This is a genomic window from Microbacterium hominis, assembly GCF_013282805.1.
Classification (GTDB): Bacteria; Actinomycetota; Actinomycetes; order Actinomycetales; family Microbacteriaceae; genus Microbacterium; species Microbacterium hominis_B.
Map to the genome: position 1 here is coordinate 2,864,146 of NZ_CP054038.1, position 115,343 is coordinate 2,979,488.

Genomic DNA, 115,343 nt, shown 5'->3' on the forward strand with positions numbered 1-115,343 from the left:
GAGTGGATGCCGCGCGTCAGCTGCTGCGGCGCATCGCGCGCACACCCACCGCGAGGCCGACGGCCGCCAGCACGAGCGCGGCGATCCAGCCCCAGAGCACCTCGACGTCGCCGTAGGCGCCGCCGAACAGCGCGCGCTCGGCCTGCACGACCCAGTTCACGGGGTTGACGACCGCGACCGCGCGCATCCACGCGGGGCCGTCGTCGAGGGGCAGGAGCATGCCCGACAGGATCAGCAGCGGAAAGATCAGCGTCTGCTGCACGCCCCAGAAGAGCCACTCGCGGTCCTTGGTCTTCAGCGCCAGGGTGTACGACAACGACCCGAGGCCCACGCCGAACACCGCCAGCAGAGCGAGGCCGAGGATCATGCCGGGCACGTCGATGCGGAATCCGAACGGCCACGCGATCAACACGATGATGATCGCCTGCACCACGATCGGCGCGATCTCCTTGAGCGCGCGGCCGACCAGCAGCGACGAGCGCGACAACGGCGCCACGAGAGTGCGCTCGTGCGAGCCGGTCATCATCTCGTACTGCAGGTTCGATCCGGTGGCGCCGGTTCCGAACAGCACGATCATCACGAGCACGCCCGGCACGAACCACTGCAGGGTCTCCCCCACCGGCAGGCCCGACGTGCCGACCAGCAGAGGTGCGAACAGCCCGAGGAACACCAGCGGCTGCACGAGCGAGAAGATGAGCGTGAACGGATCGCGAACGACGGGTTTGAGCTCGCGGGTCAGCACGTTCCAGGTGTCGCGGGCGGGGTTGGCACGCACGGCCGTGTCGGCGCGCCCCGGCGCAGGGGTCTGAGAAACAGTCATCGGTTCGCTCCGGTCTTCTCGGCCGACGTGTCGTCGGCTCGGGATGCCGCACCCGCGGCATCCACCTCGGTCTCGGTCTCTTCGTCAGGCGCCTCGCCCTCGCCCGCCTCGCGCAGGGTGCGGCCGGTCAGCGCCAGGAACACGTCGTCGAGGGTGGGCGGGATGCCGGTGGCGGTCGCCACCTGCAGGCCGGCGGCGTCGAGCGCCCGAACGGCGCGCGGCAGCAGGGCGTCGCCGTCGGGGGCCGTCACGGTCACCGCCGCGCCGGCTGCGGTGACCGGCCGGTCGGTGAGGCCCTGCACGACGGTGACGGCGCGCGCGGCATCCACCTCGGTCTCGAAGCCGAGCGTGAGCAGGTCGCCGGCGAGATCGGCCTTGAGTCGCGCGGCGGTGTCGTCGGCGATGACGCGGCCCTTGTCCATCACCATGACGCGCTCGGCGTAGCGGTCGGCCTCCTCGAGGTAGTGCGTGGTGAGGAAGACGGTGGTGCCGTGCTGGGCGCGCAGGTCGAGGATGTGCTGCCACAGGTTCGCGCGGCTCTGCGGGTCGAGGCCGGTCGAGGGCTCGTCGAGGAAGAGGAGCGGCGGGGCGTGCATAAGTCCGAGGGCGATGTCGAGGCGGCGCTTCTGCCCGCCCGAGAGCTGCTGCACCGAGCGCGTCGCGAACGGCGCGAGATCGAGGGACTCGATGAGCGCCTCGGCGCGGGTCTTCGATGCGGCCTTGGACATGCCGTAGAACGCGCCCTGGCTGAGCAGCTCGTCGCGCACGCGCTGGGAGAAGCTGCCGCTGGTGAGCTGTCCGACGTAGCCGATGCGTGCCCGAACGTCGGCGGGAGCGCGCAGGATGTCGTGCCCGACCACGCGCGCGGTGCCCGAGGTGGGCGGGATGAGGGTGGTGAGCATGCGCAGGCTCGTGGACTTGCCCGCGCCATTGGGTCCGAGGAAGGCCACGAGCTCGCCGCGCGCCACCTCGAAGGTGAGGTCGGTGACCGCCTCGACCGTCTTCTTCTTGACGGTGAATCTCTTGGTCAGCCCCTCGGACTGGATGATCGGTTCGTTCGCCATGCCGGCAGGGTACGCGCGCTTGAGGACAGATCCTGTCCTCAAGCGCGGGCAAGATGGCAGACATGTCCGACACGACCACCCGCGCCCTCGCCCTGCTGAACCTGCTGCAGACGCACCGGCACTGGCAGGGCGCCGAGCTGGCCGGAAGGCTCGGGGTCACCGAGCGCACCGTGCGGCGCGACGTCGAGCGGTTGCGCGAACTCGGCTATCGGATCGAGTCGACGCCGGGTGTCGCCGGCGGCTACCGATTGGAGGCGGGAAGCGCGGTGCCGCCGCTGCTGCTCACCGACGAGGAGGCCGTGGCCATGGCGATCGGGCTGCGGGTAGCGGCATCCCAGCGGCTCATCGCCGGCGCGGAGACCGCGGTCACCGCGCTCGCGAAGCTCGAGCAGGTGCTGCCCGCTCCCCTGCGCCGGCGGGTGACGGCGCTGGCCGATGCGGTGCAGCCCGCCGGCATCCGCGCGGGGGCGCCCGTGTCGACGGAGGTGCTCGGCGAACTGGCCCTCGCGTGCCGCGATCACGAACGCGTGCGCTTCTCTTATACGGCGGCCACGGGCGAAGTGTCGCGACGTCGCGTGGAGCCGCACGCCCTCGCGCCCGCCGACCGGCACTGGTACCTGCTGTGCTGGGACCTCGAGCGCGGCGACTGGCGCACGTTCCGCGTGGATCGCCTGAGCGCCGTCGAGCACACCCGCGTGCTGTTCGAGCCCCACGCGCTCACCGCCGAGGAGATCGAGGAGTTCATCCTCGTCGCCCGCTCGTGGGCGCGCCAGCCCGTCGAGGCCGACGCGGTGATGGCGATGCCGCTCGAGAGCATGCGCGCGCACTTCGGCCAGTGGGGCCAGGGCGCGACGGCCGAGGATGCCGGGCACACGCGATGGCCGGTCGGGGGCGGCGACTGGCGCGAGACGATGTACGGCCTCACCTACATCCCCGCCGGCGTCGAGTACACCACCGACCTGTCCGAGCCGGCGCGCTCGGAACTGCGCGAGATGCTCGAGCGGATGCTGCGCGCGATCGCCGCGGATCCGCCGCCGTCTCGCGGGGCGGCGGGCGGAGCATCCACCTCTCTGACGCGGTGATGAATGGTCAGGCCCCTCGCAGACAGCGGGCCTAGGGTGGCGGCAGACCGAGGAGGATGGCATGCACCGGCGATCCGCGTCCGTCGCTGCGACGACGCTCACGCTGCTGCTGCTCACCGGGTGCACCCAGGGAGGTTCCGTGTCCGATCCGAGCTCCACCGACCCGAAGCCGGTGCCCACGAGCCCCGCCTCGCGATTCGCGACCACGACGCCCGGCCCGCTCCAGCCGAACGGCAACCCCTCCGACGTGCCCCCCGCGAAGTGGGACGCTCTCGTGGCCGATCTGGAAGGGCGCGGTGTGACCGGGGAGCCGGTGCTCGTGTCGGCCGAGACCGTCACGTGGCCGAACGGCGCACTGGGCTGCGCGAAGCCCGGCCACTTCTACACGCAGGCGCTGATCGACGGCATGCGGGTCGTCGTCGAGGTCGCCGGGGCGACATACGACTACCGGTTCGGCCAGAACGACGCACCGGTGCTCTGCGAGCGCTGAAACGACAGGGGCGGCACCCACGAGATGTGGATGCCGCCCCGGTGTCGTGAGACGTTACTTCGTCATCTTGACGAGCACCGCCTCGCTCGTGCCCGACTGGTTGTCGACCACGGCGGCCATGACGCCCAGCGGCTTCTGCGCGGCGACGGCGTCACCGTCGACGGCGACCGGAACCGTGAGGGTGCCGTTCTTCGCGACCTCGACGAACTGGCCGTTCTCGATCGCCGGAGCGAACGGGTTGTAGGTGGCCATGCCGTCGAACTCGTCGAAGCCCGCCGAGTCGGTGAGCGAGAAGCTCGCCACCGTGTAGTCGAACGTGCCGTTCGCCGCGGTGAGGCCCAGCGCCGACGTCGTCACCGGCAGCAGGATGGTGCTGCTGTCGGTCGGAGCCTGGGCGAGGAAGCCCTGCGCCGACAGACCGCCGGTGTTGAGGTTGGCGATGAAGACCTCGCTGCGACCATCGACGCTGCCCGCGCGGACCAGACCCGAGTCGACCGCGAAGACCGCGAAGTCGGGCTTGCCGTCACGGTTCGTGTCGATGAGCACATCGAACTCGACCGCTGCCGCGTTCGACCAGCGCTGGTGCGTGTTCACTGCGAACACGAGCAGCTGCGTGCCGCTGAAGGGGAACGACTGCACACCGGCGTTGGCCAGGTCGAAGCCGGTGTCCGTGATCTGCTTCGCCACGTCCTTCTTGTCGGTCAGACCCCACTGGTAGAAGTCCGCGATCGCAGCCGACGCGCCCTTCTTGTTGGTCAGCGTGACCGACTTGGCGGCATCCACCACCTTCTCCTTCTTGCCGAACAGCTCACCGGTCTTGGCTTCGACGTTGGTGTCGGCGCGGGGGACCATGAGGTACGGAACGCGCAGCGACGAGGTCTCCGACGAGAAGACGACGTTGCCCGAGAACTCGTACAGCGCGAATTGGCTGGCCAGCGACGAGCCGACGGACGCGGAAGAGGCGGTGAGGGTCGCCTTCACGGTGGCCTTGCCACCGGCGGGAACCGTGACGCTCGAGCGGTCGAACGAGACCGTGGCCTGCTCCGACTGCGGCGAGGGGGCCGCGCTCACCTGGTACGTCACCGGGGAGGTGCCGTGGTTGGTGAGGGTGATCTCCTTCTCGCCGCTGAAGCCGCTCGTCGACTCCTGGAAGCCGAAGCTCAGGTTCGCCTCGCGGAAGGTGCCCATCTCGGTGCGCACCTTGTCGCCCGAGGCGATGACCTGCGTCGCCACAGCCTGCGCGGTGTCGACGAGACCGGCGCCCGCGCGGGTCAGCTGGTAGCCGGCGACGCCGTCAGGGTCGGCCGACGAGACGATGGCGGCGGAGACGTCAGCGGCGCTCCAGCCCTCGTGGGCCTGCACGGCGAGTGCTGCGACACCCGCGACGTGCGGAGCGGCCATCGAGGTGCCCGAGTTGGTCGACGGACCGTTGCCGGTGCCGACGCCCGTCGAGACGATCGAGACACCCGGTGCCGCTATGTCGACGCCGATGCCCGAGTCACCGCTGCGCGGGCCGTTCGATGAGAACGACGCGAAACCGCGGAAGTTCGGGTTCTCGAGGTCGGCCGGGGCGATGGTCGCCGCCGTGCCGTCCACACCGGTGAACGCCGCGCCGTCAGTCGAGCGCACACCCAGGAACGGGATCGTGACCGTGTACGGGTCGCCGTTGTCGGGGTTCTCGGTGATCGCGCCCTCGAACGGCGGGTAGTCCGGCGAGGAGTTGACCATGAGGGATGCCGCGGCACCGGCCTGCTGGGCGAAGATCGCCTTCGCGACGCGGGCGCAGGTGCCACGGGTCGAGACGGCGAGCTGGTTCGCGCCGGCGGTGACGCCGTTGGCGGTGTACGCGGCGACAGAGCAGCCGAGCGCCTCGTTCTCGGGGGTGCCGTCGATGTCGACCAGGCGCTTCACGGTGAACTCGCCCAGGCCCTCGAGGTCGGCGCCGTTGGCGTTGATCGCCGGGACGGTGACACCGTTCAGGGTGACCTCGGCGCCCGGGAACGACGCGGTGCTGTCGGTCGCGGCGACCGAGATGACACCCTCACCCGTGCCGGGCGAGCCGTTGATGTAGGGGCTCGGGCCGGAGTTGCCGGCCGAGGCGACGACGACGACGCCCGCGGCGACCGCGTTCGACGCAGCCACGGCCTCGGGGTCCTCAGCGGTGCCGTAGCTGGAGCCGAGCGACATGTTGATGACATCCATGTCGTTCTCGACGGCCCAGTCGATGGCGGCGACGGTGATGTTGGTCGAGCCGTCGCAGCCGAACACGCGCAGGGCGTACAGGTCGACCTCGGGGGCGACACCCGGGCCGATGAGCCAGTCCTGCGACGCCGTCGACTCGTCGTACGCGCCCGTGTAGGTCGCGCCCTCGGCGGTCACACCGGTGCCGCCGGTGGTGCCGGCGACGTGGCTGCCGTGGCCCTGGCAGTCAAGCGGGTTCGAGTCGGGCATGGGAACCGCGTTGTCGTCGTTCGCGTCGTACGCGTCGCCGACGAAGTCCCAGCCGCCCTTGACGCGGGGCGCGTTCGGGCCGAACAGCGCCGGGTCGGCCGCCTCGGTCTCCGCCGCGTGGGCCGCGTCGTAGGCCTCGACCGTGCCCGGACCGCCGAAGTTGGCGTGGGTGTAGTCGATGCCGGTGTCGATGATGGCGACCTTGATGTTCTCGCCGGTGTAGCCGGTGTTCTGCCACACCTGCGGAACGCCGAGGAACGGCACCGAGACGGCGTTGTCGATCGTCGAGGTGCGCGCCTCGCGCACGGCGACGACACCGGGCAGAGCGGTCAGATCGGCGACGGTGGATGCCTGCACCGTGGCCTGCACACCGTTGTACGCCGACTGCATCTCGGCCTGCACCGAGCCGCCCGCGGCCTTCACCGCGTCGACGACGGGCTTCTGCGCAGCCTTGAGGCTGTCGCGGATCGCCTTCTTCTCGGTCTTCGACAGGTCGCGGCCCTTCTGGGCCTCGACCACGGCGACGGGGTCGCCCGAGAGCTGAACGACGACCGACAGCTTCGCCGCGGCGTCAGCCGAGCGAGGCAGGAAGGTCGAGCTGATCTGACCGGAGGACTCCGCTGCGGTGAACCGCGACGACGGATCGTCGTCTGGGGCGGCGGCTGCGGCTGCAGCCGTGGTGGGAATCGACAGCGCCAGAACTCCGGCGACCGCCAACGCGCGTAGCGACAAGGGGAACCTTCTTTCTCTGCCCGGGGGATCGGGCAGACACGTACGGGAACGTAAGCGCGGATCCTCAGATAGTCAACAGGAAACTCTCAGCTTGACCAGATCGCTCAGAATGCGTCGTCTTCGCGTGCCGAATCGCGCAGAGTGGCGATTTTCCGAAACGAGCATGTAACAGTCGGCAACGTCTCGACACGCCCCGTCACGACAGTGCGGATGTCGGGGGCCGCAGCTAGCGTGGGGACATCGCGGCGAGCCGGGCGGTCCCGGGCTCCGGTTCATACCCAGGAGCGCATGCGGGTTCGACTCCCGCCGTCGCGTCTACGGCGTAGCCTCCTCCGCACCGGGACTCTGACTCCTTCGACGAGCGGCGCGATCCACCAAGCCCGGCGCCTCTCGCCACGCGCTGACCGTCAAGCGTCCGAGGCGTCGGCAGCCGCCCGGCCTACTTCGTCGCTCATGGCAGGGCTCGGCGGGTCGTCCTGCTCCGTATCTCCAGAGTCATCGCCGCTGGCGTCCCCCGCGGCTGCACCGCTCGAATCCGCCGGGTCGCCGCTCGGGATGACGCCGATCCCGACGGCCTGGTGGCTGTGCTCGGGTTCAGAGTCGGTGTCGCCCTTCGGTTCGTCGCCGGGCTCCTTCTCGATGCTCGGCTCCTCCAGTTCGTCTGTGGTCGGCTGGTCAGCCTCCCGACCTTCGTTCTGCGTGTTATCGGTCATCGCACTGCTCCTCACTCAACGGCGGGTGGATCCTCAGACTCCGTCGATCCGTGAGGCGCGGCAACGGCCTTGACGCCGCGCCAGACGACGGTAAGGTGCGCGTCAGATTGATCGGAAGGCGAAGACAAGCCCCCTCAGTCCCCCGGCGGCCTACGCAGCCGCTTCACGTCCGTGCGCTGGTTCTTCGCCTGCAGGCGCCGCTCCTGCGACCCGCGCGTCGGCTTCGTCGCGCGCCGCGGGGGTGCCGGTGGCCGCAGCGCCTCAACGACGAGTGCCGCGAGGCGGGCGCGGGCGGCGTCCCGATTGCGCAGCTGAGCGCGATGCTCCGACGCGACGACGGTCAGCACCCCGCCGACGAGCCGGCCGCTCAGACGCGCGAGCAGCCGCTCCCGCTGGTGCGGCGAGAGCGCAGCCGAGCCAGCGATGTCCCACATCAGCTCCACGCGCGAATCCGCCGTGTTGACCCCCTGCCCGCCGGGTCCCGACGACCGCGAGAACCGCCACGACAGCTCGGCCTCCGGAATCGTGAGCCGTGCGTCGATACGCAGCCCAGAGCGGTGCGCGGCGGTCATGCATCCATCATCCCTTCCCTCGCCGGCGGCTCGGCTGCCGACCCGACCATCGGGCGGCGGCCCGCCGCAACGGCGTTCGCGATCTCCCGCACACCGTGCTTCGGCAACTCGCACAGACTGCGCTTCAACACGCCCCGCGCGAGAACGTCTTCGCGCGGGCGTCCTCGAGGTTATGAGGCGAGGCGTTCTTCGCCACGGGAGAGCGAAGGAGTTTCGAACAAATGTCCGAGGGTGGTGACATGATGAACCCATGAGCGAAACAGCCACCACACCCGCCGAGGTCGCCGCCGCGCGCCTGGCTCCCGTGGTGGCCGAGGTCGTCGATATCCGTCGCCAGATCGCGTCGTTGCAGGCCCGTGAAGCCCGCGCCCTCGCCCGAGCAGGCGAGATCGCGGAGGAATGGGCGGATGCCGAACCCGCGCGTTCCGACGCCGAGGTAGCCCGACGCTCGGTCGCCGCGGAGATCGCGGCAGCGCTGCGGGTCTCCGACCGCACCGTGCAGCGGCAGGTCGACGAAGCGGAGCGGATGGTCGGGCGGTTCCCCGAGACCGTCGCGTCGCTCGAGGCCGGGCGCATCTCGCTCGTGCACGCACGCATCATCGTGGAGGCCGGCGACCGAATCGAACGCCCCGAGCTGGTCGCCGAGTATGAGTACAGCGTGCTCCCGTACGCCGAAGCCGAGTCCGCATCGCGGCTGCGCCCGGTCGCCCAGCGGCGAGCGCAGTGGTTCCTCGACGAGACGATCCGCGAACGCCACGCGGCTGCGTCGCGCACCAGCTGTGTGCAGGTGCACGACCTCGACGACGGCATGGCCGACCTCCACGTCACCGGACCGGCGGTGATCATCCACGGCATCCACGACCGGCTCACCCGCATGGCGCGCGACGTGGCCGATGCCGACGCCCAGGCGATCCGCGATGCGCGCGCCGCGCTGGCGGCGGCGGAGCGGGACGAGTGTGCGGACGGCGCGGCAGCGAGCGCTACGGGCGCGGCCACGAACAGGGCGGGCGACTTTCTGAGCGCTGCAGGCGACCCGGCGAGCGCCCCGAACGACTCCGCGAGCGCCGCAAGCGACCCGGCGAGCGCCCCGGGCGACTCCGCGACCTCAGCAGACCAGGCCCGCGCCCACCTCCACAACCTTGTCACGGCCCGGCGGTCGCTCGATGCGATCCGCACTGACCTCGTCGCCGACCTCCTGCTCGCGTCCGACCCAGTCGCGCACATCGGCACCGCGGAGACGGGGCTCGGCGCCATCCGGGCGACGGTGCAGGTGACGGTTCCCGTGCTGACGCTCATCGACTCCCCGGTCGATGACCCGTTCGACGCGGTGACGCTCGCCGGCCACGGCCCCATTGACCCCGATACGGCGCGCGAGCTCGCCCGCACTGCTCCGGGGTGGGATCGCATCCTCACGCACCCGATCTCCGGCGCCGTGCTCGCCGTCGATCGGTATCAGCCCAGCAGCGAGATGCGACGCGCACTCGCGGTGCGCGATCAGCACTGCCGCTTTCCGGGGTGTCGACAGTCGACCGCGCGCAGTGACCTCGACCATACGATCGACTGGCAGAACGGCGGCAAGACGGCGGTGTCGAATCTCGGTCACCTCTGTCGACGGCATCACACGCTCAAGCACCACACACCATGGACTGTCACGCAGAAGACAGCCGGCGTGCTCGAGTGGACGAGTCCGGGCGGCCGCCTTTACCCCGACCATCCCGCCTCGGGAGTCCACTTCGCCACCGACGCCGAGTTCGACCCCGCGCCGTTCTGACACCCGGCTCCGTTCATAGGTCGTGCCGACTTGAGAGGGTGCCGCGAGCACTCCCTCTCTGCCAGACTCCACCCCATGTGGATCGCCTGGATCGAGTTCGACCTGCTCCTGGGCGACGTGCACTCGCTCAAGGAGAAGCGCGGCATCCTTCGCCCGATCCTCGCCGACCTGAGCAAGCGCACCGAGGCCGCCGCGGCCGAAGTCGGCGCGCACGATCTGCACCGTCGGGCGCAGGTCGGCCTCTCCGTCGTCGGATCCGAAACCGCCCACGTGCGCGACGTGCTCGACCGCGCCGAGCGCCTGCTCGCCGAGGAGCACCCCGAGGTCACGCTCCTGTCCGCACGCCGCGGCCTGCACTCCAGCGAAGACTGACGGGGAAGGACTGGCGAAGAGGACTCAGCGCACGCGCAGCGCCCCGGCGTCCACTCGCACGGTGAAGGTCTGCACGTCGCCGACTTCCTCGCCGTCGATCTCGAACGGCACCGGCTCGGGGAGCTCCACCCGCATTCGCTCGCCGACCAGGTGGCGTGCGGTGTCGGCATCCAATGTCGCGCTCTCTTTCGCGAAGAACCGGCGGATGCCGTTGTCCCACACGAACGAGCGCACGGTGTCCAGCCACCCGGCCACCGAGTCTGCGCTGACGACGAGCACGTCGAGCTGCCCGTCGTCGACCGCGGCGTCGGGCAGAATCGCGACCCCGCCCTGAATGGTGCCGCAGTTGCCGACGATCAGCGTGTGTCCGCTCACGGTCTCGGGCGCGCCGTCGTCGACCTGCAGGGTGAACTCCACCACCTCGGACTTCTCGACCGCCCGGCCAAGCGCCTCGACGTAGGCGAGCCAGCCGGCCTTGTCCTTGAGGTCGTCGTCGGTCTCCACGAGCATCTGCGCGTCGAGCCCGAAGCCGACCATCACGGCGAAGCCCTTCTCCTGACCGTCGCCGGTGTCGATCCAGCCGATGTCGACGCGCCGCTCGTCAGTCTCCAGCGCGCGCTCGATCGCCGCCTCCACGTCGCCGATCGGCACGTCGAGGTTGCGCGCGAGGAGGTTGCCCGTCCCCTGCGGCACGATCGCCAGTGCCGCATCCGCCCCGGCGAGCACCTCGGCGACCGCACGCACGGTGCCATCGCCGCCGGCCACGATCACCAGCTCCGCCCCGGCGGCGAGTGCATCCCGGGCCGGGCCGTGACCGGGATCGTCCTCCGTGGTCTCGAACCATTCCGCGGCGGCGCAGGCATCCGGGTCGACCTTGTCGAAGGCGTCGCAGAGGTCGTCGCGCGCGATCTTGCTCGGGTTGAAGACGACGGCGAGGCGAGGAGTTGTCATGCCGCCACTCTGGGCGAGCGGGCGCAACGCGTGCAACCTCTTGCCATCGGGAGCCCCGGGCGGTAGCGCGGCGCGGTGAGGCCGCGGTGCGCCGATACCATCCCGCTCGCGGTCAGGCAAGGCCCCGGCATCCATGGCACCGCGGCCGTAGCGTCGTTCTCGACGTCCCGAAAGGATCACGACCATGGCGAGCCAGACGAAGACGAAGACCTCGACCTCCTCGCGGAGCACCGCGCCGCGCAACGCCCGCCGCCCCGCCAAGGGCGGCTCGGGCGCGAAGCTCACCGGGGAGCAGAACGCCGAGAGCGGCTTCCAGGCCTCGAAGGCGCTGAGCGAGAGCCTGCAGCGGGTGCTCGCCGACCTCATCGAACTGTCGCTGCAGGGCAAGCAGGCGCACTGGAACGTCGTCGGGCGCAATTTCCGCGACACGCACCTTCAGCTCGACGAGATCATCGACGCCTCCCGCAGCCTCTCCGACGTCGTCGCCGAGCGCATGCGCGCGCTGCACGCCCTGCCCGACGGCCGCAGCGACACGGTGGCCGAGACCACATCGCTGCCGGAGTTCCCGCACGGCGAGATCGACACCGACGAGGTCGTCGACCTCGTCACCGAACGCCTCGAGGCCGTGATCGCCACCTGCCGCGCCGTGCACGACGACGTCGACGAGGAGGATCCGACCAGCGCCGACATCCTGCACGAGGTGCTGGCGCAGCTCGAGCAGTTCGCCTGGATGGTCAGTGCCGAGAAGCGCTCGCCGACGGTGCGGTGACCGCTGTGATTTCCACTGCGCGAATCCGCCCTGTCCGGGTTATTGTTACGGCAAGTGCAACAACGCGCTTCGTACCCGATCGAGGATCAGTGCCTTACCGCGACCACGCCACCGTTCAGTCCTGGGTGACGGATTTCATCGAGCTGCACGGCAGCGTCGCCCCCGACGTGTCGGTGCTCGAGCAGTACTACACCGAGGGGCCCGACACCGGGCTCGTGGTCATCGGCCTGCGCACCGCGTCGACGGGCACCTTCGTGCAGCCGCTGGAGCGCGACGGCAAGCCGGTGTGGACTGTGCACTTCGAACCGCGCGAAGAGGGCCTCGACCTGGGTGCGGGCGCTGTCGCCCAGCTCGCCGCCGACCTCCAACTGCTCAGCGAGCTCTGCTCCTACCTGCAGGAGCGCACCGACGCGGCCGTCGCCGTCGCCTGAGCTGAGCCGGGCGACGGAAGTCGGGCAGCGGCGACCAGCCGGCGCCGGTCAGTCGCAGTCGGCAGGAGATCCCTGCAGGAACCATGTCATCTGAGTGGATGCCGGCCGCAGCGCCTCCGTCACCCCGAGCGCGCTCACGACGGCGGTGGGAAGAACCGTCCCCATGGCCGCGCACTCGTCCATCAGCGCATCGCCGCCGTTCGTGAAGCCCACCACATAGGTGGTGGTCGTGCCGGGCCCGATGACCTCGTCGCTCAGGGTCGCGACCGCGTCGACGTCTGAGGCGTCGAACTCGATGCCCGTCGGCTGAAGCACCCCCACGGACATGTCGAGCGCACTCAGCTCGCCGAACGCGGCGATGGTCATCGACTCGAGGTCCACGGACATCGCGCTCTCGTTGACGACCTGCACGCGCAGGCGGCACTCGAGCCCCGCCTGGAGCGGCACGACCGGAACGAGGAAGGTCTCTCCGTCATCGGCCGGCCGCAGCCCCACGTCGGCGCCGTCGCACTCCACCGGCTGGGCGTCATAGGTCACCGAAACCGCGCCGAGGGCGCTGCGCGCCGTCGCCTGCCAGCCGATCACACCCGCGACGATCGCGGCGACCGCGAGGACGGCCAGGACATCGGCGAGGCGGCTCCGCCAGCGCCGCGGCGACCGCGGCTCGTCTGTCGCGGGGCCCGGGGCGGGCGCGGACGGGGCGGCAGTCACGGTCACGCGCTCATCCTGTCGATCGGCGACACCCCGCGTCAACGCCGGATCTCCGCGCGCGACGGGCGCGGCATCCACGTGCCGGCGACGGTGGGGTCAGCGCTTCTGGCTCCGGCTGCGCGCGACGCCGAACCAGATCAGCGCGACGCCGGCGATCAGCACGAACGGGCCGATCGTGGCCCACATCGACGAGCCGCTCATCACCGAGCCCTGCAGCACGTTCAGACCCTGCAGGGTCCAGATCGCCCCGACCAGTGCCAGCAGCACGCCGGGAACGATGAAGGGCCATCCTCGTCTCACGCCGCTCACCCTAGTCCCGCCCCCGGAAGAACTCGACCCCCAGGTCGGGGTGGTCGACGAACACGCCGTCGACCCCGGCATCCCGCAGCACGGCCCACTCCGCGGTGAAGTCGCCGAACACGGCCGGTCCGCCCGGCGCCCGCAGCGAGCGCACGAGGAACCGGTTCTCGGGTCGGGCCGTCCAGGTGAACACGCGCAGGCCCCGCTCGTGCGCGTCGGCGACGACCGCCGACGGACCGCTCACGCGCCCGAGCGAGTCGGGCGCGAGGATCATGCGCTTGTCCACGCTGATCCCGTCGACCACCCCGACCAGGGCGTCGAGCCCCGCGGGCGAGGCGGTCGCCCGATAGGTGGGCGCCGCCTTGCCGTGCACGGCGAACAGGTCGAAAGGGCGTCCCTTCGCCTCCAGCAGATAGACGAACGAGCATCGGATGCCGCGCCCGCGCAGCCGCGTGAGCACGGTCGACTCGAAGGACTCGATCACCAGCGGCAGCGCACCGTCGGCCCAGCCGGCATCCCGCAGCTCCCGCTCGACGAGGTCGGCCAGATCCCACCCGAGGCCCTCGAAGTAGGTGGCGTGCTTGATCTCGAGCACCACGCCGATCTCCCGGCCGTGCGCGAGCGAGCCGGCGCGCACGAGGTCGAGCACGTCGCGCAGCCGCAGCACGGGCTGCTGCCCGTCGAACGACGCGCTCGCGGGGCGCACCTCCGGCAGTCGCTCGCGGCAGCGGAGCGTGGCCAGCTCGTCCCACGTGAAGTCCTCGGTGAACCAGCCCGGGAGCTCGGCGCCGTCGATGGACTTCGTCGTGCGGCGATCGGCGAACTCCGGCCGGTCGGCGACATCGGTGGTGCCCGAGATCTCGTTCTCGTGCCGCACGACCAGCACGCCGTCGCGTGAGACGACCACGTCGGGCTCGACCGCGTCCACTCCCTGCGCGAGGGCGAGCGCGTACGACGAGCGCGAATGCTCGGGTCGGTACCCGGGCGCTCCCCGGTGTCCGATGACGAGTGGATGCCGGCGAGCCACCCGCCCAGGCTAGCGGCGGGAGTGCGCGGACCGTCTCTGCGGGCCCGCTTCAAAGCCCACTCTCAGCAGTGGAGGGGCGGATCGGATCTGTGTTCGGATACTGTTGATCAACAGCACAGAGCTGTGACCGACCCGACTTTGGAGTGTGAGAGCAGTGGCCCTCAACAACCCCGCGTTCAACAACCCGGCGTTCCAGGACCCTCGTGCAGTTCAGACCTACCCCGGCGGCTCGCAGGCGGCGAACCTCGGCGGCCAGACCCAGTTCTCCACCGCGCAGCGCGCGGGCACGGATGCCGCGGCGCAGGCTCACCTCGAGGGCGCGTACGCCGCTCCCTCGGCCGGCGCCGTCGACACCGGCCGCATGACCGTCGAAGACACGGTCTGGAAGACGGTCGGCCTGTTCGCGATCCTCGTCGTCGGCGCCGTCGTCGGCTGGATCTGGACGATGGCCCCCGTGGCCACCACCGGCCAGCCCTCGATCCTGCCGTGGATCGTCGGCGGTCTCGCCGGCTTCGTGCTCTCGCTCGTGGTGATCTTCACCTCGCGCAAGAAGGTGCGCCCGGCCCTGATCTTCGCCTACGCCGCCGCGGAGGGCCTCTTCGTCGGTGGCATCTCGGCGTTCTTCGAGATGCTCTACGAGGGCATCGTGCTGCAGGCGACCCTCGCGACCCTCGCGGTCGTCGGCGTGACCCTCGCCCTGTTCGCCAGCGGCAAGGTGCGTGCCTCGGCCCGCGCGACGAAGATCTTCCTCATCGCGATGCTCGGCTACCTCGTCTTCTCGCTGATCAACCTCGGCCTGATGATCTTCACGCCCGTCGGCGACAGCGCGTTCGGCCTCCGCAGCGAGCCGAGCTTCCTGTTCGGCATCCCGTGGGGTGTGCTCATCGGCGTGTTCGTGGTGATCATGGCTGCCTACTCGCTGGTGCTCGACTTCGACAGCATCCAGCGCGGTGTGCGCAACGGCGCTCCGCGTCAGTACGGCTGGCTCGGCGGCTTCGGCATCATGGTCACCGTCGTGTGGCTGTACGTCGAGATCCTCCGCATCCTGGCGATCCTCCGCGGCAACAACTGACCAGACCCGGCGGTCGGGGAGCGAGCGAAGCCCGCGTATCGAGATCCGATCCACGAAGGGGCCGTCCGCAAGGGCGGCCCCTTCGCCGTTTCCGGGCGGTTCCGTTCCGCCTGCGTCACCGCCTCCCCTTATGCTGAGCGACATGTCTCGGCACCGCTCGCTCCCCGCTGCGGCACGAGTGGTGATGGTGGCGGTGCTGGCCGTGGCCGGCATCCTCCCCGCCTCGGCCGCTTCCGCCGACACGGCTGACACCCCCGAACCGGTGGTGCGGGCCGAGTGCCCCGTCGAGATCCCCGCCCGTCACATCGACCGCGTCGAGTGCGGCGTGCTCACCGTGCCCGAGCGGCGCTCCGACGGCGCCGACCCCGCGCGCACGATCGCGCTGCCCTACGCGGTGATCTCGAGCACGTCGGGCACCCCGCAGCCCGACCCCGTGTTCATCGTCTCCGCGCCGATCGACGGCGTCAGCACGTTCGACCTCCTCCCGCACGTGCTCGACGATGCGCAGTGGGCCACCGACACTCGCCCCGTGGTGCTGCTGGAGCGCCGGGGCGCGGGCCTGTCCGACCCGGCGCTGTCCTGCCCCGAGCTCGACGTCGACGCGATGATCAGCGACGGGGTGCTGCTCACCGGGGCGGCCGCTGCGGCGCGCCGCGTCGACGGCGCCGCCGAGTGCTACGACCGCCTCGTCGCCGACGGCATCGACCCCGCGGCCTACACGAGCACCGCAGCCGCCGCCGACGTGGGCGAGCTGCGCACGGCGCTCGGCTACGAGCAGTGGAACCTCTACAGCGTGGGAGACGGCACGCGCGTCGCCCAGGCGGTGATGCGCGACCGGTCCGGGGGCCTTCGCTCGGTGATCCTCGACGCCACCTCCCCCTTGGCCGTGAACGTGCCGGAGGAGAGCCCCGCCGCTTTCGCCGGCGCCGTCGACCACCTGCTCCTCACGTGTCAGAACGAGCCGGGATGCGCCGAAGAATACCCCGACCTCGACGAGAGCCTCACCACCGCACTCGCCGACGCCGCCGCCGAACCGCTCCTGCTGACGGTCGACGGACCCGGCGGCATCCCGGTGCAGGTCGAGCTCGACGATCGCACCCTCGCCGAGGGGCTGCGCACCGCGCTCGCCGACGCGGCCACCGTGCGCACGCTGCCGTTCGTGATCGATCAGCTCGCCGACGGCAACGGCTCGGCGGCGCTCCCCCTGGCCCAGCAGCTGGTAGATGCCGCGGGAGAGCGCGCGCACGGACTCGCACTGTCGGTCGCCTGCGCCGAGGAAGTGCCGTTCAGCGACCCGGCGGTGGCCGCCGAGAACGCCGCCGCCCTGCCCAGGGCGGCCGCCCTCGGCGACGGATCGGACGTGTTCGCGGAGTGCGCCGCCTGGCCGGTGCCGGCGTCCGGCGCGGGGGCGAGCACGGCGGTCGAGTCCGACATCTACGCTCTGGTGACCACCGGCGCCTTCGATCCGCTCAGCCCGGCCTCGTGGGGCCAGGCGGCCGCGGCATCCCTCTCCGAAGGCGATGCCGCCCTGTTCTCCCGCCTCTCGCACGGTGCCGTCTGGCAGAGCGACGTCGACGACTGCGCGGCGGCGTTCGCCCGGCAGTTCCTGCAGGATCCGACCACCGCTCCCGAGGCGTCGTGCCTGCAAACCGCTCCCCCGGTCGAGTTCCTCACGACGGCGCAGATCGATCCCACCCCCAGCGTGTACCTCCTCACGCGCGATCTGGGCACGAACGCGAACCCGATCCAGCTGGGCATCGCGGCCGTCACGCTGCTGATCCTCCTCGGCACACTCGTCTACGGCCTCGTGGTCGCCGTGCAGCCGTCGCTGCGGCGATCGGGCGACATCCCCGGCGGCACCGCCCTGTCGGCCACCGCCGCCGCCGTCTTCAACCTGCTCTTCGCCGCCGCGCTGGTATACCTCGTGACGCGGATCGATCCGATCGTGCTCAGCTTCGGCATCCCTGCCGGGCTCTGGCCGATGCTGCTCCTGCCGTTCGCCGGACTCGCCGCCACGATCCTGCTGGTGGTGCTCCTCGTGCGGGCTTGGATCACCGACGACGGCGCCGTCGTCCACCGCGTGCTCCTGTCGGTCTCGGCGGCGGGGTCGCTCGGCTTCGCGCTGTGGCTGCTGGCGCGCGGGCTGCTCGCGCTCTGACTCACGCCGCGTTGACGCGGCTCAGCCGCGCTGACGCGGCTCAGCCGCGCCGACCACCTGCGCCGCACGCGTCGGCGCACTAGGTTGGCGGCATGAGCCCCTCGCGATCCGAGGCCGTGATGCTCGACGTCGACGGCACCGAGGTGCGCGTGTCGAGCCCCGACAAGGTCGTCTTCCCCGACGTGGGACTCACCAAGCTCGACGTGGTGCGGTACTACGTGGCCGTCGCCGACGGAGCGCTGCGCGGAGCCGGCGGACGCCCGATGGTGCTCAAGCGCTTCCCGAAGGGCATCGACCAGGAGCCGTTCTTCCAGAAGCGCGTTCCCGAGAACCATCCCGACTTCATCGACACCGCCACCCTCCACTACGCCCGGGGCACGTCCGCCGAAGAGGCGGTGGTGCGGGATGCCGCGGGCCTGGCCTGGGTCGCCAACCTGGGCTGCCTCGACCTGAACCCCCACCCCGTGCGCGCCGAGGACCTCGACCACCCCGACGAGCTGCGCATCGACCTCGACCCCATGCCGGGCGTGGCCTGGGAGCAGATCGTCGACGCCGCCTTCGTCGCCCGGGAGGTGCTCGACGACGTCGCGCTGGTCGGCTGGCCCAAGACGAGCGGCTCGCGCGGCATCCACATCCTGGTGCGCGTCGCACCGCACGGGGACTACCGGCAGGTGCGGCTCGCCGCCGAGACGCTCGCCCGCGAGGTCGAGAACCGCGCGCCGGGGCTCGCCACGGCCCGGTGGTGGAAGGAGGAGCGCGGCGAGAGCGTGTTCGTCGACTTCAACCAGAACGCCAAAGACCGCACGGTCGCGTCGGCCTACTCGATCCGCCCGCTGCCGGATGCCCGCGTCTCGACGCCCCTCACGTGGGACGAGCTGCGCTCCCGCCGCCCCGAGGAGTTCACCGTGCCGAGCGTGCTCGAGCGGTTCGCGGCCATCGGCGACCCGCACCAGGGCATCGACGACGCGATCGGCACCCTCGACGGGCTGCTGCGCCTGGCCGATGAACTCGGCCCGGCCGAGAAGCCGCCGCGCGGGTCGTCGGCCGACGGCCGCCGCGCCTCCACGATGCCGCTCATCGAGGTCGCGCGCACCAAGACCAAGCCCGAGGCCGAGGCCGCGCTCGAGCAGTGGCGCGCGCAGCATGCCGACGCGGCGGCGCTGCTGCATCCGGCCGACGTGCTGATCGACGGCATGCGCGGCTCGAGCTCGCTCTGGTACCGCGTGCGCATCAACCTGCAGCACGTTCCCGAGCCCGAGCGCCCGGCGCAGGAGGCCCTGCTGGCCGATTACGACCCGTGGGCGGGCAAGACCTGGCCGGGTGACGGGCCGGCGACGGCCCGGTGACGGCGTGCCGTCTGCAGAACTCCGGAAGGAATAGTGCGTCGCGGCGTCTGCGGGCGGGAATCCCGAGGTTTCCGCGAGCGGTTCCGGAGTTCTGCAGGCGCGCCCCGCCGACCCGGCAGTCGGCGGGCCGGTTCAGGCCCGGCGCGACGGCCGGGCCAGCACATCCCGCGACGCGGCGGCGAGGGCGGCCATCGCGTGGGCGGGATCGACCGCGCGAGCGGCCTCGACGGCCTCGCGCGCGAGCCGGGCGTGCAGCTCCGGCTCGGTGAGCACGCGCACGAGCGCGTCCGCGAGCGCCTCGACGTCTCCGTCGGGCACCAGCAGCCCGCCCCCGTGCGCCAGCAGTTCGCGAGGTCCGTACGGGGCGGCGTAGGCGACCACGGGGCACGCGTCCGCGAGGGCCTCGACGATCGCGAGGCCCTGGCCCTCGTACGCCGACGTCGACAGATACGCGGATGCCTCGCGCAGCGCGCGACCCGGGGCATCGGTCGATCCTCGCAGCGCGACGTGCGCGCACAGCCCGAGCTCCTGGATGAGCGCCTGCAGCCGCTCCCGCTCGGCGCCCTCGCCGTACACGTCGAGCGCGGCATCCGGAACCCGCGCGACGACCGCCGCGAACGCGCGGATCGCGTGGTCCACCCGTTTGCCGGGCGCGAGCCGGTTGAGCATCACGACCCGACCCGCGACCCGCTCGGCTCCGCCGGGCACCGCCGCGGCCGCCTCGACGCCGTGCGGCACGACGACGTGCACGTCCGAGTCGCCGAACCGCGCGGCCACGTCGGCGCGCTGCGCGCTTGTCGGCCACAGCACGGCGTCGAACCGCTCGGCGAGGGTGAACCAGCGCGCCCACAGCGTGTTGAGGTCGGCGTCGGGGGTGTAGGGCGGCTCGAGGTGGATCGTGTGGATGGCGTGCAGCAGCCGCAGGTTCGGGTCGTCCCACCCGGCGAGCAGCTCGCCCAGCTGCCGCGACTCGCACACCACCACGACCGCGCGCGCGGGATCGCCCGCGCGCAGCCCCTCGACCACGTGCGACAGCCACGCCCGGTACAGCGCGCCGAACCCGTCGATGACGCCGGCCACCCCACCGCCCGCATCGTGCACGACCACGGGCGCATCGCTGATGTGCCAGTCGGGGTCGCCGGCGATGACCGGCAGCGATACGGTCGGCCGGCCCGCGGCATCCACGATCTGCCGGTATTCGAGGGCCGGGTCGGGTTCCCCGGGATGGGATGCCGCGCGCAGCCACTCTGCCGCACCGCCGGCGGCTCCCCCGGCCTCATCGAACAGGTTGCGCATCATGGCCGGCGCGGTGATGAGGGCGCGCCCGTCGAACGCAGCGCGATGGCGTGCGTGGTCGTGCGGGGTCCCCGGGTCGACGGTCAGCAGCAGCGGGCCGCGCCCGCCGCCGACGCCCGCCGCGGCCATCTGGCGTGCGCGGGCGAGGGTCGCCAGGGTGTAGCCGCCATCGAGATCGGGGATGAGGCGACTGGAGAGGATCACGTACTCGGCGTCGGGGAAGCTCGCCATCGGGACCTGCGTCATCGGGTGCTTTCGATACGGAAGACGGGGAAGCCCGGCGCGATCTCGCGCAGGCGCTCGTCGGAGGAGTCCTTGTCGACGCCCTCGAAGAAGCGGCCGACCTCCCACGCCCACGCGCGCAGGTACTCGCGCAGGATCGGGGGCTTCTCGGCGTCGGCGATCTCCACGGCGGTGAACGGCTCGCTCGTGCGGCCCTTGCGCAGCTCGCCGCCGCCGGCCACTCGCATGTTCCGCACCCACTGCGTGTGGCCGCGCGGCGCGACGAGGTACCGCGACCCGGCGACCCGCAGAGGGTTCACGGGGGTGGTCCGCCATTCGCCGCTCGACCGCCCGCGCACCGCGAGCACGCGGCTGCCCGCGAGCGGGAGTCCGACCCGGGTGAGGAAGCCGACGACGGCGTTGAACACGGAGTCTGCGCCGGTGGGGGCGAGGTAGCGGTCGCTCACCCGTCCATGATCCCGCAGTGACGCGGGCCCCGCGTGCAGAACTCCGGAAAACCTGCCCCGCGGCCGCCGATGGCGCCGGATTCACCCCGTTCCCGCGAGAAGTTCCGGAGTTCTGCACGCGGCAGGCATCCCCTCAGCTCACTCCCACTCGATGGTCCCCGGGGGCTTCGACGTCACGTCGAGCACGACCCGGTTGACCTCGCGCACCTCGTTGGTGATGCGGTTGGAGATCTTCGAGAGCACGTCGTAGGGAAGGCGCGTCCAGTCGGCGGTCATGGCGTCTTCGCTGGAGACCGGGCGCAGCACGATCGGGTGGCCGTAGGTGCGGCCGTCACCCTGCACGCCCACGCTGCGCACATCGGCCAGGAGCACGACCGGGCACTGCCAGATCTCTCCGTCGAGGCCCGCCTTCGTCAGCTCCTCGCGCGCGATGGCGTCGGCATCACGCAGAATCTCGAGGCGGTCAGCGGTGATCTCACCGACGATCCGGATGCCGAGGCCGGGGCCCGGAAACGGCTGGCGACCGACGATGACCTCCGGCAGGCCCAGCTCGCGGCCGATCGCGCGCACCTCGTCCTTGAAGAGGGTGCGCAGCGGCTCGACCAGCTCGAACTGCAGGTCTTCGGGAAGACCCCCCACGTTGTGGTGCGACTTGATGTTCGCCGTGCCGGTGCCCCCGCCCGACTCGACGACGTCGGGGTAGAGCGTGCCCTGTACGAGGAAGCGGATCGGCTCGCCGTCGGCCTCGGCCTCGGCGACGAGCCGGGCCTCGGCCTGCTCGAACGTGCGGATGAACTCCCGCCCGATGATCTTGCGCTTCTCCTCGGGGTCGCTCACCCCGGCGAGGGCCGCGAGGAACTGCTCGCGCGCGTCGACGGTCACCAGGCGCACACCGGTCGACGCGACGTAGTCCTGCTCGACCTGCTCCCGCTCGTTCTTGCGCAGCAGTCCGTGGTCGACGAAGATGCAGACGAGCTGGTCGCCGACGGCCTCGTGCACGAGCGCCGCCGCGACCGCCGAGTCGACGCCGCCCGACAGCCCGCAGATCACGCGGCCGGAGCCGATCTGCGCGCGGATCTTCTCGACCTGCTCGGCGATGACGTTGCCGCTGTTCCAGTCGGCGGGAAGCCCCGCCGCCTTGTGCAGGAAGTTCTCGATGACCTGCTGACCGTGGTCGGAGTGCTTGACCTCGGGATGCCACTGCACGCCGTAGAAGCACTTCTCGTCGTTTCCGAACGCGGCCACGGGGGTCGCGGCGGTCGAGGCGAGCACGTCGAAGCCCTCGGGCGCGCGGGAGACCTGATCGCCGTGGCTCATCCACACGTTCTGCGCGGCCGGCTGGCCGCCCAGCAGCACGCCGCCCTCGTTCGCGATCGCCGCGTCGGTGGCGCCGTACTCCCGCAGCCCCGTGTTGGCGACCTCGCCGCCGAGGGTCTGGGCCATCACCTGGAAGCCGTAGCAGATGCCGAGCGTCGGCACGCCGAGATCGAACACGCCCGGGTCGAGCCCCGGCGCACCCTCTTCGTACACCGACGACGGTCCGCCCGACAGGATGATGCCCACCGGGTTCTTGGCCGCGATGTCGGCGGCGGATGCCGTGTGGGGCACGATCTCGCTGTAGACGCCGGCCTCGCGCACCCGGCGCGCGATCAGCTGCGCGTACTGGGCGCCGAAGTCGACCACCAGCACCGGGCGCTGGGAGGTCTCGGTCTGTTCTGTCACCGCTTGTTCTCCGTCGGGATCGCGTGGGTCAGGGAAGAGTGCTCGGCACGGGTGTGCAGCTCCGCGTCTTCGCGGCGCTGCAGGTAGGCGCGCACCTCACGGGCGACGCGCGACTCCATGAAGAAGGACAGGAGCGGGATCACGCCGCCGAGCGCGAGCATGATGAAGCGGCCGAACGGCCAGCGCATGAGGCTCCAGATGCGGAAGCACGCGAACAGGTACACGACGTAGAACCAGCCGTGGGCGACGAGGATCGCCAGCGAGATGTTCACTCCGTCGCCGACGGAGGTCATCTCGCACGCGTTCGTCATCGGCGCGAACAGCGACCACCACTGGCAGTCCGGCCCCGCGATCACCGGCGCCAACCACAGGAAGCCCCCCGAGCCGCCGAGGAAGAGCTCCAGGTGCAGCGGGGTGTACTTCAGGATCATCTCGGCGACCAGCAGGAGCAGGCCGACACCGGTGATGATCGAGCAGACGACGTAGAACTTCAGGGCTCCGCGGATCGCAGGGAACGAGGCGAGCTTGGGTTCGCGGGGCATGGCTTCCAGTCTAGCCGCGGGCGGGCTCGGGTCCGTCCGGGGCGGTGACCGGCTCGGGGTCGGCTGCCGACATGGATGCCGCGGCCGCGGCATCCTCCAGTTCTTCGACTTCCTTCTCCCACTGGTCCTTCGCCAGCCGGTACCAGATGTAGAAGGCGAAGCCGGCGAACACGGCCCACTCGGCGGCGTAGAAGATGTTCAGCCAGTTGACGCTCGAACCCTGGCTGGGGGCCGGCGAGTGGATGGCGACGAGAGCGTTGTCGCCCATGCCGCCGGTCGGGTCGTCGGAGACGAGGTAGGGGCGGTACACCGAGAGCCCCTCGACGTCGGTCCACTGGCCGAGGAGGGCGGCGGGCGACATGCGGGTCATCGTCTGGGGATCCTCGCCGCGCGGGGGCATCGCCGGTCCCTCGTCGGAGACCAGGCGCCCCCTCAGCACGGCGGGCTCTCCGATGTCGACGGTGTCGACCACGCCCTCCATCCCGATCGCGGCGGCTTCGGCATCCTCCCGCGTGGGAGCCCACGCGAGGGCCACCGCGATCGAGGTCTGCGGGCCCTGGCCGAGGCCGAGCTCGCCGTCCCACAAGCGGAACTGCCCGGTCACCCAGTACCCCTCGACGCCGTCGTTGAAGCGCGACTCGACGATGAGGAAGTCGGGGCCGATCCACCAGCCCGACACCTCCACCTTCTGGCCGACGAACGGCTCCGGGAGGTAGGCGCCCGGCTCGACGACCTCGGCGATCGGCCGCACCACCTCGGTCGCTCCCTCGGGCACCGGGTCGGTGTCGATCGCGCGACCCAGCTGCCACTGGCCCAGCCACGCGAACACGCCCGCCACGACGAGGCAGAAGATCAGCATCCCGATCCAGCGGGGTCGGAGCAGCACCTCCCGCAGCGTCGGCGGGAAGACCTCGGGTACCGCGTCGCTCATCTGGCGCCGTAGGGCGCGACGACGACCTCGACGCGCTGGAACTCCTTGAGGTCGGAGTAGCCGGTCGTGGCCATCGACTTGCGCAGCGCCCCGATGAGGTTCGCGGTGCCGTCGGCGACCGGAGCGGGGCCGTACAGCACCGACTCGAGGGTCGAGACCTGGTCGACCCTCACGCGGTGGCCGCGCGGCAGCTTCGGGTGGTGGGCCTCCGGGCCCCAGTGGTAGCCCTGGCCGGGCGCGTCGGTCGCCCGCGCGAGCGCGACGCCGAGCATGACGGCGTCCGCCCCCATCGCGAGCGCCTTGACGATGTCGCCCGAGGTGCCCACTCCGCCGTCGGCGATGACGTGCACGTAGCGTCCGCCCGACTCGTCGAGGTAGTCGCGGCGGGCGCCGGCGACGTCGGCGACCGCGGTGGCCATGGGCGCGTGGATGCCGAGCGTGGCACGCGTGGTGGATGCCGCGCCCCCGCCGAACCCGACGAGAACGCCGGCCGCGCCCGTGCGCATGAGGTGCAGGGCCGCGGTGTAGGTGGCGGCGCCGCCCACGATGACGGGCACGTCGAGGTCGTAGATGAACTTCTTGAGGTTCAGCGGCTGGTCCACGCTCGAGACGTGCTCGGCCGAGACGGTCGTGCCGCGGATCACGAACAGGTCGACGCCGGCGGCGACGACGGTCTCGTAGAGGTCCTGCGTGCGCTGCGGCGTGAGGGCGCCGGCGACGGTGACGCCGGCCGCGCGGATCTCGGCCAGCCGGTCGCGCACGAGCTCGGGCTTGATCGGCTCGGAGTACAGCTCCTGCATGCGCCGAGTCGCGTCGGCGTCGCCGAGTGAGGCGATCTCGGCGAAGAGGGGCTCGGGGTCGTCGTAGCGCGTCCACAGGCCCTCGAGGTCGAGCACACCGAGGCCGCCGAGCTTTCCGAGCATGATCGCCGTCTGGGGGCTGACGACGGAGTCCATGGGGGCGCCGAGCACCGGGATGTCGAACTGGAAGGCGTCGATGGTCCACGCCGTCGAGACGTCCTCCGGGTTGCGGGTGCGCCGCGAGGGCACGACCGTGATGTCGTCGAACGTGTACGCGCGGCGAGCGCGCTTGGCGCGGCCGAGCTCGATCTCCATGGTCACCCGCCCAGCCTACCCGCCGGGGTCGCGCACACCCCAGTCCGGGGCGGGTCAGCGCTCGCGGGCGACACGGGCCTCGTCCCACACCGGCGCGTCGGCTTCGACCACCCGGCCGTCGGCGCCGAACACGACGAACCGGTCGAACGACTTCGCGAGCCACCGGTCGTGCGTGACCGCCAGCACCGTCCCTTCGAAGCGGGCGAGCGCGTCCTGCAGGGCCTCCGCCGAGACGAGGTCGAGGTTGTCGGTCGGCTCGTCGAGCAGCAGCAGGGTGGCCCCCGACAGCTCGAGCAACAGGATCTGGAACCGCGCCTGCTGCCCGCCCGACAGGTCGTCGAAGCGCTGCTCGGCCTGGGCGACCAGGCCGTACCGGTCCAGGGCCGAGCTCGCGGCATCCCGCGGCATTCCCGGCCGCGCATCCTCGCCGCGATGCAGGATGTCGAGCAGGGTGCGTCCGTCGAACTCGGGATGCCGGTGGGTCTGGGCGAACCACCCGGGAACCACCCGCGCCCCCAGCACCGCGCGCCCCGTGTGGGCGACCGGGTCGAGCGCCGCACCGGCGGTGGTGAGGTGGCCGAGGCGCCCGTCGGGATCGGTGCCCCCGCGGGCGAGCAGGCGCAGGAAGTGCGACTTGCCCGACCCGTTCGATCCGAGCACCGCGACTCGGTCGCCGAACCACACCTCCAGGTCGAAGGGCTGCATCAGGCCCGTGAGCTCGAGTCGCTCGGCGACGACCGCCCGGCGGCCGGTGCGGGCGCCGCGCAGACGCAGGTCGAGGTCCTGCTCGCGCGGGCGCTCCTGCGGCGGCCCCGCCTCCTCGAACTTGCGCAGCCGCGTCTGGGCGGCGCGGTATCGGCTCGTGAACGTGTCGTTCGCGGTGGCCTTCACCTTGAGCGTCGCCACGAGGGTCTTGAGCTTGGCGTGCTGCTCGTCCCACCGGCGGCGCAGCTCGTCGAGGCGCGCCATCCGCTCGTCCCGGGCGCGGTGGTACGTGCCGAAGCCGCCGCCGTGCACCCACGCGGTGCTGCCGGCGCCGCCGACCTCCAGGGTCACGATGCGATCGGCAGCCCGCGCGAGGAGCTCGCGGTCGTGGGAGATGAGCAGCACGGTCTTCGGCGTCTCGCGCAGCCGCGCCTCGAGCCAGCGCTTGCCGGGCACGTCGAGGTAGTTGTCGGGCTCGTCCAGCAGCAGCACCTGATCGGGGCCGCGCAGGAGCGCCTCCAGCGCGAGGCGCTTCTGCTCGCCGCCCGACAGGGTCGTCAGCTCGCGGAACCTCCCCCGCGCGAAGGGCACGCCCAGCGCCGCCACCGTGCACGTGTCCCACACCGTCTCGTATTCGTAGCCGCCCGCCTCGGCGTAGTCGGCGAGCGCGGCGGCATACCGCATCTGCGTGTCGAGGTCGTCGGCCTCGATGATGGCCGCCTCGGCGTCTTCGAGCTCGCGGGCGGTGCGCCGCACCCGGTCGGGAGCCACCGCGATAAGCAGGTCGTGCACCGTCTGGCCGGGCCCGCCGTGGCCGACGAACTGGTCCATGACGCCGAGCCCGCCGTCGATCGAGACCACCCCCGCGTGCGGCGCGAGGTCGCCGCGCACGATGCGCATGAGCGTCGTCTTGCCGGCGCCGTTCTGGCCGATGAGCGCCGTCGTCGTGCCCTCCCCCACGCGGAAGCTCACCTCGTCGAGAAGCGGACGCCCGTCGGGGAGCGCGTACGAGACGGCGGAGATGTCGATGTAGCCCATGGCGAACCTGTCTGCCCCGCGGCATCCATTCGTATCGTCGTCCGGGGAGCCGACCAGCCTACCTGGTTCCCGGCCGCTGCCTGGTTCGTGGTCGTTGCCTGGTTCCCGGCCGCTGCCTGGTTCCCGGCCGTTGCCTGGTTCCGGGCCGTTGCCTGGTTCGTGGTCGCCCGGCGCGGCCGGGTCGCCCCGCCACCCGCGGCGGATCCGGAAACCGGACCACCCGACGCTTTCCGGACCAGATCGCCCCGTCGCTCCGGGAACGGGCCCGGCCTCCGGTTTCCGGAGGTGCGTCGCGGACGCTCACGCGGCCGCGTACCGCCCGGACTTGATCGCGCGGGCGCGGGCCTTGGCCGCCTCCTCCTCGCGGTTCTTCGGCGGCGTGGTGGCGACGAGGTCGTCGAGCAGGTGCTGGGTGAGGTGCGCGATCTCGTGCACGGCATGGTCGAAGGCCTCCTGATTGGCCTTCGACGGCTTGGTGGTGCCCGCGATCTTGCGCACGTACTGCAGCGCCGCGGCGTGCACCTCGTCGGAGGTGGCCGCCGGCTCGAAGTTGTGGAGGGTGTGGATGTTCCGGCACATGCGAGCGACGATACGCCGCCGGCCCGGCATCCTGAACCCTCTTACCAGCCTTCGTCCACGCGCGGCGCGTAGCGCAGCACCGTCGCCTTCTCGGTCGGGAAGCAGGCGGTGAACATGTCCGCCACCCGCGGGTCGGTGTCGTAGTCGTCGGCCAGTCGCAGGCCGATGATCGTGTTCAGCAGCATCCCGCGGGCGAGGAACTCCTCGGCGCGATCGGAATCGAACCCCAGGTCGCGCAGGAACTGCCATACCCGCGCGTAGCAGTCGCGTGCCCGGGGGCCGATCACGGGATGGGCGCCGAGCAGGAACGCGTGCGAGAGCGTCTGGTGCAGTCCCCGCACCTGCAGGAGATCGATGTAGCCGCGACCGACGCAGCGCTCCAGTTCGCCGTCCTCGCGCTCGGCCTCTGCCGCGGATGCCGTGAAGGCGGCGAGCAGACGGCTGACCGCCTCGTCGAGCACCTCGAGGAAGAGCGTCTCCTTCGAGCCGAACAGCCGCACGACGTAGGGCTGGGAGACGGATGCCGCCCGCGCGACGTCGTCGGTCGTGGCGCCGTAGTAGCCCTTGGCGCCGAAGACGGCCAGGGCCGCGAGGAGGATCTGCGCGCGTCGCTCGTCGGAGCTCAGCCGCTGCTTCGGTGCATCGGCGATCGAGGTCATGGTTGACATGTTATCAGTCGATTACTACAGTGCTCTCAGATTGGTAATCATCCGATTACAACCAGGAACGGACACTCCCATGACCACAGAGCTCGCCGCCCCGCCGGCGGCATCCGACAGCTCCCCCGCCGCATCCCGGCGCCCGCTCGGTCTCGTCATCGCCGCGGCCTCCCTGCCGATGTTCATGGCCACGCTCGACAACCTCGTGATGACCAACGCCCTGCCGGTGCTGCACCGCGAGATGGGGGCGAGCGTCGAGGAGCTGCAGTGGTTCGTGAACGCCTACACGCTCGCGTTCGCCGGCGCGATCCTCATCGCCTCGGCGCTGGGCGACCGCTTCGGCCGCCGCACCGTGTTCGCCATCGGGATCGCGGTGTTCGGCGCCGGGTCGGTGCTCGCCGCGCTCAGCACCGACCCCGGGCAGCTCGTCGCCGCCCGCGCACTGCAGGGCCTCGGCGGCGCCGGGGTGCTCCCCCTCTCGCTCGCGCTGCTCGCGGGGGCCGTGCCCCCGGAGCGGAGACCGCTCGCGATCGGCATCTGGGGCGGGATCTCGGGCCTCGGCGTCGCCGTCGGCCCCCTCGTGGGAGGAGCCGTGATCGAGGGGTGGAACTGGCAGGGGATCTTCTGGATCAACGTGCCCGTCGCCCTGATCGCCATCCCGCTCGCGTGGGTGGTGCTCCCCAACCACTTCGGGGTGCGGGCGCGCATCGACGTGCCGGGGGCCCTGCTCGCGGCATCCGGCGTGCTGGCGCTCGTGCACGCGATCGTGCGCGGCAACGACGACGGCTGGGACTCGTTCGGCGTGATCGCCGAGATCGCCGCGGGGGCCGCGCTGCTGGCCGCGTTCCTCGTATGGCAGATGCGCACGAACGCGCCCCTCATGCCCCTCCGCCTCTTCCGCGATCGCTCGTTCTCGGTGACGAACATCGTCGGGTTCGCGTTCAGCTTCGGCACCTTCGGGGCGGTGTTCATCCTGATCCAGTACCTGCAGGTCGTGCAGGGCTCGTCGCCGCTCGAGGCCGCCTGGCAGACCACCCCGTGGACCCTCGCCCCCATGTTCGTCGCGCCGATCGCCGGCCTGATCGCGCCGCGCGTCGGCACCCGCGTGCTCATGGTGACCGGGCTCGCGCTGCAGGCGGTCGCCCTCACCTGGATCGCCGCGGTGATGTCGACCGACCTCGACTACCCCGTGCTCATCGCCCCGTTCGTGATGGCGGGGGTGGGCATGGCCCTGGTGTTCGCCCCGTCGGCCACTGCCCTGCTCGCGACCCTGGGGGTCGTCGACCACGCCAAGGCGTCGGGGGTGAACTCCACCGTGCGCGAGCTGGGCCTCGCGCTCGGCACGGCGGTGATGACCGCGGTGTTCGTCGGAGCCGGTGGCGAACTGATGCCCGACCTGTACGTCGACGCCGCGCGTCCGGCGGTGCTCGTGGGGGCGGCGGTGCTCGCCGCCGCGACGGTCGCCGCCCTGTGGCTGCCCGCGGGCCGATCGGCGAGGACGCGGGACGCCGCGGACCGCGCCCCCGGCACCACGGCCCACAGGGCCTGACCCGCGTCGGCACTGCGCGCGGTGCGCAGACGACGGAGGGTGGATGCCGCGGGCTGCGGCATCCACCCTCCTGGCGTCAGCGGGTCAGCGCTTGTAGTTGGGGGCCTCGACGACGATCTGCACGTCGTGCGGGTGGGACTCCTTCAGGCCCGCCGCGGTGATGCGGACGAACTTGCCCTTGGCCTTGAGCTCCTCGATCGTGTGCGCGCCGACGTAGAACATCGACTGACGGAGGCCGCCGATGAGCTGGTACGCGACCGCAGCCACCGAGCCGCGGTACGCGACCTGGCCCTCGATGCCCTCCGGGATCAGCTTGTCGTCGCTGGGAACGTCGGCCTGGAAGTAGCGGTCCTTCGAGTAGGACGTGTTCTTGCCGCGGGTCTGCATCGCGCCGAGCGATCCCATGCCGCGGTACAGCTTGAACTGCTTGCCGCCCTGGAAGACGACGTCGCCGGGCGACTCGTCGGTGCCCGCCAGCAGCGACCCGATCATCACGGTGTCGGCGCCGGCGACGAGGGCCTTGGCGATGTCGCCCGAGTACTGGAGACCGCCGTCGGCGATGATGGGGATCCCCGCCTCACGCGCAGCCTGGAACGACTCCCAGATCGCGGTGACCTGCGGGACTCCCACCCCGGCGACGATGCGCGTGGTGCAGATCGACCCCGGACCGACACCGACCTTGACCGCGTCGACACCGGCGTCGATGAGCGCCTGCGCACCCTCGCGGGTCGCCGCCTGGCCCCCGATGACGTCGATGTGATCGAACGTCGGGTCGGCCTTGATACGGCGCACCATGTCGAGCACGCCCGCGGAGTGGCCGTTGGCGGTGTCGACGACGATGATGTCGACACCGGCGTCGCGCAGTGCCTCGGCGCGCTCCCACGCGTCGCCGAAGAAGCCGATCGCGGCGCCCACCCGCAGGCGCCCCTGGTCGTCCTTGGTGGCGAGGGGGTACTTCTCGCTCTTGTCGAAGTCCTTGATGGTGATGAGGCCCTTGAGGATGCCCTCGTCGTCGATGAGCGGCAGCTTCTCGACGCGGTGCTGCGCGAACAGCGCGATGACCTCGTTGGCCCCGATGCCGACCGTGCCGGTGACGAGGTTCTCGCTGGTCATGACGTCCTTGACCAGGGTCGTCTGGCGCTCGAAGCCCGAGACGAACCGCATGTCGCGGTTGGTGACGATGCCCACCAGGCGCCCCGCCTCGTCAATGACCGGCAGACCCGAGATGCGGTAGGTCGCGCAGAGGTTGTCGACTTCCTCGATGGTCGCCTCGGGTGTGGTGGTGATCGGGTCGGTGATCATGCCCGACTCACTGCGCTTGACGCGGTCGACCATCGCGGCCTGCTCCTGGATGGAGAGGTTGCGGTGGATGATGCCGAGGCCCCCCTCGCGGGCGATCGCGATCGCCAGGCGCGCCTCGGTCACGGTGTCCATCGCGGCCGACAGCAGGGGCGTGGCGACCGTGATGCGGCGGGTCACGCGGCTGGAGGTGTCGGCCTCGCTCGGGATGACGTCGGTGTGACCGGGCAGCAGCAGCACGTCGTCATAGGTCAGTCCGACGATGCCGAAGGGGTCGTTGTGCTCCATATGGGGTTCTCCTGCGCGAGCGATGCGGGTCTGGTGGACGAAGTCGACGACGGCCGCCTCGCGGGACGCGCCGACAACGATTCTAAGCGGCCAGCCTGGGCGTTTCATTCCCGCCTACGCGCGCGCGGGGAATCGCGCGCGACCGCGGCGGACGGGGGTGGATGCCGCACCCGACGGGTCGCGATTGCATCACGTATCCACAGGGTGCTCCCCGGAAACACCGGCGACACATTACAGTCGTACCGTCGTTCATCACGGCCGATGCGACCCGGGCTTCGGTGCGCGTTGGTGGACTGGAGGTTTCGTGATTCCCCCGACAGGAACAGCGGTGCACAGGCACCGCTCTCGGACGCTCATCGCGCTCGGTGCGCTGATGCTGATCGTCTTCGGAATGTTCTTCTCTTCGGCGCCCGCTCTCGCCGATGCCGACAACCCCTACCGCATCAGCGGAAACGTGCAGCTCGATGGCGAGCCGCTCGAAGGGGTTCGACTGACGGTCGACGGCCCCGGCGGCGAGCAGGAGGTCGAGACCGACGAGAACGGTCAATGGCGCGTCGGCGTGCCCGAGCGGGGTGAGGAGTACAGCGTCACCCTCGACGAGACCACCCTCCCCGAGGGCATCGCCGTGGTCGACCCCGAAGACGACACGCCCAACGTCAAGGAAGTCACGATGGGCCAGGGCGGCCGCGTCACGGTGAACTTCTTCATCGGCGAAGGCGAACGCAACGTGACGAGCTTCTTCGACCAGTTCGTCCAGCGCATCGTGCAGGGCGTGAGCTTCGGCCTGATGCTCGCCCTCGCCGCCGTCGGCCTCACGCTGGTGTACGGCACGACGGGCATATCGAACTTCGCCCACGGTGAGATGGTCACCTTCGGGGCGATCGCGGGGCTGTTCTTCGTCGGACCGGCGAGCCTGGCGCTCCCCTGGTGGCTCGGCTTCCCGCTGGCGGTGGTCGCCAGCGCGGGGCTGGGCCTCGTGCTCGACATGGCGCTGTGGCGACCGCTGCGCCGCCGACGCGTCGGCGTGGTTCAGCTCATGATCGTGAGCATCGGCCTCTCGCTCGCCCTGCGCTACATCTTCCAGTTCTTCATCGGCGGCGGCACGCTGCAGCTGCCGAACTCGACGGCACCGAAGATCCCGCTGTTCGGCGCCGTGCAGATGAGCGTGATCGACCTGGCGTCGCTGCTGATCTCGATCTCGGTGATCATCGCGTTCGCCCTGTGGCTGACCCGCTCGCGCCTGGGCAAGGCGACCCGCGCGATCAGCGACAACCCGTCGCTGGCGGCCGCGTCGGGCATCGACGTCGACTTCGTCGTCCGCGTCGTCTGGACGATCGCGGGCGGACTCGCGGGCCTCGCCGGCATCCTGTACGCCTACTACCGTCCCGGCATCAAGTGGGACATGGGCGCGCAGCTGCTGCTGCTCATGTTCGCCGCGGTGATCCTGGGTGGCCTCGGAACCGCGATGGGAGCCCTCGTGGGCGCGCTCATCGTCGGCATCCTGGTCGAGGTCTCGAGCCTGTGGATCCCCGCCGACCTCAAGTTCGCGAGCGCGCTCGTCATCCTCATCGTCATCCTGCTGTTCCGGCCACAGGGAATCCTGGGCCGACGAGAGAGAATCGGATAGGGCACGACCATGGATTGGCTTCAGATCCTCTCGAACACCGCCTCGTCGATCATCAGCCCGGCGACCCTCGGGTACGCCCTCGCTGCGCTCGGCCTGGCCGTGCACTTCGGCTACGCGGGCCTCATCAACATGGGCATCGCCGGCTTCATGGCCATCGGCGCCTACGGCTACGCGATCTCCATCCTCACCTTCGGCCTGGAATGGTGGCTCGCGGCGATCCTCGGGCTCGCGGCATCCGCGATCTTCGCCCTCATCCTCGGCATCCCGACCCTGCGACTGCGCGGCGACTACCTCGCCATCGTCACGATCGCGGCCGCCGAGGTGGTGCGACTGCTGTTCCTCACGACCGCGTTCGACGACGTGACCGGCTCGGCCGACGGCCTGAGCGGGTATCACACGAGCTTCCGCGCGGCCAACCCGATCCCGGACGGCACGTACGGGTTCGGCCCCTGGGTCTACAACGAGAACCAGTGGTGGGTGCGCATCATGGGACTCATCACGCTGGCGATCGCGGTGCTCGTGGTGTGGATGCTCACGCGCAGCCCCTGGGGTCGCACGCTCAAGGGCATCCGTGAAGACGAAGACGCCGTGCGCTCGCTCGGCAAGAACGTCTACGCCTACAAGATGCAGTCGCTGGTCCTCGGCGGCGTGCTCGCTGCGGCGGGCGGAATCATCTACGCCCTTCCCTCGGCGGTCAGCCCCGGCGTGTATGTCACATCGCTGACGTTCTTCGTGTGGACGGCGCTCCTGCTCGGCGGCGCGGCGACGGTGTTCGGACCGCTGCTGGGCTCGCTGATCTTCTGGGCACTGCAGACGTTCCTGAGCAACGTGCTGCCGGCGCTCGCGTCGGCGGGCGTCCTTCCCTTCATGTCACAGATCCAGGCCGGCATCCTGCGCTTCATCCTCGTGGGTTTCGCGCTGATGCTCCTGGTGATCTTCATGCCGCAGGGCATCCTCGGCAACAAGAAGGAGCTGACCTTTGTCAAGTAACAGCACCGCCGATAACGGCACTCCGATCCCCGACGCCGCACCGCCCACGGGTCCCGTGGCGCGGCCCAAGACCACGGGCCTCCACGTCGGCGACGCCGGCCCCGGCTGCAAGAAGGTCGACCCGATCATCGTCGCCGACAACGTGCGCCGCTCGTTCGGCGGCGTGCACGCCGTCGACGTCGATCACCTCGAGGTTCCGCGGGGCGCCATCACGGCGCTCATCGGGCCGAACGGCGCCGGCAAGACGACGCTGTTCAACCTGCTGACCGGCTTCGACCGGCCCAACGAGGGCACGTGGAGCTTCGACGGCAAGGACCTCTCGGGCGTCGCGGCCTACAAGGTCGCGCGCATGGGCCTCGTGCGCACGTTCCAGCTCACCAAGGCACTGGGGCTTCTCACCGTCATGGAGAACATGAAGCTCGGTGCGAAGAACCAGCGCGGCGAGAAGTTCTTCGCGAGCCTGATCCCCGCGATCTGGCGCAAGCAGGATGAGGACATCGAAGACCGCGCGATCGAGATCCTGAAGAAGTTCAAGCTCGATGCCAAGGCCGACGACTTCGCCGCCTCGCTGTCGGGCGGTCAGCGCAAGCTGCTCGAGATGGCGCGCTCGCTCATGACCGAGCCGACGCTCGTCATGCTCGACGAGCCGATGGCCGGTGTGAACCCCGCCCTGACGCAGTCGCTGCTCGATCACATCCTCGACCTCAAGGAACTGGGGATGACGGTGCTGTTCGTCGAGCACGACATGCACATGGTGCGCCACATCGCCGACTGGGTCGTCGTGATGGCGGAGGGCCGCATCGTGGCCGAGGGCGACCCCGCCACGGTCATGCGCGACCCCGCGGTGATCGACGCCTACCTCGGCGCGCACCAGGACCTCGACCTCGGCGTCGTGACCGGGCGCATCGAGGTGATCGACGCCGACGCGGCGACGGCCCCCTCCATCACCGCGCAGCAGCTCGTCGAAGACGGTCTTGCCGAAGAAGAATCGAAGGACGGCCACAAGTGAGCACTCCCACTGCCACCGAAACCCCCGTGGTCCTGATCGAGGACGTGCACGCCGGCTACCTGCCGGGAGTGAACATCCTCAACGGCTGCAACATGATCGTCAACCAGGGCGAGCTCATCGGCATCATCGGCCCGAACGGGGCCGGCAAGTCGACGCTGCTGAAGGCGATCTTCGGCCAGGTGAACATCCGCAGCGGCTCGATCACGCTCGAGGGCGATGACATCACGGGTCTCAAGGCGAACAAGCTCGTCGCCCGCGGGGTGGGGTTCATCCCGCAGACGAACAACGTGTTCCCGAGCCTCACCATCGAGGAGAACCTGCAGATGGGGCTGTACCAGCGGCCCGGCGTCTACAAGGAGCGCCTCGAGTTCGTCACCGGCATCTTCTCGGAGCTCGGCAAGCGACTCAAGCAGCGCGCGGGCTCGCTCTCCGGCGGTGAGCGCCAGATGGTGGCGATGAGCCGCGCGCTCATGATGGATCCGAAGGTGCTCCTGCTCGACGAGCCCTCGGCCGGCCTGTCGCCGGTGCGCCAGGACGAGGCGTTCATCCGCGTCTCCGAGATCAACAAGGCCGGCGTGACCTGCATCATGGTGGAGCAGAATGCGCGCCGCTGCCTGCAGATCTGCGACCGCGGCTACGTGCTCGACCAGGGCCGCGACGCCTACACGGGCACCGGCCGCGACCTGCTGAACGACCCGAAGGTGACCGAGCTGTACCTCGGCACGCTCGGCACCTGACACGCGCTGTACGAAAGAGGGGGTGGATGCCGCGGCATCCACCCCCTCTTTCGTTGTGCGCGCCCGGCTCGGGTTGGGGCGTTCTCCCCCCGTCGTACCCGTGCGGCCCGGCGCGCACCCGCCGCCGCTCGTGGGGCACCTCGCGCGGCATCCACACGCCCCAACCCGCACCAAGAGCCCCACCAACACCGGCCACGCACCCGCCGCCGCTCGTGGGGCACCTCGCGGCATCCACACCCCCACAGCCCGCACCAAGCGCCCCACCAACACCGGCCACGTACACCGCCGCCGCTCGTGGGGCGCCTCGCGCGGCATCCACACCCCCCAGCCCGCACGAAGCGTCCCACCAACACCGGCCACGCACACCCCCGCACGCGCCCACACAGCGGAGCGGCCCCGCATCCGAAGATGCGGGGCCGCTCTGTTCAGCGAGTCGGGCTGGCTCAGCCCTCGAAGGCGACGTAGTTGTTGTCGTCACCGAACTCGTAGATGCCGATCGACGCCTCGGTCGGGTCGCCGACCTCGTCGAACGTGATCGGGCCCGAGATGCCGTCGTAGTCGGCCGTGCCGCCACCGACGATGATGTCGGCGCACTCGGCGTACGAGGTGCACTTGTCACCCTCGCCGGAGCCGCCCGAGACCTCGATGAGCTTCTCGGCGATGTCGGCCGGGTCGGTCGAACCGGCGGCCAGCGCCGCGAGCGCGAGCAGCACGGTGGCGTCGTACGACTCCGCCGCGTAGCTGTACTCGGTGAGCGGCTCGGTGCCCTCCGACTCGAGGAAGGCGTCGAGGTCGCCGGTGAAGGCCGAGATCGAGTCGATCGACAGGCCGGGGAGCGTGCCCTTCGAGCCGGTCAGCGAGCCGGCCGGGAAGTCCTCACCGAAGTTCTTCAGGTTGCCGTCGACGAAGTACATCTTGTCGGCGGGGAACTGTCCGAACAGCGACGGGAGGATCGTGTTGACCTCGTCGAACGTGATCAGCGCGATCGCGTCGGGGTCCGCCGCGAGGACCTCCGAGATCTGCGCGTCGAACGTGGTGTCACCGGTGTTGTAGGTCGGCTGTGCGACGACCTCGCCGCCGGCGGCCTCGAAGGCCTCCTGCACGTACTTGGCGAGGCCCGTGCCGTACGAGTCGTTCAGCACGATCATGCCGAGCGTCTGGTTGCCGTCCTCGGCGATCAGGTTGCCCAGCACCTCACCCTGCAGCACGTCCGAAGGCGCGGTGCGGAAGTAGAGGCCGTTGTCGTCGTAGGTGCTGAACGCGTCGGACGTGTTGGCCGGCGAGAACTGGATGACACCGGCACCGACGAGCTGGTCGATGAACTGCAGCGAGGTGCCCGACGACGCGGCGCCGATGACGGCCGAGACGTCCTCACCCAGGAGGCGGGGGATCTCGGTCTCGTACGCCTTGTTGTCGGTGTCGCCCGAGTCGCCGTAGACGACCTCGAGGGTCAGACCGGTCTCCTCGGAGACCTCGTTGATCTGGGCGGTCGCGAATGCCACACCGGCTTCCTCGGGCGGGCCGAGGAAGGCGAGGTTGCCCGTCTGGGGCAGTGCCGTGCCGATGGTGAGGGCCAGTTCCTCGGTCGGCTCCGACGGTGCATCGGTCTCGTCAGCGGTTCCGCCACCGGCGGAACATCCGGCGAGGACCAGCGCGCTGGCGCCGGCGAGCGCGAGGCCACCGAGGAAGGTGGTCTTGCGCGAGCGAGTGAAGACGCTCATGTTGCTCCTTGCTGTGTATGGTCGCGGGCGCGGCTCGGGCGCCGTCCCAGTGGGTCAAACCTAAGGGAGAGTCGGCGTCGCGAATGTTGCCGTTCGTTAACGATGTGTAACGCGACCCAATCGTTACCAAAGTGCTCGGCCCGCCGTGAGGGATGCCGCATTCCTGACCAATCGGCCCCGCATACCCCCGATGGGTATACACTGGTTCCCGGCTTACCCCCCTGGGGTATAGATGACCCTCACGAAGGAGACCCATTCCCATGACCCTCAAGACCGAGTACCGCGTGACCGGAATGACCTGCGGACACTGCGAGAAGTCCGTGCACGGCGAAGTGTCGAAGATCGCGGGCGTCGAGTCCGTCGAGGTCAGCGCCGCCTCCGGCGTGCTCGTCGTCGAGTCCTCCGCCGCCGTCGCCGACGCCGACGTGTTCGCCGCGGTCGACGAGGCCGGCTACGAGGCGGCGCGCGCCTGATGACCCACGCCGCTCCCCCGTCAGCCAGTGGCGCAGCATCCACGCGCATCGAGCTCGAGATCGGCGGGATGACCTGCGCCTCGTGCGCGGCGCGCATCGAGAAGCGCCTCAACCGGCTCGACGGGGTGGCGGCCTCGGTCAACTACGCGACCGAGAAGGCGGTCGCGCTGGTGCCCGCGGGCGTCGACGCGACCGCCCTCATCGACGAGGTCGAGAAGACGGGGTACACCGCGGCGCTGCCCGCTCCCCCACCCGGCCAGAGCGATGATCGGGATGCCGCGCCCGCAGCCCCGCACGACGCCGAACTCACCTCGCTGCGCCAGCGGGTCATCGGCTCGATCGTGCTGTCGGTGCCGGTGATCCTCCTCGCGATGATCCCGGCGCTCCAGTTCGAGTACTGGCAGTGGGCCTCGCTCGCCCTGGCCGCCCCGGTGGTCGTGTGGGGCGCGTGGCCGTTCCACCGCGCCGCCTGGACCAACCTGCGCCACGGCGCCGCCACGATGGACACGCTCGTGTCGATCGGCGTCTCGGCGGCGTTCCTGTGGTCGCTGTACGCCCTCTTCCTCGGTCACGCCGGCATGCCCGGCATGACCCACGAGTTCACGCTCACCATCCAGCCCACCGACGGCGCGAGCAGCATCTACCTCGAGGTCGCCGCGGGCGTGACGACGTTCGTGCTCGCCGGGCGCTACTTCGAGGTGCGCGCCAAGCGTCGCGCGGGGTCGGCCCTGCGCGCCCTGCTCGAACTCGGCGCGAAGGATGCCTCGGTGCTGCGCGGCGACGCCGAGGTGCGCGTGCCGATCGCCCAGCTGAAGGTCGGCGACGAGTTCGTCGTGCGCCCCGGCGAGAAGATCGCGACCGACGGCGTCGTCACCTCCGGAACCTCCGCGGTCGACGCGTCGATGGTCACCGGCGAGTCGGTCCCCGTCGAGGTCGCCCCCGGCGATGCCGTCGTCGGCGCCACCGTCAACGCCGGCGGGCGCCTGCTCGTGCGCGCCACGCGCGTGGGCGACGACACGCAGCTGGCGCAGATGGCGCGGCTGGTCGAGGAGGCGCAGTCGGGCAAGGCCCCCGTGCAGCGGCTGGCCGACCGCATCTCGGGCGTGTTCGTGCCGATCGTGATCGGCATCGCCATCATGACCTTCGCGGTGTGGATGCTGCTGGGCCAGCCGGTCGCGTCGGCCATCACCGCCGCGGTCGCCGTGCTCATCATCGCCTGCCCGTGTGCGCTGGGCCTGGCGACCCCCACCGCACTGCTGGTCGGCACCGGCCGGGGCGCGCAGCTCGGCATCCTCATCAAGGGTCCTGAGATCCTCGAATCCACCCGTCGCGTCGACACGATCGTGCTCGACAAGACCGGCACCGTCACCACGGGACGCATGACCCTCGACCGGGTGGTCGCCGTGACCGGAGGCGACACCGCCGAGGTGCTGCGCCTGGCCGGCGCGCTCGAGCACGCCTCGGAGCACCCGGTCGCCCGCGCGATCGCCTCGGCCGCCGCCGAGGCCGCCGCCGAGGCCGGAGACCTCGCCGCGGTCGAGTCGTTCGCCTCGGTGGCGGGCCTGGGCGTGACCGGCGTCGTCGACGGCCACGCGGTGATCGTCGGGCGCCGCGCGCTGCTGGCGCAGTGGGCGGTCTCCGTGACCGCGGAGCTGGAGCGCGCGATGGCCGACGCCGAGGCGCAGGGCCGCACCCCGGTGCTCGTCGCCTGGGACGGCGCGGCCCGCGGCGTGCTCGTCGTCGCCGACCAGGTCAAGCCCACGAGCGCCGAGGCGATCGCGCAGCTGCGCGCGCTCGGGCTCGAGCCGGTGCTGCTCACCGGCGACAACGCCGCAGCCGCGCAGGCGATCGCCCGGGAGGTCGGCATCGAGCGCGTCACGGCCGAGGTGCTGCCGGCCGACAAGGTCGCGGTCATCAAGGCCCTGCAGGCCGGGAACCGCGTCGTCGCGATGGTCGGCGACGGCGTCAACGACGCGGCCGCCCTCGCGCAGGCCGACCTCGGCATGGCGATGGGCACGGGCACGGATGCCGCGATCGAGGCCTCCGACATCACCCTCGTGCGCGGCGACCTGCGCAGCGCCGCCGACGCGATCCGCCTGTCGCGCTCGACTCTGGGCACGATCAAGGTAAACCTGTTCTGTGCGTTCGCCTACAACGTCGCCGCGATCCCACTGGCCGCCCTCGGCCTGCTCAACCCCATGATCGCCGGCGCCGCCATGGCCCTGTCGAGCGTGTTCGTCGTGGGCAACAGCCTGCGGCTGCGCACGTTCCGCAGCCGGGCGGGCGCGGCATCCACCCCCTCATCGACACCCGTGGAGCTCTCATGACCGACATCACCCTCACCGACGTCGTCGCGGACGACGAGCACGGCGACCACTCCCACCACGGCTACATCACGGACAAGGCGGGGTATCTGCGGCGCCTCAAGCGCATCGAGGGGCAGGCCCGCGGCATCCACAAGATGGTCGAGGACGAGAAGTACTGCATCGACATCCTCACGCAGGTCTCCGCGCTGACCTCGGCGCTCGAAGCCGTCGCGCTGGGGCTGCTCGACGACCACCTGCGCCACTGCGTGGTCGACGCGGCGCGCGCGGGCGGCCCCGAGGCCGAGGACAAGATCCGCGAGGCGTCGCAGGCGATCGCCCGCCTCGTGCGGTAGCGCGCGGCTGGCGCGTCAGTGCGTGGCGCGGCTCGGCGCGGTCGCCCCGCCTCAGCCCGCGGCGCGGACGCGGGCGCGGCGGGCGTGCACCAGCGAGTCGACCGTCAGCACCGTGAGCGACAGCCACACCAGGCTGAAGCCGATCCAGCGTTCGACGGGCATCGGCTCCTGAAGGATCCACGCGCCGATGATGAACTGCATGATCGGCGCCACGAACTGCAGCAGGCCGATGAGCGTGAGCGGCGCACGCCGGGCCCCCGCGGCGAAGAAGAGCAGCGGCGTGGCCGTCATGACGCCGGCCAGCGACAGCAGCACGGCGTGGCCGACGCCGGCGCTGCCCATCGTGAGCCCCGTGGTGACCGCGACGACGACCAGCTGCACGATCGCGATCGGCGTCAGCCAGAGCGACTCCAGCGTGAGGCCGCTGATCGCGTCGACCGACGGGCCGATGCGCTTCTTGACGAGTCCGTAGAGCCCGAACGAGAGGGCGAGCGACACGGCGATCCACGGGAACGAGCCGTAGCCGACGACGATCACCCCGACGGCGATCGCGGCGATGCCGAGGGCCGCCCACTGCGTCGCACGCAGCCGCTCGCGCAGGATCAGCACGCCCAGCAGCACCGTGAACAGCGGATTGATGAAGTAGCCGAGGCTCGTCTCGATCACGTGCCCGGAGAGGGTCGCGATGAGGAACACCTGCCAGTTGACGTAGATGAGCAGGCCGGCCAGCACCGTCCACAGCACCAGGCGCCGATCGCGCAGGATCGCGGCGAGCGCGGGCCACGTGCGGGTGACCGTGAGCAGGATCGCGCAGAACACCAGCGACAGCAGGATGCGCCAGGCCACCACCTCCCACGGACCCGTGGGCGCGAGCAGCACGAAGTACAGCGGCAGGAAGCCCCAGATGAGGTAGGCCGTGAACGCGTACACGCCGCCGAGCGTGTGCTCGCGCGCGGTGTCGGGGGCACGGCCCGGCTCGGGCAGGGCGATCCCCGCGGTGTTGGCGGCGACTTCGCCGAGGTCGGCCTCCCCCGACTGTGCTGCCAACGGGCCGGTGGGGTTCTCGCGCGTCACCGATACAGCCTACGGCGTGGATGCCGCACCCGGCCGGGCCGGTGGGTGAAGCCCCCGCGCCCCGCGCCCCCGCGCCCTGCGCCCCGCGCCCCGCGCCCCGCGCCCGGCGCCCCGCGCCCCCGGCGACGTGAGTCCACATCTCGCTCGTCGAGTCCACACATTCCCGCTCGAACGAGTGTGGACTCGGTGATCCAGATGTGGATTCACCGGCCCAAACAACATCCGGCCCAAACCCCACGTCGAGGAGCGACGCTTCGCAGCCGCCCGGGAACGGCGAAAGGGCCGGATGCCGAAGCATCCGACCCTCCCGCGTGCGCCGAAACGGCGCGAAGATTCAGCGGACGACGACCGCGAGCACGTCGCGAGCCGACAGGACGAGGAACTCGTCACCGCCGAACTTGACCTCGGTGCCACCGTACTTGCTGTAGATGACGCGGTCGCCGACGGCGACGTCGAGCGGGACACGGTTGCCGTTGTCGTCGATGCGGCCGGGGCCCACCGAGACGACCTCGCCCTCCTGGGGCTTCTCCTTGGCGGTGTCGGGGATGACCAGACCGCTGGACGTGGTCTGCTCGGCCTCGACCTGCTTGATGACGATGCGGTCCTCGAGCGGCTTGATGGAAACCGACACGGTCTACCTCTTCTTTCCTTGAGACTGAAGACTCGTTAGCACCCGCACAGTGAGAGTGCTAACGAGCAGTCTAGGCAAGTGCTGGCACTCATGCAACGCGAGTGCCAGCATGTGTCGGGCCGTAGGCTGGCCGAATGGAGATGGCCGAGCTGACCGCGCTGCTCACCCCCGAGGGCCTGCGTCTGCTCGACGACCTCGACCGCGTCGCGTCGTCGGGTGACGTCGCTGCCGCCGTCAGCCGGCTGCGCAAGGCCGGCCACTCCCCCGACCTCGTCTCGGCCGTCGTCGGCCAGGCGCGGCTGCGCGAGCGCGCGGAGGCGAAGTTCGGCACGTTCGCCCAGCGCATGCTGTTCACCCGCGCGGGGCTCGAGCAGTCCACGCGATTGTCGATCGCGGCGCGCCACGCGGCCCGGTTCCGCGACGCCGGCATCGGGCGGGTCGCCGACCTCGGCTGCGGCATCGGCGGCGACGCACTGGGCCTGGCAGGCCTCGGCCTGTCGGTCGACGCCGTCGACGCCGACGAGGTCACCGCCGCGGTGGCGGCCTACAACCTGGCGCCGTTCGGCGATGCGGTCACCGTTCGGCACCTGACAGCGCAGGAATATGTGGATGCCGCGGGCGCGGCATCCACATCTCCCGCCTTCCCACTCGAGGGCGTCTGGCTCGATCCGGCGCGGCGCACCGCGGGGCACGGCGACACCTCGCGCCTGCGCGCCGAGGACTGGTCGCCGCCGCTGGACTGGGCGCTCGCCCTCGCCGCGCGCGTGCCGGCGGGGATCAAGCTCGGGCCGGGGCTGGATCGCGACCTCATCCCCGACGGCGTCGAGGCGCAGTGGGTGAGCGCCGACGGGTCGACGATCGAACTCGTGCTGTGGTCGGGGGTGCTCGCGCGCGAGGGCGTGCGGCGGTCGGCGCTGGTGGTGCGCGGGGAGTCCGCGCACGAGCTGACCGCGCCCGCCGATGCCGACGACGCGCCCGTGCGCGAACTCGGCGCGTTCCTGCACGAGCCCGACGGGGCGGTGATCCGCGCGCGCCTGATCGGCGACGTGGCCCGCTCGCTCGAGGCGGGAATGCTCGACGAGCACATCGCCTACCTCACCTCCGACGCGGCGCTCACCTCGCCGTTCGTGCAGTCGTTCCGCGTGCGCGAGGCGATGCCGCTGAAGCTTCCGACGATCAATGCGGCCCTGCGCGCGGCCGGGATCGGCACGATCGAGATCAAGAAGCGCGGAGTGGACATCGACCCGGCGGCCTTCCGGCGCAAGCTCGTGCTGCGTGGCGACGCGGCTGCCACCCTCATCCTCACGCGGATCGGCTCGACCCGCCTCGCCGTGCTCGCCGACCGCGTCTTCGCCGGCTGACACGCGCGGGCGGGCGCGCGGGCGGGCGGGCGGGCGGGCGCGCGGGCGGGCGGGCGCGCGGGCGCGCGGGCGCGCGGGCGGGCGCGCGGGCGCGCGGGCGGGCGGGCGGGCGCGCGGGCGGGCGCGGCATCCACCCCCCTTCCGGAAACCGGACAGCCGCCGTGTTTCCGGATCTGATCGGCCTCGGACTCCGGAAAGCCTGCGGGGGTCCGGTTTCCGGATCGGCAGTGGTGCGTCGGACGGTCAGGCGGCGGTCAGGCGGGCGTGGCCCGGTGGCGGTGCCGCGGGGGCTCAGCCGAGGCCGAGCGTGGTGGGAACGTCGATGAGGTTCGCCATGTACGCGGCGAAGACCAGCCAGCCGGCGCTGTACAGCACCGACACCGCGCCGATCACGATCGCCCACACCGCGACCGTGCGACTCTCGAGCGGGCGCCGCACCGCCACGATGCCCGTGATCATCCCGGCCAGGCCGATCGGGAACCCCCAGCCCACGAACATCGACACCACGAGCCCGATCGCCGAGAACACCAGCGCCCACACGGCGACTCCCCGCTGCGGACCCCCGTGAGGGATGCCGGCCCCCGCCGGCTCCCACTCGACATCGGCGTCGGGGTCGGCCGGCCCCGAGGTGACCGTGACCGGAACCGGCGCCGTCGGAAGGCGGGAGAAGCCGCCGCGATGCTCGCCCGGAAGGCGGGATGCCTCCCCCACCACCCCGATGTCGGACGACGCCTGCACGACCTGCGGTGGCGGCAGGCTGCCGCTCGACGCCGGGATCGGCATGCCCGGCGCGGCGAACGCCGCCGCCGGGATCGGCCCGGTCGTCGCGGGCGGGGCGGGCGGGGCGGGTGGGGCGGGTGCGGGTGGCGGGCCCGCGGGTGCCGCGGCAGCCGGCGGCGGCACGGGCGGGGCCGGCGCAGCAGCGGCGGGTGCGGCGGGTGCGGCGGGTGCGGCGGGTGCGGCATCCTCCCTGGCTGCCAGGGTCGCGACAGGCTCGGTCGGCGTGGGCTCCACCACGTCGGTGCCCGTCGACCAGGACCCGGTCTCCACGAGTGCGGCCGTGTCGTCGTCGGGCGCCGCGGCACGCGCCGCGCGCGCCGGGGCACGGAAGATCGGGGGCGCGGGCTCGGGCTCGTCGGCGGCGGGCCGCGCCGCCCCGTCGGCGGCAGACCGCCTGGGCTCGTCGGCGGCAGACCGCGCCCCCTCAGCCACCTCGCGCGCGCCGGAAGCGCCGGCACCACCCTGCGCCGCTCCTGAACCGCCGCCTACCCCAGGCGCGCTTCCCGCCTCACCGCCGACCCCGGGCCGCGCCTCGGACTCACCGCCTACCCCAGGCCGCGCCTCGGACTCACCGCCTACCCCAGGCCGCGCCTCGGACTCACCGCCTACCCCAGGCCGCGCCTCGGACTCACCGCCTACCCCAGGCCGCGCCTCGGACTCACCGCCGGCCCCCGCACGCACTCGGGACTCACCACCGACCTCGGGCGCCCCCGCCTCACCGGCAGCCTCAGGCACCAGCCCCGACTCACCCCCGGCCCCGGCCCCCGCCTCCGCCGGCGTCTCGCCCGGGCGGGGGTCGCCCTCGCGGATGTCGGTCACGCGACGCGCTCCGCGGCGGGCGCCACCTGGATCTCGGTCACCGGCAGCGTGGAGTCCGCGCCGAACTCCAGCGTCGAGGGCTCGCGGCCCGACATGATCAGCTCGGCGGCGAGCGCCGCGATCATCGCACCGTTGTCGGTGCACAGCGACAGCGGCGGGATCCGCACGGTCACGCCCGCGTCTGCGGCCCGCGCGAGCGTCACCTCGCGCAGGCGTCGATTCGCGATGACGCCGCCGCCCAGCAGCAGGCGGGGCACGTCATGGTCGGCGCACGCGGCGAGCGCCTTGGTGACGAGCACGTCGACGACCGCCTCGCGGAAGCTCGCGGCGACATTGTCGATCGGCACGGTCTCGCCGGCGGCCTCGCGCTGCTCGATCCAGCGCGCGACGGCGGTCTTCAGCCCCGAGAACGAGAAGTCGTAGCGGTGCTTCGCCATGTCGCTGGCCCGCGAGAGTCCGCGCGGGAACGCGATCGCCTTCGGGTCGCCGGTGGCGGCGGCCTTGTCGATCTGCGGCCCGCCCGGATACGGCAGGCCGAGGATGCGCGCGATCTTGTCGAACGCCTCGCCGGCCGCGTCGTCCATCGTCTCGCCGAGGAGCTCGACGTCGGTGGTGAGGTCGCGCACGAGCAGGAGCGATGTGTGTCCGCCCGAGACGAGCAGGGCGACCGTGGGGTACTCCAGCGGCGGGGCATCCGCGTCGAGGATGTCGGCGGCGATGTGCCCGACGAGGTGGTTCACCGCGTACAGCGGCTTGCCGAGCGACACGGCGAGCGCCTTCGCGGCGCCGACACCCACCATGAGCGCCCCGGCGAGCCCCGGTCCGCTCGTGACCGCGACCGCGTCGAGGTCGGCGAGCGCCAGCGGCCCTTCCCGCCCGAGCGCCGCACCGGCCTCGGCGAGCGCGGCCTCGATCGAGGGCTGGAGGGCCTCCAGGTGGGCGCGCGCGGCGACCTCGGGCACGACGCCGCCGTAGCGGGAGTGCTCGTCCATCGAGGAGGCGATCGTGTTCGACAGCAGGGTGCGCCCGCGCACGATGCCGATGCCGGTCTCGTCGCAGCTGGTCTCGATGCCGAGCACCAGGGGTTCGTCGCGGTTCACGTGCACGCTCCGGCGTCGTCGGGGGCGGGGGCGGTCAGCGCCGTGTCGGAGCGGTGCGCCGCCCACCCGCGCAGGTCGAGCTTCATGACGACGGCGTCGACGTCGTCGGGCTGGTAGTAGCGGGGCCGGCGGCCGATCTCGAGAAACCCCTCCGACACGTACAGCGCCTGGGCGACGGGGTTGTCGGCGCGCACCTCGAGGAACACCTCGTGGATGCCGCGCCCCTCCGCCTCGTGCAGCAGGGCCCGCAGCAGGGCGCGTCCGCGGCCCCGACCGCGGGCGGCGTCGGCGATCGTGATGGTCTGCACGTCGGCATCCCGAGCCCCGGCGACCGCGCGCAGGCCCGCATAGCCGACGAGGGCGCCGGCCTCCTCGTCGACGACGTACCAGCCGTGCGGCGAGGCGATCTCGGCGCTCATCATCGCGTCGGACCACGCGTCGGTCGGGAACGAGGTGCGCTCGAGCCTCATGATCGCGGCGAGGTCGTCGGCGGTCGCGGCGCGCAGGCTCATGCGCCCACCTTCTTCGGCGCCCCCGGCAGTGTGACGTCCGGCGAGCGCAGGTAGAGCGCATCGGCGGGGCCGATCTCGCGGCCGGCGGCGACCGCGCGGGCCGCGACGAGGGCGAGCATCGCCGCCGAGACGTGATCGGCGTCGCGACGGAGGATGCCGCCCGCGGCGAGCACCCCGTCGAGGTCGTCGCGCAGGACAAGCGCGGGCTCGGCGATGCGCACCGGAAGTCCGTCGTCGTCGAGGCCCCGGTACACCGTGTACGCGAACTCTCGGCGGCGGGCATCGGTGGCGATGGCGAACGGCTCGTCGTCGTGCGAGTCCTCGTAGCCGCCGGTGAGCGCATCGTGCAGCAGCAGTTCGATCGCCGCGGCGTCGTGGCTCGTCACCGGCACGAGCGGGATGCCGCGCCCCAGCGCGAACGCGCGCGCGGCGGCGATGCCGACCCGGAGCCCCGTGAACGGTCCCGGCCCCATCCCGGCGGCGACATGCGTCAGGGCGTCGGGGGTGATGGATGCCTCGGCCAGCGCCGTCTCGATGAGGGTGCCGATCACCTCGGCGTGCCCCCGGGGGTCGGCGCTGGCGACCTGCGAGCGCACGACGCCGTCGGGCTCCACCACCGCGACGGCGGTGCCGAGGGACGTGTCGATGCCGAGGATCACGAGTTCCAGGGTAGTAGCAGGGGCGTGGCAGGTGCTCGCCGTCGAAGCCCGCCCGTCCGGGACGGCGCCCGCCGGGAGCTACGGCCGCCGGGAGATGGTCACCAGGCGCGGGGCGTCGGCGTCGAGCTCGGCCTCGTGGGCGGTCGTGCCGCAGGCGTCGTCGACGCCGCGGCCGTGCCATTCGCGCTCGAGCTCGATCTCCCACCAGCTGTCCCGCAGACCGTCGATCATGTCGCGGCCCCACTCCACGATCACCGCCGACGCCTCCACGTCGATGTCGAGGTCGTCGAGCTCCGCGGGTGAGCCGAGTCGGTACGCGTCGACGTGCACGAGGGGCGTGCCGCCCACGAGCGACGGGTGGGTGCGGGCCAGTACGAAGGTCGGGCTCTGGATGGGTCCGCGCACACCGAGGCCCGCCCCGATCCCGCGGGTGAGGGTGGTCTTCCCGGCCCCGAGGGGACCGGTCAGCACGACGAGGTCGCCGGGGCGCAGCATCCGCCCGATCTGCTCGCCGAGCGCCTCCATGCCCTCGGGCGTGGTGATCTCGCGCTGCCCGAGGAGGTCGTCGAGGGTCCCACCGGCCGTCATCACGGCACCTCCCGTCGCGGCACGCGCGCGCCGATGCGCGTCACGATCTCGTAGTTGATGGTGCCCGCGGCATCCCCCCAGTCCGACGCGGACGGCACCCCCAGCGTCGGGTCGCCGAACAGCACGACCTCGTCGCCGACCTGCACGGGGGCGTCGCCGACGTCGACGACGAACTGGTCCATCGCGACGCGGCCGGCCACGCGAAAGCCCGCGCCGGCGATCGAAACGGGGCCGACGTTCGACGCGTGCCGCGGCACGCCGTCGGCGTAGCCGAGCGGCACGAGGGCGAGAGTGGTCTCGCGCGGGGTGCGGAAGGAGTAGCCGTACGACACGCCCTGACCGGCCGGCACCCGCCGCACCGCGGCGACGGCCGCGCGCAGCGTCATCGCGGGGCGCAGCCCCAGGTCGGCCGAGGTGCGGTCGTCGAAGGGCGAGAGGCCGTAGATGCCGATGCCGATCCGCACGCACCCGCGCCGCGACTCGGGCAGGGCGATGGCCGCGTGAGTCGCGGCGATGTGCGTGAGGGGCGGACGAAGGCCCAGGGATGCCGCGATCTCGACGCTCTTGTCGAACACGGCGATCGCGGCCCGGTCGTCGTCGGCGGTCGTGTTGGAGAGGTGGCTGAAGAGGGCGACGACCCGCAGCCGCCCGATGCGCTCGAGCCGCGCGGCCTCGGCGAACACGAGGCGCTGGTCCTCGGGCGCGACCCCGTTGCGCCCGAGCCCGGTCTCGAGCTTCAGGTGCACGTGTGCGGGACGATCGCCGCTGCTCGCGGCGGCGGCGCGCTGCAGCTGCTCGAAGCTGGAGATGCCGAGCTCGATGCGCTGGGCGACGGCCTCGTCGAACGACGACCCGGGCGCGTGCAGCCACGCCACGATCGGCGCGCGGATGCCGGCCCGCCGCAGCGCCAGCGCCTCGCCGATGTCGGCGACGCCGAGCCTGCTCGCACCGCCGGCGAGGGCGGCGCGCGCGGCGCGTTCGGCGCCGTGGCCGTAGCCGTCGGCCTTGACGACGGCGATGACCTCCGACTCGGTGAGGCGGCGCAGGTGCCGCACGTTGTCGGCGATCGCGTCGACGTCGATGGTCGCCTCGCGCATGACCCCCGCCGGAAGCCTGCTCATGCGGGCCCTCCCCCTTCGTGCGACCCGGCGGCCGCGGCCGGCGCCGGTGCGGATTCGGCGACGACGTACGCGGTCGCGAATCCGCCGTCGTGCGACATCGACAGGTGCAGGGTCGTGATCCCCCGCGCCGCGACGACGTCGGCCGTCGACCCGGTGAGGGTGAACCACGGACGCCCCGAGGGCTCGGGCGTGATCTCGATCTCGGTCCAATGCACGCCGTCGGAGCCGCCGAGGGCCTTGATGAGCGCCTCCTTCGCGGCGTACCGCGCCGCGAGCGAGCGCGGCTTGAGGGCGCGCTCCGCCTCGGAGAACAGGCGCTCGGCGAGCCGCGGGGTGCGTTCGAGCGTGCGCTCGAACCGCGCGATGTCGACGAGGTCGACGCCGATCCCGACGATCACTGCTCCTCCTTGGATGCCGCGCGCGCGGCATCCGTCACCTTATCGCCTCCCCCATTCCGCGAGAGTGCATCTCCCGGACGAAGCGGCAGCGAACCGACCGCACCCTCGGCGTGCAGATGCACTCCCGGCGACGGACGGAACCGCGGCGGGGGGCTACTCGACCGTGACGGACTTCGCGAGGTTGCGGGGCTGGTCGACGTCCAGGCCCTTGGCGGTCGCGAGGCCCATCGCGAAGATGTGCAGCGGCACCACGGCCAGGAGCGGCTCGAAGAGGGGCCCGGCCAGGGGGATGTGCAGCACCTCGTCGGCGAAGGGCAGCACCGCGGCATCCCCTTCCTCGGCGACGACGATCACGCGGGCGCCACGGGCGCGGATCTCCTGGATGTTCGACACGACCTTCTTGTGCAGCTCGGCCGACTCGCGCGGCGAGGGGACGATCACGAACACCGGCTGGCCCGGCTCGATCAGGGCGATCGGGCCGTGCTTGAGCTCGCCGGCGGCGAAGCCCTCGGCGTGGATGTAGGAGATCTCCTTGAGCTTGAGCGCGCCCTCGAGCGCGATCGGGTAGCCCACGTGGCGGCCGAGGAACAGCACCGAGCGGGTGTCGGCCATCCAGTGCGCGAACTGCTCGATGCGCGACTGCTCGCGCTCGAGGATCTGCGCGATCTTTCCGGGCACGCTCTCCAGTTCGACGACGCTGTGGGCGACCTCGGCCTCGGTGAGCGCGCCGCGCACCTGGCCGATGTGCAGGGCCAGGAGGTACAGGGCGGTGATCTGCGCGACGAACGCCTTCGTCGAGGCGACGGCGACCTCGGGGCCGGCGTGCGTGTAGACGATCGCGTCGGACTCGCGCGGGATCGTCGCACCCTGCGTGTTGCAGATCGAGACGGTCTTCGCGCCGCGCTCGCGCGCGTACTTGACGGCCATGAGGGTGTCCATGGTCTCGCCGGACTGGCTGATCGACACCACGAGCGTGCCGGGGCCGATCACCGGGTCGCGGTAGCGGAACTCGTGGGCGAGCTCCACATCGACCGGCACGCGCGCCCACTGCTCGAGGGCGTACTTGCCGACCATGCCCGCGTAGGCGGCGGTGCCGCAGGCGATGACGATGATGCGGTCGATGCCCGCGAACAGCTCGTCGAGACCGTCGAGCTCGGGGATGGCGACCGCGCCGTCCTTGATGCGGCCGCGGATCGTGTTCGCGACGGCCTCGGGCTCCTCGGAGACCTCCTTGGCCATGAACGACGACCAGCCGCCCTTGTCGGCGGCCGCGGCATCCCACAGCACCTCGAAGGGCTCGACCTCGACGGAGACGCCGTCGAAGTCGGTGACCTCGACGCCGGCGGGAGTGATGGCGACGATCTGGTCCTGGCCGATCGCGAGGGCCTTGCGGGTGTGCTCGACGAAGGCGGCGACGTCGGAGGCGAGGAAGTTCTCCCCCTCGCCCAGGCCGATCACCAGCGGCGAGTTGCGGCGGGCGCCGACGACGAGACCCGGCTGATCGCGGTGCATCGCGAGCAGCGTGAACGCGCCCTCCAGGCGCGAGACGACCGCGCGGAACGCGGCGGTCAGGTCGCCGCCGTGCGCGTTGTACTCACGACCCAGGAGCACGGCCGCGACCTCGGTGTCGGTCTCCGACTGGAAGGTGAAGCCGCCGGCGAGCAGCTCGTCCTTGATGTCGGCGAAGTTCTCGATGATGCCGTTGTGGATGACGGCGAGCTTGTCGTCGTCGGCCAGGTGCGGGTGCGCGTTCGCGTCGGTCGGGCCGCCGTGGGTCGCCCAGCGCGTGTGGCCGATGCCGGTGGTGCCGTCGTTCATGGGGTGCGACGTGAGGTCGTCGCGGAGGATGCCGAGCTTGCCCGCGCGCTTGCGCATGCCCAGGTCGCCCTCGGCGTCAATGACGGCGATGCCCGCCGAGTCGTAGCCGCGGTACTCGAGGCGCGAAAGACCCGAGATGAGGATGGCCTGGCTCTCACGCGGGCCCACGTATCCGACGATTCCACACATGGGGTCAATCGTAAGCGGCCGGGTATGAGAGGGGTCTGAACGAATTGAAAAAGCCTGGTCAGAGCTTGCGCAGCAGCACGCGCTCGACCGTGTGGTTCGCCGCCTTCTCCAGGATGAGCGAGGCGCGGTGCTTGGTGGGCAGCACGTTCTCCTCGAGGTTCGGCAGGTTGATCTCGTTCCAGAAGCCGAGCGCCCGCTCGACGGCCTCCTCGTCGGAGAGGTGCGCGAACACGTTGAAGTACGAGTTCGGGTTCGCGAACGCGCCCGTCTTCAGCGCCATGAAGCGATCGACGTACCACTGCGTGATGTGGCCGGCATCGGCATCCACATAGATGGAGAAGTCGAACAGGTCGCTCACCGCGACGTCGTTGGGCGTGGGGGGCGGCTGCAGCACGTTGAGGCCCTCGACGATGACGACGTCGGGGCGGCGCACGGTGACGACCGCGTCGGGCACGATGTCGTAGCGCATGTGCGAGTAGAACGGGGCCCGCACCTCGGGGGCGCCCGACTTCACCTCGGTGAGGAACGACACGAGCGCGCGCCGGTCGTACGACTCGGGGAAGCCCTTGCGGGTCATGAGCCCGCGGCGCTCGAGTTCGGCGTTCGGATACAGGAACCCGTCGGTGGTGACCAGTTCGACGCGCGGGGTTCCGGGCCAGCGGCTCATGAGCTCGCGCAGCAGGCGCGCGATCGTCGACTTGCCGACCGCGACCGACCCCGCGACGCCCACGATGAACGGCGTCGTCGTGTCGGGCTCGCCGAGGAAGTCGCTCGTGTCGGCGCCCAGGCGCTTGGTCGACTCCGCGTACAGCGACAGCAGGCGCGACAGGGGCAGGTACACCTGCGCGACCTCGTCGATGTCGAGGCGGTCGCCGAGCCCGCGGATCTGCACGATCTCGGTCTCGGTGAGCGGCTGCGGATTGCCCGAGGCCAGTCGCGCCCATTCGCGCCGCGGGATCTCCCGGTACAGCGAGAGGGCGGGATCAACAGGGGCATCACCGGCGACCGTCGTGCTCGGGGGCGCGGCGGCGCTGCGGGTCGCTTCTTCGGCGGACATCGCGCCCATGCTACGGGATGCCCCGCGCGCGTTCGGCCCCGCTGCGCTGGGCTGTGGACTGGGGATGCCGCACCCGGCCGCCCCCGCGGCATCCCCTCTCAGCGCTAGTGTGTGAGCCGTGCGCCTTGGGGTCCTCGACATCGGCTCGAACACCGTCCACCTGCTCATCGCGAATGTGCGCCCGGGCGGGAGGCCGCTCGCCGCGACCAGCCAGCGCACCGTGCTGCGGCTCATGCGGTATCTCGGGCCGGACGGCGAGATCACCGAGGAGGGCGTGCGCGCTCTCGTCGATGCCGTGACCCAGGCCCGCGCGACCGCGAAGGCCGAAGGCGTCGACGAGCTTCTCGCCACGGCGACGAGCGCCGTGCGCGAGGCCGCGAACGGCGCGGCGGTGATCGCGCGCATCGAAGAGGCGCTCGGTCAGCCGCTGCAGGTGCTGGGCGGTGAGACCGAGGCGCGGTACACGTTCCTCGCGGTGCGGCGCTGGTTCGGGTGGTCGGCGGGGCAGATCCTGCTGTTCGACATCGGCGGCGGGTCGCTGGAAATCGCCGCGGGAGCGGACGAGCTGCCGGATGCCGCGGAGTCGGTGCAGCTGGGCGCCGGCCGCATGACCGTGCAGTTCCTGCCGCACGATCCGCCCGGCGAAGACGAGATCCGGGCCCTCCGCGACCACGCGATGGAGCTGCTGCGGCCGGTCGCCGAGCGCTTCGAGTCGCAGCCTCGTCCCGACCACGTCGTGGGCTCGTCGAAGGCGATCCGCTCGCTCGCGAAGCTCGCGGGGTATCCGGTGCCCGGCTGGTCGGGCATCGAGCGGATGGTGCTGCCGCGTCGCGAGCTGAAGGCCTGGATTCCGCGCCTGGCCCGGATCCCCGCGTCGGCGCGCCAGGAGCTTCCGGGCATCACCGCCGACCGCACGTTCCAGATCGTCGCCGGCGCGGTCGTGCTCGAACGCGCGATGAAGGCGATGGATGTCGAGGAGCTCGAAGTCTCCCCCTGGGCGCTGCGCGAGGGCGTGCTGCTGCGCTACATCGAGTCCCTCCAGTGGAGCGCGCCCGGCGCCTGACCCCGGCCCCCGCCCCCAAAAACGCCGAGAGTGCACCTGGCGGACGAAGGCGCGGTCTGGTGACTGCGCGCTCGTCCGCCAGATGCACTCTCGCGGGAAGGGGTGGGAAGGGGTGGCGCTACAGCGCGAGTTGCGAGGCCACGACGCCGGCGAGGCGGTCGGCGTGCTCCCGCGCGGTCTCGGCCGACGCGGCCTCGACCATCACGCGCACGAGCGCCTCGGTGCCAGACGCGCGCAGCAGCACGCGGCCGGTGTCGCCGAGCGTCGCCTCCGACTCCGCCACCGCGGCGGCCACGACCGGATCGGCCACCCGCGAGCGGTCGACGTCCTTCACGTTCACGAGCACCTGCGGGTACACCGTCATGATGGATGCCAGCTCGGCGAGCGTCTTGCCCGTGCGGGCCATCTCGGCCACCAGGTGCAGTCCCGTGAGCAGGCCGTCGCCGGTGGTCGCGTACTGGCTCATGATGACGTGTCCGGACTGCTCGCCACCGAGCGAGAAGCCGCCCTGGTTCATGCGCTCCAGCACATAGCGGTCGCCGACCGCGGTCTGCTCGACGCGGATGCCGTGCGCGTCCATCGCGCGGTGCAGCCCGAGGTTGCTCATCACGGTGGCGACCAGGGTGTCGTCGGCGAGCTCGCCGCGCTCCTTCATCGCCACGGCGAGGATCGCCATGATCTGGTCGCCGTCGACCACGTTGCCCTGCGCGTCGACCGCGAGGCACCGGTCGGCGTCGCCATCGTGGGCGATGCCCACATCGGCGCCGTGGGCGCGCACCGCGTCGGCGAGCTTGTCGAGGTGGGTCGAGCCGACGCCGTCGTTGATGTTGATGCCGTCGGGGTCGGCGCCGATCACGGTGACGCGGGCGCCGGCGTCCTTGAACGTCTCGGGCGAGACTCCGGATGCCGCGCCGTGCGCGCAGTCGAGCACGACGTGGATGCCCTCGAGCTGGTGCGGGAGGGAGGCGAGCAGGTGCACGACGTAGCGGTCTTCGGCGTCGGCGAAGCGGCGGATGCGTCCCACATCGGCACCGGTCGGCTGCAGCTTCGGACCCGCCATGGCGTGCTCGATGCGCTGCTCGACGATGTCGGGCAGCTTCACGCCGCCGCGGGCGAAGATCTTGATGCCGTTGTCGGGGGCCGGGTTGTGCGAGGCCGACACCATCACGCCGAAGTCGGCGTCGATGTCGGCGATCAGGAACGCGGTCGCGGGCGTGGGCAGCACGCCGGCGTCGAACACGTCGACGCCCGACGAGGCCAGGCCCGCCTCGACGGCGGCCGAGAGGAACTCGCCCGACACGCGCGGGTCGCGCGCGACGACGGCGGTGAGACGCTTGCCGGCGGCGCGGCGCGCCTCGGCAGAACGGCCCTGGCCCAGGACGACAGCGGTCGCCTGGGCCAGGGTGAGCGCGAGATCGGCGGTGAGGGGGCCGTTGGCCAGCCCCCTCACCCCGTCCGTGCCAAAGAGCGGCATACGGAAGGTGAGCCGATCAGCGCTTCGAGTACTGAGGCGCCTTGCGGGCCTTCTTGAGACCAGCCTTCTTGCGCTCCTTCACGCGAGCGTCGCGCGAGAGGAAGCCGGCCTTCTTGAGGGTCGGGCGGTTGTGCTCGGCGTCGATCTCGTTGAGCGCGCGGGCGATGCCCAGGCGCAGCGCGCCGGCCTGACCCGAGGGGCCACCACCGTGGATGCGCGCGATGACGTCGTACGCACCGGTGAGGTTGAGCACCGTGAAGGGGTCGGTCACCAGCTGCTGGTGGAGCTTGTTCGGGAAGTAGTCCTCGAACGTGCGGCCGTTGATGGTGATGGTGCCCGAGCCGGGGACGAGGCGCACGCGAGCGATGGCCTGCTTGCGACGGCCGACAGCGGCGCCGGGAACCGAGAGCACGGGGCGCTCGGTCGCGACGGCGGTCTGGTCGACGGGGGTCTCGGTGGAGTAGTTCTGCGGGGTGTCGGTGTTCGCCACGAGTGTGTCCTTGTTCTCTTCGGCGCTTACTGGGCGACCTGGTCGAGGGTGTACGTCTTGGGCTGCTGAGCGGCGTGCGGGTGCTCGGCGCCACGGTAGACCTTCAGCTTCGAGAGCTGCTGGCGGCCCAGGGTGTTCTTGGGGAGCATGCCGCGCACGGCCTTCTCCACCGCGCGAACGGGGTTCTTCTCGAGGAGCTCCGAGTAGGTGACAGCCTTGAGGCCGCCCGGGTAGCCCGAGTGACGGTAGGCCTTCTTCTGCTCGAGCTTCTGGCCGGTCAGGGCGACCTTCTCGGCGTTGATGATGACGACGAAGTCGCCGGTGTCGACGTGGTTGGCGAACGTCGGCTTGTGCTTGCCGCGGAGGAGGGCGGCGGCGTGCGAGGCGAGGCGTCCGAGGACGACGTCGGTCGCGTCGATGACCAGCCACTCGCGCTGGGTCTCGCCAGCCTTGGGGGTGTAAGTGCGCGTCACAGTAGTGCTGCTTTCTTGATTCGAACGGAGAGGTTCGTGAATCCCACTCCGGGGTGGTTCGCACTCGTGAGACGAGAGGAACACGCCGATGGAGGGCTCACGTTCGTCGGGCCGGTTCAGCAGAGCCGGACACCAAAGATCAAGCTTACGCCAGATGGATGCCAGAGCCAAACCGACCGCCGGCCCGCACTCACGGGGCCGGGCACACGACGTACGCCCCGACGCGGGCCAGTTCTTCGCAGGGCCGGGGCGGCTCGCCGGTCCACAGGCGCGGCCATTCCGCGACGGCGGGTCCGGCATCCACCAATCCCACGTGCTTGCCGGCGAGGAACGCGATGCTCACCCCGACCCCCCATTGCACGGCGAGCCCGTCCGACGCGGCCACCTCCGGCACGGAACTCACGCGCGCCGCGACGCGCTGCTGGTCCCACAGCTTCACGGGGAACGGCGTGCCCACGATCGCGTGCAGCGTCACGCTCGCGGCGAGCGCGAGCACGATCCCGCCGAGCGCCGCCTGCGCGACCGCGGCGACCGATGCGGCCAGCACGCCGCGTCCGCGGGCGCGGGCCAGCGGCCGGGATGCCGCGGCCGAGCGCGCGACGCCCCGCCAGCCGAACCACGCGACGGCGACGACCATGCCCGCGAACGCGAACATGCCGGGCGACGGATGCCGGATCCACACCGGGGTGTGCGACGACGCGATCCACCACAGCGGGTAGGCGGCGAGGCCCGTGAGGCCCAGCACCCCGACCAGCACGACGTCGCGCACCGGCCACTCCCCCGCCTGCGCCGGTCCTTCGTCTCGCTGCGCTCGCTCACGGGCCCGGCGCTCGTCGCCCGACCCCGGCCCCCGGCGCTCACCCGAGACCGGTCCCTGAGCGAGGGAGCGCAGCGACCCAGACGAAGGGCGCCCCGCCGACGCGGGCGGCGCGGTCGCGGCATCCACCTCTGTGCGCACCTCGCCCCTCGCGCGCGCGGCCGCCACCACGAACGCCGCGACGACGCCGGCGAGCACGATCGCCGCCAGCACGATCGCCGCCCACGCGGGCACGAACCAGGCGTCGGCGAGCGCGGCGAGCTTGCCGCCGGGGTTCGGCGGGGCGGGCGCCTGGCCGCCCGAGAGCACGAAGTCGCGGAACGCGCGCGTGCTGTCGATGTAGGCGGGCCCGCCGAGCGTGAGGAGCTTCGCCCCCTCGAAGAGCGCGGTCGGCACGATCGCCAGGGCTGCGGCCGGCAGCACCCGCAGGATCCGCTGCCAGATCGACGCGCCGGCGACGGCGAAGAAGACGTACAGCACGAGCGCGGGGATCGCGAGCAGGGCGATGAACTTCGCCTGCACGGCGAGGCCGAGAAGCAGCCCGCCCAGCCACGGCCGCCGGCGCGCGGCCACCGCCGCCCACACGATGAGCGCCGCCGCGGGGATCTCGCCGAGCACGTCGGCGGGGCCCTGCACCGGGGAGGGCAGCCCGTTCGCGTTGACGGCGAGCGGGGTGGATGCCGCCACCAGCCCGCCCCAGGGGCCTGCCACGCCGCGCCCGATGATCCACAGGCCCGCGACCAGGGCGATCCAGAACAGCACCGCGATCGCGCGGCCGCCGTAGACGGGATCGATGCCGATCGCAAGGAGTCCGGCGATCGGCAGCAGCAGCGCGGGCCCCGTCGAGATGCGCACGTCGAAGGGCGTGATGGTCGAGCCCGAGAGCGTGCCGTCGCTGGAGTATCCGAGCCCGGCGACGAGGTTGCGGGGCACGGTGAGGTTGAAGGCTTCGTCCTCCCACAGGCGCGCCTGCCCGTAGCTGGAGACCAGCACGAACACGGTCGCCGCCGCGACCCCCGCCGCGGCGAGCAGGAACAGCGTTCGCTGTACGGTGCTGCGCGGCATCCAGGTCATCGGTCTCGGCTCGGGATCAGCGGGCTCGGGGTCATCTGGGCGCGGGTCATCGGGCGCGGGTCATCGGGCGCGGGTCATCCGGCCCGGCCGGGCGACAGCGACACGCGCCAGAGTTCGACGGCGGCGTCGCGCACGAAGCGGCGCAGGCGCGCCGGCGGAAGCTTCGGACGTGCGGGCGTGGCGCCCCACATCGTGCCGTTCGCGTCGCCGCCGCGGCGCGGGAGGCTGCGCACCGACACGTAGCGCACTCCGTAGCCGCGGCGCACCTCCAGCAGCGAGAAGTGCACGTGCGGGATGATCGCCTCGGCGGGGATCTGCGCGAGCAGCTCCCGCACGACGGCGGGGCGGTACGCACGCAGGGGCGTGTTGACGTCGGGCACCTGGCGTCCCGCGGCGAGCGCGATCGTCGCGGCGGTGAACGCCGTGATCGCGCGGCGGAACCACGGGTCGCTGCGCTCGCGCCGCACCCCGTGCACGACGTCGGCGCCCAGGCGGTGCAGGGCCGCCGCGACGCGGGCGATGTCGGCGCCGAGGAACTGTCCGTCGCCGTCGACGTGCACGATCACCTCGGGATCGAGGTCGAGCCCCGCGCGGTACGCGGCGAGCGCCGTGGGGCCGTGGCCCCGGTTGACGGGTGCGTGGATCACGTGCAGTTCGCTGTCTGCGTCGGCCCAGTCGTCGAGGACTTCGGCCGTGGCATCGGTCGAGGTGTCGTCGACCACGACGATGCTCAACGTGTCGCAGATCGGATGGAGGTGCTCCGCGATCTCATCCAGGAACCCGGCGATCCCCTCCGCTTCATTGTGCGCAGGCATGACCACCGCGAGATGACTGATCGGCAACGCTCGAAACCCCCGCCCCACGAGGTCGAAGCCGACCCGGGTGGTCGACGCTGTCGTAGTAGCGTAATGCAGACATGACCCGCCGAAATCGCTATCGACGCCTCGCCGGGCTTGGCGCCCGGTTCCTTGTCGTCGGCGGGATCAGCACGCTCATCGAGGTCGCCGTGTTCAACGTGCTGTTCCTCGGTCTCGGCTGGGATCCCGTCGGCGCGAAGATCGTCGCCTCGCTCGTCGCGCTGGTGAACGCGTACTTCGGGAATCGGGAGTGGACGTTCCGCTCCCGCGGCCAGCACGGACGCGTCACGGAGATCGCGCTGTTCGTCATCGTGAATGCGGCGTGCACGGCTCTGGGCGCACTGCTGGTGTGGGTGGGAGTCGAGGCGGCGTCGGCGGTGCTCGACCGCGAGGTCGGCGCGTTCGTGGTGAACGCCGTGAACCTCGCGAGCATCGTGATCGTGGTTCTGGCGCGATTCCTGCTGTACCACTTCGTCGTCTTCCGCGGCGAGCGTCGCCGCGTCACCCCCGCCCCGGGCCCAACTCCCTGAGCGAGCCGCAACCCCCGACCAGGTCGCTGAGCGACCCGCAGCCCCCGACCAGGTCCCTGAGCGAGCGCAGCGAGACGAAGGGCCGCACCCCCGCAACGGCCGCCCGCCGAACGCCAGCGCGCCCCGCCTACGACAGCAGCAATGCCAGTCCGAGCGCGTTCGAGACGACGTGGGCGACGATCGCACCGCCGATGCGGCCGGTCAGGACCGTGAGCAGTGCGCACCCGAGACCGACCGTGACGCTGCCGACGATCAGCCCGAGCGGAATCGGGCCGGTCACCGCCAGCGCGTGCAGCGCGACGAATCCGAGCACCGAGGCGAGCACCGACGCCACCGCCGCGGCCACGGCGCCCACCGGGCGCGCGAGCACCTGCGCGAGGGAGCGCTGCAGCAGGCCGCGGAAGAACAGCTCCTCGACCACCGGCGTCACCACGACCACCCCGAGCGCGATCACGACGATGGTGACCGTGTCGGGCGGACCGAAGGGGCCCGCGAGCGAGCCGGTGGTGGGCGCGACGAGTTCGACGATCGCGCGGGCGAGCAGGCCGACGGCGATCCCCGAGGCCGCGTCGATCCACACCCACGACCCGAATCGATGGATGCCGGCCGCGGCGCCCCCGCGGGCGATGACGGCCGCCACGATGACGGCGGCCACCAGTGGCGTCGACACCAGCACGAGGTCGACGATCGCGGACTCGGTCGCACCGAGCCCGAAGAACAGGCGCGAGAGGGTCGGATAGGCGAGGAGCACGAGTGCGGCGAGCGCGAACCCTCCGGCGGCGATGAGGAGCGCGGCACCGGGCCGTGCGAACACCGCTCCGCGGGCGATGACGCCGGCGGGCGGCATCCCCTCGTCCGTTCCGCGTTCAGCCCGCGAGAGCACCCCCGCCGACGACCCCGCGCGCGCCGCGGAAGCCCCCGCGACACTCCCCGCAAACCCCGCAGAAGCCCCCGTGGAGACCCCCGCAGACGACGAAGACCCCGAACGTGCGTCCGGGGTCTTCGTCACGTTCTGCTCAGCTGTCGCTGTTGGCGGCTGCGCGGCGGCGTGCCATCGCAGCGGTCACGGCGATGCCGCCGATGCCGAGGGCGCCGACGCCCAGCCAGATGGCCGCGGCGGGAACCGTGCCACCGGTGGCGGGCAGCTCGCTGCCGCCGCCGCTGCCGCCCGTGGTGGAACCCGTGGCGGTGACGGTGACCGAGCCGGAGTTGCCGGCGGAGTCGGTGGCGGCGATGGTGAAGGTGCCGGCGGCGGGCGCGGTGAACGAAGCGCTCAGCGAGCCGTCATCGGCAACGGTCTTGGTGATGGTGGTCGATCCGTTCGCGGTGGCGAGCACGATCGACGACAGCGACCCCGCACCCACGCCGGGGCCGCTCGCGGTGATCTCGACGGAGCCGGGGGTGAGCCCCGTGCACTCGACGGTCGACGTGGCGCCGACGGCGATGGTCGCGGGCGAGGCCGAGCACGCGATGGCGGTCGGGTATGCCTGTGCAGCTGCGGAGCCGGCGAGCACGATCGCCCCGGCGATTCCGAGAGCGGTCAGTGTCTTCTTCAGCATGTGATGTATCCCCAGTAGGACGACGGCTGTGTGTGGAGGGTACACAAAAGAGATCTCGAATCGTCCCCATTGATTCCCCAGCGATTGCCAGGCTAGCGCACAGGTACCGACATCGCCATCGCGAGGGCGGTTACGAGCAGGTAAAACCTGCCGGCCCGGCGTGTCAGCCGCCTCGGCGTCGGGTCAGCCGAGCAGCGCGCCCGCGGCGACGAGGGCGACCCAGGTCGCGTTGTAGACGATGTGCACGAGCACGGCGCCCCAGATGCGGCCCGTGAACGCGACGAGCAGCGAGCAGACGAGCCCGAGCAGGGTCAGCGAGATCACGACGTCGGTGGTCGACGAGAGGGTGAGGGTGTGTACGAGCACGAACAGCGCGGTGCTGGCGAGCACCGCGACGATGCCGGCTGCGAATCCGCCGAACCTCCGTCGCAGCATCGTGTACACCGCGATCAGCACCACGGCGCGGAAGAAGAACTCCTCGAGCACGGGCGCCGCCGTCACGGCCGGCAGGGCGACGGTGATCCACCACGACTGCGGCAGGCTTCCGTCGACGAGGGCGGAGGTGGGCAGTGCGCCGGTGCCGCCGGCGGCGAGTTCGATCCAGCCCTGCGCGATGCGCAGCGCGATGCCGAGCACGACCGCGTAGAGCAGGTCGACCGCGCGGATCCGCAACATGCCCGCCGGACGCGATCGCGACAGCGCCCACACGATCGGCACGAGCATCCCGAGCCACAGCAGGGCGGTGGCGGCCAGCGGCGCCCACGGCGACTCCCACACGGATTCGACGAGCGTGCCCAGGAGCACCCCGACTCCGAGCGAGCCGAGCGCGATCGCGATCAGCCATTCGCGCCACCGGCGCACGGTGCGGCCGCCGAGGCGCCAGTCCTTGCGCCGCACGTGCCGGTACTCGCGCCCGGTGTCATGCCAGACGCGGCCGGTCCCGCCGACGAGAGGCGCGGTGGATGCCTCGCCCGCGGCATCCCGGTCGAACAGGGCAGTCGTGTGGCCGCTCGCGGCGTCCCGATCGAACAGCCTCGCACCATCCCGCGGCTGCTCCCCCGCGGCGGGTGGCGCCGGGATCGTCATCGGGTCGACATCGGCCGCGGCCGCTCTGGTCACGGCCGCGGCCGCTCCGGTCTCGGGTTCGGCTGCACGGGTCACAGCCTCGGGCGCACTGGCGGGGGCAGGCGACCCGGCGGCATCCGCGCCCTCGGGCGCACCGGATGCGGCACGGCCGGGCGCGCGGTCGTCTGCGGCGTCACTAGGCTGGTCGAGCACCCGCCCACGTTACATCGACCCTGCGGAGGCACCCATTGTTCGAGCTGCTGACGGTCTGCACCGGCAATATCTGCCGCTCTCCTCTGGCGGCGCAGCTGCTGCAGACGCGGCTCGCGCCCCTGCATCCCACGGTGACCAGCGCCGGCACGCGCGGGCTCGACGCGGTCCCGATGACGGTGGAGGCCGCCCATCTCGCCCAGCACCTGGGCGTTTCGGCGGAGCTTTCGGCCGCGCATCGCTCGCGCTTTCTCACCGAGGCCGACCTGGTCTCGCCGGATCTCATCCTGACGATGACGCGCAAGCATCGTCGCGCGGTGGCCGAGCTCGCCCCGTCGCGCATGCGCCAGACGTTCACGGTGCGTGAATTCGCGCGCATCACGGCGGCGATGGGAGATCGGATGCTGCTGGCCGCGGCCTCCGAGGGCGGTGACGATCCGCGGGCTCGCGTGCGCATGGTGGGTGTGGCCGCGGCGTCGCAGCGGGGGCTCGCGCCCGCGCCGTCGGCCCCCGAAGAGGACGACGTGATCGACCCGTATCGCAAGCCGTGGGAGGTCTATCAGCAGTCCGCGGCGCAGCTGCTGCCCGCCGTGGTCGAGGTGGTGCGCGTGCTGTGGCTCACGGCTTCGCCCGCCGCGCCCGGTCGCTGACGGGCGAAACAAGCCTGTCAAACCGCTGTGGCATGATGGCCCCGGCTGCGCCAGACTTCACGAGAGGCGACATGGAGCTCACCGATTACATCCGGATCCTTCGGAAGAACTGGGTCATCATCCTCGTTGCGACCCTGCTCGGGGTGGGGCTCGCGGCGGCCTGGTCGCTCACGCGCACGCCCGAGTACGAGGCCCAGAGCACGGTGTTCGTGTCGACGCAGGCCAGCTCCACGATCAGCGAGCTGCAGCAGGGGTCCAACTTCACGCAGTCGCGCGTGCAGACGTATACGAATCTCGTCGAGACGCCGATCGTCATGAATCCGGTGATCGCCGAGCTCGAGCTCGGCACCACGGCGGTCGACCTGAGCGCCCAGGTGTCGGCATCCGCCGCTTTGAACACGACCCTGATCACGATCACCGTCACCGACACCGATCCGGTGCAGGCGGCGAACATCGCCAACGCGCTCGCGCTGTCGCTGAAGACCGCGGTCGAGACGCTCGAGACGCCGAACGGCGCCGAGACGAGTCCGGTGCGCCTCGAGCGCGTCAACGATGCGCTGCCGCCTTTGTCGCCGTCGAGCCCGAACGTTCCGTTGAACCTCGCGCTCGGTGCGCTCGTGGGGCTCGCGATCGGCCTCGGTGCGGCGGTGCTGCGGGCCGTGCTCGACACGCGCGTGCGCACGCCGCGCGATGTGGAGCAGGTGACCGATCGTCCGCTGATCGGCGCGATCGCGTTCGACCCGAAGGCGAAGTCGCGGCCCCTGATCCTGCACGCCGATCCGCACAGTCCGCGTGCCGAGTCGTTCCGCGCGCTGCGCACGAATCTGCAGTTCCTCGACATGGGCGGTCGCAAGGATTTCGTGATCACCTCGAGTGTGCCCAGCGAAGGCAAGACGACGACGTCGATCAACCTTGCGATCGCGCTGGCGGATGCCGGCAAGAAGGTCGCGCTCATCGACACCGATCTGCGCAAGCCGAAGGTGGCCGAATACTTGGGCATCGAGGGTGGTGCCGGCCTCACCGATGTGCTCATCGGTCGCGCGCGCGTCGGTGACGTGATGCTGCCGTGGGGTCAGCGGAGCCTCTATGTGCTGCCGGCGGGCAAGATTCCGCCCAACCCGAGTGAGCTGCTGGGGTCGGAGCAGATGTCGTCGCTGCTGAACGCTCTCGAGCGCGAGTTCGATGTGGTGCTGTGCGATGCGCCGCCGCTGCTGCCGGTGACGGATGCCGCGATCCTGGCGAAGTCCACGAGCGGCGCGATCATCGTGGTCGCGACCGGTCGCACGAGTCGGCATCAGCTGGGTGGCGCCGTGGACGCGCTCGAGACGGTGGATGCCAAGATCGCCGGCATCGTCATGTCGATGGTTCCCACGCGCGGCCCCGACTCGTACTACACGTACGGCTACGGATACGGATACACCGGCGAGCCCGCGAAGGGTCGCAAGCGCAACGATGCTCCGAGCCCGTATGGTCCCGAGGGCACCGCCCGCGCGGTCGTGCCAGAGCCGGCTTCGGCGCCAGCGCCCACGCCCACGCCCGGGCCCGCGTCGGCACCGGCGCCCACACCCGCGCCAGCGCCCACGCCCACGCCGACATCGCGTCGCGAGGAGCCGACAGTGATCGACGCCGACGATCCGATGGCCGCGATCGGCCTCGCGCCGGGGATGGATGCCGACGAGCAGCCGCCCACGCCGCCCGTGGGTCGTCGCTCGCCGCGTCGCTGACCAGAGTTTCGGGACTCCGAACAAAATTCGGCTTCCCGAATACTTTCAGAGTCATAGCGCCGTGGGAGCGCTCTGATTACACTCCCCCGTAATCGACGGCATGGCTGCGACGACTGGGAGTCGCGGATCCTGACCATCGCCCGTCGTGGCGTGAGTAGGCCCATGACCACTGCCGGATTCTCTCCGCAACGAGAGGTTCTCGAGGTCGCCCCGACACACGAGGCGGCGGTTCCTGCCGCGCTGGTCGGGCCCCCGGAGATCTCAGGTCCGACGCCGATCATCGCGCCGATGGATGCCGCGGTCGCCCCCGCACCCCCACCCATCGCACAGGCGGCGGCCGCGGCATCCCCCGCTCCCACGTTCGCTCCGGCGAATGCGCGCTGGCGCGAGCAGTACACGGTGCGGCTGTGGCTGAGCGACCTGTTCGTGCTGACGTGGGCGGTGTTCGGCACGCAGCTGCTGTGGTTCGGGTGGGGCAATGCGCATGTGACCATGCGGGCCGATGCGCGCATCACCGAGCTGTCGTACTGGGTGTTCTCGTCGGTGCTGATCGCGACGTGGATGGCCGCTCTCAGCCTCACCGATTCGCGCAATCATCGTGTGATCGGCACGGGCATCGGCGAGTACACGAGCATCGCGCACGCGAGCATCGTGCTGTTCGGGTTGATCGCGATCGGTGCGTTCCTCACGCGCATCGATGTGGCGCGCGGGTATCTGATCATCGCGCTGCCGCTGGGGATCACGGTTCTCGTGTTCGAGCGGTGGCTGTGGCGGCAGTGGCTCGTCGCGCAGCGCTCGATGGGGCGCTTCAGTGCGCGCGTGCTGCTGGTCGGGTCGCTGCAGTCCGTGGCCCAGATCGCGCGAGAGTTGCGTCGCACTCCTCAGGCGGGCTATCACGTGGTGGGCGCGTGCGTGCCGTCGGGTCGGGTGGCCGACAAGATTCCGGGGACCGCGATCCCCATCATGGGCAGTGTGGATGCCGTCGATCGTGCGCTTCTGGCGACCGGCGCCGACACGGTGGCGGTGACCAGCAGTGATGATCTGCCGGCTGACAAGGTGAAGCAGATTTCGTGGAGTCTCGAGGCCGGCCATCAGCATCTGGTGCTGGCGCCGAACATCACCGATATCGCGGGACCGCGCATCCATACGCGTCCGGTCTCGGGGTTGCCGCTCATTCACGTCGAGACGCCGATGTTCAGTCGGGGTCAGCTGCTGGCGAAGCGTGCGACCGACATCGTGCTGTCGGTCGTCGGGGTGATCGCGATCTCGCCGCTTCTTCTGGTGTTGGCGGTGCTCGTGAAGCTGTCCAGTCGTGGGCCGGTGCTGTTCCACCAGTCGCGCGTCGGACATCAGGGGCGCGAGTTCACGATGCTGAAGTTCCGCACGATGGTCGATGGGGCGGAGGCGATGCTTCCGGCACTGTCGGATCGAGCGCAGGATGCCGGCAATGAGGTGCTCTTCAAGTTGCGTCACGATCCGCGTGTGACGCCGGTGGGTCGGGTCATGCGGCGCTTCTCGCTCGATGAGCTTCCGCAGCTGTTCAACGTGATCGCGGGTTCGATGTCGCTGGTGGGTCCGCGTCCGCCGCTGCCGTCGGAGGTGGCCCAGTATGCCGATCATGTGCATCGTCGCTTCTTGGCCAAGCCCGGAATCACGGGGCTGTGGCAGGTGAGCGGCCGGTCGTCGCTGTCGTGGGAGGATTCGGTTCGCCTGGATCTCTCGTACGTGGAGAACTGGTCGCTGGTCGGCGATGTCGGCATTCTGCTGAAGACCGTGAAGGCGGCGCTCGTTCCCGGCGAGACGGCGCACTGAGTCGCACGCCTACCAGCCGCACGACCACCGCACCTGCTCCTCCGGGGAGGCCCGCGCCGAGGGCACTCGCGCTGTACCACCTGTCCGAAGCGCACCGCATTCCCGATCCCGCCGCCAACTCCGCCCAGTCGAGGCCGGGGTTGGACCCAGGCCGGGGTGGGGCAGGGCCCACGCCGAGGTGGGACGCAAGGCCGGGGTGGGGCAGGACCAAGTCGGAGGCCCTCGCCCCGGCAGAACCACACCGCGGGCCTCGCCCCGGCAGAACCACACCGCGGGCCTCGCCCCGGCAGAACCACACCGCAGGCCTCGCCCCGGCAGAACCACACCGCAGGCCTCGCCCCGGCAGAACCACACCGCAGGCCTCGCCCCGGCAGAACCAAGCCGCAGGCCGACCCCCGGGCGAACCACGCTGCAGGCCGACGCCCGGGCGGAGCCAAGGCAGGCCGACGCCCGGGCGAACCAAGGCAGGCCGACGCCCGGGCGAACCACGTCGCAGGCCGACGCCCGGGCGGAGCCAAGGCAGGCCGAGGCTGCGGCCTGGGGGCCGAGCGCGGGGTGGGGCAGGACCAAGGCGCATGCCGACGCCGGCACAGGGCCAAGGCCGGGCCCGGGGCCGGGCCAAGGCCGGGGGCGCCGAGGCGGCGGGGAGGTCAGGCGGCGGGGCGGAAGCGCGGCGGAGGCGGGTCGTACTCGCCGAAGAAGTAGCGCAGGTGTCCGCGCGGGGGCATGGGCACGGGATCTTGTCCGACGCGATGCAGCAGGAACCCTCCGTCGCCGTCGCGCGTGATCCACGATCCGCCGTGATGGAGGTTCATGTGATGGAACCGGCACAGGAGTATGCCGCAATCGACATCTGTACGTCCGCCGGAGCTCCAGGGATCGCAATGGTGGGCTTCGCAGAACGATGAGGGGCGGTCGCACCCGGGCCAGCGGCATCCACCGTCTCGCACGGCCAGGGCGATCTTCTGCACCCGGGTGAACAGGCGGGCCTCGCGGCCGACGTACAGCGGGTTGCCGTGGGTGTCGACGGTGAACTCGGTCGTTCCGGCATCGCACGCGCGCTGCGCGGCGAGCCAGGCGGGAACGGGCGTTCCATCCTCTTCGGCGAGCGCCACCCCGTCGGCGCCGCGGGCGCCGCCCTCGGCGACGCGTTGGTCGGCGAGTGTCTGGGCGGTGACGACGACGCGCACGCCGGCCTGGCGTGCCCCGAACACGTCGTCGGCCGAGGCGAGCGATCCCGCACGGAGGAGGTCGACCAGAAGGTCGTGTGCGAGCTGGTCGTTGGTGCGCGGGTCGGCGGAGAGCTGCGCGCCGCGTGCGGCCTCTTCGGAGTCCACGAACCGTGGGCCACCCAGCCGAGGCCGCAGCGCCGCGTCGATGATCGTGCGCCAAAGCAGTGCCGCGTCGTCGTCGAGCGTGGCTGAAAGGTGGGTCTGGCCGTAATCGTCGATGCGAGTGCGCACGGATCGCCGCTCGAAGCGCTCGGTGAAGCGTCGAAGGGCCCCCTCGGAGTCGAGCATGTCGCGGATCGCCCGCGCCGACCGCGCGAGGTCTTCGACGGTGCGCACCGACGCCTCTTCGACGAGTCGTTCGACGGCGGCAGTCCAGGGTTCCCACCCGCCGTCGATCGGTTCCCCGAGCCCGGTGACGATCGCATCGTGCTTGGCGGTGGAGAGCACGCCCGTCATGAGCGCATCGTCTGCCGGCGCGTGCCACGACCGCGTCGCCCCAGGAACCCCCGCCAATCCCGCAACTCCGGGCGCCCCCGGCTCCCCCGCCGCCCCAGGCGCCCCCGGCATCCCCGCGAGCCCGGCACCCTCATCGCCCGGGCCGCCATCGGCCCCCGGTGCGGCGGGTGCGGCATCCACATCTCCCGCCAGTCCACCCGCGAGGGCCGTCTCGAGCACCGCCTTGCCCGAGCGCACCTGCTTGGCGGCTTCGCCCCGGCTCACCCCGGTGATCTCCTGCACCAGGGTGACGGGCGTGCGGTGGCCGTGCACCTGGGCGGTGCCGGAATGTCCGTGGTCGCGCGTAGATTGCACGGCGATGACTCCGGCCGCGACCGTGCGGACGGAGTCGAGGCTGCGGATGCCCGCGGTGAGGTCGCTCATCACCCGAATGAGCTCACCCGGGTCGAGTCGCGTGAGCGCTTCGGCGATCTCGCTGGGTCGTACGGCGTCACCGAGCGTCGACCGCAGGCGGTCGATGACCGCGGTCGCCTCGGTGAAAATATCCATGACTCATCGTGGCATGAGCCTCCGACATTAGAACACAGATTCGAGCCGTGTGGAGAAGTCAAGCGATTCCACCCTCTGGGGAGGACAGGAATCGCACCGGAATCGCACCAGCATCGCGCGAGCAACGCCGCAGCGCCGGCATCCACAATCACCGTTCACACAGATTGCACTGATAGTTTCGCGAAGTCGAATACGGGGCATCGACGCAATCTGCTACATCTACTGGGGAAACACATAAGAATGATGCGCGTAGCTACGCCCGCCCGCCCTGCCCGATTCACGGCGACCGCCCTCGCAGCGGCCCTCGTCGCCGCGCTGACCGTCGCCGCCGCCCCCGCCGCGCAGGCGCAGAACGCCGCCGCCAACGCCACCACCTCCGCGGCAACCCGCACGATCTCCGGCACGGTCACGATCCCCGACGAGGCCCCCGCCGAGTGGGGCGAGAACATCTGGGTCAACGCGTCGAGTGACACCGGGGGCACCGGGGCGCAGGTCGACCCGGCGACCGGCGTCTACTCGATCGAGGGCCTCGAGCCCGGGGAGTACCGCGTCAGCTTTCGCGCAAACGGACACTTCGACGGCACGGAATGGGTCGAGACCAACCTGGTGAGCGAGTACTGGGACAACGCGGTCAGCCACTCCGAGGCGACGCCCGTCGATGTGACCGACTCCGACGCGACGAACATCGACGCAGCGCTCGAGATGGGCCGCACGATCTCCGGCACCGTGACCGTCGGGTCGGACGCAGATCCGGCTGAGCTCCAGGGTGCCGAAGCCTTCGTCTACACCGAGTCGGGCACCTTCGTGCCGATCCATGCATTTGTGGATGCCGGCACCGGCGCCTACGAAGTCGTCGGTCTCAGTCCGGGGCGGTACTACGTCGAGTTCTCCGTGCCTGGCACGTGGGATGTCGACGGAACACACCACCAGTCCCGGCTGATCGGCGAGTACTACGACGACGCCCTCACCCGCGACGCCGCCACGCTCGTCGACCTCACCGCAGCGGACGCGACCGGCATCGACGCCACTCTCGAGCGCGGACGCTCCATCGAAGGCACGGTCACGCTCCCCGACGGAGTCGACTCCAGCGCCTACAGCGACATCTATGTGAACGCGTGGACCGACTCCGGCTCCGGAAGCTCGAGCACCGTCGATCCCGCCACGGGTGCATACGAGATCCCCGGACTGGCCCCCGGCGACTACCGTGTCTCGTTCCAGTCGAACCATCCGAACCTCGTGAGCGAGTACTACGACGACACGACCGACTGGAGTTCCGCAACCCTCGTCTCGGTCACCGACACCGATGTCACCGGCATCGACGCGGCGCTCGAAGCCGGCCGTTCGATCGAAGGCACGGTCTCCCTCGGCGCGGGCGCAGACCCCGAGTGGATGCAGGGACTCAGCGTCTCGGCCTGGAATGACACCTCCAGCGCATACGCCCGCGTCGACCCCGACACCGGCACGTACGTGCTCGGAGGCCTCGCCCCGGGCGAGTACCGGGTGCAGTTCTCCCCCACCGGGTACGACGACGGCAGCAACGACTACGTCACACCGAACCTCATCGCCGAGTACTTCGACGACACCCTCGACTACAGCGCCGCCACCCTGGTCGACGTCACCGCAGCGGCCGCCACCGGCATCGACGCGACCCTCGACGTCGGCCACACCATCCGCGGCACGATCACCCTGCCCGACGGCGTCGACGCGAGCGCGTTCTCCGACATCTACGTCAACGCATCCGCCGAGGTCGGCCCCACAGGCGGATCAGCAACGGTGGATGCCACAACCGGCGCCTACGAAATCTCCGGCCTCGCACCGGACAACTACCGCGTCTCGTTCCAGTCGAACGATCCGCGCGTCGCCGGTGAGTACTACGACAACGCCCGCGACTGGAACGCCGCGACACTCGTGGCCGTCACCGACAGCGACATCTCCGGCATCGACGCCGCGCTCGACCGCGCGTACACGATCTCCGGCACGATCACACTCCCCGCCGATGCGCCGGCAGAGTGGCGGCAATCCTTGTCTGCCTCGGCCGTGACACAGGACGGCAACTGGGTCAACGGCACCTCGTCGACCATCGACCCCGATTCCGGCGCCTACACGATCAGCGGCGTGCCTGCCGGCAACGCCTACGTTCAGTTCTCCGGCGGCGGCTACTGGCAGGACGACCAGTACGTTCAGACCGGTCTTGCGCACGAGTACTACGACGACACGCAGACGCTGGCTGATGCCACTCCGATCAACTTGACCGCCAACGTCTCGGGTATCGACGCCGCACTCGGCTACGCCGCGTCGGTGACAGGGACCGTGGATGCTTCTTCTCTGCTCTCCCGCACCGGCGAAGGCTTCGGCATGTACCTCACCGACATCGACGGCAAGGTCATGAATTTCTATGGCGACCAGATGTGGCCCGATGGTCAGACACCGGTGGTATTCAGCGGGCTGCACCCGGGCACCTACCGCATCGCCTTCCTGACGCACACGTGGGATGCCGACTGGAATCGCATCCCCGCCTCCGCCCAGTACCTCCGCTTCGCCGACGGCTCCACGAGCTTCACGGTCGGCGCGGGCGACACCTTCGACGCGTCGAGCACCGCCCGCACCCCCGATGCAAGCCTCGCCGGGTCGATCACCGCCGAAGGATTCGTGAATGCCGCACCCGGCGGCATCCTGGGCAGCGCACTGGTCTACGAGCAGCTCGATGGGGAGTGGGTGCGCCTTCCCGAGGCGCGCTTCGACGCGGCCGGCACCGGCGCGACGCCCTACGAACTCGACCTCGCGGCCGGCACGTACACGGTCGGCTTCGAAGACGACTTCGTCGACGAGCAGACCGTCGGAGACGTGGCAGAGCAGTGGTGGGCGGGCAAGTCCACCCTGGCCGCCGCCGACTCGGTGACCCTCGCCGCCGGCACCGCCCGCACCGGCGTGAACGGCACCGTCTCCCCCGCCGGCGCCACCCCGACCCCCACACCGACCCCAACCCCGACCCCAACCCCGACACCCACCCCAACCCCCACCCCCACGCCAACCCCCACCCCGACAACAACGCCAACCCCAACCCCCACACCCACCCCAACCCCCACCCAGGTCACCCGCGCCTCCGGCGCCGATCGGTTCGCGACCTCGGCGGCGGTGTCGCAGAAGGCGTTCGCTCCGGGAGTGAAGGTGGCCTACCTGGCGTACGGGCTGGACTTTCCCGACGCGCTCTCCGGCGCCGCGGCCGCGGCCAGCGCCGGCGCGCCGATCCTGCTCACCGAGCGCGACCGCATCCCGGCCGCGGTGGCGACAGAGCTCGACCGCCTCGACCCCGGCCGCATCGTGATCCTCGGTGGCACGGGCGTGGTCAGCAACACCGTGCTCGCGCAGGCGCGGCAGTACACCGCAGGCAGCGTCACCCGCACCTACGGCGCGAATCGCTTCGAGACCTCGGCCGCGATCTCGGCGGAGACCTTCGCGAAGGGCGTCGACGTGGCCTATGTCGCCAACGGCATGAACTTCCCCGACGCTCTCGCCGGGGCGGCGGCCGCGGGTCACCTCGACGGCCCGGTGCTGCTCACGCAGGCAGGTTCACTGCCCAAGGTGGTCGCCGATGAACTCCGCCGCCTGGCGCCCAAGCGCATCGTCGTGCTCGGCGGGCCGACCATCGTCAGCAGCGCCGTCATGCACGAGGTCGACCGCTACACGCAGGGGGCGGTGACCCGGGATGCCGGCCCCAGCCGCTTCGAGACCGCCACGGTCATCTCGAAGAACGCCTTCACACCCGGCGCACCGGTGGTCTACATCGCCAACGGCATGACGTTCCCCGACGCGCTGGCGGGCGCGGCGGCTGCGGGATCGCTCGGCGGACCGGTGCTGCTCACCCAGAAGGGCTCGCTGCCCGCCGCGGCCATCACCGAACTCCAGCGCCTCAAGCCGGCGAAGGTCGTCGTTCTGGGCGGCACCGGCGTCGTCTCCACCGCGGTCGCCAACCAGGTGCGCGCCGCGCTGCCGTAGGTCCGAAGAGTGGATGCCGCACCGCAGCGCCTCAGAGCGACAGGCCCTTCGGCACTCCGAAACCTCAAGATTCACCAAAGACGAAAAGCGCTCTCCCGTCTGCAGCGAAAGATGAGAACCCTCTCATATAGACTCGCGAAGCATTCGCACGCATGGGCATTCCCCTCATCCCCCGAGCCCACTCCCCCGGATTACATGACGACAGACGCAACGCTCCCGCAACACTCTGCTGATAGTGTGCAGCCCAATCCGGAGCCCACGACAAGGACCCCAGAAGTGACGTCGAACGCACTGCTCGACGCGCCGACGACGCCGCTGACCGACACTCCCCCGCATGCCCCGCGCTCCGCCGCGGCTCATCAGAATGCCGCGAAGACGGCGCACGCGGCATCCACTGCTCCTACGCTGCGCATCGCCCCGAGGGCCACGATCGACTGGCGCCGCGCCTTCTCCACGCGCCTCGTGATCACCGACGCGCTCGTCGTGATCTGGACCGTCTTCGGCACGCAGATGCTGTGGTTCGGCTGGGGCAACGCGCAGATCACGATGCGCAACAACCCGGTGTTCACCCCCACGTCGTACTGGCTCTTCTCCACGCTGCTCGTCGTCGCGTGGCTCACCGCGCTCGCGCTGATCGATTCGCGCAGCCACCGGGTGATCGGCCAGGGCATGGCGGAGTACATCCGCGTGACGCATTCCAGCGTGGTCATGTTCGGCGTGGTGGCGATCATCGCGTTCCTCGCCAAGATCGACATCGCGCGCAGCTACCTGCTCATCGCCCTCCCGCTCGGCATCACGATGCTCCTGCTCAGCCGCTGGATCTGGCGCAACTGGCTCGTCGCGAAGCGCTCGGTGGGCGAGTACAGCGCGCGAGTGCTGCTCGTGGGCAGCGAGGCCTCCGTCACCCACATCGCGACCGAGCTGCTGCGCTCCCCGAGCGCCGGTTATCACGTGGTGGGCGCGTGCATCCCCACCGGAATGGTGGCCGACACGATCGCCGGCACCGGCATCCCGATCATGGGGAATGTGGATGCCGTCGACCGCGCGATCGCCGTCACCGGCGCCGACACCGTGGCCGTGACGAGCACCGACGAGCTGCCGGCCGACAAGGTGAAGCAGATCTCGTGGGGGCTCGAGGCGGGTCGTCAGCACCTGGTGCTGGCGCCGAGCATCACCGATATCGCGGGTCCGCGCATCCACACGCGTCCGGTGTCAGGGCTCCCCCTCATCCACGTCGAGACGCCCACGTTCAGCCGCGGTCAGCGCTTCGCCAAGCGCACCACCGACCTCGTCGTGTCGACGCTTGGGCTCATCGTGATCAGCCCTGTGCTGATCGTGCTGGCGCTGCTGGTGAAGTTCTCGAGCCCGGGTCCGGTGATCTTCCGCCAGACCCGCGTGGGTCGTCGGGGCGAGGAGTTCACGATGCTCAAGTTCCGCTCGATGGTGGTGGATGCCGAAGCCCGCCTCTCCTCGCTCGAGACGCAGGTTCGGGATGCCGGCAACGAGGTGCTCTTCAAGATGAAGCGCGACCCCCGCATCACCCCCATCGGCCGCGTGCTGCGCAAGTACTCGCTCGACGAGCTGCCGCAGCTGTTCAACGTGATGGGCGGCTCGATGTCGCTCGTCGGTCCGCGCCCGTCGCTGCCCAGCGAGGTGGCGAAGTACGCGGATCACGTGCACCGGCGCTTCCTCGTGAAGCCCGGCATCACGGGCCTCTGGCAGGTGAGCGGTCGCTCCGCCCTCTCGTGGGAAGAGTCGGTGCGCCTTGATCTGTCGTACGTAGAGAACTGGTCACTGATCGGGGATGTGGGGATCCTCGCGAAGACTGCTAAGGCGGCGTTGGCGCCCGGCGAGACAGCCCACTGACTGATCCATCCGCGAGCACTACTCCAATCGAAAGGAATCCATTTTGCCTTCTGTCGCGATCATCGGCACGCGTGGATACCCGAGCTATTACGGCGGTTTCGAGACCGCTGTGCGCAAGCTGGCACCGTACCTGGCCGACGAAGGCTGGGACGTGACCGTCTACGGTCGCCCTGGCGCAACGCGCCCTGGAGACCCGAACCGTGACGAGCGCGTGCGCACCGTGGAGACGTGGGGCCTCGAGACGAAGTCGCTGAGCACGTTGAGCTTCGGGCTGAGCGCCGCGCTGCATGCCGCACGCGAGAAGCCCGATGTTGCGCTCGTGATGAACTGCGCGAACGGCTACTGGCTGCCGATCCTCAAGCGCGCCGGCATTCCGACGCTGGTGAACGTCGACGGCATCGAGTGGGACCGCGCCAAGTGGGGCCGCGTCGCCAAGTGGGTATTCAAGACCGGTGCCAAGTGGACCGCGAAGTACGGCGACCGCCTCGTGTTCGACGCGCACGAGATCGCCCGTCGCTGGAACGACGAGTTCGACCGCGATGGCGACTACATCCCGTACGGCGGCGAGTTCGTGGATGAGGAGCTGCCCATAGAGCCCGGGCTTGAGCACCGCGGCTACGCCCTCATGGTCGCCCGTTTCGTGCCAGAGAACACCGTGCCCGAGTTCTTCGGCGCGGCACCCGCTATTGCCGAGCACACCGACGTTGTGATCGTCGGCTCGTCGGGTTATGGCGGCGAACTGGACGACCGTGCGCGCGAACTCGCCGCGACGAATCCACGTATCCACTGGTTCGGCCACGTCAGCGACGATCGACGGCTGTTCAGTCTTTGGCAACACGCGGGCGCCTACTTCCACGGACACAGCGTCGGGGGCACGAACCCAGCGCTCGTGCAGGCGATGGCCCTCGGCGCGCCAACTATCGCGCGCGACACGCGATACAACCGGGAGGTGCTACCTGAGGGAAGCTGGCTCTGTGAACCAACCGCCGATGCAATCAGCGAAGCCGTGGTCGCAATGCTCAACGACCGCGACAATCAGGATGCGTCCGCGGAGGCCAACCAAGCGCGCGCAGCCGACCTGTTCACCTGGCAACAGATCTGTAACCGGTACTCTTCCAGCCTGAGGGCTCGACTCTCGTGGCCGAGTGGCTTGCCATCCTTGGCGCGCGAGGGCGGATGAGTTGAGACGGAACGCGCGAATTTCACTCCACACCGAAGCACGACGCCCCCGAGAGGCCAAGTGAAAGTCCTATTCGACGCCTACTGGTGGGCCGACGGCCCACCCTCCGGGCGAAATGTCGTCCGCTCCATCGTCAAGTCCTGGAGTCACGAGTTTCGAGCCGATGATCTGACGATCGCGGTACCGGCCAAGTATGCCGAACAGACACGCGAGGAACTCGCTCTCGAAGACGTCTCTAATGTCGATGTTCTCGGCACGAGAGTCCCTCTGCACGCGGGCCTTTCGTTGGTTCCACGCCCTGGGTTTGATGCGCTCGTTGCCCAGAACTTCGCCTCGCAACTCCCTGGTCGCAAGACGCTCAATGCCGTCTTCGTGCATGACTTCATCTTTCTCGACCACCCCGAGTGGTTCACGAGACGAGAGCGAGCATACCTCGCGCCGATGCGCGCCATGGCAACGAGGGCAGACCTAGTCTTTACGTCGTCGCTAGCCGAGAAGGCGCGCATCGAACGCTACGTCGGGGCCACCCGAACTGTAGCTGTCGGCCTAGCGTCGCCCCTGCTCGTAGACCCTCCAAGTCCCGAGTCCCCTCAGGAGTCTTTCGACGATCCGTTCATTCTCGCGGTCGGACGACTTAACGTACGCAAGAATCTGGATCGTCTGATCGGGGCACTCGATTCATTCGGCGTTCTCAATTCCCACCGCCTGGTAGTCGTCGGCGAACGCGATGGCGCCGCCTCCACCACGGAGTGGAGGAGCAAGAACGTATCCTGGCTAGGGTATGTAAGTGATGGCGAGCTGGTGCGCCTATACAAGAATGCCTCCCTATTCGTCTTCCCCTCGCTCGACGAAGGGTTTGGTCTTCCCTTGGTTGAGGCGATGAATGCAGGCTGCGTCATCGCTGCGAGCGACATACCCGCTTTTCGCGAACTCACAGACGAGGCAACTTTTTTTGACCCGAATGACGAAGAGAGCATTGCGCGCGGGGTGCAAGCGGCACTTGCTTCCAGCCGCCACGCAAGCCCACAGCGCTGGGGTTGGAAGGACACGGTCGCTGTGATGCGGAAAGAAATCGAGAGCGCATGATCCGTCGACTTCGCAGTGAACTGGACCGACGATATCGAACAAATCGTGGGCTCGCGGATGGTTTCGATCCCGCCTTGAGCGATTCCGAAGTGTTGGCTTTCGTGATGGGGAAGGTTTCGCAGAGGGCAACAGCTATTCTGCTCGGCTACCGCGGATCCTTCATCGCTCGCGGCCTCCGGGTGTCCGGTCGGCGACATCTCACGGTCGGGCAGTCTTGCAGCATCGCGCGGAATGTGACCATCCAAGCGACGTCCCGCTGGGGCGTGCAGTTGGGCGATTCGGTCACGATCGATGAGAACGCCGTTCTGCGTGCGACGGGAGTCGTCCGAGCTCTTGGCGAGGGGATCTCTGTGGGGCCGAGAACAGCCATCGGCGCCCGCAATCTGATCCTCGGGCAGGGAGGCGTGCGCATTGGCATGGATTGCCTTTTGGGGCCGAACGTCACGGTCCTCTCGGAGAACCACGTTTTTGAGGACCCGGCGCGCCCCATCAGAGAGCAGGGCGAAGCACGCCTAGCCACCACGATCGAAGACGACGTTTGGATCGGAGCCAACGCAGTAATCCTCGGAGGCGCCACGATAGGACGGGGAGCCATCGTCGCGGCCGGCGCCGTCGTACGCGGCGAGGTGGCGCCCTCGACAATTGTCGGCGGCGTCCCAGCGAAGCAGATCGGTGTGAGAGGACTGCCCCGGTGAAGCTAGTCGTGCTTACCGACTCTCCCGAGGTCTGGGGAGCGGAGAAGTCCCTCCTGACGCTTCTCCCCTACCTCAGCGGGTCATTCGACACCAAGGTAGTTGTCTCTACTGGTTCACCTCTCCGTCTCCATGTCGAGTCGCTCGGAATACAGTGTGACGAGCATGTATTCAACGTGACTGCGCCTCGAGACGGGCAACGACGCCGCTGGACCGGGGTGCGCGCCCTTGCAGGCTCGTCGCGGCTACGCGCGCAGATCCAAGACGCGGACGTGGTCTTGATCTTCAGCGCGTGGTTACTTCCCGAAGCACTTCTCGCTACGAAGGCCGCCCGCGTACCGGTCGTCCTCGACTTGCATGAAACTTTCTCGGCGGGATTCCGCCGGCGAGTGCTCGGGTCGTTCTTCTGGCTTTGTGACAAGGTCATATCACCATCTCACAGCACATTCGAGATGAACGGCCTTCGCGTGCCAAGAGGCGCAGCGATCATTCCCCGCCCGGTTCAAGTTCCGCCGGGAACCGGGCGCGACGTGCACCGGTCGAACACCATTGGGGTTTTTGGCCAAATCGTCCCACACAAGAATGTGCTCGAGTTGGTGCAGTCGGTTGCATGGCAGCAATCACCGCACCAACTTGCAATTGTTGGTGGAGAACCCGACGCCTCCCGTCGATCCGCCTACGAAAATGCGGTGCGCGATGCTGCCGCCGCAGGAGGGTCCTCCGTTAGGGTGATAGATCGCGTAGCGGATGTGTTCCCTCTCATGGCCGAATGCACGGCGCTGATCAACTGTTCACGACACGAGGCGTTCGGGCGAACGATCGCCGAGGCCGCGATGATGGGAACTGTTCCGATCGCGGTTGGCCGCACAGGGGCTGCGGAGGTGACCAGGACGATCGCATTCGGGCGAAGTGTTGCCGAGTTCGATGAGCTTCAGGATCTCATCACGACCGGCGAACTCATGACAATCACAGCCGAAGAGCGATCGGCCGGGCAGCAACGCGCTGTCGCCACATTCGACGCGGCGACGGTGGCAGTCTCGTACCGGGACGCCCTGCAGCAGGTCACGAAGAAGCGACGACCCAAAGCCTCTAAGAAGCCGACCGCATGAGAAACCTCGCCCAATACGCGGCATATTCGCTCGTGGTCATGATGGTCGTTGCGGGGGCGATCATGGCCTTGGAGAACCCGGCGATGATCGCCCTAGTACTTGGCCTGATTGCGGTTGTTTTCAGTACGATCTCGCCCAAGTTTGCTTGGGCTGGCTACCTGCTCACTCTCGGCCTTAATGGTCAGCTGATCGCGATCGGTTCCGCTCAGGCACGACCCGAACTCGTATCGATTCTGTTCCTCCTTCTCGCGATCGTTGGCTACCGAGCACGCTCGCGGGGACATCATCGTGTATCCAGCAAAAGCACCCTCGTCTGGGCACTCGCCTACCTCGGTGCGACTGGCTTGGGAACGATCTTGGTCGCGCCATCCCTCACGCAGAGCGGATGGATCCTGTTGCAGATTGCCCAAGGGGTACTGGCGTTCTTGCTCATCCTCTACTTGATGCCGTGGCGAGGAGAGCTCATCCGAGTTGGAACGATCGTGGTGGGCTGCATCGCTACCGTCAGCGTCCTCGGTTGGCTCGCCGCGACCGCCGGCTTTATCAGTCCAGGGATGCTAGGCGTCGGAGTCGACATGCGACTCATCGGCTTCTCAATCGAGACGAATATATTCGCGTCGCAACTCGCGTGTTGGCTCGCGGTGGCCTGGGCATCGGGCCGGCGAATGACTCGGTCCGAACGGTTCTTCATCGGCGCGATTGTTGTCGCGGTGGTCCTCTCAGCGACCAGGGCAGCGTGGCTTGCGGCGATGTTCCTACTTGCGTGGATCCTCTACTCGCGATATCGGAAGTCCGTCATGGCGCTGCCTGCCGCGCTGGTGCTCGTGATCGCCGCAGTGCTCGTCCCGCCGGCAATTCAGGCGTATGGTGCGACTCAACCGCGGGACTCGCTGGGGTGGCGGCTCGCGAACTTGCTGAACACCGACGAAGGCACGGGCGCGTATCGCGTCGACATCTACGACAACGCGCTCGCCGAGCTCGCCGAATGGCCACGCTGGTTGATCGGCTCGGGAGCAAACTCCTACTCGCAGTATCATCCAATTGATACGACTAACCGGTACGCAGAGTATCTGGGGAACGTCTTCCTCGCGACTGCCTACGATGGCGGCGTCCTTGCGTTCGCCGCCCTTATCGCGACTCTACTCACAACGGTGGCGGCATCTGCGAACCGTGGCCGCAGCCTGCTTGTGGTCGCATGTGTGCTGATTTGCGCCACGGCTACGAACATCATGTGGCTGCAGTTTCCCTGGGTGTACATCGCGCTGGGAGCGATCGTCCCCCACATCGACCCAAGTGAAACCAGGAAGCAGTCAATGACCGCACGCAGGGCAAACGTGGCATGAGTAGCACCTACACCGGCGACCCCGATTCAAGCGCCTCACTCTGCCTGATCGCGTTCGCTTGTCATCCTCACATGAGCAGCGAGGCTGGAATCGGTTGGATTTTCCTCAAGCGAGCTGCAGAGGTCGCCCGTGCCCGCGGGATTCGAGTCAATGCGCTGATGAACGGTCGCTCAGCCGAAGCAACTGTTCCGGAGCTCGAGCGTCTCGGGCTGACCCCCTGGGTCACGGTAACCGCAATCGACATTCCCCCGTACGCATCGGTGTTGTTCAACCCAAAGCTCACACGCATCGAGTACGTCTGGTGGGTGCGCTGCGCAGCCAAACAGATCCGTCGGTCGGCGCTTGATCGCTCCACAGTCCTGGGTCTTCATGTGACGTTTGCCACTGAGGTCCTTCCAACCCCTCTCGGCGCTCTAGGAGATCGCGCACTGAAGGTTTGGGGGCCGGTCGGCTCTTCGGGGTCCTGGCGCGCCTTTGTTGCTTCTCCTCGCGAACCCGGTTGGGCCCGAGACGCCCTCGCCCAGGTGCTTCGAAACTTCGCGTCCGCCTCGTTGGCGGGGATCCATGCAAGGAATGTCGACCTGGTTCTTGCGCAGACGGACCGCGTAGCGGCCCAGTGCGAGCGGGTCGGGTTGCAGACCAGAGTGTTTCCGAACGTTGTCATCCCGGACGCACTCTATCCATCTCCCGCAACCCCGCACGTTCGCCGGGACGAGGGACTCGTCCTCCTCTCGGCGGGTCATTTGACTGGCCGAAAGCGTCTCGCCCTCACGATGAGTGCGCTCACAGACCCCAGCCTCTCGTCCGCTAGCTTGTGGATCGCTGGGGCGCCGCTACCACGCACCCGCGATCACCTGCGCTCAATCGCTATCCGACTTGGCGTCGAAGATCGTGTGCACTTTCTCGGCAAGTTGAATCGTGACGAGCTACTTCGCCGTATGGCCGAAGCCGACGTCTATGTACACCTGTCGGCACGCGAAGGCGCCAGCGGTGCGGTGGGGGAAGCGACCGCGGTCGGTCTTCCAGTCGTTTGCCTGGCTGCCGTCGGTTCGAGTGCCGTAGCGCGGACGGCTGAAGCCGCTCACGTGGCGCTTCCGGATACCGCCCTCGATCCGAAGAGCATCGCAGGCGGGATCGTTCTTGCCGGGAAGCTTCAACGGACTCCGTACCCGAACTGGACTGAAGCGAGAATTGCCAACCTAGTCGCGGAGTTGCTCGATGAGTCGGGCGCGAGAAAGGGGGGTGATTGATCATCCGGGCGCTTGGCGGCCCCTCGCTCCGACTGGCGGACCAAGTCCTCTGGTCATTGGCATTCTTTGTTGCCAATACAGCAGCGCTCAGTGAACTCACCGTGGCTGCATTCGCGGGACTCAGCGTTTCGACCGCTGTAGCATTCATCGTGATAGCGGTCGTGCGCGCGTATTCAATCAACGCGGGCGTGATCGTCGCTGTCGGCGTTGGCGTCGAGTCGACGGACTCAGTTTCACTCCGCAGAGGATTCGGAGCATCAGTCGTCGGCGCGATCGTTACGGCGTGCACGGTTGGTGTTTGGCTCACGTTCTCGGGGGATGCGAACGCGTGGGTTCTTGGCGCGCTCGCCTTGCTGGTCGTCGCGGCCGATCTCCCGCGCCAACTGCTCATCATCGCCGGGGACTATCGGCGGTCGCTTGCAGTCTCGATGGTTTATCTTGGCCTTGTATCAGGGCTCCTGGCTGGGGGACACCACCATCTGGGCCTCCCAATCTTGTTCGGATGGTGCGCCAGCCTCGTCGTAGTGATGACACTTGGCACGTCCCTCGCGGTGAAAAGTCTGGCTTCCCGACAGTTCCAATACCCCAAGACAAACGAGGCTCGGAGACTGGCCTGGGCCTTGAGCCTTGAAGCCATCTACTTCGGGATGGCCGGACAAGCGGGATTGCTCCTTCTGTTCGCATTCGAACCGGACGAGGCCACGGCAGGCTTTAGGATCAGCTACGCCTTGGTGTATGCGCCCGCATTCTCGATCCTCCAGGGCCTGATGCCGTTGCTAGTTCGATGGATGTCGCGACAAGCTGTCAGAGGGAACTTCGGAGCTGTAAGGCGTGCAGTGACGCAGTGGGCGCTGGCGACCACTGCCGTCATTGCGAGTTGCGGTCTCGTCTCATTCGTCTGGTTGCCATGGTTTACTTCAGATGTTCCTTTATCCGCGGTACTTCCGTTCCTTGTACCCGTTGGCTTCTCAATCGCGGCTGCACAGGTGCTCGAAGTGGTCGTTGTCGCACGCAGACTCGCTGGCGGCACTCAGGGGCTTCATCGGCAACGCACGCTGCTCGCCCTGCTCGACATTGCGCTGCAATCGGTGGGCGTACTCACGCTCGGCGTGGACGGCCTCGTCTACGCGCTCATCGCCACAAGCGTTATCCGCGCCGTTCTAGTCGCCTGGTACGTCGGCACCCTCCCACGAGGTTTCGAGAACCATCCCGATCGCGGCCAAGGCTGAGCCAGTCTTACTAACGCTCGGTGCCCGCGGGCCGATCCTCGCGATAACCAACACGCCGCGCTGGCGCTCCCGCCCATATCTCCCAGTCGCCGGTCGATTTGGTGAGAACCGAGTTTGCGCCAATGACGGTTCCTTTGCCGACGCGTACGTCGTGATGGCGAAAAAGGATGACGGAGCCTGGGCACACCACTGACCAATCGTCGAGGACCACTCTCGCTAGAGCCGATCGCGGATCGGGAACCCACGAGTTCGCACGGGCGACCGTTACACCGTGATAGACGGTTACACCGCGCCCAACGCTCGTCTGTGGATGAAGGACTGTGCCTGCCCCTCGATGAACAAATCTCGATCCTGGGCCGAGGCGGACAGAGCGTGGCACCTCGGGTCCAACAAAGCTCACAATCAACTGAATCAGCCGCCCTACGATGGGAAGTGATTGCAGCCGCACTAGCGAGGTGATCAAGGAACTCCGCTCTCCGCTCCGCCGCGCCTTGCCGACACTTGTAGCCAGCAAACCAGCACGCCCACGATAGCGCGTGCGGGGATGGGTACCTCGTCGAGCCGGAACTGGCTCTGTATGCGATACCGCATCACTAGACGTACCGCAGGCCAAGTCTGGTCGCCTCCGTTGTCGAGGCGGCCGTCCTCCGAGCAGAGTGACCGATGTCAGTCGGCGTGCGGTTCTCTCGCGGATGGTGATGATCCGCAGGGTCGTGACGGGCGGCCGGCATCGAGCAAATCGTTTGTTTCGGAGTCTCGGACGTCAAAGCAAGACCTTCAGTCGAGTGAGGGTCGAACCGAGCACGGAGTGCCCTCCCTGCCGCTTCCACGGTGAACCAACTGGCGACGGCCGCAGCGATCGTGAGCGGGATGCTGACGACAACGGCGCACGCGGGGCGAGACGTCGCCGCGTTCCACCACGCGATGATCGGCACGTTCCAGAAGGAGGCGGCGTAAGAGATGACGCCGAGGCTCGCGAGCAGCCGGAGCGCAGCGTGCGGAAGACGCGAAGTCGGTAGTGCGCGCCGCTCGACATTGAAGATGATCGCGAAGGTGCAGGCCGCGATGAGCGTCGGAATCAGCAGGTAGGTGAATCGGCCTGACTTTCGTTCCTATCGCATTGCTTGTCCGGCAGGTGCCGGTTGGGCTGATTCCAGGTCATCGTAGTACGCGTCCTCGACCTCGATCGGGGTGCGCATGTCGAGCTCGCCGTGGAGGCGCTGGTTGTTCCACCACCACACCCATTCGAGGGTCGCGAGCTCGACCTGCTCGACGGTGCGCCACGGCCCGCGCTGGCGGATCAGCTCGGTCTTGTAGAGGTTGTTGACCGCCTCAGCCATCGCGTTGTCGTAGCTGTCGCCGACGGTCCCGGTGGAGGGGACGGCGCCGAGTTCGACTATCCGGTCGGTGTAGACCATCGCGGTGTAGTTCGACCCGTGGTCCGCGTGATGGATAAGCCCGTCGAGCCTGCCGCCTGCGCCCCACGCGGCCATGTCCAGCGCCTGCATCGGCAGGATCTCGGACCGCAGCGTGGCGGCGACGTTCCAGCCAACGATGCGGCGTGAGTAGACGTCGGTGACGAACGCGACGTAGGCGAACCCGGACCACGTCGCGACGTAGGTGACGTCGCAGACCCAGAGCCTTCGCGGCGCGGGCGCGGTGAAGCGACGGTTCACGAGATCACTCGGCAGGACCGTCGTCTTGTCAGCGCGGGTGGTGAACACCCGCTTCGACTTCAGGACGCCTCGGACGCCGGCCAGGCGCATGAGGCGTTCGGTCTGGTCGCGGCCGATGTCCCACCCTTGCCGGCGCATCAGCGCATGCATCTTCCGCCGCCCGTAGACGCCGTAGTTCTCTGCATGCAACCTGGCGACCTCCGGGACGAGAAGCTCGTCCTTCAGCTGCCGTGCCGACGGCGCACGGCCGACCGCGGCGCGGTAGCCGCGGGAGGTGAGGAACCCTTGAACTGCCGGCCGGAGGACGCGGCAGATGAGCTCGACCCCGAAACGATCCCGGTGCTCGTCGATGAACCGGATCATCTCGGTCAGGGGCGGTCGAGCTCCTTCGCGAAAAACACGCTCGCAGCCTTGAGAATCTCGTTCGCCTTCCGCAGCTCGGCGTTCTCCTTCTGCAGCTGCTTGATCTCCGCCGCGGCGTCGCTCGTAACCCCGGGCTTGGTGCCGGCGTCGACCTCGTACCGCCGCTGCCAGAGTCGCAGCGTCTCCGGGCTCATCCCGAGCAGCCCAGCCACATGCCGCACCGCGCTCATCAAGTTCGGGTGCTCCGGCCGCGCCTCCGCGAGCATCCTGAGCGCACGCTCACGCATCTCCGGCGAGTACTTCCTGTTCATCGAGTTCCATCCTTGCTTGAAGAACGGAACGAAAGTCAGGCCGATTCAAGGTGACCGTGCTGTCCTTCGCGTTCGGATAGAAGTCCGGACCTCATACCGCGTCATCAGCAAGAGATCGTGGACCAGGTCACTGCGATGTTCCGAAAGGTCTTCCCAGGTGGAGGCGTGTCACTTGATGACGCCGAAATCGATGCCCTGCTCGTTCCCCTCGGCAGGCTTTCGCTCAGCCCACGCCGCTAACTCCGCAGGAGCACTGCCGAGACATCCACCCGTCACGCTCTCAACCGAAGATCTCGCCGGAGGCCACGCGATTCCAAAGGTCGACACCGGCTTGAGCCAGATTGAGCACGAGATTAAGCCGAGGGATGCGAGGCGACGATGCCGAGCGTCCACCAGAACGCCCGCGCAGCCACGTGCGAGGGCCTTCCCCCCGCTGCGCGCGAGACGTCGATGTTGATGAGCGGATTGTCCACCGTCATTTCGGGCTTGCCGTCGGTCAGAACGATCACGTTGGCGCGGGCGCCCTTGCGGATGAGATCGGGCTTCACCTCGAGCGCGGAATCAACCAGCTCGACGGCGATCGGGGAGTCGTCGTCTGCCTGAGAAAGAGGAATCGCCGACCTTCCGAGTTCGAAGCGCAAGGGTCGTGCACCGTCGAACTGCGCCGACGCGATGTCAGCCCGACTGCGCGAGTGCAGCTCGAGCCGGAGAAGGTACGGATCGGCGAGTTGATGATCGCGGAAGGAGATGCGCACGGCATCCTTCAGCGAGTCGCTCGCGCGCGTGAGCACAGGCGTGATCTCGAGGGCGTGGTCGACCCGCTGTCGCGGGAACTGCCGCCGATATATGACCACCGCGACCACGATGGCGGCGAGCGTACCCAACACGCCGAGCACGGACCACGTCGACGACCAGTAGACGGGCATGAGATGTTCTCCCTTCGCCGGGTTCCCCGCTCAATCTTGAGGCGAATTCGGTTGGGGCGGCTTCGCGCCGTCTGGAGAAAGAGCACTCGGGCGGCGATGGCGATACGTCCGTCACTGCGAACCTCGCGGCCATGGGTCTGCGCGTATCAGTCCGATCGCGGCTCCGCTCCCGCATGTCAAGGGAGGAACACCACCCAATAAAGAGTGAGCCACGGCACGACGACCCTCGCGCCCTCCGCTGAACCCCGAGCGTCTGGCGAGCGCGCTCGTCGGCATCCCTGGTTCGCCGGTGCCGACAGTAGGCGTGACTATGTCGCGGGGTATCAGTGGCGCCGCAGCCCGCCGGTCGGCCCATCGTCCACAGGCCCTTGAGCGAGGAGCCGGACTGGCCGAACGGGCCTGTTACGTACATTCGCGTACGACGCTGGGCGGGCGCTGCCCGCCGCGTGACGGTCGGGTAGCGCCCGCGTGACCGGGGCACCACTGCACGACCGATAGGGTCACGAACGTGAAGACCTCGCACAAAGTCGCGCTTGTGGCAGTTCCCACCCTGGTCGTCGCGACACTCGTCGCCCTCACGCTGCCGCTCTTCATGCCACTGCTGCCGGCGCAGATCCAGGTGATCGCCGGGGGCACCATCCGCACCGTGCCCGGCACGGTTGAGGACCTGTTCGAGCGCACCGGCACCGACGGGTTCGGGATGCAGAACCCCACTCCGGTGTCGCACGACGAGGTCGACGGTGAGTACGTGATGGCGGCATCCATCTGGCCCTGGATGCTGCCGCCGGGCTGGGGATTCCCGAGGGAGCGCGGTGTCGCGGACACTCCCGGACACCACTGGAACGGGATGGGCGTGAAGGCCGCGTTCGCCGTGTGGGCGAAGACCGCCCTCGACACCGTGGCGCGTGACGACGTGCCGCCCGCACTCGCGGAGAAGCTTCTGAGCGACGTGGAATACGCGTATCACGTGCTGTTCGACGCGGGACTGCTTTCGGACCGCACGTTCATCGAGAAGTCGGTCGAGCCGTTGAAGGATCGGGCGCGGGTGTAGGTCTCGATACGCGGGCTTCGCTCGCTAACGTTGCCGGTGAGCACCCCGGCGACGTGCTCAGCCCCCCGGGCATCCCACGCGGCTGCGAATCAGCGTCGATCCAGCCTGAGCCCCACGCGGGTCGACACGATCCAATCTATGGCGCTCAGGAGAATCGCGAGGCCGAAAGCACAGCCGCCGACGGACAAAGCGAAGGGAGCGACTGCGATCATCCACGGTTCGGCGATCTCGGGTGAGGTCGTGGCGATCAACACGAAGAAGCAGCCGGCGACGATACCCACGGACGCGATGATCCACAACACTGTCGTCCACGGATTGATTCGCTCGGGGTCTGGCTCCCCTATCCGCGGAAGTCTTCTCGTGCTGCGCGCGGTATCACTCATTGGCGCTCCCGTTAGGTGTTCGCAGTGTCGGCGGCCATGTCGACGTGCGACTCGAATCTAGCGGTGTACCGCCGCGGTACGACGCCACCCGCGCCCTCTCCGGCGGCGCGTGTCGCGCCGCGCTGACCGAAGTTGGTGGCGTCCGCGCGGCCCTACGCCGGTTGAATGGGAGCAGTTGCGCCTTCGCGCCATCATGTCCGCCCAAACTCGCAGCGACCGATCTGGATTGAATCGGAGAGGTTAACTCCCTGTATCGGGTTGGCGCTCGAGAAGGAGTCGGTTCGCGGCTCTGACAGGATGGATTGAATGAAGGGCATCATCCTGGCTGGGGGGTCGGGGACCAGGCTCCACCCGATCACCCACGGCGTCTCGAAGCAGCTCATCCCTGTCTACGACAAGCCGATGGTCTACTACCCGCTGTCGACGCTCATGCTCGCCGGCATCCGGGACATCCTCGTCATCACGACGCCCCACGATGCCCCGTTCTTCGAGCGGCTGCTGGGCGATGGATCGCGGTTCGGCGTCTCGCTGACGTTCGCGGTGCAGCCCTCCCCCGACGGGCTCGCGCAGGCATTCACGATCGGCGCCGACTTTATCGGCGACGACAAGGTCGCCCTCGTGCTGGGCGACAACCTGCTCTACGGGCCCGGACTCGGCACGCAGCTCGCGCGCTTCGCCGACATCGACGGCGGTGCAGTGTTCGCGTATTGGGTGGCCGAGCCCCAGGCGTACGGCGTGATCGAGTTCGACGACGCGGGCAAGGCGGTGTCGCTCGAAGAGAAGCCCGCACAGCCGAAGAGCAACTACGCGGTGCCGGGGCTGTACTTCTACGACAATGACGTGGTCGAGATCGCTTCGTCGCTGTCGCCGAGTGCCCGCGGCGAGTACGAGATCACCGATGTCAACCGCGCGTACCTCGAACGCGGCAAGCTGAATGTGCAGATCCTCCCCCGCGGCACGGCCTGGCTCGACACCGGAACGTTCGACCAGATGACGGATGCCGCAGACTACGTGCGCACCATCCAGCGGCGCACCGGACTGTCGATCGGAGTGCCCGAAGAGGTCGCGTGGCTGCAGGGATGGCTGACCGACGCCGAGCTCGAAGCGCTAGCGGCCCCCCTGGTGAAGTCGGGATACGGACGCTACCTGCTCGATGTGCTGTCGAGGGGAGAACGCTGATGCGGCTGCTCGTGACCGGCGGAGCCGGATTCATCGGATCGAACTTCGTGCACTACGTGCTGCGCGAGACCCCGCACTCGGTGGTCGTGCTCGACGCGCTCACCTACGCGGGCAACCTGGCGTCGCTCGACGGCCTGCCCGAAGACCGGTTCGCGTTCGTGAAGGGCGACATCACCGACGCACCGCTGGTCGCGTCGCTGGTCGAAGCGGTGGATGCCGTCGTGCACTACGCCGCGGAATCGCACAACGACAACTCGCTGGCGAACCCCCGGCCGTTCCTCGACACGAACATCGTCGGCACGTACACGCTGCTCGAAGCCGTGCGGGCGGCGGGCGTGCGGTTCCACCACATCTCCACCGACGAGGTGTACGGCGACCTGGAACTCGACGACCCGGCGCGCTTCACCGAGTCGACGCCGTACAACCCGTCGTCGCCGTACTCGTCGACCAAGGCCGGATCCGACCTCCTCGTGCGCGCTTGGGTGCGCTCGTTCGGCGTGCAGGCGACCATCTCGAACTGCTCGAACAACTACGGGCCGTACCAGCACGTCGAGAAGTTCATCCCCCGTCAGATCACGAACGTGCTGCGCGGCATCCGCCCCAAGCTCTACGGCGCGGGGCTCAACGTGCGCGACTGGATCCACGCCGACGACCACTCCTCGGCCGTCATGACGATCCTCGAGCGGGGCGTCATCGGCGAGACGTACCTGATCGGCGCCGACGGCGAGAAGTCGAACCGCGAGGTCGTCGAACTGATCCTCACCCAGATGGGTCGGGATGCCACCGACTACGACCTCGTCACCGACCGCGCCGGCCACGACCTGCGGTACGCCATCGACTCGTCGAAACTGCGCGCCGAGCTCGGGTGGACTCCTTCGTACGGGGACTTCGCCGCCGGACTCGCGGCGACCATCGACTGGTACCGCGAGCACGAGTCGTGGTGGGCGCCCGCGAAGGACGGCGTCGAGGCGTTCTACGCGGCGCGGGGGCAGTGAGGCTGTGACGGAGTTCGGCAAGACGCTCGGACGCGCCGAGACCGGCATCCCGGGTCTCGAACTGTGGGAGCTGCCCGTGCACGGCGACGCGCGCGGATGGTTCAAGGAGAACTGGCAGCGCTCCAAGATGGTGGATGCCGGACTCCCCGACTTCGGCCCCGTGCAGAACAACGTGTCGTTCAACGACGCGGTCGGCACGACCCGCGGCATCCATGCCGAGCCCTGGGACAAATGGGTGTCGGTCGCGACCGGCCGCATCTTCGGGGCCTGGGTCGACCTGCGCGAAGGGCCGACGTTCGGGCGCGTGTTCACGGCCGAGCTGGATCCGTCGCGGGCGATCTTCGTGCCGCGCGGCGTCGGCAATTCGTACCAGACGCTCGAGCCCGACACCGCGTACACGTACCTCGTGAACGACCACTGGTCGGCATCGGCGTCGTACACGTTCCTCAACCTCGCCGACGAGACCGTGGCGGTGCCGTGGCCGATCGCGCTGGGTGAGGCATCCATCTCGGAGAAGGATCTGGGGCACCCCCGGCTCGCCGACGTCGTGCCGATGGCGCCGCGCCGCACCCTCATCATCGGGGCCGGCGGGCAGCTCGGAACCGCCCTGCGCGCACTGCTCGGCAGCTCGGACCGGTACGACTTCGCGGCGCGGGACGAGCTCGACGTCACGTCGGATTCGCTGCGCGAGGCCCGTCGCTGGCGCGACTACGACACGATCATCAACGCGGGTGCCTACACCGCGGTCGATGCCGCCGAGACGCCGGAAGGACGAGTGGATGCCTGGGCCGTGAACGTCACCGGCGTCGCAGGCCTCGCCGCGATCGCGCGGGAGTTCGGGCTGACGCTCGTGCACATCTCGAGCGACTACGTCTTCGACGGCACGTCGACCGAGGCGTACACCGAGACGGCGCACCTGTCTCCGTTGGGGGTCTACGGACAGACCAAGGCGGCCGGGGATGCCGTGGTGACGACGGTTCCGCGGCATTACATCGTGCGCACGTCGTGGGTGATCGGGTCGGGCCGCAACTTCGTGCGGACCATGGCCGGGCTGGCCGCGCGGGGCGTCGACCCGTCGGTCGTGGACGACCAGGTGGGGAGGCTGACGTTCACCGATGAGTTGGCGCGCGGCATCCATCATCTTCTTTCGTCGCACGCGCCGTACGGCGTGTACAACCTGACCGGCGGTGGCGAGCCGGCGTCGTGGGCGGAGGTGGCGCGGGAGGTGTTCGCACTGACCGGGCACGACCCCGCGCGGGTGTCGGGGGTGTCGACGGAGGCGTACTTCGCGTCGGCGTCGGGGGCGGTGGCGCCGCGACCCGCGTGGTCGGTGCTGGCGCTGTCGCGCGTGGAGGCCACGGGGTTCGAGCCCCGGGATTGGCGGGAGTCGCTGCGGGAGTACGTCAGCGGGCTCGACGCGCCGGCGTAGCCCCGGGGGTCGAGTACACGGTGGTCGAGTAGCGCCCGAAGGACGCGTACCGAGACCCCCACGCGCCGAGCACGGTGGTCGAGTAGCGCCCGAAGGACGCGTACCGAGACCCCCACTGCACGCCCGGGTGGTCTAAACCCACGGTGGTCGAGTAGCGACCGAAGGACGCGTACCGAGACCCCCACGCGATCCGCCGCCCGGTCGTGGGGCGCTTCCGGCCGTTCCCTACGCTCGAACCCCTCGCACCTGACCCCCGACCACCCCGGCCACGCCCGGCGCGGCATCCATGGGTCACCTTCTGCGCAACCACGCCACCGCAGACCGCACCAACTGACCCACGAACACCCCGGGCGCGCCGGGCGTGGCATCCATGGGTCACCTTCTGCGCAATCACGGCACCGCAGACCGCACCAACTGACCCACGAACACCCCGGGCGCGCCGGGCGTGGCATCCATGGGTCACCTTCTGCGCAAACACGCCACCGCAGACCGCACCAACTGACCCACGAACACCCCAGGCGCCGGGCGCGGCATCCATGGGTCACCTTCTGCGCAAACACGGCACCGCAGACCGCACCAACTGACCCACGAACACCCCGGGCGCGCCGGGCGTGGCATCCATGGGTCACCTTCTGCGCAACCACCGCAACTCACCCCGCATCAAGCGCCTCACGAACCGCTCGCAGCGCCCGAAGCTCGCGCCGCGACCGCCCTACCCGACGTAGGCGGCCTGCGCGTAGGTCGCGAAGAAGTACACGACGAACGCGGTCGCCGCGACGGCCGACACGATGATCGCGGCGACGCCCACGCTCTTGCGCGTCGAGCGGCGGAACAGCGACACGATCGCGAGCACGAACGCGAGGGGTGGGAGGAGCAGCCCCACGGGCACCGCGATCGCGGGCACGAGCGTGAGCAGGGCGATCCCGACGACGGCGCCCACGAGCGCGACGGCGATCGCCACCTTGGCGAGGACGCTGGCCTTCGGCGCCTCGTCGGCGCGAGCGGCGGGGGTCGGGGCGGGCGAGCCATCCGTGGTCATGCGATGAGTGTGGCAGATCGGGCCCCTCGCCCGCACGACCAGGTCCCTGAGCGAGCGAAGCGAGACGAAGGGCCGCGGTAACTCGAACATAAGTATCAATGTCGGAGGCCCATGCGACCATGAATCATGGATGTTTTCGCCGAGGTCACCGCGGTCGTCGACCGACTGCGCGCGCACCTCGGCGAGAGCCTGCAGTCTCATGACGCGCCGGCCGTGATCGCCGCGCTCGGCGAAGACGCGCTCATCACCGTGATGCGCGATCTCGCCGGCGCGACGCGCATCTTCGAATCGCTGCGCACCACTGCGGCAGGTGTCGTCGCCTCCCAGTCCACGCGCGAGCACGGACACTCCGGCTTCGCGCAGAAGCGCGGCCACCGCACCCCTGTCACACTCGTGCAGGAGATCACCGGATCGACGCGGGGCGAGGCATCCAAGCAGGTGCGCGCCGGAACCGCCCTGCTCGAGGCGACGATCGGCACGACGCCGAGTGGGGTGGCGCCGGGTGGGGTGGCGCCGGGTGGGGTGGCGCCGGGCGGGGTGGATGCCGCGCCGGGTGGGGTGGATGCCGCGCCCGGCGCGCCGGCGGCAACCCCCGTCGCTGCGCCGCGGCCGTGGCACTGGCCTGCCGATGAGGCGCTGCTCGGCGGCCGCGTGTCGACCGCGGTGCACGACGCGATCGTGCAGGGGCTCGGCGCGCCCGTCGAAGGTGGCGACGAGGCGTGGATGCTGGCCGCCCAGCGACTGGTCGACGAGGCGTCCGCGCGCACCGTCGAGGAGCTGGCGAAGTCCGCACGGACCATCCGCGACATGCTCGACCCCGAGGGCGCCGGCCGGCGGTTCGACGAGCGCTTCGAACGCCGGGCGCTGCGCACCTGGCGTGACGAGTACGGCCAGCTGCGGGCATCCATCACCTTCGACGACGACGGCGGAGCGTGGGTGACCGCGATCCTGGATGCCGCGCTGCGGCCGCGCCGCAACGGGCCGCGGTTCGTCGACTCCGAGGAGGCGGCACGGGCGGCGGAGCTCGCCGCCGACCCGCGCTCGAACGACCAGCTCGCGTACGACCTGCTGATCGACACGCTGCGCGCCGGAGCGCTGGCCGACACCGCGCAGGTGTTCGGCACCCGGCAGGCCGGTGTGCGCGTCGTGGTCACCGCCGAGGCGCTCGCCGGTACGGGCGTCGACCCGTCGGGCGAACTCGGCTCGGCCGGGATCGGGCTCGTCGAAGACGGTGGAACGGCGATCCCCGCGTGGCTCGCGGCGCAGCGTGCGTGCGATGTCGGAACCGACGAGTTCACCGTGGATGCCGCGGGCAATCCCCTCTTCGTCGGCCGCTCCGCTCGCCTGTTCACCCCGAAGCAGAAGGCGGCGCTCGCCATCCGCGATGGAGGATGCCGCTGGCCCTCCTGCGACAGACCCGCGTCGTACTGCGAAGCGCACCATTGCGTGCACTGGGCACGCGACGGACTGACCAACGTCGACGTCGGGATTCTGCTGTGCCGCTTTCACCACATGCAGCTGCACCACGGCGGATGGTTCATCACCCGCGCGGGCGACGACTTCCTGCTCGGCAACGCCGACGGGCGGGATCCCGTGCCGATGCCACCACGCGGGCACCTGCAGTACTTCTTCGGCGGCATCGATCCACCCCGCGAAGATTTCGCCCCGCCGCCGCGGCCTGACCCGCGGCATCCGGTGGTCGAGTAGCACGCGGAGTCCGCGCAAACCGGTGGTCGAGTAGCGCGCGGAGCCCGCGTATCGAGACCCCACCCCCCCACGCTGGTCGAGTAGCGAGCGAAGCACGCGTACCGAGACCCCATCCCCCACGGTGGTCGAGTAGCGAGCGAAGCCCGCGTACCGAGACCCCTTCACCACGGTGGTCGAGTAGCGAGCGAAGCCCGCGTACCGAGACCCCCGCACACGCACGGTGGTCGAGTAGCGAGCGAAGCCCGCGTACCGAGACCCGCCCGACTCGCGCGAGCCTCCCCCGCCGGACTCGGCGTGGTCTCGCGATAGCCCGGCCACCGTTCGTGGGGCGCTCCCTGCGCACCAGCGAGGGTGGAACCCGCAAGACGCGCCCCAGGAACACGCCCACCGTGCCGGGCCCGGCGCTTATGGGGCGGTTACTGCGCCATCACCCGCGTGGATGCCGCCCGAAACGCCCCACGAACCCGCGGGCGGGGCGCGCGGGCATCAACTCCACAGAGCCACGTGGAACTTGTTGCCCCGGCGCGACAGGCCCCGCGAACCACCCGGGGCGATCATCGCCGTCGTCGCCTCGGCCGTCGTCACGAACCGCTGCAGCAGACGCGCCGCCGCCGACGCGCGACCATCGGCGAGCGTCGTCGCCCACCACAGGCCCGAGATCGGCGTCTCGGCGACCGGCAGCGCGATGAGGTCGCCGGGCGCGGCATCCATCCGCACTCGCGCCGCGGTCACGTGCGCCAGCGCCAGCATGACGCCCTCTCCCCCGGCGACCGCGGCCAGGGCGTCGGTCTCGCTGGTGAGCTCCACCACCTCGGGCAGCGACGTCAGCCGCCCGAACCACCGCCCCTCCTCGGTGAGCGGCTCGAACCCGCCCGGACCGGCGAACCACGGCACCGACATCAACCGCCGCATCGGCACCGCCCCCTCGAGCGAAGAGAGTGGATGCCGCGCCGCGGCCACCATCACCCGCTGATACTTGAAGAACGGGACGGCCTCGAACCCCGCACTCTCCGCCAGCGGTGGACGGGCGCCCAGCGCGATGTCATACGCACGCTCGCGGAGGAGGGTCGCGATGTCGTCGGCCTTCTCCACGATGACGTCGATCGTGTCGGCCGCTCCCCGGCCGAACACGTCGAGCACACGCCCGGCGGCGTGCTCGGCGAACGCCGCGGTGGCCACGACCCGCAGTTCGTGCTCGGCGGATCCGGCGTGGGCGACATCCCGGCGGATCGCCTCGGCGAGCCCCGTGATCTCCTCGGCGCGCACCGCCAGCGCCCGACCTCCGGGAGTGAGACGGATGCCGGACCCGGCGCGCGTGAAGAGGCGATCGCCCAACTCCACGCGCAGGGCGCCGACCACTGCGGAGACGGCCGGCTCGGAGACACCCAGCGAATGCGCGGCCTCGGTCACCGACCCCAGCTTCGCTACGCGCGCGAACGTGCGCAGCTGAGCCAGCGTCATCGCCATCGGGTCATAACCTTCCGCTTATGGCGATCGTGGCACCGCGCGGGCGACCTCGGCAAGGGTGAGGGTCTCGATACGCGTGCTTCGCTCGCTACTCGACCACCGTGGGGTGAGGGTCTCAGGTCGCTCGGCGTCGCGCTGCTCCGCTGTCGCAAACAGCAACGCGAACCGCCGAACGTGACAGCCGAGCGACGGACTCCAGCGACCGAGACGAAAGGGCGCCCCAAGCCGACATAAGCGATCGGTTATGAGTCTGTTGACACCGGACGTGCGCGAGAGCAACGTACAGCCATCAGGTGCGTTCAAAGGAGAGCCGCCATGCAGATCCCGGCGCCATTCGACTATGCCAAAGCGACGAGCGTCGACGACGCCATCGCCCTGCTCGATCGGTACGGAGAGGAGGCCCGCGTCATCGCCGGCGGGCACAGCATCCTGCCGATGATGAAGCTCCGGCTCGCGAGGCCCGAGTGGCTCATCGACATCAACGACCTCACCGACCTGGACTACATCCGGCGCGAGGGCGACATGCTCCACATCGGCGCACTCACCCGACATCACACGCTGCTCGAGTCGGCCGAGGTGCACGAGCTGTTCCCGATCATCACCGACGCCGAGAAGGTGGTCGCCGACCCGATCGTGCGCAACCGCGGCACGATCGGCGGATCCCTGTGCCAGGCCGATCCCGCCGAAGACCTCTCCACGGTCTGCACGGTCATCGGAGCCCAGGCCGTCATCAAGGGCCAAGGCGGCGAGCGCGTGCTCAGCATGGACGAGTTCCACGTCGGCCCGTACGAGACGGCGGTGGCCCACAACGAGGTGCTCATCGGAGTGCGACTGCCCATCCGGCCCCGCACCTCCTCCGCCTACGAGAAGGTCGAGCGCCGCGTCGGCGACTGGGCCGTCGCGGCGGCCGGAGCCGCCGTCACCCTCGGCGAGGACGGCAGCACGCTCGAAGACGTGGCGCTCGGGGTCACCGCGATCGGCCGCACCGATCGCATCCACGAAGCCGAGGAGATCCTGCGCGGCAAGACGCCCACCGACGAGCTCGTCGCCGAGGCGGGGCGCGCGATGGCGGCATCCGTCGACCCGGTCGCCGACCAGCGGGGCTCGATCGCCTACAAGAGGCATCTCGCCGACGAACTCATGCAGCGCGTGCTGCTGCGGGCACTGCACCGCGCGCACAACGCGACCACCGGAAACGAGGGATGACATGCACGTGACGATGACCGTCAACGGCGAGGAGGTCTCGCGCGACATCGAGCCGCGCGTGCTGCTCGTGCACTTCCTGCGCGACGACCTCGGCATGACCGGCACCCACTGGGGCTGCGACACCTCCAACTGCGGAACCTGCGTCATGCAGATCGATGGCGTGCCGGTGAAGTCCTGCACGGTGCTGGCGGTGATGGCCGACGGCCACTCCGTGCGCACGGTCGAGGGCCTGGCGACAGGCGGCAGCCTCGACCCGGTGCAGCAGGGCTTCATGAACGAGCACGGCCTGCAGTGCGGATTCTGCACCCCCGGCATGATGCTCACCGCCCGCGCGCTGCTCGACCGCAACGCCGAGCCCACCGAGACCGAGATCCGCGAGGCCATCTCGGGCCAGATCTGCCGCTGCACCGGCTACGCCACGATCGTGCGGGCCGTGCAGTGGGCGGCCGAGCATCCCGACGGCGCGACCGAAGTGGATGCCGCACCCGCCGAACCCGACACCGATGAGGCCGTCCCCGCCGAAGACCTCGCCACCGAGGGAGTCACGTCATGACCACCGTCGACGATCGCCCGCTCATCGGACACGAGCAAGGGCGCATCCACGACCACAACCCCGCCGCGGACCACCCCGAGCGCCCGGTCGGCTTCGGCCGCCTGCAGCGCAAGGAGGACCCGCGCTTCATCCGCGGCCAGGGCAACTACCTCGACGACATCGTGCTGCCCGGGATGCTGCACGGCGCGATCCTGCGCGCTCCCGTCGCCCACGCGCGCATCGTGTCGATCGACACCAGCGAGGCGCTCGCGCGCCCCGGCGTGCGCGCGGTGATCACCGGGAAGGACCTCGAGCCGCTCAACCTGGCGTGGATCCCGACCCTGTCGTACGACGTGCAGTCGGTGCTGGTCACCGACAAGGTGCGCTTCCAGGGCCAGGAGGTCGCGTTCGTCATCGCCGACGACCGCTACGCCGCGCGCGACGCGCTGGAATCCATCTACGTCGAGTACGACATCCTTCCTCCGGTGATCGATGCACGGAAGGCGCTCGATGCCGACGCCCCGCTCGTGCGCGACGACCTGGAGGGCCGCACCGACAACCACATCGTCGACTGGGAGTGCGGCGACGCCGGGGCCACCGACGCCGCGTTCGCGAAGGCCGACGTCGTGGTGAAGCAGGAGATCGTCTACCCGCGCGTGCACCCGGCACCGATGGAGACGTGCGGCGCGATCGCCGACTTCAACGCCGTCACCGGCGACCTCACCCTGTACGAGACCTCGCAGGCGCCGCACGCGCACCGCACGGTCATCGCGATGGTCGCGGGGCTGCCCGAGCACAAGATCCACGTGATCTCGCCCGACATCGGCGGCGGGTTCGGCAACAAGGTCGGCATCTACCCGGGCTACGTGCTGGCGATCGTCGGCTCGATCGTGAGCGGCAAGCCGGTGAAGTGGATGGAGGACCGCTCCGAGAACCTCATGTCGACCTCGTTCGCCCGCGACTACATCATGCAGGGCGAGATCGCGGCGACCAAGGACGGGAGGCTCCTGGGCCTGCGCGCCGATGTGCTCGCCGACCACGGCGCCTTCAACGGCACCGCGCAGCCCACGAAGTATCCCGCCGGGTTCTTCAACCTCTTCCCCGGCAGCTACACGTGGGAGGGCGTCTACGGCAAGGTCACGAGCGTCTACACGAACAAGGCGCCGGGCGGCGTCGCGTACGCGTGCTCGTTCCGCGTGACGGAGGCGGCGTACTTCGTGGAGCGCATGATCGACCGGCTCGCGATCGAGCTCGACATGGATCCGGCCGAGCTCCGGCTGAAGAACTTCATCGCTCCGGAGCAGTTCCCGTACGACAACAAGGCCGGCTTCGAGTACGACTCCGGGCAGTACGAGAAGACGATGCGGCACGCGATGGGCCTCATCGGCTACGACGAGCTGCGGCAGGAGCAGGCGGACAAGCGCGCCCGCGGCGAGCTCATGGGCATCGGGATCTCGTTCTTCACCGAGGGCGTCGGGGCCGGGCCCCGCAAGCACATGGACATTCTCGGGCTGGGGATGAACGACGGCGCCGAGTTGCGCATCCATCCGACCGGCAAGGCGGTGGTGCGCATCTCGGTGCAGTCGCAGGGGCAGGCCCATGAGACGACGTTCGCCCAGATCGTCGCCGAGGAGATCGGCATCCCGCCCGAGGACATCGAGGTCGTGCACGGCATCACCGACCAGACCCCGTTCGGCCTGGGCACCTACGGCAGCAGGTCCACACCCGTCAGCGGCGGCGCGGTGGCCCTCGTCACCCGCAAGGTGCGTGACAAGGCGCGGCTGATCGCCGCGGCGATGCTCGAGACGAGGCCCGAGGACCTCGAGTGGGAGAAGGGCCGCTGGTTCGTCAAGGGCGACCCGACGGCCGGCAAGACGATCCAGGAGATCGCCCTCGCCGCCCACGGCACGATGGAGCTGCCCGAGGGCGTCGACGGGAACCTGGATGCCGAGGTCACCTACGATCCGCCGAACCTCACCTACCCGTACGGGGCGTACTTCTGCGTCACCGACATCGACAAGGGCACCGGCAAGGTGACCGTGCGCCGATTCCTCGCCGTGGACGACTGCGGCACCCGCATCAACCCGATGGTCATCGAGGGGCAGGTGCACGGCGGCCTCGCCGACGGCGTGGGCATGGCACTCATGGAGATCATCGAATTCGACGAAGACGGCAACTGCCTGGGCGGGTCGTTCATGGACTACCTGATCCCCACCTCGATGGAAGTGCCCGACTGGGAGACCGGGTTCACGGTCACCGAGTCGCCGCACCACCCGATCGGCGCGAAGGGCATCGGGGAGTCCGCGACCGTCGGGTCGCCGGCGGCGATCGTGAACTCGGTGATCGACGCGCTGCGCCCCCTCGGGGTGACGGCGATCGACATGCCGTGCACGCCGGCGCGCGTCTGGGAGGCGATGCAGGGCAACGCCCGGCCGCCGATCTAGACCGTCGGCACCCTGCGCCCGGGTCTCGCCGACCCGGAGCCTGGGCGCCCGGGCCGTGTGATCATTGAGGGAGGAAGTAGGACCGATGACGGTCAGCGCGAAGGTGGCGAGCAGGCAGCGCGAGCTCGAGGAGCAGCGCCAGGCCTTCGTGCGCGCCACGGTCGTGCGCACCCAGCGCCCCACCAGCGCCACCCCCGGTGATGTCGCGGTGGTCGACGCGCTGGGCGTGATGACGGGGTTCGTCGGCGGCACGTGCGTCGAGGCCTCGGTGCGCGAGTACAGTCTCGCCGCCCTCGAATCCGGCGAGCCGCTGCTGCTGCAGGTGCGCCCGGGCGAGGTCGGCAAGGTGGAGCACGACGGCGCCGTCGAGGTGCACAACCCGTGCCTGTCGGGAGGCTCGATCGACGTGTTCCTGGAACCCGTGACACCCGCCGCGCACGTGGTCGTCGTCGGCGAGGCCCCGATCGCCCAGGCCCTGTCGCGCCTGGGGGCCGAACTCGGCTTCGACATGGAACTCGTCGACGGCGAAGCCTGGCACCCCGCCGACGCGACGGCGGCGCTCATCGTCGCCGGCCACGGCCGGGGCGAGGAGCCCGCGCTCGAGAAGGCGCTGGCCGCCGGCATCCCGTACATCGGCCTCGTCGCCAGCCGCAAGCGCGGCACCGCCGTGGTCGCCTCGCTCAACGTCTCCGACGCGCTGCGCGACCGCGTGCGCACGCCCGCAGGGCTCGATCTCGGCGGCACGACCCCGGCCGAGATCGCGCTGGCCGTGCTCGCCGAGCTCGTGCAGACGCGGGCCGAACGATCTGGGGGTACGGCTGTGGGAGTGGATGCCGCTCCCGCAGCCGTTCCCGGGCGAGAACACGCCGACGCGCACGACCGCGATGCCCACGCGCACGATGCCGGCGCGCAGGATGCCGGCGCGCACGATGCCCCGCGGATCACGCCGTCGGAGCCGTCCGCGCCCGCGACCGCGATCGATCCCGTCTGCGGGATGACGGTGGTCGCGGCCGAGCCCACTCTGCACACCGAGCACGAGGGGAAGACCGTGTGGTTCTGCGCGCCCGGGTGCCGCGCGCGGTTCATCAAGGAGCCGGAGCGCTATGCGGTCGCCTGAACCGCGGTTCGCCGCCCTGGTGCTGGCGGCGGGCGCGTCGAGCCGGCTCGGGCGATCGAAGCACCTGCTCCCCTACCGCGACGGCGTGCTGCTGGATGCCGTGCTCGACGTCGTGCGGGTCTGTCCGTTCCCGCAGCGCATCGTCACCCTCGGCGGCTCGGCCGACGAGGTGCGGGCCGCCGTCGATCTCACCGGGTTTCAAGCGGTCGTCAACGACGAGTACACCTCGGGGTGCTCGTCGTCGATCGCGCGGGCGGTGAGAGAGGTGCGCACCGACCTCGACGGGTTCGTGCTCTTCCTCGGCGATCAGCCCGAGGTGCAGCCGGCGACCGTGGCGGCGCTGCTGGCCGAGCGCGGCAACGCGCCCATCGCGGTGACCCGCTACGACGACGGCATCGGGCACCCGTTCGCCCTGTCGCGCGCGACCTTTCCGGCGCTGGCGGCCCTCCACGGCGACCGCGGCGTGTGGAAGCTCATCGACCGCCTCGGCTCCGCCGTCGCGCGGGTGCGCGTGGACGGCCCCATCCCCCGCGACATCGACACCGAAGCCGACTACCGGGCGCTGCTGACCGGAGCGGCGGGATCAGGGTGACCGCAGCGCCGGCATCCACCGTCGAGGACCTCGCACCCGATCTCGACGCCGTCGCGGCCGGACTCGACGGGCGCGACTACCTGAGCGACACGGGGCTGGCGACCGCGCTCTTCCTCGCGGTGCGCCTGCGCCGCCCGCTGCTGCTGGAGGGAGAGGCGGGCGTCGGCAAGACCGAGGCGGCGAAGGCCCTCGCGGCCTGGCTGGACGTGCCCCTGTTCCGCCTGCAGTGCTACGAGGGCATCGACGCCGGCGAAGCCCTGTACGAATGGAACTACCAGCGACAGCTGCTCGCGATCCGCCTGGCGGAGGCCCGCGGCGCCGCGCTCGACGACGACGACCTCTTCACGCGCGACTACCTGCTCCCCCGGCCGCTGCTCCAGGCCATCGAGCACGACGGACCGCGCCCGGCCGTGCTGCTGCTCGACGAGATCGACCGCGCCGATGCCGAGTTCGAGGCCTTCACGTTCGAGACCCTCGCCGAGGGGTCGGTGACGATCCCCGAGTTCGGTACGGTGCACGGAGCGCAGCGGCCGATCGTCATCCTGACCTCGAACCGCACGCGCGACCTGCACGACGCCCTCACCCGACGGTGCCTGTACCACTGGATCGAATTCCCCGCCCCCGACCGCGTGCTCGAGATCGTGCGCCGCCGCGTGCCGACCGCCGCCGAGCCGCTCGTGCTGCGCACCGTCGACGCCGTCGCACGCCTGCGCTCGCTCGACCTCGCCAAGCCCCCCGGGGTGGCCGAGCTGATCGACTGGGTCGCGGCGCTGTCGACCCTCGGGATCTCCCGATTGGATGCCGCGGCCGCCGCGCTCACGTGGGGCGCGGTCGTCAAGAACCGCGACGACCTCGACGCCGTCGAGTCCCGCGGAGCGGACTGGCTGGTGGCCGCCGATGCCTGACGCGGCCCGGCCCGCCCCGGGCGACGGCGGTGGCGGTGGTGCCGGTGGCGGCGGTGGTGCCGGTGGCGGCGGTGGCGGTTCGCGGGCGTTCACCCTCGACCCGGCCATGCTCGCGGTCGCCTTCGCCGCGGCGCTGCGCAAGGCCGGAATACCCGTGACGCCCGAGCGCGACGCGTGGCTGGCCGAAGCCCTGCATCTCGTGCCGCCGCTCACCCGCACGGAGCTGTACTGGACGTGCCGCACGGTGCTGCTGTCGTCGCAGCGGCAGCTCGAGCAGTTCGACGCCGTCTTCGAGACCGTCTTCGGCGGCGCGTTCGACCTCGCCGACAGCCGCGGCGACACGACGCTGCCGCCGAACACGGTGCCGCGGCGCCGCACCTCGCCCGACCTGGCGCGCTCCGCGCAGCCGCTGGAGGTCGCATCGACCACCCCGCAGCCGGCCCTGCCCGGCGCCGAGAACGGCGCGGGCGACGACGGCGACGCGCTCGATGCGCTGCTGCTGGCCGCGAGCCCCGAGGAGCGCCTGCACGAGACCGCGTTCGACGCGCTCTCCCCCGACGAGCTCGACCGCATCCGCCGCCTGGTGCGCACCCTCGCGTTCACGACGCCGCTGCGCCCCGGACGCCGGGAGCGGAGATCGTTCCACACCGGCGACCGCCTCGATCTTCGTCGCACGGTGCGCGCGGCCGCGCGCACGGGCGGAGACGCCGTGCGGCTGGTGCGGGCGGCGAAGCATCCTCGCCCCCGGCGCCTGGTGATGCTGTGCGACATCTCCGCGTCGATGGAGCCGTACACGCGGGTGTTCCTGACGCTCATGCAGGCGGCCGTGTCGAGCAGCCGGGCGGAGGCGTTCGTGTTCGCCACGCGGCTCACCCGCCTCACGCGGCACCTCGCCGGCCGCGACGCCGACCATGCGCTCGAACGGGCCGCGGGCGCCGCGCAGGACTGGTCGGGCGGCACGCGGCTGGCCACCGGCATCCACTCGTTCCTCGCCGAGCACGGACGCCGCGGCATCGCCCGCGGGGCCGTGGTGATCGTGCTCTCCGACGGCTGGTCGCACGACGATCCCGCCGACATCGCCCGCGAGATGGGGCGGCTCGCCCGCCTCGCGCACCGGATCGTCTGGGTCAATCCGCGGCGTGCGGCCCGCGGGTACGAGCCGCTCACTGGCGGCATGGCCGCCGCGCTGCCGCACTGCGACGCGTTCGTGAGCGGGCACAGCTACGCCGCACTGCAGGAACTCGTGCGGGTCGTCGCCGACGGCCCGGTCGATCGTGTGAGGGAAAGGAGACCCTGATGGATCTGGAGAGCAGCTTCACCGTCGAAGCACCCGTCGAGGAGGTCTGGCAGGCGGTGATGGACATCGAGCGGGTCGCGACCTGCGTTCCCGGCGCCGAGATCACCGAGAAGCTGTCGGAGACCTCGTACCAGGGCGTGGTGAAGGTCAAGGTCGGACCGCTCACGATGCAATACCGCGGCGTGGTCGAACTCATCTCGCGCGACGACGAGAACCACGTGGCGGTGCTGCAGGGCAAGGCGCAGGAGAAGGCCGGGCAGGGCACCGCCCAGGGCACGGCCACGCTCACCCTCGTCGAGGCCGACGGCGTGACGACGGGAACGGTGGTGGGGTCGATCGCCCTGTCGGGCAAGGTCGCCGCGATGGGCAGAGGCATCATCGACAAGGTGGCGCAGCAGATCATGGGGATCTTCGCCGGAAACCTGCAGGCAATGATCTCCGGGGAGGATGGCGAGGGCTCCTCGGGCGGAGGCAGCGTGAACGGGCTGTCGGTCATGGCCGGGGCGATCGGATCGATGTTCCATCGGGACAAGTCCGCGAAGGCGGATTCGGGTGAGGGCGACCCTGAGAAGGAGTAGCGCATGCGGGACGTGCTCGACGCGCTGATGGCGGCCTGGCGCGCCGGCGACACGGTGGGCCTCGGCACCGTCGTGCGCACCTTCAAGTCGGCACCGCAAGACCCGGGCGCCGCGATGCTCGTGACCGCCTCCGGCACGGTGACCGGATCGGTCTCGGGCGGCTGCGTCGAGGGCGCGGTGTACGAGCTCGCCACCAACGCGATCGGCGGAGCACCGGCGGGACTGCAGCGGTACGGGATCAGCGACGACGACGCCTTCGCCGTGGGACTCACCTGCGGCGGCATCCTGGATGTGTTCGTCGAACCCGTCTCGCGCGAGTCGTTCCCTGAACTGGAGGAGGTCGCCGCCGACGTCGCGGCCGGACGACCGGTCGCGGTGGCCACGGTGATCGAGCACGTCGACCCGGCGCGGGTCGGGCGGCACCTGGTGGTGCGACCGTCGGAGGTGCTGGGGAGTCTCGGCAGCGCCGACGCCGACGAGCGCGTCGCGTTCGATGCCCGCGGGCTGCTGGCGGGCGGGGCGACCGAGACGCTCGTGCGGGGACCCGACGGCGAGCGCATGGGCGACGGCATGCGGGTGTTCGTGCACAGCTTCGCCCCCGCACCGCGACTCATCGTGTTCGGGGCGATCGACTTCGCGTCGGCCCTGGCGCGGCTGGGCGGATTCCTCGGCTATCGGGTGACCGTGTGCGACGCGCGGGCCGTGTTCGCCACCCCGGCGCGGTTCCCCGAGGTCGACGACCTCGTCGTGAGCTGGCCCGACCGGTACCTCGGCGACGAGATCTCCGCGGGCCGGATCGACGAGCGCACCGTCATCTGCATCCTCACCCACGACCCGAAGTTCGACGTGCCCGTGCTCGCCGCCGCCCTGCGCGGACCTCGGGTGGCCTACATCGGGGCGATGGGGTCGCGCCGCACCCACGACGATCGGATGCGGCGCCTGCGCGAGGCCGGGCTGTCGCACGACGAGATCGCGCGGGTGCACAGTCCGATCGGCCTCGACCTCGGCGCCCGCACCCCCGAGGAGACGGCCGTCTCGATCGCCGCCCACATCATCTCCCTGCGCTGGGGCGGGTCGGGAGGGGAGCTGTCGGGCCGTTCGGGTCCCATCCACGGTTCCGTGCAGCCCCCTCCCGACCCGATACCACTCGTCGGCGGGTGAGCAGAGCTGGCGCCGAGGTCCCCGAGCGAGCGCAGCGAGACGAAGGGCCGGTCACCCGATGAGCGTGCCGTACAGCGCCTCCAGCGCCGCCGCACCCTCGGCGACGTCGAACGTGGCGATCACTCTCGCCCGCCCGCGCGCTCCGAGTTCCGCCGCTCGTTCCGGGTCATCGAGCAGCGCCGCGAGTGCCGCCGTCAGGGCGGCCGCATCGCCCTCGGGCACGAGCACCCCGGTCTCCCCGTCGACGACCGCCTCGGGCACTCCTCCGCTGGCGTAGGCGATCGCGGGCAGGCCGGCCAGTGCCGCCTCGAGGAAGACGAGCCCGAACGCCTCGCGGCCGCCGCGCGCGTTCGCCCGCGACGGCGCGACGAAGATGCGCGCGGTGCGCAGGGTCTCGGCCACCGCATGCGGCGGCAGCGCGCCCGTGAAGTGCACGTCGAGCCCGTGCACGCGGGCGATGCGCTCGAGATCGGCGCGCAGGGGCCCGTCGCCGACGACGACGGTGCGCACCGACCGTCCGTGCGCGGCGATCTCCGCGAGCGCGTCGAACAGATCGAGCACGCCCTTCTGCTCGATGAGCCGTCCGACGAACGCCACGTCGTAGACGAGATCCGCGGCGGGCGCGCTGGTTGCGATCGGGATGCCCACGGGCAGCACGCTCACCCGGTCGGGGTCGGCCCCGCGGGAAACCGCCTCGGTGCGGGCGTACTGCGACACGGCGACCACGGCGGCGGCATCCCGGAGCACGCGCGCGAGCCGCGCACGGTAGACGAGCCCGGCAAGGCCCGGCTCACGCGGCCAGGTCGTGACGTCGATGCCGTGCACGGTCACCACGAACGGGATGCCGGCGCGACGGGCATGGCGGCGGATCATCGCGGCATCCCGGGCGAAGTGGGCGTGGATGACGTCGGGACGCAGGCGCGCGATCTCGCGCGTGAGACGACGAGAGATGCCGGTGCGGTGGAACAGCGCGGCGCGTACGCGCTCGATCGGCGAGGTGCCGTGGAGCACGTCGTCGCCCGGGTCGGCGATCGGCGAGGCGACGCGCACGCTGCCGAGCAGATGCGCGTCCCACGTCGGGTAGGCCTGCGCCTGGTGGCGCACGAACGTCTCGGTCGACGGCAGCAGGGCGCTGCGCCACACCAGCACGCGGCGCTGCGGGCGCATCGGCTGCTCGGTCGGCATGGAACTCAACCTACTTGCGAGGGTTCACCTGCGGCCGCCGCGGCGCTACGCTCAGTGCACGGCGTGGCGGGCACCGCGCCGCTGGGGAATCAACGCCGATTGCGCGAGGAAGGCGGTCGTCATCGGTACTGCCGTGGCTGCGCGCGGCTCTGGGGAGAGGGCGCAACGTCGCACAGGGCATCGGCCCGGGCGTGCGGCAGCGATCGTCATCGCCCTCGCCGCCTTCACCGGGAGCTGGACCGGCTTCCGCATCGCGGGGCTGAACATCAGCGACTACCTCCTGGTGCTGGCCGCGCTCCTGGTCGTCTGGAGCACCGTCACGCGGCGGTGGCGTCTGATCGTGCAGTGGTGGTCGGTCATCCCGGTCGTCGTGCTGGCCGTCTACGCCGCGATCGGGTTCGTGGTGTTCGACCACCCGCTGATCGGCTCGAAGAACGCGAGCCGGTTCGTAGCAGGCACCGCCGTCGGAGATGAACTGTCCGGTGCGCTCCTCCTCGTCGCGCGGATGGCCCTCTCGCTGACGGTTGTCGCGCTCCTCGTCGCCAACTACTTCGGCGCGGAACAGCGAACGACCGATCTGCGTCGGTTGGGCGCGTGGTGGGCCTGGGGCGCAGCCGTCAGCGCGGCGTTCGCAATCGCCCAGCACTATCTGGGCGTCGCCGATCTGCCCTTCCAGTTCCACATCATCTCGCCGCGCGCCAACGGCTTTGCCAACCATCCGAACTCGCTGGGTCAATCCGTTGCGCTCGCGCTCCCGATCCTGGTGCTGCTGACCCTCTCGCGACGGCGACTCGTCCGCTTGCTCGCGATCGCATCTACCGTGCTGGGTATCCTCGCCGTCTACCTCAGCGGATCGCGTGCCGCGCTCCTCATCGGCACGGCATCTGTGATCGTAAGCGTGGCGTACGTCATGGTGAAGTCGCGTTGGCGCGCCTGGCTGCTCCCGGCGGGCGCGGTGATGGTCGCGGTAGCACTGCTGGTGGCCGGTCCGATCCTCGCCACCACCCGGTTCGGCGACCCCGCCGGCGCGGAGAGCACCGGCTTCCGGCTGGTGGCGCTCGACACGGCATGGAGGTGGTTCGGACAGAGTCCGCTCTTCGGCGTCGGCGTTGCCTCCTGGATCGGCGAGATGGTGCCCCTTATCGTTCTCACCAGCGGCGGCATCGTCTATTTCCTCGTGTTCTACGGGTCCCTCGCGGTGCCCCTCGTGAGGCGCCCCCTTTGTCCTGTCGACCCGTGGCTCGTGATCCTCGTGATCACTGGTCTCGGTGTGCTCGCGTTCGGGGTCCTCAACAACGCGATCGTCGAGCGCTATCTTTACTGGCCCTTGGCGCTGCTCTTCGCAATGAAAGGGTTCATCGAAGAACCCCCCGACGAGCTGAAACGACGGTCCCTCTCGTAGTCGAAGGCGTGGGTTCACCGCCGGGTCATCGATGCGGTCGGCACCAGGGCGTCGGCGAAGACCCCGGCGAACGCGGCGGGGGTGTGGGCGAGGATCTCGGGATGCTCGATCGGGCTCGCCGCGTCGGCGAGCGCGCGCTCCAGGCCCTGCCGCAGGAGCTCATCCCGTGAGGGGTCGACCACGGTGACTCCCCGCATGCCGCGCACCGAGCGGGCGACCCCCGCGCGGTCGCTGACGACGACGTGGAGCCCGGCCGCGAGTGCTTCGTTGACCACGAGTCCCCACACCTCCTCGATCGACGGCAGCACCAGCACCCGGGCGGTCGCGAGGAGGGCGGCGAGGTCACGGTTGGGAACGAACGGGATCATGTGGACCCGTTCGGCGACACCGAGCGCTTCGGCGAGGGCGGCGAGCGCCCCCTGGCTCTCACCGGCCCCGACGATGCGCAGCGTGGGCGTCCCGGGGAGGGCTGCGAAGGCCCGGAGCAGCCCGTCGACGTTCTTGCGCGGGATGAGCTGGCCGACGTAGACGAGATCGGCGGAGCGTGGGGCGCGCTTCGTCTCGCTCCGCTCGCTCAGCGACCGATCCGCCCGCGCGGCGGTGGCCGCGGCGTGGAACGCCTCCACGTCGACCGCATTGAAGCCGATGCGGATGCGCGCAGCATCCATGCCCGCGGCGACAGCCGCCTCGCGCGCCGCCTCTCCGGGCACGACGATCGCATCGAGGCGGCGGAAGAACCATCGCTTCGCCGCGGCGATGGGTCCCGAGCGGTGCCGGTTCGTGAGCAGCGTCGACTCGTAGAACCCGACCACCCGCACCCGACGCAGCTTCGCCCACACGAGGAGCTGCCAGTACCCGGGCTGGTCCCATCCGCCCACGAGCACCGCCGCGGGGTGGGGCGCGCGCACGCCGCGCCACCCGAGCACGGCGAACCGTGCGTTCTCGCCCCCCGACACGCGCCACGTCGTCAGGTGCTCGACCCGGTACGCCGACGCGCCGGGATCCAGCCAGTCGGCGCCGCGTCGTCCGTCGGCGCGGGTGTGCGCGGCGGTCTCGAGAAGCGCCACCGTCAGATCGAACCGCTCCGACAGCGCCTCCCACACGGGGCGCCGATACGGCGAGGCGACGTTGGTCACCCAGAGCACCCGCGGCCGAGCCGTCATGCGTGACGGCCGATCTCATCGCGCACGGTGCGCACCGCCGCCGCCCAGGTCGGCAGATCCGCGGCGGGTTCGGGACGCGCGGCGAGAGCCGCATCGATCGCGCGCGCAACCGCGTCGGCATCCGGCTCGGCCAGGCCCACCCGGTTGCCGAACACGTCGGCCAGACCTCCGTCGGTGGTCCCGACGACCGGGATGCCGAGCGCCAGCGCCTCCCCGGCGGGCAGCCCGAACCCCTCGTCGCTCGACAGCAGCAGCACCGCCGCCGCGCGCGCGTAGAGGGCGTGCACCTGGTCATCGGAGACGAAGCCCGGAAAGCGGCACCGGTCGGCGACACCCTCTTCGCGGGCGAGCGCTTCGAGCCGCGTGCGCTGCTCCCCCGCCGCGCCGACGACGACGAGGTCGAGATCGGCCGTGACGGTCGGCAGCGCCCCGATCGCCAGGTCGGGGCGCTTGTTGTTGCGGTGCCCGAACGCGAGCAGCACGTCGCGCACGCGATCGGGCGCGAGGTCGCGCGTCTGCGGCCAGCGGGTCGCATGGTCGCACCCGTTCTCGGCGAGCGCGAGATGCGCGCCGGGCACCAGCGCGCGCGTCTCATCGAGCGTCTTGCGGGAGATGCAGAAGGCGACATCGGCCGCCTTCACCGACGACAGCCACCGGCGACGGTAGAGCCGCTGCGCCCGTGAGAACTCCGAGGGTTTCTGAAGGTGCCGCCAGTCGTGCGCGAAGCAGTACCGGCGCTTGACCGTCTTGGCGTAGCCGATCATGGGGAGGGTCGTCAGCGTCGCATCGGCGCGCGACGTCAGCGCCGCCCAGGGCACGCGCACCTGGTGGCCCAGCAGCCGGGTGAGCGTCGATGCGCCCCGATGGCGCACGAAGCGCCAGCGGCCGGCATCCGGTCGCATCTCATCGACCCACTCGGGCCCGACCAGGATGATCTCATCGTCGGGGAACTCCGCCGCCCACGCCGACATGAACTCGCGGGCATGCGTGTACGGCCCCCCGGTGCCCGCCTGTGCGGCGACCATGTCGACGACGATCCTCACGAGCGGGTCGGAGCCTCCCGTGCGAAGCGCTCTCCCACGACGATCGGGGGCGCGGCTTTGACGATCGTGTTGGGCGCGATCTCGCCGTCGACGACCGTGCCGGGCCCGATGAGCGCGCTGGCTCCCACCCGCGCCCCGCCGAGCACGATGCACCGCGAGGTGATCCAGGCGCCATCCTCGATCACGATGGGGCGCGTGATCAGCGCCATATCGCGCCGGTGCGCGTGGCTGCCGGTGGTGAGGAACGTCTCCTGCGAGAGCACGACGTCACGGCCGATGCGGATCTCGTCCTGATTGTGGAACCACACCCCCTCGCCGATCCAGGAGCGGTCGCCGATGTGCAGCTTCCAGGGGTGCTTGACGCGCGTGCGCGGGCGGAAGATCACGCCGCGCCCGATGTCGGCGCCGAACGCGCGGAGCACGCGTACGCGCAGACCGGAACTGATCTGCAGCGGGTTGGTCACCAGGAGCAGTTCGCACAGCGCCCAGAGATAGACCACCCAGGGTGCGCGGCCCCACGCCTGGCGCTCTCCCGGCGCCTGGGAGAGGTCGATCACGGGCACGTCTGTCACATCGTCGCCTTCCGCGGGTTCGGGTGAGGCCCTGCCGCAATTTGTAACAGATTCCTCATTCAATTACAGCCACCAATGTGCCACGATGGCGCAATGACACCAGCGAAGACGCGGGTGCTCGCACTGGGGATCAACTATGTACCGGAGCAGACTGGGATTGCTCCGTACACGGCATCGTTGATGCGAGGACTCGTCGCCCATGGGTGCGATGTGAGAGTACTGACGGCACATCCGCACTACCCGGCATGGGATATCGCCCCAGGTTATGGAAGCTGGACGCACGACGAGTCCCTCGACGGCGTGAAGGTGCGCCGATTGCGGCACTACGTTCCCCGCCGGCCGCGCGGCGTCTGGCGCATGATGTCCGAACTCTCGTTCGGGCTACGCCAGGCCCTCACCCGTTGGGGTGATCCCGACGCCATCATCTCGGTCTCACCCGCCCTGTTCGCCACGATGGTCTGCCGTCTGCGCGCACGCATCACCCACCCGCACACACCGTTCGTCGTGTGGGTGCAGGACCTCTACGGCATGGGGCTGGCCGAGTCTCAGCTCACCTCGCGGCGTCTGACCGACGTGGTCCTCGGCGTCGAGCGCTGGGTGCTGCGGAGCGCGGACCGGGTGGTGGTCATCCACGACCGCTTCGCCGAACGGCTGGAGGCCGATTTCGGCATCCATCCCGCCCGCATCGATGTCGTGCGCAATTGGACTCACATCGACCCGCCGCGGAACGTGGATGTCGCCGCCACGCGATCCGCGCTGAAATGGCCGCCGGACGAGACCATCGTGCTCCACGCCGGGAGCATGGGGGCCAAGCAGGGCCTCGAACACGTCGTCGAAGCCGCACGGCTCGCTGCCCAGCGCGGTGATCCCGTGCGGTTCGTGCTCCTGGGCGACGGAGCGGTGAGGCAGGACCTCGAGGAGCGCGCCGCAGGTCTGCCGACGGTCACCTTCATGGACCTGCTCGATGACGACGCCTTCGCCGCCGCGCTCGCCAGCGCCGACATCCTGCTCGTGAACCACAAGGCCGGGGTCTCGGAGATGTCGGTGCCGAGCAAGCTCACCTCGTACTTCACCGCCAGTCGCCCGGTCATCGCCGCCGCCGACGCCGACAGCGTCACCGCGTGCGAAGTGCGGGCAGCCGGCGATGGCGTAGTGGTCCCCGCCGAAGACCCGTGGGCTCTGCTGCACGCTGCGCTCGAGATCGCGGCATCTCCGAAGCGCGCACGGCGCATGGGCAAGGCGGGCCTCGCCTACGTGCACGCGGTGCTCGACGAGGACCACGCGATCGAGTCCTTCCTGGGGGTTCTCCGCCGTCTGCAGAAGGCACCCGCGAAAAGCCCCCGCACCAGCGCCGCCCCCGCACGGATGGAGATCAAGGTCACCCCATGACCAAGCGCGCGCTGATCACCGGGATCACCGGTCAAGACGGCTCCTACCTCGCCGAGTTCCTCCTTGCGAAGGGATACGAGGTGCACGGGATCATCCGGCGAGCCTCGACCTTCAACACCCATCGCATCGACCACCTCTACGTCGACCCGCACGATCCCGACGCGAGGCTCTTCCTCCACTACGGCGACCTGGGCGACGGCACGCGCCTGGTCACGCTCATGGCCCAGATCCACCCCCACGAGGTCTACAACCTCGCCGCGCAGTCGCACGTGCGCGTGTCGTTCGATGAGCCCGAGCACACCGCGGACATCACCGGATCAGGAGTGATCCGCATGCTCGAGGCGGTGCGGCTCGCCGGCATCGAGACGCGCTTCTATCAGGCATCCTCGTCTGAGCTCTACGGCGGCTCGCCCCCGCCGCAGAACGAGGAGACGCCCTTCCATCCGCATTCCCCCTACGCCGCCGCGAAGCTGTACAGCTACTGGATCACCCGCAACTTCCGCGAGGCGTACGGCACGTTCGCCGTGAACGGCATCCTCTTCAACCATGAGTCGCCGCGCCGCGGCGAGACCTTCGTCACGCGCAAGATCACGCGCGCGGTCGCACGCATCGCCGCCGGGCTCGAGGACCACCTGTACCTGGGCAACCTCGACGCCGTGCGGGACTGGGGCTACGCGCCCGAGTACGTCGAGGGAATGTGGCGGATGCTGCAGGCCGACGAGCCCGACGACTACGTGCTCGCCACCGGCGTGGGGTACACGATCCGAGACTTCCTCGCCGCCTCGTTCGGACATGTCGGGCTGGACTGGCAGGACTACGTGCGCTTCGACGAGCGCTACGTGCGACCCCTCGAGGTCGACGCGCTCATCGGCGACGCCTCGAAGGCGCTCGATCGGCTCGGATGGGAGGCGACCGTCGACGGGCTCGAACTGGCGCGGCTGATGGTGGATGCCGACATCGCCGCGCTCGACGGCGGTCCGTCCTGGGTGCACCGGGTCGAACTCGCCTCCTGGGCGGCCTCGTGAGCTCTGCCGGGTTCGCCCCGGGTGCGCTGGACCGGGACGCGACCGTCTACGTGGCCGGACACCGCGGGCTCGTGGGGTCGGCCGTGTGGCGGCGCCTGGAGGCGGCCGGATTCTCCCGGCTCATCGGGCGGACCTCCGCGGAACTCGACCTCCGCGACCGCGAGGCGGTGTTCGCGTTCCTCACAGCGGCCCGCCCGCGATACCTCGTGCTGGCCGCCGCGAAGGTGGGCGGCATCCTGGCGAACTCGACCTATCCCGTCGACTTCCTGAGCGAGAATCTGCGGATCCAGACGAACGTGATGGATGCCGCGCTCGCCGCCGACGTGGAGCGCGTCGTGTTCCTCGGCTCGTCGTGCATCTACCCGAAGTTCGCCGAGCAGCCGATCCGCGAGGACGCGCTGCTCACCGGCCACCTCGAGCCGACGAACGACGCCTACGCGATCGCGAAGATCGCCGGGATCATGCAGGTGCAGGCGGTGCGCCGTCAGTACGGGCTGCCGTGGATCTCGGCGATGCCGACGAACCTCTACGGGCCGAACGACAACTTCTCCCCGAACGGCTCGCACGTGCTGCCGGCTCTCATCCGACGGTACGACGAGGCCGCGCGCTCGGGGGCGGCGTCGGTGACGAACTGGGGCACCGGGTCGCCGCGCCGCGAGTTCCTGCACGTCGACGACATGGCCGATGCCGTGCTGCACCTCATGGAGCACTACGACGGCCCGGAGCAGGTGAATGTCGGCACCGGTTCGGACCTGACGATCCGGGAGATCGCGGCGCTCGTGGCCGATGCCGTCGGCTTCGAGGGCGAGACCGCGTGGGACACGTCGAAGCCCGACGGCACCCCGCAGAAACTGCTCGACGTGTCGAAGCTCCAGTCGTCGGGGTGGCGGGCCTCGATCCCCCTCCCCGAGGGCATCGCGCGCACCATCGCCTGGTACCGCGATCATGCCGGCGCGGTGCGGGGCTGAGGGCTCAGTTCCTCACGGCGAAACGGTCGCGCGTGGCCACACGATAGGCGACGACGTCGCCGATGCTGGCCGCCAGGAGCCCGAGTGCGATCGCAGACAGCACACCCGTGACACCGAAGGCGGAACCCGCGGGCACGAGGAGACCGAGGCCGATCAAGGCGCCCAGCGCCGACATCCACGGAATCGGCGCGAGGATGCCGAGATTGCCGAGCATCGCGCGCGTTGCGAACTGCTCGAACTGCGTGAAGGCGATCACCGCGGCCGTCGCGAGGATCGCGGAGAACGGCACCTCGATCTGCCCGGCGCCCAGCAGACGCACCAGCAGGGGACCCGCGACGACGAACGCCACGCTGATCAGGGCGGTGACGCCGAAGTAGCGGAACCCCACTGCGCGCAGCCGAGCGGGGAAGTCCGAGAGATCGCCTCTCGCGAGCGCATACTGCGCGATCTGGACGATCGGCGAGATTGCCGTGGCCGCCTGGCGCTGGATCTTGTCCAGAAGCGCGAAGCTCGCCACAAGGGACGGCAGGAGGACGTTCACGAGCGCGAGCGGCAGCACCATCAATGCCGAGAAGACCAGCCCCGAGGCGATGAGCGGAGACTGGCGACGCAGTCTCGCCGCGAACGGCCGTGGTCCGAACCCCGCGCGCCATCGGACAGCCCTGGACTCTCCCGTCCGCGCGATGAGCAACGTCGACAGCGCCGTTCCGACGAGGAGCGCGACGATCGTGGCACCGATCGCCGCCGTGACCGACCCCGTCGTGAAAGCGATCGCCATCGCGACGAGACTCCCGGCCGCGCGCGGCACGGTGTCCATCAGCAGCCATTGCCGGGGCTGACCGCGCCCGATGAAGTACCAGCCCGGCCCGATTCCGGTCAGAGCGATCTGGAGGGCGGCGAGGACGGCATCCACTCCCCCATTCATGGTCGCAAGCAGCGTCGCGAACACGACGACCGGCGAGACGAGGGCGAAGAGCACCACGCGCGCGTACAGGGAGAAGAGGTACTCCTCGGCCGCGTCGGTGGGCGAGACGTTGGCGATCAGCCCTGCGCCCACCGTGGTCCATCCCATCCCCACGAGGATTCCGAAGACCGCTCCGACCGCCTGCCCGATCGCGATCTGCGCCCAGTGGTCGGGCGACGCCGCGAGCACGAGGGCGGGGATGAGAAGCAGCGCTGCGAGGCCGAGCACGGCGGTGTTCGCGAAGTAGTAGCCGGTCATCGCGAGGCGGTCCCCGGTCGCCCTCCGCGTGGCCGCAGCGCGTCCTGCGGTGCGCTCCCGCGACGGCGCTGCACGCTCCCGCGCCTCCCGCAGCGAAGCCGTAAGGCGACGAGCAACGGCATCCCACGTGTGCTCGGTGCGTGCGCGCTGAGATGCCCGTTCCCCCATCTCCCGACGCATCTGGGTGTTCTCCGCGAGGAGGGTGATGGCCTCGCTGAACTCCTCCACCGCGTCGACATGGCAGACAAGCCCGGTCGAGCCGTCATCAACGATGTCGGGAAGAGACCCGACATCAGAGACGACGGCCGGCAGACCGAACCCCATCCCCTCGAGCACGACGAGGCCATATGGCTCATGTCGGGCGGGATGGGCGAGCACGTCGTGCACGGCATACAGGCGTGCGAGCTCCGCGCGATCCCAGATCGGCCCGGCCCAGGTGATCCCCTCCCCCGCGGGTCCGTCGTGCCCCACCATCGTGACCTCGACGGCGACACCAGCGGCGCGGCAGCGCCGGACCGCCTCGATCACGACGTCGCCGCCCTTGCGCTCGAGGTCGAGTCCCACGAACAGCACTCGCAGGGGCGCGTCCGCCGAGGCGTCTCGGTGCGGCTCTTCCGAAGGGAGGAGGTTCGCGCCGCCGCCCACGGCGAACGTGCGTGTGGG

Annotated in this window: 101 protein-coding genes, 1 tRNA gene, 1 pseudogene and 1 other annotated feature (1 of these 104 running past the window's edge); of the genes and pseudogenes, 52 read left to right on the forward strand and 51 right to left on the reverse strand. The window is 70.2% G+C overall.

What is annotated here, in order from left to right; genetic code table 11:
• Positions 1-16 precede the first annotated feature (16 nt).
• Positions 17-820: an ABC transporter permease gene (locus HQM25_RS12985; protein WP_172990621.1), complete on the reverse strand. Its 804-nt coding sequence runs from the start codon at positions 818-820 to the stop codon at positions 17-19.
• Positions 817-1,884 (reverse strand): ABC transporter ATP-binding protein, encoded by a 1,068-nt coding sequence (locus HQM25_RS12990; RefSeq protein ID WP_172990622.1) that lies wholly within the window; start codon positions 1,882-1,884, stop codon positions 817-819. Before HQM25_RS12990 ends, HQM25_RS12985 begins: the two co-directional genes overlap by 4 nt.
• A gap of 62 nt (positions 1,885-1,946) precedes the next feature.
• Here HQM25_RS12990 and HQM25_RS12995 point away from each other — a divergent pair, with 62 nt between their 5' ends.
• The gene (locus HQM25_RS12995; RefSeq protein WP_172990623.1) at positions 1,947-2,966 is read left to right on the forward strand and encodes a helix-turn-helix transcriptional regulator; all 1,020 of its coding nucleotides are present in this window, start codon (positions 1,947-1,949) and stop codon (positions 2,964-2,966) included.
• A 61-nt stretch (positions 2,967-3,027) separates the two neighbouring features.
• Entirely contained in the window at positions 3,028-3,456 is a 429-nt protein-coding gene (locus tag HQM25_RS13000) for a hypothetical protein (protein WP_172990624.1), read from the forward strand.
• A gap of 54 nt (positions 3,457-3,510) precedes the next feature.
• Here HQM25_RS13000 and HQM25_RS13005 read toward each other — a convergent pair whose 3' ends face one another.
• A complete protein-coding gene (locus HQM25_RS13005) occupies positions 3,511-6,639 on the reverse strand; it encodes a S8 family serine peptidase (protein ID WP_172990625.1) in 3,129 nt (1,042 codons plus the stop codon).
• 241 nt (positions 6,640-6,880) lie between these two features.
• Between HQM25_RS13005 and HQM25_RS13010 the strand changes: the two genes are divergently transcribed.
• Positions 6,881-6,954, forward strand: a tRNA-Met gene (locus HQM25_RS13010).
• Between the two features lie 92 nt (positions 6,955-7,046).
• Here HQM25_RS13010 and HQM25_RS13015 read toward each other — a convergent pair.
• The gene (locus HQM25_RS13015; RefSeq protein ID WP_172990626.1) at positions 7,047-7,352 is read right to left on the reverse strand and encodes a hypothetical protein; all 306 of its coding nucleotides are present in this window, start codon (positions 7,350-7,352) and stop codon (positions 7,047-7,049) included.
• 134 nt (positions 7,353-7,486) lie between these two features.
• A complete protein-coding gene (arfB, locus tag HQM25_RS13020; RefSeq protein ID WP_172990627.1) occupies positions 7,487-7,924 on the reverse strand; it encodes an alternative ribosome rescue aminoacyl-tRNA hydrolase ArfB in 438 nt (145 codons plus the stop codon).
• 250 nt (positions 7,925-8,174) lie between these two features.
• On the opposite strand from arfB, the gene HQM25_RS13025 reads away from it, so the two are divergent.
• On the forward strand, positions 8,175-9,695 hold the full coding sequence (locus HQM25_RS13025; RefSeq protein WP_172990628.1) for an HNH endonuclease signature motif containing protein: 1,521 nt from the start codon (positions 8,175-8,177) through the stop codon (positions 9,693-9,695).
• A 75-nt stretch (positions 9,696-9,770) separates the two neighbouring features.
• On the forward strand, positions 9,771-10,067 hold the full coding sequence (locus HQM25_RS13030) for a DUF503 domain-containing protein (RefSeq protein ID WP_172990629.1): 297 nt from the start codon (positions 9,771-9,773) through the stop codon (positions 10,065-10,067).
• A 24-nt stretch (positions 10,068-10,091) separates the two neighbouring features.
• Here the strand turns inward: HQM25_RS13030 and HQM25_RS13035 are convergent, their stop codons facing one another.
• Positions 10,092-11,018, reverse strand: a complete 927-nt coding sequence (locus tag HQM25_RS13035; RefSeq protein WP_172990630.1) for a diacylglycerol/lipid kinase family protein — start codon at positions 11,016-11,018, stop codon at positions 10,092-10,094.
• 184 nt (positions 11,019-11,202) lie between these two features.
• Here HQM25_RS13035 and HQM25_RS13040 point away from each other — a divergent pair, with 184 nt between their 5' ends.
• Positions 11,203-11,787 (forward strand): Dps family protein, encoded by a 585-nt coding sequence (locus HQM25_RS13040; RefSeq protein ID WP_172990631.1) that lies wholly within the window; start codon positions 11,203-11,205, stop codon positions 11,785-11,787.
• An 89-nt stretch (positions 11,788-11,876) separates the two neighbouring features.
• Complete coding sequence (locus HQM25_RS13045) at positions 11,877-12,218, forward strand: protein-L-isoaspartate carboxylmethyltransferase (protein ID WP_172990632.1); 342 nt, start codon at positions 11,877-11,879, stop codon at positions 12,216-12,218.
• A gap of 48 nt (positions 12,219-12,266) precedes the next feature.
• On the opposite strand, the gene HQM25_RS13050 is transcribed toward HQM25_RS13045, so the two are convergent.
• From HQM25_RS13050 to HQM25_RS13060, 3 genes are all read right to left on the reverse strand, one after another.
• Positions 12,267-12,935, reverse strand: a complete 669-nt coding sequence (locus HQM25_RS13050) for a hypothetical protein (protein ID WP_172990633.1) — start codon at positions 12,933-12,935, stop codon at positions 12,267-12,269.
• 90 nt (positions 12,936-13,025) lie between these two features.
• Positions 13,026-13,229: a hypothetical protein gene (locus HQM25_RS13055; protein WP_172990634.1), complete on the reverse strand. Its 204-nt coding sequence runs from the start codon at positions 13,227-13,229 to the stop codon at positions 13,026-13,028.
• Positions 13,230-13,239: 10 nt separating this feature from the next.
• Positions 13,240-14,256: a glycerophosphodiester phosphodiesterase family protein gene (locus HQM25_RS13060; RefSeq protein ID WP_172990635.1), complete on the reverse strand. Its 1,017-nt coding sequence runs from the start codon at positions 14,254-14,256 to the stop codon at positions 13,240-13,242.
• A 154-nt stretch (positions 14,257-14,410) separates the two neighbouring features.
• Between HQM25_RS13060 and HQM25_RS13065 the strand changes: the two genes are divergently transcribed.
• From HQM25_RS13065 to ligD, 3 genes are all read left to right on the forward strand, one after another.
• The gene (locus HQM25_RS13065) at positions 14,411-15,328 is read left to right on the forward strand and encodes a Bax inhibitor-1/YccA family protein (RefSeq protein ID WP_172991661.1); all 918 of its coding nucleotides are present in this window, start codon (positions 14,411-14,413) and stop codon (positions 15,326-15,328) included.
• A gap of 142 nt (positions 15,329-15,470) precedes the next feature.
• Positions 15,471-17,486 (forward strand): alpha/beta hydrolase, encoded by a 2,016-nt coding sequence (locus tag HQM25_RS13070; RefSeq protein WP_172990636.1) that lies wholly within the window; start codon positions 15,471-15,473, stop codon positions 17,484-17,486.
• 92 nt (positions 17,487-17,578) lie between these two features.
• Positions 17,579-18,832, forward strand: a complete 1,254-nt coding sequence (gene ligD, locus HQM25_RS13075; protein ID WP_172990637.1) for a non-homologous end-joining DNA ligase — start codon at positions 17,579-17,581, stop codon at positions 18,830-18,832.
• Between the two features lie 132 nt (positions 18,833-18,964).
• Here ligD and HQM25_RS13080 read toward each other — a convergent pair whose 3' ends face one another.
• From HQM25_RS13080 to HQM25_RS13120, 9 genes are all read right to left on the reverse strand, one after another.
• Positions 18,965-20,374, reverse strand: coding sequence for a glycosyltransferase (locus HQM25_RS13080; RefSeq protein WP_254359336.1), 1,410 nt, complete (start codon positions 20,372-20,374; stop codon positions 18,965-18,967).
• A complete protein-coding gene (locus HQM25_RS13085; protein ID WP_172990638.1) occupies positions 20,371-20,817 on the reverse strand; it encodes a nitroreductase/quinone reductase family protein in 447 nt (148 codons plus the stop codon). The genes HQM25_RS13080 and HQM25_RS13085 overlap by 4 nt, the downstream gene beginning before the upstream one ends.
• A 138-nt stretch (positions 20,818-20,955) precedes the next feature.
• Entirely contained in the window at positions 20,956-22,539 is a 1,584-nt protein-coding gene (gene guaA / locus HQM25_RS13090) for a glutamine-hydrolyzing GMP synthase (RefSeq protein WP_172990639.1), read from the reverse strand.
• The gene (locus tag HQM25_RS13095) at positions 22,536-23,081 is read right to left on the reverse strand and encodes a DUF3817 domain-containing protein (RefSeq protein WP_172990640.1); all 546 of its coding nucleotides are present in this window, start codon (positions 23,079-23,081) and stop codon (positions 22,536-22,538) included. The genes guaA and HQM25_RS13095 overlap by 4 nt, the downstream gene beginning before the upstream one ends.
• Positions 23,082-23,091: 10 nt before the next feature.
• Positions 23,092-24,012, reverse strand: coding sequence for an SURF1 family cytochrome oxidase biogenesis protein (locus HQM25_RS13100; protein ID WP_172990641.1), 921 nt, complete (start codon positions 24,010-24,012; stop codon positions 23,092-23,094).
• Entirely contained in the window at positions 24,009-25,127 is a 1,119-nt protein-coding gene (locus tag HQM25_RS13105; protein ID WP_172991663.1) for a GuaB3 family IMP dehydrogenase-related protein, read from the reverse strand. The genes HQM25_RS13100 and HQM25_RS13105 overlap by 4 nt, the downstream gene beginning before the upstream one ends.
• Before the next feature lie 54 nt (positions 25,128-25,181).
• Complete coding sequence (locus HQM25_RS13110) at positions 25,182-26,870, reverse strand: ABC-F family ATP-binding cassette domain-containing protein (protein ID WP_172990642.1); 1,689 nt, start codon at positions 26,868-26,870, stop codon at positions 25,182-25,184.
• Between the two features lie 300 nt (positions 26,871-27,170).
• Positions 27,171-27,449: a DUF2277 domain-containing protein gene (locus HQM25_RS13115; RefSeq protein ID WP_172990643.1), complete on the reverse strand. Its 279-nt coding sequence runs from the start codon at positions 27,447-27,449 to the stop codon at positions 27,171-27,173.
• A gap of 41 nt (positions 27,450-27,490) precedes the next feature.
• Positions 27,491-28,117 carry a TetR/AcrR family transcriptional regulator gene (locus HQM25_RS13120; RefSeq protein ID WP_172990644.1) on the reverse strand — a complete coding sequence of 209 codons (627 nt, stop codon included), beginning with the start codon at positions 28,115-28,117 and terminating at the stop codon, positions 27,491-27,493.
• Between the two features lie 70 nt (positions 28,118-28,187).
• Between HQM25_RS13120 and HQM25_RS13125 the strand changes: the two genes are divergently transcribed.
• Positions 28,188-29,657, forward strand: a complete 1,470-nt coding sequence (locus tag HQM25_RS13125) for an MFS transporter (protein ID WP_172990645.1) — start codon at positions 28,188-28,190, stop codon at positions 29,655-29,657.
• Positions 29,658-29,741: 84 nt separating this feature from the next.
• On the opposite strand, the gene guaB is transcribed toward HQM25_RS13125, so the two are convergent.
• Positions 29,742-31,244: an IMP dehydrogenase gene (gene guaB / locus HQM25_RS13130; RefSeq protein ID WP_172990646.1), complete on the reverse strand. Its 1,503-nt coding sequence runs from the start codon at positions 31,242-31,244 to the stop codon at positions 29,742-29,744.
• A gap of 373 nt (positions 31,245-31,617) precedes the next feature.
• Here guaB and HQM25_RS13135 point away from each other — a divergent pair, with 373 nt between their 5' ends.
• Genes HQM25_RS13135 through HQM25_RS13150 form a run of 4 tightly spaced genes read left to right on the forward strand, consistent with a single transcriptional unit; the run spans position 31,618 to position 35,607 of the window.
• Positions 31,618-32,871, forward strand: a complete 1,254-nt coding sequence (locus tag HQM25_RS13135) for a branched-chain amino acid ABC transporter permease (RefSeq protein ID WP_172991664.1) — start codon at positions 31,618-31,620, stop codon at positions 32,869-32,871.
• 9 nt (positions 32,872-32,880) lie between these two features.
• Complete coding sequence (locus HQM25_RS13140) at positions 32,881-33,861, forward strand: branched-chain amino acid ABC transporter permease (protein ID WP_172990647.1); 981 nt, start codon at positions 32,881-32,883, stop codon at positions 33,859-33,861.
• Between the two features lie 55 nt (positions 33,862-33,916).
• Complete coding sequence (locus tag HQM25_RS13145; protein ID WP_172991665.1) at positions 33,917-34,870, forward strand: ABC transporter ATP-binding protein; 954 nt, start codon at positions 33,917-33,919, stop codon at positions 34,868-34,870.
• Entirely contained in the window at positions 34,867-35,607 is a 741-nt protein-coding gene (locus tag HQM25_RS13150) for an ABC transporter ATP-binding protein (protein ID WP_172990648.1), read from the forward strand. Before HQM25_RS13145 ends, HQM25_RS13150 begins: the two co-directional genes overlap by 4 nt.
• 443 nt (positions 35,608-36,050) lie before the next feature.
• Here the strand turns inward: HQM25_RS13150 and HQM25_RS13155 are convergent, their stop codons facing one another.
• The gene (locus HQM25_RS13155; RefSeq protein WP_172990649.1) at positions 36,051-37,328 is read right to left on the reverse strand and encodes an ABC transporter substrate-binding protein; all 1,278 of its coding nucleotides are present in this window, start codon (positions 37,326-37,328) and stop codon (positions 36,051-36,053) included.
• A gap of 260 nt (positions 37,329-37,588) precedes the next feature.
• Between HQM25_RS13155 and HQM25_RS13160 the strand changes: the two genes are divergently transcribed.
• From HQM25_RS13160 to HQM25_RS13170, 3 genes are read left to right on the forward strand one after another with little or no spacing between them, the layout of a single operon-like run.
• Entirely contained in the window at positions 37,589-37,801 is a 213-nt protein-coding gene (locus HQM25_RS13160; RefSeq protein ID WP_172990650.1) for a heavy-metal-associated domain-containing protein, read from the forward strand.
• Positions 37,801-40,128 (forward strand): heavy metal translocating P-type ATPase, encoded by a 2,328-nt coding sequence (locus tag HQM25_RS13165; protein WP_172990651.1) that lies wholly within the window; start codon positions 37,801-37,803, stop codon positions 40,126-40,128. Before HQM25_RS13160 ends, HQM25_RS13165 begins: the two co-directional genes overlap by 1 nt.
• A complete protein-coding gene (locus HQM25_RS13170) occupies positions 40,125-40,460 on the forward strand; it encodes a metal-sensitive transcriptional regulator (protein ID WP_172990652.1) in 336 nt (111 codons plus the stop codon). The genes HQM25_RS13165 and HQM25_RS13170 overlap by 4 nt, the downstream gene beginning before the upstream one ends.
• Positions 40,461-40,511: 51 nt before the next feature.
• Here the strand turns inward: HQM25_RS13170 and rarD are convergent, their stop codons facing one another.
• Positions 40,512-41,444, reverse strand: a complete 933-nt coding sequence (gene rarD, locus HQM25_RS13175; protein WP_254359694.1) for an EamA family transporter RarD — start codon at positions 41,442-41,444, stop codon at positions 40,512-40,514.
• A 424-nt stretch (positions 41,445-41,868) separates the two neighbouring features.
• Positions 41,869-42,165: a co-chaperone GroES gene (groES, locus tag HQM25_RS13180; RefSeq protein ID WP_172990654.1), complete on the reverse strand. Its 297-nt coding sequence runs from the start codon at positions 42,163-42,165 to the stop codon at positions 41,869-41,871.
• Positions 42,166-42,299: 134 nt separating this feature from the next.
• On the opposite strand from groES, the gene HQM25_RS13185 reads away from it, so the two are divergent.
• Positions 42,300-43,526: a THUMP-like domain-containing protein gene (locus HQM25_RS13185; RefSeq protein WP_172990655.1), complete on the forward strand. Its 1,227-nt coding sequence runs from the start codon at positions 42,300-42,302 to the stop codon at positions 43,524-43,526.
• Positions 43,527-43,817: 291 nt separating this feature from the next.
• Here HQM25_RS13185 and HQM25_RS13190 read toward each other — a convergent pair whose 3' ends face one another.
• From HQM25_RS13190 to coaA, 9 genes are all read right to left on the reverse strand, one after another.
• Positions 43,818-44,738, reverse strand: a complete 921-nt coding sequence (locus tag HQM25_RS13190) for a hypothetical protein (protein ID WP_254359340.1) — start codon at positions 44,736-44,738, stop codon at positions 43,818-43,820.
• Positions 44,739-45,121: 383 nt separating this feature from the next.
• Entirely contained in the window at positions 45,122-46,231 is a 1,110-nt protein-coding gene (gene tsaD, locus HQM25_RS13195; RefSeq protein ID WP_438803604.1) for a tRNA (adenosine(37)-N6)-threonylcarbamoyltransferase complex transferase subunit TsaD, read from the reverse strand.
• Positions 46,222-46,737 (reverse strand): ribosomal protein S18-alanine N-acetyltransferase, encoded by a 516-nt coding sequence (rimI, locus tag HQM25_RS13200; RefSeq protein WP_172990657.1) that lies wholly within the window; start codon positions 46,735-46,737, stop codon positions 46,222-46,224. Before rimI ends, tsaD begins: the two co-directional genes overlap by 10 nt.
• Positions 46,734-47,396, reverse strand: coding sequence for a tRNA (adenosine(37)-N6)-threonylcarbamoyltransferase complex dimerization subunit type 1 TsaB (gene tsaB, locus HQM25_RS13205; protein ID WP_172990658.1), 663 nt, complete (start codon positions 47,394-47,396; stop codon positions 46,734-46,736). The genes rimI and tsaB overlap by 4 nt, the downstream gene beginning before the upstream one ends.
• Before the next feature lie 78 nt (positions 47,397-47,474).
• Entirely contained in the window at positions 47,475-47,984 is a 510-nt protein-coding gene (gene tsaE, locus HQM25_RS13210) for a tRNA (adenosine(37)-N6)-threonylcarbamoyltransferase complex ATPase subunit type 1 TsaE (protein ID WP_172990659.1), read from the reverse strand.
• Positions 47,984-49,105 carry an alanine racemase gene (alr, locus tag HQM25_RS13215; protein ID WP_172990660.1) on the reverse strand — a complete coding sequence of 374 codons (1,122 nt, stop codon included), beginning with the start codon at positions 49,103-49,105 and terminating at the stop codon, positions 47,984-47,986. Before alr ends, tsaE begins: the two co-directional genes overlap by 1 nt.
• Positions 49,102-49,503, reverse strand: a complete 402-nt coding sequence (locus HQM25_RS13220) for a holo-ACP synthase (protein ID WP_172990661.1) — start codon at positions 49,501-49,503, stop codon at positions 49,102-49,104. Before HQM25_RS13220 ends, alr begins: the two co-directional genes overlap by 4 nt.
• Positions 49,504-49,656: 153 nt before the next feature.
• A complete protein-coding gene (gene glmS, locus HQM25_RS13225; RefSeq protein WP_172990662.1) occupies positions 49,657-51,510 on the reverse strand; it encodes a glutamine--fructose-6-phosphate transaminase (isomerizing) in 1,854 nt (617 codons plus the stop codon).
• 58 nt (positions 51,511-51,568) lie between these two features.
• A complete protein-coding gene (gene coaA / locus HQM25_RS13230; RefSeq protein WP_172990663.1) occupies positions 51,569-52,567 on the reverse strand; it encodes a type I pantothenate kinase in 999 nt (332 codons plus the stop codon).
• Positions 52,568-52,685: 118 nt separating this feature from the next.
• On the opposite strand from coaA, the gene HQM25_RS13235 reads away from it, so the two are divergent.
• A complete protein-coding gene (locus HQM25_RS13235; protein ID WP_172990664.1) occupies positions 52,686-53,630 on the forward strand; it encodes a Ppx/GppA phosphatase family protein in 945 nt (314 codons plus the stop codon).
• Between the two features lie 118 nt (positions 53,631-53,748).
• On the opposite strand, the gene glmM is transcribed toward HQM25_RS13235, so the two are convergent.
• The 5 genes from glmM to HQM25_RS13260 form a co-directional block, all read right to left on the reverse strand.
• On the reverse strand, positions 53,749-55,104 hold the full coding sequence (glmM, locus tag HQM25_RS13240) for a phosphoglucosamine mutase (protein WP_172990665.1): 1,356 nt from the start codon (positions 55,102-55,104) through the stop codon (positions 53,749-53,751).
• Between the two features lie 16 nt (positions 55,105-55,120).
• The gene (gene rpsI / locus HQM25_RS13245; RefSeq protein WP_302182817.1) at positions 55,121-55,594 is read right to left on the reverse strand and encodes a 30S ribosomal protein S9; all 474 of its coding nucleotides are present in this window, start codon (positions 55,592-55,594) and stop codon (positions 55,121-55,123) included.
• A 26-nt stretch (positions 55,595-55,620) separates the two neighbouring features.
• Positions 55,621-56,067 (reverse strand): 50S ribosomal protein L13, encoded by a 447-nt coding sequence (gene rplM, locus HQM25_RS13250; protein ID WP_172990666.1) that lies wholly within the window; start codon positions 56,065-56,067, stop codon positions 55,621-55,623.
• Between the two features lie 190 nt (positions 56,068-56,257).
• Positions 56,258-57,958: a hypothetical protein gene (locus HQM25_RS13255; protein WP_172990667.1), complete on the reverse strand. Its 1,701-nt coding sequence runs from the start codon at positions 57,956-57,958 to the stop codon at positions 56,258-56,260.
• A gap of 74 nt (positions 57,959-58,032) precedes the next feature.
• Entirely contained in the window at positions 58,033-58,773 is a 741-nt protein-coding gene (locus HQM25_RS13260) for a glycosyltransferase family 2 protein (protein ID WP_172990668.1), read from the reverse strand.
• A 101-nt stretch (positions 58,774-58,874) separates the two neighbouring features.
• Between HQM25_RS13260 and HQM25_RS13265 the strand changes: the two genes are divergently transcribed.
• A complete protein-coding gene (locus tag HQM25_RS13265) occupies positions 58,875-59,345 on the forward strand; it encodes a GtrA family protein (protein ID WP_172990669.1) in 471 nt (156 codons plus the stop codon).
• A 127-nt stretch (positions 59,346-59,472) separates the two neighbouring features.
• Here the strand turns inward: HQM25_RS13265 and HQM25_RS13270 are convergent, their stop codons facing one another.
• From HQM25_RS13270 to HQM25_RS13280, 3 genes are all read right to left on the reverse strand, one after another.
• The gene (locus tag HQM25_RS13270) at positions 59,473-60,192 is read right to left on the reverse strand and encodes a CPBP family glutamic-type intramembrane protease (RefSeq protein WP_172990670.1); all 720 of its coding nucleotides are present in this window, start codon (positions 60,190-60,192) and stop codon (positions 59,473-59,475) included.
• A 169-nt stretch (positions 60,193-60,361) separates the two neighbouring features.
• Complete coding sequence (locus HQM25_RS13275) at positions 60,362-60,904, reverse strand: LPXTG cell wall anchor domain-containing protein (protein ID WP_172990671.1); 543 nt, start codon at positions 60,902-60,904, stop codon at positions 60,362-60,364.
• Positions 60,905-61,087: 183 nt separating this feature from the next.
• Positions 61,088-62,182 (reverse strand): CPBP family intramembrane glutamic endopeptidase, encoded by a 1,095-nt coding sequence (locus HQM25_RS13280; RefSeq protein WP_172990672.1) that lies wholly within the window; start codon positions 62,180-62,182, stop codon positions 61,088-61,090.
• 35 nt (positions 62,183-62,217) lie between these two features.
• Between HQM25_RS13280 and HQM25_RS13285 the strand changes: the two genes are divergently transcribed.
• From HQM25_RS13285 to HQM25_RS13300, 3 genes are all read left to right on the forward strand, one after another.
• Positions 62,218-62,829, forward strand: coding sequence for a low molecular weight phosphatase family protein (locus HQM25_RS13285; RefSeq protein WP_172990673.1), 612 nt, complete (start codon positions 62,218-62,220; stop codon positions 62,827-62,829).
• A gap of 71 nt (positions 62,830-62,900) precedes the next feature.
• On the forward strand, positions 62,901-64,553 hold the full coding sequence (locus HQM25_RS13290; RefSeq protein ID WP_217275147.1) for a polysaccharide biosynthesis tyrosine autokinase: 1,653 nt from the start codon (positions 62,901-62,903) through the stop codon (positions 64,551-64,553).
• Between the two features lie 162 nt (positions 64,554-64,715).
• Positions 64,716-66,365 carry a sugar transferase gene (locus HQM25_RS13300; RefSeq protein WP_254359341.1) on the forward strand — a complete coding sequence of 550 codons (1,650 nt, stop codon included), beginning with the start codon at positions 64,716-64,718 and terminating at the stop codon, positions 66,363-66,365.
• Positions 66,366-67,015: 650 nt separating this feature from the next.
• On the opposite strand, the gene HQM25_RS13305 is transcribed toward HQM25_RS13300, so the two are convergent.
• Entirely contained in the window at positions 67,016-68,602 is a 1,587-nt protein-coding gene (locus HQM25_RS13305; protein ID WP_172990674.1) for a DUF222 domain-containing protein, read from the reverse strand.
• A gap of 240 nt (positions 68,603-68,842) precedes the next feature.
• Here HQM25_RS13305 and HQM25_RS13310 point away from each other — a divergent pair, with 240 nt between their 5' ends.
• From HQM25_RS13310 to HQM25_RS17975, 10 genes are all read left to right on the forward strand, one after another.
• Positions 68,843-72,598: a cell wall-binding repeat-containing protein gene (locus HQM25_RS13310; RefSeq protein ID WP_172990675.1), complete on the forward strand. Its 3,756-nt coding sequence runs from the start codon at positions 68,843-68,845 to the stop codon at positions 72,596-72,598.
• 276 nt (positions 72,599-72,874) lie between these two features.
• Entirely contained in the window at positions 72,875-74,464 is a 1,590-nt protein-coding gene (locus tag HQM25_RS13315) for a sugar transferase (protein WP_254359343.1), read from the forward strand.
• A gap of 43 nt (positions 74,465-74,507) precedes the next feature.
• Positions 74,508-75,644, forward strand: coding sequence for a glycosyltransferase (locus HQM25_RS13320; protein WP_254359344.1), 1,137 nt, complete (start codon positions 74,508-74,510; stop codon positions 75,642-75,644).
• Positions 75,645-75,704: 60 nt separating this feature from the next.
• The gene (locus HQM25_RS13325; RefSeq protein WP_172990677.1) at positions 75,705-76,730 is read left to right on the forward strand and encodes a glycosyltransferase family 4 protein; all 1,026 of its coding nucleotides are present in this window, start codon (positions 75,705-75,707) and stop codon (positions 76,728-76,730) included.
• Between the two features lie 74 nt (positions 76,731-76,804).
• Entirely contained in the window at positions 76,805-77,425 is a 621-nt protein-coding gene (locus HQM25_RS13330) for an acyltransferase (protein WP_172990678.1), read from the forward strand.
• Positions 77,422-78,531 (forward strand): glycosyltransferase family 4 protein, encoded by a 1,110-nt coding sequence (locus HQM25_RS13335; protein ID WP_172990679.1) that lies wholly within the window; start codon positions 77,422-77,424, stop codon positions 78,529-78,531. Before HQM25_RS13330 ends, HQM25_RS13335 begins: the two co-directional genes overlap by 4 nt.
• Positions 78,528-79,874 (forward strand): O-antigen ligase family protein, encoded by a 1,347-nt coding sequence (locus HQM25_RS13340; RefSeq protein ID WP_172990680.1) that lies wholly within the window; start codon positions 78,528-78,530, stop codon positions 79,872-79,874. Before HQM25_RS13335 ends, HQM25_RS13340 begins: the two co-directional genes overlap by 4 nt.
• Positions 79,875-79,945: 71 nt before the next feature.
• Positions 79,946-81,124: a glycosyltransferase gene (locus tag HQM25_RS13345; protein ID WP_172990681.1), complete on the forward strand. Its 1,179-nt coding sequence runs from the start codon at positions 79,946-79,948 to the stop codon at positions 81,122-81,124.
• Positions 81,121-82,353 (forward strand): hypothetical protein, encoded by a 1,233-nt coding sequence (locus HQM25_RS13350; RefSeq protein WP_172990682.1) that lies wholly within the window; start codon positions 81,121-81,123, stop codon positions 82,351-82,353. The genes HQM25_RS13345 and HQM25_RS13350 overlap by 4 nt, the downstream gene beginning before the upstream one ends.
• An 831-nt stretch (positions 82,354-83,184) precedes the next feature.
• Positions 83,185-83,310, forward strand: coding sequence for a hypothetical protein (locus HQM25_RS17975; protein ID WP_302182818.1), 126 nt, complete (start codon positions 83,185-83,187; stop codon positions 83,308-83,310).
• A gap of 155 nt (positions 83,311-83,465) precedes the next feature.
• Here the strand turns inward: HQM25_RS17975 and HQM25_RS13355 are convergent, their stop codons facing one another.
• From HQM25_RS13355 to HQM25_RS13360, 3 genes and pseudogenes are all read right to left on the reverse strand, one after another.
• Positions 83,466-84,563 carry an IS3 family transposase gene (locus HQM25_RS13355; protein ID WP_254359695.1) on the reverse strand — a complete coding sequence of 366 codons (1,098 nt, stop codon included), beginning with the start codon at positions 84,561-84,563 and terminating at the stop codon, positions 83,466-83,468.
• Positions 84,328-84,431, reverse strand: a sequence feature (AL1L pseudoknot). It overlaps the preceding gene by 104 nt.
• Positions 84,512-84,703: pseudogene (locus HQM25_RS17875) on the reverse strand (transposase); the annotation flags it as partial. The pseudogene HQM25_RS17875 and the gene HQM25_RS13355, both read right to left, overlap by 52 nt.
• Before the next feature lie 353 nt (positions 84,704-85,056).
• Positions 85,057-85,629 (reverse strand): hypothetical protein, encoded by a 573-nt coding sequence (locus HQM25_RS13360; RefSeq protein WP_172990683.1) that lies wholly within the window; start codon positions 85,627-85,629, stop codon positions 85,057-85,059.
• Positions 85,630-86,137: 508 nt separating this feature from the next.
• Between HQM25_RS13360 and HQM25_RS13365 the strand changes: the two genes are divergently transcribed.
• A complete protein-coding gene (locus HQM25_RS13365) occupies positions 86,138-86,680 on the forward strand; it encodes a hypothetical protein (RefSeq protein WP_172990684.1) in 543 nt (180 codons plus the stop codon).
• A gap of 89 nt (positions 86,681-86,769) precedes the next feature.
• Here the strand turns inward: HQM25_RS13365 and HQM25_RS13370 are convergent, their stop codons facing one another.
• A complete protein-coding gene (locus HQM25_RS13370) occupies positions 86,770-86,961 on the reverse strand; it encodes a hypothetical protein (protein ID WP_172990685.1) in 192 nt (63 codons plus the stop codon).
• Between the two features lie 408 nt (positions 86,962-87,369).
• Between HQM25_RS13370 and rfbA the strand changes: the two genes are divergently transcribed.
• The 3 genes from rfbA to HQM25_RS13385 are packed head-to-tail and all read left to right on the forward strand — an operon-like array spanning position 87,370 to position 90,666.
• Positions 87,370-88,242: a glucose-1-phosphate thymidylyltransferase RfbA gene (gene rfbA / locus HQM25_RS13375; protein ID WP_172990686.1), complete on the forward strand. Its 873-nt coding sequence runs from the start codon at positions 87,370-87,372 to the stop codon at positions 88,240-88,242.
• Positions 88,239-89,237 carry a dTDP-glucose 4,6-dehydratase gene (rfbB, locus tag HQM25_RS13380; RefSeq protein ID WP_172991670.1) on the forward strand — a complete coding sequence of 333 codons (999 nt, stop codon included), beginning with the start codon at positions 88,239-88,241 and terminating at the stop codon, positions 89,235-89,237. The genes rfbA and rfbB overlap by 4 nt, the downstream gene beginning before the upstream one ends.
• A 4-nt stretch (positions 89,238-89,241) precedes the next feature.
• Positions 89,242-90,666, forward strand: coding sequence for a sugar nucleotide-binding protein (locus HQM25_RS13385; protein ID WP_172990687.1), 1,425 nt, complete (start codon positions 89,242-89,244; stop codon positions 90,664-90,666).
• Positions 90,667-91,378: 712 nt separating this feature from the next.
• Here HQM25_RS13385 and HQM25_RS13390 read toward each other — a convergent pair.
• Positions 91,379-91,705: a hypothetical protein gene (locus tag HQM25_RS13390; protein ID WP_172990688.1), complete on the reverse strand. Its 327-nt coding sequence runs from the start codon at positions 91,703-91,705 to the stop codon at positions 91,379-91,381.
• Positions 91,706-91,831: 126 nt separating this feature from the next.
• Here HQM25_RS13390 and HQM25_RS13395 point away from each other — a divergent pair, with 126 nt between their 5' ends.
• Positions 91,832-93,412 carry an HNH endonuclease signature motif containing protein gene (locus HQM25_RS13395; protein ID WP_172990689.1) on the forward strand — a complete coding sequence of 527 codons (1,581 nt, stop codon included), beginning with the start codon at positions 91,832-91,834 and terminating at the stop codon, positions 93,410-93,412.
• Positions 93,413-93,898: 486 nt separating this feature from the next.
• Here HQM25_RS13395 and HQM25_RS13400 read toward each other — a convergent pair whose 3' ends face one another.
• Entirely contained in the window at positions 93,899-94,879 is a 981-nt protein-coding gene (locus HQM25_RS13400) for a LysR family transcriptional regulator (RefSeq protein ID WP_254359346.1), read from the reverse strand.
• A gap of 315 nt (positions 94,880-95,194) precedes the next feature.
• Here HQM25_RS13400 and HQM25_RS13405 point away from each other — a divergent pair, with 315 nt between their 5' ends.
• The 9 genes from HQM25_RS13405 (at position 95,195) to HQM25_RS13445 (ending at position 104,711) form a co-directional block, all read left to right on the forward strand.
• On the forward strand, positions 95,195-96,085 hold the full coding sequence (locus HQM25_RS13405; protein ID WP_172990690.1) for an FAD binding domain-containing protein: 891 nt from the start codon (positions 95,195-95,197) through the stop codon (positions 96,083-96,085).
• Between the two features lies 1 nt (position 96,086).
• Positions 96,087-96,638, forward strand: a complete 552-nt coding sequence (locus tag HQM25_RS13410; protein ID WP_172990691.1) for a (2Fe-2S)-binding protein — start codon at positions 96,087-96,089, stop codon at positions 96,636-96,638.
• The gene (locus tag HQM25_RS13415; protein ID WP_172990692.1) at positions 96,635-99,061 is read left to right on the forward strand and encodes an aerobic carbon-monoxide dehydrogenase large subunit; all 2,427 of its coding nucleotides are present in this window, start codon (positions 96,635-96,637) and stop codon (positions 99,059-99,061) included. The genes HQM25_RS13410 and HQM25_RS13415 overlap by 4 nt, the downstream gene beginning before the upstream one ends.
• A gap of 85 nt (positions 99,062-99,146) precedes the next feature.
• Positions 99,147-100,178 carry an XdhC family protein gene (locus HQM25_RS13420; protein WP_172990693.1) on the forward strand — a complete coding sequence of 344 codons (1,032 nt, stop codon included), beginning with the start codon at positions 99,147-99,149 and terminating at the stop codon, positions 100,176-100,178.
• Entirely contained in the window at positions 100,165-100,770 is a 606-nt protein-coding gene (locus tag HQM25_RS13425; protein WP_172990694.1) for a nucleotidyltransferase family protein, read from the forward strand. The genes HQM25_RS13420 and HQM25_RS13425 overlap by 14 nt, the downstream gene beginning before the upstream one ends.
• Positions 100,767-101,675 carry an AAA family ATPase gene (locus HQM25_RS13430; protein WP_172990695.1) on the forward strand — a complete coding sequence of 303 codons (909 nt, stop codon included), beginning with the start codon at positions 100,767-100,769 and terminating at the stop codon, positions 101,673-101,675. Before HQM25_RS13425 ends, HQM25_RS13430 begins: the two co-directional genes overlap by 4 nt.
• Positions 101,668-102,972, forward strand: coding sequence for a vWA domain-containing protein (locus tag HQM25_RS13435; protein ID WP_172990696.1), 1,305 nt, complete (start codon positions 101,668-101,670; stop codon positions 102,970-102,972). The genes HQM25_RS13430 and HQM25_RS13435 overlap by 8 nt, the downstream gene beginning before the upstream one ends.
• The gene (locus HQM25_RS13440; RefSeq protein ID WP_172990697.1) at positions 102,972-103,550 is read left to right on the forward strand and encodes an SRPBCC family protein; all 579 of its coding nucleotides are present in this window, start codon (positions 102,972-102,974) and stop codon (positions 103,548-103,550) included. Before HQM25_RS13435 ends, HQM25_RS13440 begins: the two co-directional genes overlap by 1 nt.
• A gap of 3 nt (positions 103,551-103,553) precedes the next feature.
• Complete coding sequence (locus HQM25_RS13445; protein ID WP_172990698.1) at positions 103,554-104,711, forward strand: XdhC family protein; 1,158 nt, start codon at positions 103,554-103,556, stop codon at positions 104,709-104,711.
• A gap of 51 nt (positions 104,712-104,762) precedes the next feature.
• Here HQM25_RS13445 and HQM25_RS13450 read toward each other — a convergent pair whose 3' ends face one another.
• Positions 104,763-105,896, reverse strand: a complete 1,134-nt coding sequence (locus HQM25_RS13450) for a glycosyltransferase (RefSeq protein ID WP_172990699.1) — start codon at positions 105,894-105,896, stop codon at positions 104,763-104,765.
• Between HQM25_RS13450 and HQM25_RS13455 the strand changes: the two genes are divergently transcribed.
• A complete protein-coding gene (locus tag HQM25_RS13455; RefSeq protein WP_172990700.1) occupies positions 105,895-107,298 on the forward strand; it encodes an O-antigen ligase family protein in 1,404 nt (467 codons plus the stop codon). The genes HQM25_RS13450 and HQM25_RS13455 overlap by 2 nt on opposite strands.
• A gap of 14 nt (positions 107,299-107,312) precedes the next feature.
• On the opposite strand, the gene HQM25_RS13460 is transcribed toward HQM25_RS13455, so the two are convergent.
• From HQM25_RS13460 to HQM25_RS13470, 3 genes are read right to left on the reverse strand one after another with little or no spacing between them, the layout of a single operon-like run.
• Positions 107,313-108,461: a glycosyltransferase gene (locus HQM25_RS13460; RefSeq protein WP_172990701.1), complete on the reverse strand. Its 1,149-nt coding sequence runs from the start codon at positions 108,459-108,461 to the stop codon at positions 107,313-107,315.
• Positions 108,458-109,504 (reverse strand): glycosyltransferase, encoded by a 1,047-nt coding sequence (locus tag HQM25_RS13465; protein ID WP_172990702.1) that lies wholly within the window; start codon positions 109,502-109,504, stop codon positions 108,458-108,460. Before HQM25_RS13465 ends, HQM25_RS13460 begins: the two co-directional genes overlap by 4 nt.
• Positions 109,501-110,076 (reverse strand): acetyltransferase, encoded by a 576-nt coding sequence (locus HQM25_RS13470; protein ID WP_172990703.1) that lies wholly within the window; start codon positions 110,074-110,076, stop codon positions 109,501-109,503. The genes HQM25_RS13465 and HQM25_RS13470 overlap by 4 nt, the downstream gene beginning before the upstream one ends.
• 93 nt (positions 110,077-110,169) lie before the next feature.
• On the opposite strand from HQM25_RS13470, the gene HQM25_RS13475 reads away from it, so the two are divergent.
• From HQM25_RS13475 to HQM25_RS13485, 3 genes are read left to right on the forward strand one after another with little or no spacing between them, the layout of a single operon-like run.
• The gene (locus HQM25_RS13475) at positions 110,170-111,465 is read left to right on the forward strand and encodes a WcaI family glycosyltransferase (RefSeq protein WP_172990704.1); all 1,296 of its coding nucleotides are present in this window, start codon (positions 110,170-110,172) and stop codon (positions 111,463-111,465) included.
• Positions 111,462-112,490, forward strand: coding sequence for a GDP-mannose 4,6-dehydratase (gene gmd, locus HQM25_RS13480; protein WP_172990705.1), 1,029 nt, complete (start codon positions 111,462-111,464; stop codon positions 112,488-112,490). The genes HQM25_RS13475 and gmd overlap by 4 nt, the downstream gene beginning before the upstream one ends.
• Positions 112,487-113,458 carry a GDP-L-fucose synthase family protein gene (locus tag HQM25_RS13485; protein ID WP_172988337.1) on the forward strand — a complete coding sequence of 324 codons (972 nt, stop codon included), beginning with the start codon at positions 112,487-112,489 and terminating at the stop codon, positions 113,456-113,458. Before gmd ends, HQM25_RS13485 begins: the two co-directional genes overlap by 4 nt.
• Before the next feature lie 4 nt (positions 113,459-113,462).
• Here the strand turns inward: HQM25_RS13485 and HQM25_RS13490 are convergent, their stop codons facing one another.
• Positions 113,463-115,343, reverse strand: partial view of a glycosyltransferase gene (locus tag HQM25_RS13490; RefSeq protein ID WP_172990706.1) — the 3' portion only. It continues 534 nt past the right edge of the window; only the last 1,881 of its 2,415 coding nucleotides appear in the window; its start codon lies off the right edge, out of view — the gene reads right to left on this strand; it ends in the stop codon at positions 113,463-113,465.

Bases quoted from the DNA above. Each gene is read 5' to 3' on its own strand.
- HQM25_RS12985 (WP_172990621.1), bottom strand. From the start codon at position 820: ATGACTGTTTCTCAGACCCCTGCGCCGGGGCGCGCCGACACGGCCGTG.
- HQM25_RS12990 (WP_172990622.1), bottom strand. From the start codon at position 1,884: ATGGCGAACGAACCGATCATCCAGTCCGAGGGGCTGACCAAGAGATTC.
- HQM25_RS12995 (WP_172990623.1), top strand. From the start codon at position 1,947: ATGTCCGACACGACCACCCGCGCCCTCGCCCTGCTGAACCTGCTGCAG.
- HQM25_RS13000 (WP_172990624.1), top strand. From the start codon at position 3,028: ATGCACCGGCGATCCGCGTCCGTCGCTGCGACGACGCTCACGCTGCTG.
- HQM25_RS13015 (WP_172990626.1), bottom strand. From the start codon at position 7,352: ATGACCGATAACACGCAGAACGAAGGTCGGGAGGCTGACCAGCCGACC.
- arfB (WP_172990627.1), bottom strand. From the start codon at position 7,924: ATGACCGCCGCGCACCGCTCTGGGCTGCGTATCGACGCACGGCTCACG.
- HQM25_RS13025 (WP_172990628.1), top strand. From the start codon at position 8,175: ATGAGCGAAACAGCCACCACACCCGCCGAGGTCGCCGCCGCGCGCCTG.
- HQM25_RS13030 (WP_172990629.1), top strand. From the start codon at position 9,771: ATGTGGATCGCCTGGATCGAGTTCGACCTGCTCCTGGGCGACGTGCAC.
- HQM25_RS13035 (WP_172990630.1), bottom strand. From the start codon at position 11,018: ATGACAACTCCTCGCCTCGCCGTCGTCTTCAACCCGAGCAAGATCGCG.
- HQM25_RS13040 (WP_172990631.1), top strand. From the start codon at position 11,203: ATGGCGAGCCAGACGAAGACGAAGACCTCGACCTCCTCGCGGAGCACC.
- HQM25_RS13070 (WP_172990636.1), top strand. From the start codon at position 15,471: ATGTCTCGGCACCGCTCGCTCCCCGCTGCGGCACGAGTGGTGATGGTG.
- ligD (WP_172990637.1), top strand. From the start codon at position 17,579: ATGAGCCCCTCGCGATCCGAGGCCGTGATGCTCGACGTCGACGGCACC.
- HQM25_RS13080 (WP_254359336.1), bottom strand. From the start codon at position 20,374: ATGACGCAGGTCCCGATGGCGAGCTTCCCCGACGCCGAGTACGTGATC.
- HQM25_RS13095 (WP_172990640.1), bottom strand. From the start codon at position 23,081: ATGCCCCGCGAACCCAAGCTCGCCTCGTTCCCTGCGATCCGCGGAGCC.
- HQM25_RS13100 (WP_172990641.1), bottom strand. From the start codon at position 24,012: ATGAGCGACGCGGTACCCGAGGTCTTCCCGCCGACGCTGCGGGAGGTG.
- HQM25_RS13105 (WP_172991663.1), bottom strand. From the start codon at position 25,127: ATGGAGATCGAGCTCGGCCGCGCCAAGCGCGCTCGCCGCGCGTACACG.
- HQM25_RS13110 (WP_172990642.1), bottom strand. From the start codon at position 26,870: ATGGGCTACATCGACATCTCCGCCGTCTCGTACGCGCTCCCCGACGGG.
- HQM25_RS13115 (WP_172990643.1), bottom strand. From the start codon at position 27,449: ATGTGCCGGAACATCCACACCCTCCACAACTTCGAGCCGGCGGCCACC.
- HQM25_RS13120 (WP_172990644.1), bottom strand. From the start codon at position 28,117: ATGTCAACCATGACCTCGATCGCCGATGCACCGAAGCAGCGGCTGAGC.
- HQM25_RS13125 (WP_172990645.1), top strand. From the start codon at position 28,188: ATGACCACAGAGCTCGCCGCCCCGCCGGCGGCATCCGACAGCTCCCCC.
- guaB (WP_172990646.1), bottom strand. From the start codon at position 31,244: ATGGAGCACAACGACCCCTTCGGCATCGTCGGACTGACCTATGACGAC.
- HQM25_RS13135 (WP_172991664.1), top strand. From the start codon at position 31,618: ATGCTGATCGTCTTCGGAATGTTCTTCTCTTCGGCGCCCGCTCTCGCC.
- HQM25_RS13140 (WP_172990647.1), top strand. From the start codon at position 32,881: ATGGATTGGCTTCAGATCCTCTCGAACACCGCCTCGTCGATCATCAGC.
- HQM25_RS13155 (WP_172990649.1), bottom strand. From the start codon at position 37,328: ATGAGCGTCTTCACTCGCTCGCGCAAGACCACCTTCCTCGGTGGCCTC.
- HQM25_RS13160 (WP_172990650.1), top strand. From the start codon at position 37,589: ATGACCCTCAAGACCGAGTACCGCGTGACCGGAATGACCTGCGGACAC.
- HQM25_RS13165 (WP_172990651.1), top strand. From the start codon at position 37,801: ATGACCCACGCCGCTCCCCCGTCAGCCAGTGGCGCAGCATCCACGCGC.
- HQM25_RS13170 (WP_172990652.1), top strand. From the start codon at position 40,125: ATGACCGACATCACCCTCACCGACGTCGTCGCGGACGACGAGCACGGC.
- HQM25_RS13185 (WP_172990655.1), top strand. From the start codon at position 42,300: ATGGAGATGGCCGAGCTGACCGCGCTGCTCACCCCCGAGGGCCTGCGT.
- rimI (WP_172990657.1), bottom strand. From the start codon at position 46,737: ATGAGCCTGCGCGCCGCGACCGCCGACGACCTCGCCGCGATCATGAGG.
- tsaE (WP_172990659.1), bottom strand. From the start codon at position 47,984: ATGACGGCCGGTGGGACCCTCGACGACCTCCTCGGGCAGCGCGAGATC.
- alr (WP_172990660.1), bottom strand. From the start codon at position 49,105: ATGAGCAGGCTTCCGGCGGGGGTCATGCGCGAGGCGACCATCGACGTC.
- glmS (WP_172990662.1), bottom strand. From the start codon at position 51,510: ATGTGTGGAATCGTCGGATACGTGGGCCCGCGTGAGAGCCAGGCCATC.
- coaA (WP_172990663.1), bottom strand. From the start codon at position 52,567: ATGTCCGCCGAAGAAGCGACCCGCAGCGCCGCCGCGCCCCCGAGCACG.
- glmM (WP_172990665.1), bottom strand. From the start codon at position 55,104: ATGCCGCTCTTTGGCACGGACGGGGTGAGGGGGCTGGCCAACGGCCCC.
- HQM25_RS13255 (WP_172990667.1), bottom strand. From the start codon at position 57,958: ATGACCTGGATGCCGCGCAGCACCGTACAGCGAACGCTGTTCCTGCTC.
- HQM25_RS13260 (WP_172990668.1), bottom strand. From the start codon at position 58,773: ATGCCTGCGCACAATGAAGCGGAGGGGATCGCCGGGTTCCTGGATGAG.
- HQM25_RS13265 (WP_172990669.1), top strand. From the start codon at position 58,875: ATGACCCGCCGAAATCGCTATCGACGCCTCGCCGGGCTTGGCGCCCGG.
- HQM25_RS13270 (WP_172990670.1), bottom strand. From the start codon at position 60,192: ATGCCGCCCGCCGGCGTCATCGCCCGCGGAGCGGTGTTCGCACGGCCC.
- HQM25_RS13275 (WP_172990671.1), bottom strand. From the start codon at position 60,904: ATGCTGAAGAAGACACTGACCGCTCTCGGAATCGCCGGGGCGATCGTG.
- HQM25_RS13290 (WP_217275147.1), top strand. From the start codon at position 62,901: ATGGAGCTCACCGATTACATCCGGATCCTTCGGAAGAACTGGGTCATC.
- HQM25_RS13300 (WP_254359341.1), top strand. From the start codon at position 64,716: ATGACCACTGCCGGATTCTCTCCGCAACGAGAGGTTCTCGAGGTCGCC.
- HQM25_RS13305 (WP_172990674.1), bottom strand. From the start codon at position 68,602: ATGGATATTTTCACCGAGGCGACCGCGGTCATCGACCGCCTGCGGTCG.
- HQM25_RS13310 (WP_172990675.1), top strand. From the start codon at position 68,843: ATGATGCGCGTAGCTACGCCCGCCCGCCCTGCCCGATTCACGGCGACC.
- HQM25_RS13340 (WP_172990680.1), top strand. From the start codon at position 78,528: ATGAGAAACCTCGCCCAATACGCGGCATATTCGCTCGTGGTCATGATG.
- HQM25_RS13345 (WP_172990681.1), top strand. From the start codon at position 79,946: ATGAGCAGCGAGGCTGGAATCGGTTGGATTTTCCTCAAGCGAGCTGCA.
- HQM25_RS13360 (WP_172990683.1), bottom strand. From the start codon at position 85,629: ATGCCCGTCTACTGGTCGTCGACGTGGTCCGTGCTCGGCGTGTTGGGT.
- rfbA (WP_172990686.1), top strand. From the start codon at position 87,370: ATGAAGGGCATCATCCTGGCTGGGGGGTCGGGGACCAGGCTCCACCCG.
- HQM25_RS13390 (WP_172990688.1), bottom strand. From the start codon at position 91,705: ATGACCACGGATGGCTCGCCCGCCCCGACCCCCGCCGCTCGCGCCGAC.
- HQM25_RS13395 (WP_172990689.1), top strand. From the start codon at position 91,832: ATGGATGTTTTCGCCGAGGTCACCGCGGTCGTCGACCGACTGCGCGCG.
- HQM25_RS13400 (WP_254359346.1), bottom strand. From the start codon at position 94,879: ATGGCGATGACGCTGGCTCAGCTGCGCACGTTCGCGCGCGTAGCGAAG.
- HQM25_RS13405 (WP_172990690.1), top strand. From the start codon at position 95,195: ATGCAGATCCCGGCGCCATTCGACTATGCCAAAGCGACGAGCGTCGAC.
- HQM25_RS13410 (WP_172990691.1), top strand. From the start codon at position 96,087: ATGCACGTGACGATGACCGTCAACGGCGAGGAGGTCTCGCGCGACATC.
- HQM25_RS13415 (WP_172990692.1), top strand. From the start codon at position 96,635: ATGACCACCGTCGACGATCGCCCGCTCATCGGACACGAGCAAGGGCGC.
- HQM25_RS13420 (WP_172990693.1), top strand. From the start codon at position 99,147: ATGACGGTCAGCGCGAAGGTGGCGAGCAGGCAGCGCGAGCTCGAGGAG.
- HQM25_RS13425 (WP_172990694.1), top strand. From the start codon at position 100,165: ATGCGGTCGCCTGAACCGCGGTTCGCCGCCCTGGTGCTGGCGGCGGGC.
- HQM25_RS13435 (WP_172990696.1), top strand. From the start codon at position 101,668: ATGCCTGACGCGGCCCGGCCCGCCCCGGGCGACGGCGGTGGCGGTGGT.
- HQM25_RS13440 (WP_172990697.1), top strand. From the start codon at position 102,972: ATGGATCTGGAGAGCAGCTTCACCGTCGAAGCACCCGTCGAGGAGGTC.
- HQM25_RS13445 (WP_172990698.1), top strand. From the start codon at position 103,554: ATGCGGGACGTGCTCGACGCGCTGATGGCGGCCTGGCGCGCCGGCGAC.
- HQM25_RS13455 (WP_172990700.1), top strand. From the start codon at position 105,895: ATGGAACTCAACCTACTTGCGAGGGTTCACCTGCGGCCGCCGCGGCGC.
- HQM25_RS13450 (WP_172990699.1), bottom strand. From the start codon at position 105,896: ATGCCGACCGAGCAGCCGATGCGCCCGCAGCGCCGCGTGCTGGTGTGG.
- HQM25_RS13460 (WP_172990701.1), bottom strand. From the start codon at position 108,461: ATGACGGCTCGGCCGCGGGTGCTCTGGGTGACCAACGTCGCCTCGCCG.
- HQM25_RS13475 (WP_172990704.1), top strand. From the start codon at position 110,170: ATGACACCAGCGAAGACGCGGGTGCTCGCACTGGGGATCAACTATGTA.
- gmd (WP_172990705.1), top strand. From the start codon at position 111,462: ATGACCAAGCGCGCGCTGATCACCGGGATCACCGGTCAAGACGGCTCC.